This is a genomic window from Limnohabitans sp. 2KL-17 (assembly GCF_003063415.1).
Lineage (GTDB): Bacteria > Pseudomonadota > Gammaproteobacteria > Burkholderiales > Burkholderiaceae_C > Limnohabitans_A.
Genome location: NZ_NESK01000001.1, coordinates 115,344 through 215,401, shown reverse-complemented (window position 1 = coordinate 215,401; position 100,058 = coordinate 115,344). Strand labels below are relative to the sequence as shown.

Genomic DNA, 100,058 nt, shown 5'->3' with positions numbered 1-100,058 from the left:
AGGCATCGGCCTTTTTTTACGTCTGCTGCAGGTGGCCGCATTGGGGCAAATTGCACTGCAATTGCGGCAGATTTTTATATCACCCCAACTCAAATCCGGTTCCATAAACTCGGCCTTGGCCTGAAAAATTCACTTTCAAACCCACGCTCAGTTTCCAGAACCAGCCTTGAGTGGTTCGGAGACAAAAATTTGTTGAAATTGCCGAGCAAGTTGCCCCAAACCACTGCCCAGCAGCAGGTGTAAAAAAGGCCGAGGCCTTTCTTTGCGATCATGCGCAGCAGCCAGCGGATGTTGAACCCCGCAGAGCACAGCACTGCATGCAAACTGTCGCCGGTTGATCCCTTGAGGTGAAACCTGTTCATCCGGTGGTCCGCTTTCAAGTGGCCGATGATGGGTTCGATCGCTAGTCGCCGTTTGAGTGACTTCTTTTCTTCGACCGTCAGGCTCTTAAACTTGCCTCGGTGCTTGATATCGAGTCCTGCGTTGTCCTTGTCCCCCCCTCTGTCACGATAGTTGTCCGGTCTATTGAAGAGACGAATTCAATCCACTGAGGGGGCGGGAAAGATGGAGATATGCCAGTCTATGGCCCGCAATTCAAAGAACAGATCGTCAAAAAGATGATGCCGCCTCACAACCAAAGCGTTGCCCAAATCAGCCGCGACACCGGTGTGGCAGTGCCGACCTTGTATTCTTGGAAAAAACTCTTTCGCAACCAAGGATTCGTCGTGCCTGCAAAGTCCTCACGCCCAGATGACTGGGACTCCAAAGCCAAGTTGGCCGCCATCATTCAGACGGCCGCTCTGAACGAGGCCCAGCGCTCTGAGTACTGCCGCCAACACGGCCTGTACCCCGAACAACTGGACGCCTGGAAGGCCGCTTTTGAATCGCTTGAGCCGGACTCAGCGCCTGCCAGCAAGGCCGACTTGGCCCAGCAACGCAAGAAGCTGCGGCACTTGGAAAAAGAGATCCTCAGAAAGGACAAGGCGCTGGCCGAAGCGGCCGCCTTGCTGGTGCTGTCAAAAAAAGCCCAGGCCATCTGGGGCACCAAAGAGGAAGACTGATTCCTCTGGAGATGAAACAGATGGCCATCCAATTGATCACCGAGGCGGTCGCTTATGGCGCACGCAGCCACAAAGCGTGTGGTGTGCTGGGTATCAGCTGCCGCACCTTGCGCCGCTGGAGCGAGCCAAGCCACGAGCTCAGTGACCGGCGCGGCCAAGCCGCCCGTGGGCGCATTCACCCGCAAGCGCTTACGCCAGAAGAAAAGCAGGCGATTGTGCAGGCCTGCAACACGCCCGAGCACGCCCGAGCACGCCAGTTTGCCGCCTTCGCAAATCGTGCCCCGCTTGGCAGACAAGGGGCAGTACCTGGCCTCTGAGTCGAGCTTTTACAGGGTGCTCAAAGAGCACGGGCAAGTTAACCGCAGAGGCAAAGCACAGTTGCCCAAAAAGGTGGCTGCGCCCCAAGCGTGGGTGGCCTATGGGGCCAACCAAGTTTGGAGCTGGGACATCACGTACTTGCCAGGCACGGTGCGGGGGCAGTTCATGCGCCTGTACATGGTGCTGGACGTGTTCAGCAGGATGATTGTGGGCTGGGAGGTGCATTGGGAAGAGTCGGCTGAAAACGGTTCGACGTTGATTGGCAAAGCCTGCCTGAGCCAAGGCGTCAGGCAAGATCAATTGGCTCTACACTCGGACAACGGCAGCCCGATGAAGGGGGCGACGATGCTCGCGACGCTGCAAAAGCTGGGTGTGGTGCCCTCGTTCAGCAGGCCCAGTGTGAGCGATGACAACCCGTACTCGGAGGCTTTGTTTCGCACGCTCAAGTTCACGCCAGCCTATCCGCGCAAGCGGTTTGAAGATTTGGAACAAGCCAGGGCGTGGGTGCATGAGTTCGTGACTTGGTACAACAGGCAGCACCAGCACAGCGGGATTCAGTTTGTGACGCCTGAGCAAAGACATGCGGGCCATGACAAAGGGATTTTGCACAAGCGCAAAGAGGTTTATGGAGCGGCCAAGTGCAGTAAGCCGAGTCGATAGAAGTCAAGGCAGACGCGCAACTGGGTGTGGATCAAAGAGGTGTGGCTAAACCCGCCGCGCGAGCATCTGAGGTCGCCAGAAAACGTGGCGGTAGCCGTTCAGAAAAGCGGACAACTTTCTTGACAAACACCGAAGGTCCAGTCATCATATTGTCATATCAAGACTGTAAAAACTACATTATTTTCTTGTCTTCAAGCTACTGTGTAAGAGCGGGCGGGAATTTTTATTTTATATTGCAATTTTTGGAGAACACAATGTTTGAATCGACAGCTTTTTTCGATTGGCTCGAAAAATATGCAATCTTTGCCCATCTTGATCGGGCGTCATTGGCGCAAGAGAAAACCTTACTTGTTAACAATGTGGTTTGCACATTTGTATATCCAACAAAGAAGAACGCGGATACAGCGATAATTCTTATCGATGCTGGCGAAATAAATATTTCGATTGATGGCGCATTATTTCTGGATGCCGTTGGGAGAAATTTTGAGAACTACTTAATGAATGCACCATTATTTTTTTTCAATCCGGAAAATGATCGTCTGTTAATTGGAAAAGATTTTGAATTCAAACATATCGAGCCTGAAATCTTTAACACCCTCTTGGAGGCATTAACAATGCAAGCATTGGCGTGGCAACAAAAGAAGGTGTAATTTATGAAAACATATGAACTACGCAGAAGTCATTCAATGAATGAGATTTTTGATCGAACAGAACATTGCGGCGGTAAAAGTCATCGATTGTGGGAACGCAGAGGCTCGGCACCAACCATACTATCCGATGTTCAATTAGAGTCAATTAAAAATCAGAATAAAGCAATAGATCGCATTAATAATTTAGTAGCGGATTTGGGTCATTTAAGCAAGAGCATCAGCCAGGAAAGCATTTATCATTCATGTGAGGATATATCGGAGAGCGAAAAATATGCCAAGAATAACATCGGTTCTTCATTCGATATAGATCAAACAGTTCATGATGCTGAAAATTCCAATGTAGTCCTGGAGATGGGAATTGAAGAAGGCAATGATCAGTCGGTACGCGAATCACCCGAGTCGAAGACATGGGTACGATGGACTGCAGCTATTGCAGCAGCGAAAGGGGTTCAAGGTGGTATCAGTGCCTTTGCTGGTCGACTAGTTGAAGAAGGCGTAAGGATAGGCGCTGGTGCGCCTAAAACACCTGAAGAGGTTTCTGATGCTATGCTGGCAGCAGGCGCAGCAATTAACTTGGCAGTTGGACTCATGGAAGGGGTGCGTGCAGGCATGCACACATGGCGCGCACAAAGCAGGCCTTCAGAGTACACGCGGGCACTTCGTGGCCTACCTCCCGAAGACTTTATAGTAGGCACTCCTTACGTTCCCGCAAGCGTGATTAGGAGATCTATGGCATCCATTGCGGTTGGAGCGGGAGTGTTCACTGTTGCTGCTCATACTGGAATTATAGGACTCACTCAACTAGGCACTCAAAATCACAACAAACATAATTTTTATGATGCATTGTGGGAGTCAAATGGTAACGCTGTGTATGCTTACACGCGAGAGCTGACTAATGCAGTGATTGATGGCTCCGGGATAGGGCCAAGGTCGACTCCTCTTGGGCCAAAAGGTTTTGCTGTAACTACCGGTCAATATCTTTTAAACTCACTTGGCCAACGAGCCGCCAAAGATTACCTCGAAACTGGTAAGCGACCAGAGTTTGATATTCGGTGGCCTGCAATCTCTGCCGCAACAGCTATTGTAGATTCAGCTGTAACAGCCACTGCAGCACGATTCTCATCACCAATAGATAAAGCCACATTTTTTCGTGGAAGTTTAAGTGAAGGAGCCAAAAATGACGCTCCCTACAAATGGCCGACCATCAAAGATTCAGCAGATAGGATAATGCTGAGAGGAGGGGCACGTCATCTTTTTGATGAGGTTGCTTCGGTCATACCTGGTGAAATCGGAAGACCGATCAGCAAAGATGCTTACACTGCATTCCAGTGGGTTGCCAGTGTGGCGAAATCAGGGTCACATGTGCGGGACTTGGTACAGCAAGCCGAGGCGGCAGTTATAAAAGCATCCAGCAGTCCGCGCCACGATCCGCTGAACCGACCCAGGTTATGACTGCTTCCTATTTGTCTCATTCGGACGATTGCATAGGGAAGGTAATCCCCCCGATTTCCACCGGACCTAAAAGTAGAACGGTTATGCAGCCATGGCCAGATGCTGCTTTGGGGAGAGACCGCCCACGGCCATATTCGGGCGGTCATTGTTGTAGGACCACATCCATTGGGTGGCGAAGTCCTGAACCTCTTCAATGTTGGACCAATAATACTGCGATAACCACTCGTAGCGAACCGTGCGGTTACGGTTAAAGTCGTCGATGACATTGAACAGGCGCAGGTTCCTGCCGTCCTCCAACTTGTCATGCATAAAGTCCATGGACCAGACTTGATTGATGGCCTCGGGCACCGCCAAGGGCTCTGGCTTCTCACGCACCAGGCGCTTGCGGGGTTTGATTCCCAAGTTCAGCTCCAACTCCCGATAGATGCGGTAGACGCGTTTGTGGTTCCAGCCAAAACCTTTGACGTTGTGCAGGTACAGGTAGCACAGGCCAAAGCCCCAGTTACGGTGGTTGTCCGTGAGCCGGATCAGCCAGTCCGCGATTAGCGCATTCTCAGCGTCTTGCTTGGTAAGCGTCCGGCCATCCCGCCACACAACGCAAAATCGACCACGCGCATCTCGACGATGGGTCTCAGTCCCGCCAGTGCCATTCCAACACCTGCGCCCAAAATAACGGCCTCGCTGATGGGTGTGTCGATCACGCGTTGCTCGCCAAAGCGGGCTTGCAAACCGGCGTACTGACCGAATATGCCGCCGCGGCCGACATCTTCACCCATCACCACCACATTGGCGTCAGCGTCCATTTCATGCGCTACCGCCAGCGCGGCGGCTTGGGCGTAAGTGATCAATGCCATTGGCCAGCTCCTGTGGTTTGCACGTCGGTGAATGCAGTGGCCGCATCCGGCCAGGGTGCGGCATCCGCAGTAGCCACTGCCGCAGCGACCTCTGCGATCGCCTCACGCTCAATGGCGTCAAACAACTGGGCATCGCTGCCTGGCAAGGCGAGGTACTGGGCACGGGCGCGAAGCAATGGATCGGTCAGCAAGGCGGCCTGTAGTTCTTCAGGCTTGCGATAAGCGGCCAAGTCGACCGAGACGTGTCCTTTGACGCGGTAAGTGATGGCATGCAAAAGGCGCGGCCCACTGCCAGCACGCACTTGCTGCACCAGCAACGCAGCTTGCGCATGCACGGCCAACACATCATTGCCATCGACTTTAATGGCGGGTATGTCAAGGCTTTCAGCCCGAACCGAGGCTCCCTCTCCAGCAGTCATGGGGCCGCTGGCTGTGGTCGCGCTCCAGCGGTTGTCTTCGCAGACAAAGAGGACGGGCAAACCATAAACGCGCGCCCAATTGAGAGACTCAAGAAAGGGCCCTCGGTTGATAGCGCCATCGCCAAAAAAACAAACGGTGATGGCGTCACGGCCTTGGATTTTTTGAGCATGGGCCGCTCCTACGGCAATCGGCAGGCCGGCTGCCACGACGCCATTAGCACCCAGCATGCCAACGGAAAAATCGGCAATGTGCATGGAGCCGCCTTTTCCCGCATTGAAACCGCTGGCCTTGCCGAACAGCTCGCTCATCATGCCCTGCATGTCGGCGCCCTTGGCCAGCGTGTGACCGTGACCACGGTGCGTAGAGGTGAGGTAGTCGTCGCGGCGCAAATGGGCACAAACCCCAGAGGGGACGGCTTCCTGGCCGGTAGAAAGATGCAGTGGGCCGCGCACACGGGCTGTGCCGTCAGCTGCTTTTCCGTAAGCACTGACGCCGCCTTGGCTGGCGATCTCGGCAGCGTTTTCAAAGGCGCGGATACGCACCATGGTGCGAAACAAAGCCGCTGAATTGTCTGTTTGGGCGCCCAAAATTTATCTCCAGCTGCCTTACTTGTGTTTTTGCATTGTAGGTGTCATGCCGCACGCCTCCATTGGCGCCTTTTGAGTTTTGATGGCTACGGCTTCTTCTTTCTCACCCCAAGCAAGTTTAACCAAGGGCACAGTTGCTGGATTGCCTGCATGAGGACTTTCGAGAGAACAACGACCGGCCAGCGAAAGCCATGGTGAGATACGCAAGTTGGCAGTCGCATCTTGAAGCAGAAAATCAACGCGTCTCCGCAAGCCCTGAACTTGTCACTTTGGTGATGCACCGGGTCAATTGAACTGTGTGATATTGATATTTCGCCAATGCTTCGCATTGTCGAAGCCACACAACAAGGAGACTTTATGCGTTGGACATCTCAAAAATGGCATCGAATCTTTGCCGCAGGCACGCTGGGATTGCTGTCGCTGGCACTTCAGCCCGTCGCGATGGCTCAAGCCTACCCCTCAAAACCCATCAAAATGATCGTGCCTTTTCCGGCAGGTGGGACAACAGACATCGTTGCTCGCCTTGTGGCCCAAAGAATGAGCGAGTCAATGGGCCAAGCCGTCACGGTCGACAACAGGGGTGGTGCAGGTGGCGCGATCGGTGCCGACCTGATGGCCAAAGCGGCACCTGATGGGTACACCATCATGATGCACAACCTCTCATTTCCCCTGGCATCGGTCGCACAAACACTGGCCAACCGTTCGCCTTTTAATGTGGACACCGACTTTGCCGGCGTTTCCATTGCAGTTTATGTACCTTTCATTTGGACCGCCAGCCCCAGCGTTCCGGCCAAAGACCTGAAAGAGCTGGCGGCGCTTTTACGCACCAACCCAGCGTTGCAATACAACTACGGTTCGACCGGCCCAGGCTCCACCATGCACGTGCTGGGCGAAGCCCTCAAAAAAGAAGGCAAGGTCAACATCACGCACATTCCATTCAAAGGCGCTGCACCTCTCAAGCAGGAATTGCTGGCGGGTCGACTCCAGGTCGGTGGCGATCAGTTGTCTTCATCCCTGGCCGAGATCAAAGCAGGAACGCTGAAGGTGTTGGCCACGACAGCGTCCAAAAGGATTCCCGGCATGCCCGATGTGCCAACGGTCAAGGAGTTGGGCTTCCCCAATCTGGAGTTGGAAGGTTGGAACGGGGTGTTTGCCCCAGCCAAAACACCCAAGGACATCATTGATCGACTGAACAGGGAGGTGATCGCTGCGGTGCGCCACCCCGATGTGGTCAAGCGCCTGAATGACCTGGGCGCTGAGGGCGTTGGTTCAACGCCCGCCGAGCAAGATGCCATGTTGCGTCGGCAGATGGATCAGTTCCGGACCATTATTCGCGAAATGCGCCTCGAATAAAAAACCAAGCAAGGCGGATTTTTGTGCTGCTTAGGCGCGGCCGCCTTGCGACAACCACCAAACCAGCAGTTCAGAGCAATCTTTGTCGTCCAGGCCTGTTTGGGCGGCTGATTCGAACTTTTTCAAGGCCAACGTTGTCAAGGGCAGATTTTTCTGTGTCGCCTGTCCCTGGTCAAGCATGGTCCGCATGTCTTTGCGCATCGTCGCCACACTCACAGTGACTTGATCGCTTTTTTGCTGACTCAGTGTCTGCGCAATCATGGCGCCACGCACTTTGAGCATGTTAGGACCGCCCGATGAATCAGACAGGATGTCGATGACGCGTTTGGGGTCCAGACCCAAGGGCTCCACCAAGGACAGGGCCTCACCCAGAGTTTGCCAATAAACCATCAAGGGTAAATTGACGGCCAACTTCATGGTGGCTCCCGCACCATGCTGCCCCACATGCTCCACGCGACGGCAAATCACATCAAGCAATGATTGCACTTTGTGCAGGTCTTGCGCATCTCCCCCGACAAAACCGAGCAACTTGCCCTCTTTGGCTGGCCCGACGCTGCCTCCTACGGGGCACTCCAGAAATCTTGCATTGACCGCTTGGGCACGTTTGGCCATTTCTTGTGGCTTGGCAGGGCGAACGGTGCTCATGTCGATGAACATCTTGTTTTGGACATCGCCTGACAATAAGCCCGACGCCGAACCATAAACATCGTCAAGTGCGGCTTCATTGGTCAATAAAGTGATAACCACGTCCACCGACTCGGCAAGCGCCTTGGGCGATTCGGCCCAGTGAGCACCGGCACCCAGCAAAGTCTGAGCACGGGCTGCAGTCCGGTTCCAAACAGTCACGGGATGGCCGAGTGACAGCAGCCGCGAACCAATCGCTGTGCCCATTTTTCCAGTACCTGCGATGCCGATGTTCATGTTTGTCTCCAGTTATGAAATGACTGGTGTTTATTTTGAAGGCATATTGCCTTGCGCGCTGAAACAGAGGTCCTTGACGAAAACGCATTTGAATGCTTTGTCGCCGCGGCAAAGGCTGGGTCGCAGACAATGCCGCAATACAGGCTTGACTGCTTTATTTTTTGAAGTTTGTTCTTTAGGAAATTTTAGAACCCCAGCGCTTCCCACACCCGAATGGCCGCATAAGCGTCGTTGGCGGCATAGACCAGTTGAGATTCGGTGAGGTTTGCATTGGCCCAGTTGCTGGTGGCGGCTTTTTTTGACTTCATGAAGCGCTGGTTGAACAGCACGGCCACAGCGCCTTTCACGCCCATGTCTTTTCGGTAGCCGCGCTGGTGGAACACGTTGTTCAGCTCCAGGATGCCTTGGGGCTCTACACCCAATTTTTGGATGATGCGTTTGCGGTCATCCCCAAGTCCAAATCCGGCTTTGGCAATGCCGCCACCGAGTGCCAGCAATTCGGCCGCCACAGCACGGCATTCGGGTTCATGCAGCTGAAAAACCCAGGCCCGCTCCGCTGTGGACAACTGCAGGATGTGTGGCCCGTCTGATTGTTCGCCCACCTTGAAAGTGGGCTTGGATTCGGTATCGAATCCCCAGGCCCGAGCGGCCACCAGTTGATCGTAGGCCTTGCCGGCCTGTGCACCCGTGCTCACCAGGGTGATCCGGTCCAGACCGAGGCGCTCAAAAACAGGGAGGAGGGCGATGGCCTCTTTGTCGGGTGTAGCCCGGTGCGTGTTGTTGTTTTTCAAGGCGATTTCAGTGTTCATTCGCGGGCCTTTTTCTTGGCCTTTTTGGCGCCTTCTTTGCGCAAAGTGCGTTCCGCGTCGGCTCTTTTACCTTCGGCCAGCCATTGGGTAAATTCTTCGGGTGTTTCCAAGGTCACGCGCCCAAGTGCGGCAGAGCGAAAATCGTGGATCACGAGCTCGGCCGCTTTGGTCGTGTTGACACGTCCACCGCTTTGAATGGCACCGCGTTGGCGGGCTATTGCTTCGAGCATGGTTTCATCGGTGTGGCTGGCCACATCCGTGATCTTGTAGCGCGACGCCAAGGCCTGCGGATAGTTCGGAATCAGGTAGTTCAGCAGTTCAAGGGCCACCACTTCTTCGTCAAAAGCGTTCACGCCGATGGCACCGCTGGCGGCTAGGTTGTAGCCGCTTTGTTCCACGATGATGCGCGGCCACAGGACACCGGGCGTGTCGTAGAGGTAAAAGTCATCGGCCAATGTGATGCGCTGCTCCAGCTTGGTCACGCCCGCCTCATCGCCTGTTTTGGCCGCGCGTTTGCCCTTGAGGGTATTGATGAGGGTGGATTTGCCGACGTTGGGGATGCCGCAAATCAACACGCGCATGGGTTTGACCATGCCGCCCCGGTGGGGTGCGAGTTGTTGGCAGGCTTCAATCAATGCCTTGGCGGGCGAGACCATGCTGGTGTCCAACCCCAACGCGCGCACATCGGGGAGGGCGTTGTAATGCTGCAGCCACGCAGTGGTTTGCACCGGATCAGCCAGGTCTTGTTTGCTCAATATTTTCAGGCCCGGTTTGCCCTGAATCAGCTCAGCCAGCATCGGGTTGGCGCTGGAGCCAGGCAAGCGGGCATCGAGCATTTCAATGACAACGTCAATGTCTTTGATGCGCTCCCCAATTGCCTTGCGCGTGAGGTGCATGTGTCCGGGAAACCATTGAATCGCCATAAAAAACCACTGCCAACCGAAAGTCAAAGAAGGTGATTGTCGGTCACTTCAGTTGGGGTGGTGTAATTTTCACAATGGTTCGCGAACAAGCCGATCCTTGCCCCCTGCATCATGGGCCAATGGTCTAGTGAACCAAGTCTTCCATCGCATCAATGACCATGCTGGTGCCTATGGTGATCAGCAAGATGTCGGCTGCTATCCGTACGTATTTGTAGCCCGAGGGTGGCACACCTAAAGTCAACACCACAGACCTCGGCACATCATAATAAATGACGTTACGTGGCAGGGGTTCTCCTTTACGCCACTGTTTGGCCTGGCCTGGCGGCAAACATCCTGTTCCCTTTTTGGCCAGGCCCGGTGGGCAATAGCCCCTGTTCTCAGGCAGGCTGTAATAGTTTTTTGCACCTGCCAGATGGTGCGCCTGAAAATACCGCCCGATAGGAATCTGTACAACGGGAGCAGGCGAGGGCATATGCTGCATATGCTGCATATGCTGCATGTGCGGATGCGCTACAGGGCGGTTTTTTTGCATTCGCTGTTTGTCGGCATCCCGCGCTTGCTGAGGCCTGTGCGTTGCACCGGGCGGCATCACTTGTGGATGCTGGCCTGGTCGGCCTTGTTGCCCCTGATGCTGCGGTTGATCGTCTGTTTTGTGGGCTTGTGCTGCCGCAGGCTGCCAAATGGCAGGCAGCAAGACCATGCATGCAATGTATGTGTATCGGATCGTTGTCATCATGGGCACTCCCGGGTGGGCCAATGTTTTAACTGCCCAAGATACCTTCGAGGGATGGCTCATACCGTTCGACAACACCCACAAGGTCGTGCACCGAGCTTATGGCTTTGAGCCAAAAAAAAGCAGCCGGGTTGTTCACCCTGGCTGCCTTTTGGCTGACGCAATCGAAAATTACTTTTTCTTGTTCACGGCGGCTTTGAAAGCGGCACCAGCGCTAAAGCGCGGCACAGTGGCTGCTGCAATCTTCAGCTTCTCGCCAGTGCGGGGGTTCTTGCCTACGCGTGCTGCACGCTTGGCAGCTTTGAAGGTACCAAAGCCAATCAGTTGCACGTCTTGTTTTTTGGCAACGGTCTTGGTGATGATTTCAACCACAGCGCTCAATGCACGGCCGGCGGCGGCCTTGGACATGTCTGTTTCTTTGGCCAACGCTTCAATCAATTCTGCTTTGTTCAAGATTTTCTCCAAGTGAATAGAACGGCGAGATTTTGCCATGCAACGCTTGGTTCTCGTGAATTTTTTATCAATTTCATCAAGTCGCATTTTATCAATACTTTACATAATACACATCGTGCGAATTTAATATACGGTGTCACGGTGGATTCTTCAAGTTGTCCACGGTCCCAAAAGTTAAATCAAAACCAAACCATGCAGTCTGCGCCACGCCAACACCTTCAACTTGTCGCATGATCGCCTCGGTCACATGCGGGTGCTCCGAAAAACGGGATGCTGGGGTTGAGTACTTGAACAGCACACAACAAAACATCCCCAAAAGTGGCAACATGCAGTCGCCAACAGCCTCTTGAACAGAAGAATTTTTAGCCATGTCCCCATTTACAAAGACAGAGAAATCATGAGCCACGATGCAATGAACGTCCTGGGATCCACGTTAGCGCCCTGCTCCTACGATCCACTGACGGGCTACTACAGGGATGGCTGCTGCAACACGGACGAGCACGACCAAGGAAGCCATGTGGTGTGCGCTAAAGTGACCCAGGAATTTTTGGCGTTTTCACTCAAGCGCGGTAACGACCTCAGCACCCCGCGCCCAGAACACCGATTTGCAGGCTTGAAAGCAGGCGATCGCTGGTGCCTGTGCGCACGGCGATGGAAAGAAGCATTTGATGCAGGTGTTGCACCCCCTGTTTTCCTTGAGTGCACACACCAGCGGGCGCTTGATTTTGTAACGCTTGAGCAATTGCAATCATGTGCCCATGGCACAGTGAACAAGCCTTGATGCAAGATATTGGGGGTCAAACCAGCGGCACCTCGGACCAGCTGGTGGTGTAGTTCGGGGACTTGCGCTCTTGACGCATCTGCCAGCCGGCATGCGCGCCCTGCGTAGACACTTTGACGGCACCACGGCCATAACGGTCGTTCAGGCTGTCCACTGCCTGCATGAGTTTTTGGTTCCCCTCCAACGCGGCCTCCAGCAAGTCGCCCTGCTGGCAGGTGACGGGGCTTATTTCACTCAGCATGATCCCCGCCTTTTTGTAGGCATATTCAGGCTTGAACATGTGTTCGCACAGAGAAGCCGCCCAGCGGTTGACTTCGAGGGTGTCGTTGGTGGGGTATGGCAAAGGCACCGCCAAACTGGGCATGTACTGGGGCAACTCCTTGCGAAAACGATCGGTCTGCAAAAAGACCTGAATCACCGTTGCATGACTTTTTTGCGCACGCAGTTTGGCGCAGGCGTTGGCAACAAAGCTGGACAACGCGTCTTTCAGGACGGGTAACTCGGTGACCATGCTACCAAACGACCTGCTGGAGATGATCTGCTTTTTGTCCGACGCCACTTCTTCCAACTGAATGCAAGCCGTTTCTTGCAACTCTCGCTGGGTCTTTTCCATCACATCGCCAAACGCGGATCGCAAAGTGGGGATGTGCGCCTCCCGCAAATCGAAGGCGGTGTTCACGCCGTGCTGTGCCAATCGTTGGGTCAACTTCCGCCCCACCCCCCACACCTCCTCCACCGGAAGACGCTGGAGCAATTGCGCTTTTTGCGCGTGCGTCAAGGCGTTGTAGTTGAAGACACCCCTGGACCTGGGGTGCTTCTTAGCCACATGGTTGGCCAGCTTGGCGAGCGTCTTGGTCGGGCCAATGCCAACGCACACGGGCATGCCTGTCCACATCCCTACCCGCTCGCGCATGGCGTAACTGATCTCGCGCAAGCCGGGGGTACCCGTGAGGTCCACAAAGCATTCGTCGATCGAATAGACCTCGCACTGCGGCGAAAAGTCGCTCAGGATGCGCATGACTCGATTCGACAGATCGGCATACAGCGCATAGTTGCTGCTCATGGCCAGGATGCCGTGCGCCTCGGCCAGCGCCTTGCACTCGAACCAGGGCTGGCCCATTTTGATGCCCAGCGCCTTGGCTTCGTTGGAGCGCGAGACCACGCAACCATCGTTGTTGGACAACACGACCATCGGCACACGCGACAGGTCGGGTCTGAAGATCCGCTCACAAGACACGTAGAAGTTGTTGCAGTCCACCAGCGCCAGGGCTTGGGTTGTTGTCCGCGCCATAGCGTCAATACAGTTTGTGCAAGTTGCGGGTGACCACGCCCCAAATCACGAGTTCCTCACCTTCCTTGACCACGATGGGTGGATATAAGGGGTTTTCGGCCATCAGCTTGACCACCCCGCCTCGGCGATGCAGGCGCTTGACGGTGTAATCGTCGTTCAGTACTGCCAGAACGATGTTGCCGTGCTTGGCCTCGATGGAACGGTCCACCAACAATTCATCGCCCTCATAGATGCCAATGCCGCTCATGGAGTCGCCTTTGACCCTGAAGATGAAGGTAGCTTCCTTGTTGCGGATCAGGTGCTCGTTCAGGTCAATGCGTTTGCGCGTGTGGTCTGCCGCCGGCGAAGGAAAACCGGCTCGCACTGCCCAGGCGCACATCTCCAGCCAGACCTTGGCATCGGGTACAAATACAGCTTGAGGCGGCGAAAAGGCGGGTGTTTGCATGCCTTGAATATACTGGGTATTCATACAGCTCTTCAAGTACGCGCCTTGCTGAAAATCAGGAACTTTGGCGCTGAAGTTCCTGCAGCAGAAGCAACAAGCGGTTTTACCAACCGGTTTTTACCGGCTTGTTCGCGGATTTTGCTTCAGGCGTTGAAGCGGCCGTCGCAGGCGCCGTGGCGGGCGCAGATGGAAGGGTGGCAGCAAGAAGGGGTACGGCGGGAAGGGGCACAGCGACAGGCGCGCCCGGCGAGGGCTGACCCTGCGGGGCCAACGGTGCTGCAGTTTCTGGTTTGGCGGCCCGCGCCGCCTGGCGTTGCAGGCCTGTCTCGATCAATTCCTTGGCGTTTTGCCGTTGACCTCGCACCGCAAAATCGAGCGCAGACAAGCCAATTTGATTCTTCACCGTCAAGTCGGCCCCCGCCTGAATCAACACCTTGACCGCTTCGGGGCTGCCGTACATGGCCGCCATCATCAGGGGCGTTGTGCCGTTCGGCGACTCGGCATCAATGTAGGCGCTGTTCTCCAGCAAAAGCTCGATCACCGCAACATGCCCACCGGACGCGGCGTAGTGCAAAGGCGTCCAGCCGGTCTTGTTGACATCGGCATCGTGCTCAACGAGCTTCTTGACCAAGGGCAAATAGCCCTTGAGCGCCGCCAGCATCAAAACGCTTTCATCCTTGTCATTGCGAATCTCGGTTTTAACCTTGGGCCAACCCGCCAATAAATTGGCAACCTTGAGCGAGGGTTCGCGCACCGCCAACATCAAACCGGCCACCCCCTCCGGGTTGACCGTGTTGGGGTCAAAGCCGCGTTGCAACAAGGCCTGGACCGTTTTGACATCGTCAAGTTGAAGCGCCTTGAAAAAGTCTTCGTAAGAACCTGCCCAGGAAATTTGGCTGGTTAATAGTCCAATTAAAACAAAGAACTTTTTAAATAACTTAATATTTAACATGAGGTTTTAGCCGGCTGTCTTGGCAAACAATTTCAAGAAATTGCGCGTGGTCAGCTCACCCACAGCCTGCGCAGTCGAACCCCGCAATTCCCCCAAAAGCTTGGCCACCAAGGGCACATAAGACGGGTTGTTCAACTTGCCCCGGTAGGGCACGGGCGCCAAATAGGGGCTGTCGGTTTCGATCAGCAGGCGGTCATCGGGCACAAATTTGGCGACTTCGCGCAAATCAGCGGCGGTCTTGAAAGTCAAGATGCCCGAAAAGGAAATGTAAAAACCCAGGTCCAGGGCAGCTCGGGCTACCTGCTGACTTTCGGTAAAGCAGTGAAAAACGCCCCCTGCCGAGCCCGTATCACCCAGTTCGCCCTCCTCTTTCAGGATGGCGATGGTGTCGTCCGATGCCTGCCGGGTGTGAATCACCAGCGGCAAACGCGTTTGCCGTGCCGCCCTAATGTGGGTCCGAAAACGATCGCGCTGCCACGCCATGTCGGCCACAGTGCGGCCGCCTTTGCGCTCTTCCATCTGGTAGTAGTCCAGCCCTGTTTCGCCAATGGCCACCACTTTGGGGCGCGCCGCCCCGTCCAGCAAATCCTGCAAACTCGGCTCGCGCACGCCTTCGTTGTCGGGGTGCACCCCCACGGTGGACCACATGTTGTGGTTGGCCATGGCCAAGTTGTGCACTTCGTCAAACTTTTCCATCGTGGTGCAAATGACCATGGCGCGGGTCACCTGAGCGGCTTGCATGGCCTGCTGGATCGTGTCCAGCTGGTCCATCAGCTCAGGGAAGTTCAGGTGGCAATGGGAGTCGGTGTACATGGCTCAGCCCTTGGACAGCAGGGTTTGTTGGGCATCGGAGGTCAGCGCTTCCAGCATCAGACCTGCATTGAAAGGGTGTTCGGCGGTGCGGGCCGATTGCATCAGGCGCTTGAACCAGTCGGTCAGCACCGCGGTCGAGGCCTTGCTGTCGGGCAATTGGGCCCCCTCAAAAAAGCGGGGTGCCGCGCCCAACTGGCGCAAAAGCAGGTCGTGGCAAAGCTTTTGCAAGGCATCAATGGCCTGGGCCGGGCTCAGGTCGGCCAGATGCCGGGCATCGCCCTGGCGCATGGCTTTGGGCAAAGCAGCCCACCAGGCTGGCGACAAACCGGCTTCGGTCTGGCGCAGCACATCGGTGGGCCTGCCCCCGGCACTGCGCAGCAAGGCCGACGCCTCAGGCCCTTGCAAGCCCTGTTCGGTCAACCAGGCCAGGGCTTCATCGGCCTCGGGCCACTTCATGGTGTGGGCAAGACAGCGGCTGCGGATGGTGGGCAGCAACGTGTGGCTGGCCTCGGTGGCCAGAACAAAACGCACATCGCCAGGGGGCTCTTCCAGGGTTTTGAGCAAGGCATTGGCCGTGATGGTGTTCATGCGCTCGGCCGGAAACACCAGCACCGCCTTGCCCCGTCCGCGCGCATCGGTGCGCTGGGAAAACTCCACCGCATCGCGCATGGCGTCCACCCGGATCTCTTTGCTGGGCTTGCGGGTTTTCTTGTCGATGTCATCCTGGGCTTTTTCAGACAAGGGCCAGCCCAGGTCGATCATCACGGTCTCGGGCATCAACACGGCCAGGTCGGCATGGGTGCGCACGGCAATCGCATGGCAACTGGGGCAGTCGCCGCAAGCGCCTTGCACGGTGGGTTTTTCACACAGCCAGGCCGAGGCCAGCGCCAGCGCCAATTCGTATTGGCCCAGGCCAGAAGGGCCTTGCAGCAACCAGGCATGCCCGCGCTGGGCCAGCAAATCGGAGGTTTGGCGGGCAATCCAGGGGGCATTCATCGCGGCGCTCATGGGGTGTTCCGTTTCAGCCAATCGGCCACCACACGGTCCACATCCGCACCCACGGCGTCCATCGCCTGGGCGGCATCAATGCGCGCAAAACGATGGGGCATTTCGTTTTGGCGCCTGGCGTAGCCGGCGCGCACCGCGGCAAAAAAGTCGGCGGGTTGCGACTCGAATTTGTCAGGCACGCGGGCCGAGGCGAGGCGCTGCGCAGCGATGTGCGGGTCCAGATCAAACCAGAGGGTGAGTTCGGGCTGGCGCAAGGTGCCATCAGGCTGGGCTTGCACCATGCGCTCCAGTTGGGCCAGCACCTGCCAGTCAAAACCCCGGCCACCACCCTGGTAGGCAAATGTGGCGTCAGTGAAGCGGTCACACAAGACCACGTCACCCCGGGCCAGCGCAGGCTCGATCACTTGCACCAAGTGCTCACGGCGGGCTGCAAACATCAGCAGCGCCTCGGTCAACGGGTCCATAGGCTCATGCAGCACGAGCTCGCGCAGCTTTTCAGACAAGGGGGTGCCGCCCGGCTCACGGCTCAGCACCACCGCCCTGCCCGTTTGTTGGAACAAGTGGGCCACGCGCTCGATGTGCGTGGACTTGCCAGCACCGTCGATACCTTCAAAACTGATGAACAAACCGCGTGTCATGGGCTGTGTGAAATGGGTAAAAACCGATTGTCGCAGGCTCTCAAGGGCCAGCCTCAGTCTTTGGGAGGCTGGATGCCGCGTTGGTAACGGTTGACTGCCCGGTTGTGCTCGTCCAACGTGGCACTGAAGTGGCTGTTGCCATCGCCTTTGGCCACAAAATACAAGGCTTGCGTCTTGGCTGGTTGCACAGCCGCAAGCAGCGCCGCTTTGCCAGGCATGGCAATCGGTGTGGGCGGCAAACCACCGCGGGTGTAAGTGTTCCAGGGCGTGTCGGTGCGCAGATGAATGCGGCGCAGGTTGCCATCAAAGGCTTCGCCCAGCCCATAAATCACGGTCGGGTCGGTCTGCAGCATCATGCCAATGCGCAGCCGGTTGTGAAAAACGCCCGAAATCATGGGCCGGTCCGAGCCCTTGCCGGTTTCTTTTTCAACGATGCTGGCCAGGATCAGGGCTTCTTCAGGTGACTTGACCGACACATCGGCCTGGCGTGCATCCCAGGCCTGATGCAAATGCTTGTCCATGGACTTCATGGCCCGCTGCAATACCGCCAGATCGCTCGAGCCCTTGGCATAGGCGTAGGTGTCCGCGTAAAAGCGCCCTTCCGGGGCTACACCTGGCCGGCCAAGTTGGGCCATCAGCACGTCATCGGGCAAAGCGCTGCTGTCGGGTTTGAGCTTGTCGGCCTTGGCCAGGGCCTGGCGCACTTGCCGCCAGTTCCAGCCTTCCACAATCGTCACGCTGCGCAGGCTTTCCTCGCCACGCACCAGCATGTTCAACAGCCGTTGGGGTGTGGTGTCCGGCGCAATTTCGTAGCTGCCCGCACGCATCTGGCGCGATTGGCCCGACAAACGAAACCACGCATACAAGAGTGTGGGTGAGGTGTGCGCTCCAGCGTTGGCCACGGCCTGCGCAATCGCTTTGGGCGATGTGCCGGGCTCGATGGACAAATCCAGCGTGGCTTGGCGCGTGTCCAGCGGCTGTTGAATCCACCATAAAGCCCCAGCCGCAAGGCCTAAGGCCATCACCAGCAGGCTTGTCAGTAACTTCATCAAGCCTTTGAGAACGGCCATGTCCTTGTTCGAATGTTGAAAACGTGGTGGGGATGATAATTCACCCCTTTGCAAGACGACAGAGCCGCGATATGAACACCCCTGCAGAACTCAGCCCTCAGACCCAAGCCCTTTTGAACGGCGTCAGCGCATTGCCCCAATGGGGGGTGATTCAGGCCCAAGGTGAAGACGCGGCCAACTTTTTGCACAACCAATTGAGCAACGACGTGCTGCTGCTGCCCGTGGGCCAATCGCGCCTGGCGGCCTTTTGCTCGTCCAAGGGCCGTATGCAAGCCAGTTTCGTGGTCATCAAAACATCGCCAGACACGGTTTTGCTGGTTTTGAGCCTCGATTTGCTGGCCCAGACGCTCAAGCGCCTGTCCATGTTCGTGCTGCGCGCCAAGGTCAAACTCAGCGATGTCACTGCGCAATGGCAACTGTTTGGCCTGCTGGGAGAGCCGGCCCAGACCCTGCTGGCGGACGCCGAGCCATGGCAAACCGTGCCTGTGGACGCGGCAGGCCATGCAGTGGCGCTGTACCCTATGGTCTTTGGCGATCTGCGTCTGGCGCGTGCGCTCTGGCTGGCCCCGAACGATCAAGCTGCACCGGCGGGTGAAGCGCTGGCAACCGAACTGTGGCAATGGGCCGAGGTGCTCAGCGCAGTGCCCTTGATCAACCTGGCGCTCTTTGAAGCCTTCATACCGCAAATGCTCAACTACGAATCTGTCGGGGGCGTGAACTTTAAAAAAGGCTGCTACCCAGGGCAGGAGGTGGTGGCCCGAAGCCAGTATCGGGGCACCCTCAAGCGGCGCATGCTGCGGGCATTTTCCCCACAACAGTTGATAGCCGGTCAGGAGCTGTATGCCATCGACGAGCCAGATCAGCCCTGTGCCACGGTCGTCATGGCATCTCCACGACCAGACGGTTCGGGTTGGGATTCGCTGGTTTGCGGCACTCAGGACTTGAGAAAGGTGGCCAATCTGCAGGCTATTGACGTGCCGTATGCTATTCTGAACGACACCCTTTAATCGAAATTTCGCACCCATTTTCCGATGGCCTGAGAACAACTTGCAGACACATGAATAGCAGTGCTTCTACCGGGATGCCAACGGCCTATAGATGGCTTCAGTCAGCCCGTCGCAAGTTGCCCATCGGACGCCGTACAACCGGCGACTTGTACTTTCTGGCGTTCACACTGAGTGGCGCCACAGTGCTGATTCCCTTGTGCGTGTTGCTGATCAACTTGGGCTTTGAGCAGACTGGATATCTGTGCATAAGCACCATCGGGGGTATTTTCTTTTCCATATTGGTTTGGTGGCTGGGCAAACGCCTGTTACCAGCAATGCTGCTGTTTCAGCTGACCTTGCTGGCCACGATTTTGATCAATGCGGGCATGACCGGGGGGGTGACCTCTCCAGCGCTCATCTGGCTTGGCATCGTGCCGCTGATGATGCTGTTCGTACTCTCTCGTGCCTGGTGCAATGCATTTTTGATGTTGTGTCTGGGGGCCGTGCTGGGCCTGTTTGCCCTCCAAAGCTACGAGATCCTGCCCATCGTTGGGCATGCGTCTCCCAGTGAATTGCGGTTTGGCGCAGTGATGCACTGCTTTTTCATCGTGACGCAAATGCTGCTGGTGACCACCATCGAAGGGGTTAACCTTCAGCAGATCAAGCGCATTGAACGCATCAACCTGCGCCTGAACTTGCTGGCCCTCGCGCTTGAAAAGGCCAACGAGCACAAGGACAAATTTCTGTCCTCCGTCAGCCATGAAATGCGCACGCCACTCAATGGGGTCAATGGCTACCTGGCCCTGCTCAACAAGCGCGAAGACCTGCCTGATGAGGCGACAGAACAGATCGGCTACGCCTTTCTGGCCGCTTCGCACCTGCTGACCATCATCAACGACTTGTTGGACTATTCGCAGATTCGTCAAGGTAATTTCATGCTGACGATGCAACCAACCCAGTTGCCCAAGCTGCTGCTGCAGGTGCACCAAACCCTGAAAGGACAGGCATTGGAAAAAGGCTTGGCGTTCGAACTGCAGGGCATTGACCACCTGCCGGCCTGGGCCATGGTTGATCCCCAACGGCTGACCCAGATTTTGCTCAATCTGCTGGGCAATGCCATCAAGTTCACCGAACGCGGCACTGTTCTGTTGCAGGCCCAGTGGCGAGGACAGGGCGATTCAAAAGGCACCCTGATGCTCAGCGTGCATGACACGGGTTATGGCATAGACCCGGCCAAACGCGAGCACATCTTCGAGCCCTTTGTGCAAGTGCACATCCAGGCGCCCACCGAGGGGATGGCCCTGCGTGGCAACGGGCTGGGCCTGTCCATCACGCTGGCGCTGCTGCGGGCCTGGGGTGGCCAGATTTCACTGGACAGCACACCCAACAAAGGCTCGACTTTTCGAGTTGAGCTACCAGTCCAACTGGTTGAACCCGTGCTAGAAAAAGCCACTGCCCCTGCCCCGGTCGCCAACAACCCGGTGCTGGGCAGAAAACTGCGCATTTTGCTGGTGGACGACCACACCATGAACCGCATGGTGGCTCGCGCAACCATTTTGCATGAAGCGCCCGACTGCATCATCGATGAAGCCCCGAACGGTGAGGAAGCCCTGCGCAAAATGGGTACCGAGCACTTTGATTTGGTGCTTCTGGACATCATCATGCCGGACATTAACGGCGTGGAGGTGATGCGCCGGGTGCGCTCGCACTTCGCGGCGCCTTTCTGCAATGTCCCCGTGCTGGCCTTCACCGCCAACCTGGCCGCTGACCTGGCCGATGAATGTTTTGCTGTCGGCTTCTCGGGCATGATTCCCAAGCCTTTTGACACCGATGCCCTGATGGAGTCCATCCGCAAGCTGGCCAAGCCTTCAGCGCCCGAAGCTGTGATGGCCGATACGGTCTGACCCCCACCCGCCGGCACACCAGACCGACTGAAAGCATTCACTCGCCGCATGCAGGCGGCTGTGGTTGCTGGGCCGAGCAGGCCTTGGCGGGTTTCAGTGTTCCAGCGCGCGCACCATCTCGATGTGCGCAATGCCTGCCTCTTCAAAAATCGCCCCGTGTGGGATGAAGCCAGCGCGTTTGTAAAAGCCTTCGGCGCTGCATTGGGCATGCAAAACCACCTGGGTATCGCCCCGATTTTTGGCAGCGTCCATCAGCGCATGCAGCACCCGATGGCCCAGATCACTGCCGCGCATTGGCTTTTTCACAGCCATGCGGCCAATCCGAGCCACACCGGGCGCTTGTTGCAGCAGGCGACCCGTGGCCAGGGGCATGCCCATGCGGTTAAGAGCCACAGCGTGCAAGGCCGTGTCGTCCTCGTGGTCCCACTCCATCTCGGCGGGCACTTTTTGCTCATGCACAAACACCTCGGTGCGCAGTGGGCTGGCCAGGTGTTTGAAGTCGTGCCATGAACCGACGTGAACCTGCACCATGTCTTCGCCGCGTTCAAAACCTTCCATCATGTCGCGCAAGGGGGCCGCTATGGGCTGGCTCTTTTTGGCCACCGGATCGGCATACACATAAACCAGCTCGCTGGTGATCAGCAGTTCATCCCCCCGAAAAATGGCCCCCACAAAGGTCATGGACGAGTTGCCAATGCGGTCACAGCGCATGCACACCGTCAGAAAGTCGTCCATTTCAGCGCTGGCGTGGTACTCGATGCTGGCCTTTTTGACAAACAGATCGCCACCCAGCTGGTGCATGGTGTCGGCATAAGGCATGGCCAGCTTGCGCCAATACTCGGTCACGGCGGTGTCGAAGTACATGAGGTAATGGCCATTGAAGACGATTTTCTGCATGTCGACCTCAACCCAGCGAACGCGCATGCGGTGAGAAAAACGGAAGTCCTGGGGTTTCATGGTTCAACTTTCAAAAGCGGTTTTCAAGGCCCTGCCCGCATCGGCATGCGCTTTCAGGGCATCGGGGATGGCCCGGCCCATGGTGATGAACCCGTGGACAACGCCTTTGTAAATTTCCAGATCCACGGGCACACTGGCCAAGCGCAGGGTGTCGGCATATTGCACGCCCTCGTCCACCAGGGGGTCGCATTCGGCCAGACCGATCCAGGCCGGTGGCAGACCCGAATGATCCGGGGCATTCAAGGGGGCAAAACGCCAGTCCTCGCGGTCAGTCGGGTCAATGTATTGGGCAAAAAACCAGTCCACTGTCGCCTGGTCCAGCATGAAGCCCTCGGCAAATGTGTGGTGCGAAGCGGTGTCCTGGTGGGCGATGGTGCCCGGGTAGAACAGCAATTGAAGGCGCAGTTTCAAGCCCGCATCGCGTGCCATCAGGGCGCAAACGGCGCTCAGCGTTCCCCCTGCGCTGTCGCCCCCCACCGCCAGCCGGGTGCCGTCCAGCCCCAGACTTTGCGCGTGCTGGTGAAGCCAGTTCAGCGCGTCCCAGGCATCGTGAACGGCCGTTGGAAACCGGTGCTCCGGTGCCAGGCGGTAGTCCAGCGACACCACGGCGCAATGTCCCAGGCGGCTCAGTTGGCGGCACAGCACATCGTGCGTGGTCAGGCTGCCCACGGTGAAACCACCGCCATGGAGGTAAAGCAGCACGGGAAAGGCAGGATCATCCGGGCTTTGCTGGGGGGCATACAGGCGGGCGGGCATGGGGTGACCATCGCGGGCAGGAATGAACAGGTTTTCCACCCGGTCCACATGTGGCGGGGGTTGCAGGTCGAGCATGGGGCCACCGATGTCGTAAAACTCGCGGGCTTGTTCAGGGGTCATGACCGCCATGGGCGGGCGGCCTGCGCGGTGCACGCGCTCGATCAAACTGCGTGTGGCGGCATTCAGCAAGGACCGGGGGTTGGTGTGGTGGCTGCTCATGAGGAGGCTGTTGGGGTGGTCGGTATGGATCCGCTGTTGCACACCCTGAAACCAAACAAGGGTGACAAGGCCAAAGGCGATTCTTACCTCAAAATAGACCTTGAATCGTACAACGCTCTGCTGCTCGGGTCTGTCACCTGATCCCCGTTGCGCCCACCTGATTGGAGTTTTTCAGAATGTCTTTCATCAATTACGTCACCCAGATACAGATCGACTTTGGCGCGGTCAAACTTCTGCAGGCCGAATGTGAGCGCGTGGGCATCCGCAAACCCCTGATCGTTACCGATGCGGGCGTCAAGGCCGCTGGTGTGTTGCAAAAAGCACTGGACGCCCTGCCCGGCTTGCCCGTCACAGTGTTTGACCAGACCCCTTCCAACCCGACCGAGGCTGCAGTTCGCGCTGCAGCGGCCATGTACAAAGAGCACGGCTGTGACGGCTTGATCGCGGTGGGCGGCGGATCAGCGATCGACTGCGCCAAGGGCGTGAGCATTGCCGTCAGCCACGAAGGCCCACTCAAAACCTACGCCACCATCGAGGGCGGCTCGCTCAAGATCACCGACAGAGTGGCCCCGATCATTGCCGTGCCCACCACCAGCGGCACTGGCAGCGAAGTGGCCCGAGGGGCAATTTTGATACTTGATGATGGGCGCAAACTGGGCTTTCATTCTTGGTTCATCGTGCCCAAAGCCGCCATTTGTGACCCTGAACTGACCTTTGGTCTGCCCCCTATGCTCACGGCGGCCACCGGCATGGACGCCGTGGCCCATTGCATGGAAACCTTCATGGCGGCCCCCTTCAACCCGCCCGCAGACGGCATCGCGCTGGACGGTTTGGCACGCGGTTGGGCCAACATCGAACGCGCCACCGTGAACGGGCAAGACCGCGATGCCCGCCTGAACATGATGAGCGCCAGTATGCAAGGCGCAATGGCTTTCCAGAAAGGCCTCGGTTGCGTGCATTCGCTCAGCCACAGCCTGGGCGGTGTCAATCCCCGCCTGCACCATGGCACATTGAACGCCATGTTTTTGCCAGCCGTGGTGCGCTTTAACGCTGTGGCCGAATCGGTGCAAAAAGAAAACCGCCTGAACCGCATGGCCCAGGCCATGGGCCTGCAAAGCGGCTCGGACATTCCCGACGCCATTCGCGACATGAACGCCCGTCTGGGCCTGCCCACCGGTCTGAAAGCCATGGGCGTGGCCGAAACGCAGTTTGATGCGGTCATTGCTGGCGCGCTGGCGGACCATTGCCACAAAACCAACCCGCGCATTGCCTCGGCCGACGAATACCGGGACATGCTGCTGACAAGTTTGTGAGTCAATCACAAGATTGAGCCTGTCGGCTCAACCATGGCCTTGCTATGCGAGGCGATGCTCAGTGGGCGCCGTGCACAGGCATTTTGGCACCCACGTGCACCTCGCCCCGCGCCTCGGCCAGCTCCACCTGACGCTGGCGCTCGGCCATTTTTTCCTTTTGCTCGGGTGTGCGCTGGTCGTGGCAATGGGCGCAACTCACGCCCAACACATAGTGCGGCGACAACTTGTCTTGCACGCTCAAGGGCCAGCGGCAAGAGCGGCACAAGTCGTGGCTGCCCACGCCCAGGCCGTGGCCGACGCTCACGCGTTCGTCAAACACAAAACACTCCCCTTCCCACATGCTTTGCTCGGGTGCCACTTCTTCCAAGTATTTGAGGATGCCGCCTTCGAGGTGGTAGACCTCGGCAAAGCCGCGCATTTTCATGAGGGCTGTGGATTTCTCGCAGCGGATGCCGCCTGTGCAGAACATCGCCACCTTGGTCTTTTTGGCGGCTTCACCCTGAAAATACGGCTGTGCATCCAGCCAGGCGGGCAACTGCACGAAGTTTTTTATGTCAGGATTGACCGCACCTTTGAACGTGCCAATCGCCACCTCGTAGTCGTTGCGGGTGTCGATCACCACCACATCGGGATCGGCCAACAAAGCGTTCCAGTCTGCGGGCTTGACGTACTGGCCCACTGTTTTGTTCGGGTCAAGTTCGGGCACCCGCAAAGTGACGATCTCTTTTTTAAGTCTGACCTTCATGCGGGTGAACGGCGGCTTGGGGCTCCAGGACTCTTTGTGCTGCAGCGATGCTAGGCGCGGGTCGGCGTGCAAAAACGCCAGCACCACCCTCACCCCGGATTCTGGCCCGGCAATCGTGCCGTTGATGCCTTCGTGCGCCAAAAGCAGGGTGCCTTTGACATCGTTGGCTTCACAACAGGCTTGCAAAGGGGCCTGCAGATCGGCGAAATCGGGCAAGTCAACAAACTTGTAGAGAGCGGCGCTAAGAAACTGAATTTCGGTTTGCATGGGGTGATTATCCCAGCCTGATCACAGCGGTTGAATCCGCGCAGGATCTGGCCGGTTCAGCCACTGGGCAAACTCATCGGCCAGCTGCTGACTGGCCCGCGCCGCCGCATTCCAAACCTTCACACGCCACGCCAGATCGCGGTCGTAGGTCATGAAGTCCTGGCGGTCGGGCAGTTTGCCGTTGGGCAGGGTCTTGACCCACTCGGGGTTGGGTGCGAGCACGATGGTACTGTCCAGGAAAGATGTCGCGCCATGTCGCCACTTGAGGGCTTTGTCGAGCCAGCCAGGGACGACCGCTTGCTGAAAGTGCGGATACAGCACCAGCGCGCGGTCTGCGCCTTGCGAGCGAGCGGTCCAGTTCAGGTGCAGGTGGTAGTCGGTGATACCGCCGTCCCAATACGCGCCTTTGGGGGCGCCGGGAATGTCGTGCACAGCTTTTAGGGCAAACGGGATCGAGCAACTCGCTTGAAGCGCGGGCATGAAGTTGTCTTCGTTCAGGTTCACCATGCGGGTGCGAAAATCTGTCGCATCAAAGGGCAATGGCGCACCCTGGCCCGAAAAAACCACCCGCTCCAGCCAAGCGCCAAGAGCACGGCGGTGCACCGCATTGCTCAAGAATGCCCCGGCGTAGCCCAATGGCATGGCCACCGAATGCTCGCGGTGCAACACGTTTCGCCCATGAGAGGTGACGATGTGAAGTCGGTAACGCGGATGGCTTAACACCTCACCAATGCGACCCCCGTAAAAGGCTTGCAGGCTTTGGCCAAAGGCCTCGCTCACCTGCTCGGCGCTCACGCGCTTTTGGCCAGGCAGCGGTTCATAGTGCTGGTGGATGTAGTCGCGTTCCAGCCGCTCGAAGGCGGCCACCGGGTTGTTCAGACAGGCGGTGGCCATCCGCCAAGCGCCAATAGATGCACCCACCAGGTCGACCGGCTGAAGGCTTTGGGTCAACCAGTGGCCAAAAATGAAACGGTCCAGTGCCCCGAGGATCAGCCCCTTGGGGCCACCGGCTGCACCCGGGATCACGCCTATATGTTCGGGTTGAATGCCGTGCTCACGGATGTGGACCAAGGCTTTGGGGCCTGCGTGGATGTGGAGGGCTTGCATCTCCGTATTGTGTTTCAAGAGCGGCCTGCGACAGTCATCAGCCATCGCGCGTTTTCATTGCACCCGGCAACGCCACGTCCAGAGGTTTATCAGCAACCGTCACGCGCAAGCAGTCGAGAAATGCATTAGCGGCTCCTGGCTGAGTCATGCCCTTCCCTGTCCCATTTGTCCTGGCTGGTGCGATCACCTGGGGGCTGCGTCTTGTCCCGCCTGCAGCGAATGACCAAATCAAATGGTGACCATTTTGCGGAAGGTGTTCTTGTAGGCGATCAGTCCGTCGCGGAACTCGAAGACGTCAATGCCCCAGGAGTCCACTTGGACGCCGTCTGCCAAGCGTGTGCCCCGAAATACCCATTCGGTGAACCCCCGCTCTGCCCCATACGCCACGTGGCGGGCTTGCTCCCAGCGCGCGTCCGGTATGGCCTCCCAGACGCCCGCGAAGGCACGCCGCAACTGGTCATGCCCCTGGTAACGTGTGCCATGGAGCTCGGAGCCAGTGGAGGCATCGTAGACACAGTCTTGCGTCACCATCGACAGCAGTGCATCCACATTGTGGGCGTTCCAGGCTTGCGCGAAACGATCGAGCAGATCAAGTTGCCGCTGGGTTTGGGTGTCATCGGTCATGGTGTCTCCTTGGGTAGATCGGGTTGAATGGGCAGGTGGCAGGTTCAGGTGCAGACGGATCGTCAAGGCATGAGCAGGACTTTGCCCATGCTCTTGCCACTTTCAAGGTGTTCGTGGGCCTGCCGACCTTGCTCAAGCCCGAAGCGTTTGGGTTCAGCCAGGATGAGCTGACCCTGCCGGATCAGCGCAAACAGGGCATTCGCGCGCTGTGTCCGTTGATCACGGGTGTTGAGGTAACTCCAGAGATCACCTCCGGTAAGGGTCTTGCTGCTGTCCATGAGCGTGCGGGGATTGACCAGCGGCGGATTGCCGCCGCTCATGCCATAAAACACAATGTGGCCGCATTCCCGGGCCACGTCGATGCTGTCCATCAGTGTCGAGCCGATGCTGTCATAGACCACATCGGCCCCCTGCCCTGTGAAGCTGCGCACCTGGCGTTGCCAGTCGTCCCGAAGATTGAACACGGCCTCAGCGCCGATCTTGCGAATCGCGTCTTCCTTGGCCCGCGAAGAGGTCAATCCAATGACCCGCGCCCCCTTGGCCCGGCACAACTGGGTCAGCACCTGGCCGACCCCTCCCGAGGCGGCATGAACAACGACAAACTCGCCAGACTGCACGCTGTGGCTGTCGTTGCACAGGTAATGTGCTGTCATGCCTTGTAACAACAGGGCCGCAGCGAGCTCGAAGCCAATGTCATCAGGCAAGGCGATGGCATTGGCCAAAGGCACCGCCACAAACTGTGCCTGGGCGAATGGCACATCGGCAAAAGCGATCCGGTCGCCATTCGACAGACCCTCGACCCCGTTGCTTTCGACCACCACCCCGCTGCCTTCGTAGCCGGCGATGTAGGGCGGCTGCCCCTTGAGGTGATAGTCCCCTTTTCGGCGGTAGATGTCGGCATAGTTCAAGCCGATGGCCCGCATCTGGACCAGTACCTCGCCGGCTTGCAAAGCGGGCATCGGGACTTCGCTGTAGTCCAAAACCGAAGCGTCGCCAAAACGGCTGAAGGTGAGTGCTTTCATGGCCAATTCTTATGATCAGAAGCGCAATGCGCCAACAGCATCAGATCGGTGGCCTGCATGGGCGCCTGAGGCAATTGGTGTGAATCACCTTGGGGCGTGGTGTAAGTGCCAGTGGTGAGATGCTGATCGACGAAAGGCGGCAGCTGCATGCGCGCCAGATGCATCCAAGTTTGAGGGGTGTTGGGCCGCAGGGCCTGTGCGGTCTTTCGTGCGAGCCACTCCGAGTTGCCTGAGGTGCCCGGTTCACGGGTGCTGGCGAGAAAAAAGAGGTATTTGCGATCGAAACCCATGACTTGCAAGCCTCATTTTTGAATTTTAAAGTATTCTATTTTAATGGCGATTATCAGCATGTAGATGGGAAAATTAACAGCATCTTGGTTCCATGCAGAAACCCATTGTTCATCGTCGTAGCGGTATGCCTGTGCCATGTTTGCTGGCGGGGTCTGTGATCAGAACGGCCCAAGGGCCTGGAGGCGCAGCCTTGAAGGCGCTCCTTGAAAGCGGATGCAGACGATGCCGCCTCTTCAGCGCTTGATGCCCTGCAGCTTGGCAAGCGCGGAGGCCATGGCACCTTGTGGGGCAGGCTCGTGATGGCGCTGGGGCGAGCGCTGCCCACGGCCGATCCCTTCAAACCGGTTGTCGCGGGGGCCATCTTGCCTGGCGGGTGCAGCGTCAAGTTTCATGGTCAGGCTGATGCGTTTTCGGGCAACGTCCACTTCCAGCACCTTCACTTTGACGATGTCCCCGGTCTTGACCACTTCACGGGCATCGGTCACAAACTTGTTGGCCAACTGGCTCACATGAACCAAACCGTCCTGGTGCACACCCAGATCGACAAAGGCGCCGAACTGGGCCACGTTGCTCACTGTGCCTTCGAGCGTCATGCCCTCTTTCAAGTCTTTGATGTCTTCCACACCATCGGTCAGGCGCGCCACCTTGAAGTCTGGCCGAGGGTCACGCCCGGGTTTTTCCAGCTCACCCAAAATATCCCTGATGGTGATTGCACCGAACTTGTCGCTGACAAACAGCTCGGGCTTGAGCGTTTTCAGGACATCCGAGCGGCCCATGATCTCCTGGATGGGTTTGGCGGTCTGGACGATGATCTGCTCGACCAGCGGGTAAGTTTCCGGGTGAACACCCGTCATGTCGAGAGGGTTGTCGCCGCCTCGAATGCGCAAGAACCCGGCACTTTGCTCGAACGTTTTGGCACCCAGTCCGGTCACTTTGAGCAGATCCTGTCGGTTCTTGAACACGCCGTTGGCATCGCGCCAGCGCACGACCGATTTGGCCACGCTGCCTGACAAGCCGGACACGCGGGACAACAAAGGCACGCTGGCGGTGTTCAGGTCCACACCGACCGAGTTCACACAATCTTCGACCACCGCATCGAGTGTGCGTGCCAGCTCGCTCTGGTTCACATCGTGCTGGTATTGGCCCACGCCAATGGCCTTGGGGTCGATCTTGACGAGCTCGGACAAGGGGTCTTGCAGGCGCCGGGCAATGCTGGCCGCGCCGCGCAGGCTCACATCGACATCGGGCATTTCCTGGCTGGCGAATTCACTGGCCGAGTACACCGAAGCACCCGCCTCGCTGACCACGACTTTCTGGATCTCCACGCCTTCGCGCAATTTGGCCAATTGTTTGATCAGGTCTCCAGCCAATTTGTCGGTTTCTCGGCTGGCGGTGCCATTGCCAATCGCGATCAGGTTGACGTGGTGCTTTTCGCACAGCTTGGCGAGGGTAAAGAGAGAGCCTTCCCAGTCCTTGCGAGGTTCGTGCGGGTATACGGTGGCGGTGTCCACCAGCTTGCCGGTCGCATCGACTACGGCCACTTTTACACCCGTGCGGATACCTGGGTCCAACCCCATCACCACGCGAGGGCCAGCAGGTGCTGCCAGCAACAAGTCGCGCAGGTTGTCACTGAACACCTTGATGGCGACTTTTTCAGCGTCTTCGCGCAGGCGCGTGAACAGGTCGCGTTCGGTCGACAGGCTGAGCTTGACGCGCCAGGTCCAGGCCACGCATTTGCGGATCAAGTCGTCTGAGGGGCGCGCTGAGTGGCGCCAGCCTAGATGCAAGGCGATCTTGCCCTCTGCGATGCTGGGTTTGCCCAACTCGGGCTTGGCGCCGACGCTTGGCTCTGGTTCGGGAACCACCAGTTTGGCATCGAGCATTTCGAGTGCTCGGCCACGAAATACAGCCAAAGCACGGTGGCTGGGCACGCGGCCGATGGGTTCGTCATAGTCAAAGTAATCGCGGAACTTGGACACATCTACGTTGTTCTCGTCCTTGCCTTCGGCCAGCTTGCTTTTGAACAGGCCCTCTTGCCAAAGCCATTCGCGCAGGGCTTGCACCAGGCTGGCGTCTTCGGCCCAGCGTTCACTCAACAAATCGCGCACGCCATCGAGCACGGCGGCTGTGGTGCTGAAATCTGCGCCCTCAATGGCACCAGCAGCCAGCACAAAGGCTTGTGCTTCGGCATGCGGATCTAGCGAAGGGTCGGCAAACAGCTTGTCGGCCAGCGGTTCCAGCCCGGCTTCACGGGCAATCATGCCCTTGGTCCGGCGCTTGGGCTTGTAGGGAAGGTAAAGGTCTTCCAGCTCTTGTTTGGTGGGGGCCGCTTCGATGGCCGCTCGCAGTTCTGGCGTCAGTTTGCCCTGCTCTTCGATGCTTTTGATCACAGCAGCACGGCGCTCCTCCAATTCCCTCAAGTAGCCCAGACGCGATGCAAGTTCGCGCAACTGGATGTCGTCCAGGCCATCGGTCACCTCCTTGCGGTAGCGGGCAATGAAGGGAACGGTGGCGCCGCCATCGAGAAGTTCGACCGCAGTTATGACCTGCTCCGGGCGAATACGGATTTCTGCAGCCAGTTGGGCCAGTATTTTCAGCATGTGTCGATCAGATCTCTAGAGAGGAAGCGGGCGAGTTTGCCACAAGCCATCCCCCGGAAACCCAAGCCTCTAAACCACTGCTAATTCTCATTTGAAGGTTTCAAAAATCATATAAACAAAAAATAAAACAACAAATTAATAAATTTATTGACTCCAAACCATCAAAAATGTAAAGTTAAATTAAATCAATAAAATAATCAGCAAAAGGGGCGGATGATGAATTTGTCACTTCAAAGGCCAATGGGTCTCAGCAAACGATGGGCTTGCATGGCCTTGGCAGGCCTTGTCATGCTTTTTTTGACAGGCTGCCAAACCATGGGGGGAGGCACCATCCCTGCCGCTGAATATGAAACTTTCACGCCGAAGTCGCCAGAAAAGCGTGTCATCAAAGAGGTCACCCTTCGGTGGGAGATTCGCGACGATGTGGCGCAATATTGCGCAAAGTCCATCGGCATGGGGCGTGAACAGGCTTACATCACCCCACCCGTGGCCTGCGCTGTCTGGCATGTGGCGCGCAAAGAATGCGTCATCGTGACGGGCAGCCAAACATCGCATGTGGCTTTGGGTCACGAAGTCCGCCATTGCTTTGAGGGCCATTTCCACAAATAAGCCCTTCTTCACCAAGCGCAACTTGCGTGTGCGCTCAGGCAGGGCTTTCTATCAAGCCTCGCGCAAGGCTTTGCGCAGGCCCTCACCCACTTCAGGCTTGGCAGCAAACGGGTCGGGCGGGTTATGGCCTTGCACGATCGCCTCCATCCGGCTTTGCACATTGCCCAGCGCTTGCGGGTGGCTGTAGATGTAGAACTGTTCGCTGGACACGGCGTCAAACACTTTTTGCGCCACATCCGCCGCAGACACCTTGCCACTGCCAACGGCTTTGTCACTCTGTGCCTGACCAATCAGTTGGCTGGCTGTGGGCTTTTCTGCGGCAAGGCCTGCAGGCCGGTTGCGATGGCTTTGGCTGATGCCGGTGGGCACAAAGTAAGGGCACAGTACGCTGGCACTGACCTGGTCGCTGACCAATTGCAAGTCTTGGTATAGGGTCTCAGTCAGCGCCACCACAGCGTGTTTGCTGACGTTGTAGATGCCCATGTTGGGGGGTGTCAACAAACCCGCCATGCTGGCGGTGTTGACGATGTGACCTTGAAAAGACGGATCGGCTTTGGCGGCCTCCAGCATCATGGGCGTGAACAAGCGCACACCGTGCACGACACCCCACAGGTTGACGCCGAGCACCCACTCCCAATCGGCCACCGAGTTTTCCCAAACCAGTCCGCCTGCACCCACGCCAGCGTTGTTGAAGACAAGATGCGGCGCACCAAAACGGGCCTTCACATCGCCAGCCAGTTGTTCCATGGCCTGGGCATTGGCCACATCCAGCTGCCGTGCCAGCACCTGGACGCCTTGGGCCTTCATTTCAATTTCAGCTTTGTTCAGTGCGTCTTGCTGTACGTCGACCAGCACCAGATTCATGCCCAATTTGGCACCAATACGGGCGCATTCCAGGCCAAAGCCTGAACCCGCACCCGTCAGTACAGCGGTTTTACCTTTGAAGTTGTTGATCATGGCGCAGCCTTTTTCAGTGTGAATCCAACACGTGGGAAATGAACATGCACCGTGCCGGCCCGCTCGTCTGTGCGGCGCAAGGTGTAACGGGTGCGGGTGGCGGCCAGCAACTCGCCCTCGATCGGCTCTTGGCCAAAGTGGTCAGCAGCAATCACCACCCGCGTACCCAACGGTATGCCGTGCTCGTCTTGAAACACATCGGCTTGCAGGGGAGCTGGTGTCGAACGGCTGACCACGTGCAAGGCATCGGTGGCACTCAGTTTTCCGGACGTACCGTGCCCGAAGGCTTTCATGCGCGCCATCCAGCCCAACACTTCGGGGGTAGCGTCCAGAATGCCGGCCAAAGCCGGCGTGCGGTCCTGTGTGAACCACAGCGGGTGGTAAGCCGCAAAATCGGCCACGCATGGCTGAGCACCCAACAAAAAATCTTGCCCATGCAGCATGTTGGCCAGCCGGCGCAAATAACTTTTGTAGGTAGCAGCAGCATCAGCGGCGGCCATGCGAGGAGCGCCGCCACGCATGGCCCCCCGGTCAGCCACAAAGGCTTGCACCGCTTCGGCGGGTGCACCCGCAAACACTTGGGCCACCCCGGCCGGCTGAAAGTTGTAGGCCATGGCTGCCGTGAACAAGGCGCTGTCGGCCCATTGCGCCACGATGCGGGCCACGCCTTTGACAGCTTCCGGGTAAAGCGTTGTGTTTGGTTGGGGGGCGATGTGCTCCAGCACGTCACAAATCAGTGCCGTGTCGCAATATATGTCTGCGCCGATCTGCAACACCGGTGTTCGGCGGTAGCCACCCGTGAGCGCCGTCAAGTCGGGCTTTGGCATGATCATGGGAATGATCACGCTGTGCCAAGCCAGTTGCTTGAAGCCAAAAATCAGGCGAATCTTTTCGGCAAAAGGCGATGTCGGGTAATGGTGCAGGATCAGATCAGACATGCTGCGGCTCCTGCTCAGACCAGTTTGACCAGCTGCTTGCCAAAGTTCTTGCCTTTGAGCAGCCCCAAAAAGGCTTCAGGCGCAGCGGCCAAGCCTTGCGCGACCGATTCGCGGGGACGCAGTTTGCCTGTGCCGACTAAGGTGCCCAGTTCCTGCAGCGCTTCGGGCCAGACTTCCATGTGTTCGCTCACGATGAAGCCTTCGATCTTCATGCGGTTGACCAAAATCAGGTCCGGGTTGGCCATGGGCAGCGGCGCACCGTCGTAGCCGGCGATCATGCCGCACACTGCAATGCGTGCAAAGGCGTTGGTGCGCAGCATCACGGCGTCCAGCACCATGCCACCCACGTTTTCAAAGTGGCCATCGATGCCGTTCGGGCAGACTTCGCGCAGCGCTTTGGACAACGACAGGTAATCCTTGTGTTCCTTGTAGTCGATGCAGGCGTCAAAGCCCAGCTCTTTGACCACGTAATCGCACTTGTCCTTGCCGCCGGCAATGCCCACGACTCGGCAGCCACGGGCCTTGGCCAAAGCGCCATAAGCGCTGCCCACGGCGCCGCTGGCTGCGCTCACGGTCACGGTTTCGCCTGCTTTGGGGGCAATGATCTTGACCAGGCCATACCAGGCGGTCACGCCCGGCATGCCCACGGCACCCAGGTAGTGCGACAGCGGCACATGGGCGGTGTCCACCTTGCGCAAAGCCCCCAGCACATTGGCATCGACCACACTGTATTCTTGCCAGCCGCCCATGCCCACCACCTGGTCACCGACTTTGAACTTAGGGTGGCGGCTGTCCACCACCTCACCCACGGTGCCACCAATCATGACCTGGCCCAAGGGCTGGGGCACAGCGTAGCTTTTGCTCTCGTTCATGCGACCGCGCATGTAGGGGTCAAGGCTCATGAAATGGTGCTTGACCAGCACCTGGCCGTCTTGCAGGTCGGGGATGGTCGCTTCAACCATTTTGAAGTTGGCCACGGTGGCCTCGCCCTGAGGGCGGCTGTCCAGAACGATTTGGTGGTTGACGGTCATATTTGTCTCCAATACTCAGTTTGTAAAAAAATCAGTCGGTTGAGAGTGCTGCCGCAGGGCGACGGCTCACATATTTAAAAGTGCCGGTGGCATGCGCGCAGAGCTGGCCATCGGCATCGAACACATGGCCTTCGGTGAAGGCCATGCTGCGGGTGCGGTGCATCAGGTGGCCCTTGGCCACCAGTTTTTCAGCGCCCGTTGCCTTGGCTGGGCGCATGAAGGTGGTTTTCATCTCGATGGTGACAACGCCCATGTCGGGCTCGATGCTGCGGGCGGCTGTGGCCATGACAACATCCAGCAGCGTCATGACCGCGCCACCATGCGTCACGGCAAACGAATTGAGGTGTTCCGGGGCGGGCGCGTAATGCAATTCGGACTGACCGCCCTCGAACTTTTCAAGCGTGAAACCCAAGATGTCCACAAAGGGAATGACCGCGCCAAAGGGGATGCTCATGGGCCTGTCACCCCCCAATGATGGCGCTGACGCCGCCGTCTACCGCCAGCCACTGACCGGTGATGTGCTTGCCCGCATCGGAGGCCAACAACACGGCCAGCCCCTTGAGGTCTTCATCATCGCCCAAGCGGCGAAGAGGAACGCCCTGAATCATCTTTTCAACCCCTATTTTTTCAAGCAGTCCGTAGGTCATTTTGCTGGGAAAAAACCCCGGACAAATGGCATTGACGGTGATCCCATGCTCACCCCACTCCCCGGCCAACGCTCGGGTGAAGTTGATGACAGCACCCTTGGAGGTGTTGTAGGCGATGGTTTTCATCTCGGAAGGGTTGCCAGCAAGGCCTGCGATCGAGGCCACATTCAAGATGCGCCCCTTGCCACGCGGAATGAAGCAGCGCTTGGCCACTTCTTGCGACAAGATGAAATAACCTCGCACGTTCAGGTTCATCACCTTGTCCCAGGCTTCCACAGGGTGGTCCTCGGCAGGAGCGCCCCAAGTGGCACCAGCGTTGTTGACCAGAATGTCGATCGGGCCCATGCGCTCGGCGGTTTCAATGGCCAGGCGACGGATGTCTTCTTCCTTGCCGCAGTCGGCAGCGATCCAGCGTGCATCGATGCCCGCGGCCTGCAACTCGGCCGCAGCGACTTCCAGGTCGGCAGCCTTGCGCGAACTGAGCATGATCTTGGCCCCGGCTTCTCCCAGCGCATGGGCCATTTGCAGACCCAATCCGCGCGAACCGCCCGTGACCAAGGCGACTTGCCCAGTCAAGTCAAACAGTTGTTGAACAGTGCGTGCCATGGGGGTGCTCCTTTATTAGACAGTGAAATCCATGCAGTGGCGTTCGTTGACAACCGCTTTCATGAAAGGCTTGATGGCCAGATGTTGAGGGTGATTCTGGTAGGCCGCTAGCACCTGTGCGTCATCAAGCAGCATGTGCAGCACCAGATCGTTGGTGCAGTCCATGCCAGGCGTCGCGGTGGCCACTTCAAACGCACGAATACCCGGCACCACCTGGGCACATGACAGCAACAGGGTTTGGGCTTTTTGCAGATTGGCGGCCTTGTCGGCCCCTTCGGCATGGTCCTTCAAATTCCAGATGACGATGTGACGGATCATCAGAAGGCCTCCTCAGGCAAGTCAGCGCACGTCAAATCGCGGCTGCTGACCACGTTGAGCCAAGCGCCGATTTTGGGCAATTCGTATCGGAAGAAATAGCGGCAAGCCGCTCGGCGCCCCTGGGCGGCCGGGCTGTTGTCATCGCCCAGGCTGACGGCCACATCCAGCCAGATCCAGGCAATCACCGTGTGCCCAAAGGCCTGCAAATACGGCACAGCGTTGGCCAGGGCCTGTGCGGGTTCTGCACCGTCCCAGGCTTGTTGGGTGGCTTGTCCGATTTGTTTCAGCGCATCGCGCAAGCTTGCAGCCTCAGGCGCCCAAACAGTGGGTGACTTGGCCGCCGTGGCCAGCACGCGCTCGCCCAGCAGTTTCAGGCCACGGCCGTTTTCCATCAGGACCTTGCGGCCCAGCAGGTCCATGGCCTGGATGCCGTGTGTGCCCTCGTGAATCATGTTCAGGCGGTTATCGCGCCAATATTGCTCGACCGGAAAATCGCGGGTGTAGCCGTAGCCACCATGGATCTGAATGGCCAGGCTGTTGGCCTCCAAGCACCATTCGCTGGGGAAACTTTTGGCGATCGGCGTCAGCACTTCGAGCAGCAAGCGCGCCACATCGGCGTCTTCCGCACTGCCGGTGTGTTGTTCGTCCACCAGACGGGCGCTGTACAAGGCCAAGGCCAAAGCACCTTCGCTGTAAGCTTTTTGCGCCAACAGCATGCGCTTGATGTCGGCGTGTTCAATGATGCGAACCTGGGGCTGGCTGGCATTTTTGCCCCCGGCACCTGTCGGTCGGCCCTGCGGACGGTTTTTGGCGTAGTCGAGGCTGGCGTGGTAACCCGCCATGCCGAGCATGGTGGCGGCCATGCCCACACCGATGCGGGCCTCATTCATCATGTGGAACATGCATTTGAGGCCTTCGCCGGGCTTTCCGACCAAATACCCCACTGCGCCACTTCCGGCGCCGTCCAAGCCTGCGCCGGCTTCGCCGCGCACCGGGTATTTGCCCTCGCCAAAGTTGAGCAAGGTGTTGGTTGTGCCGCGCCAGCCGCATTTGTGGTTGAGACCTGCCAGCGCCACATCGTTGCGTTCACCGGTCAGCTGACCGTCGATGCCCACCATTTTCTTGGGCACGATGAACAGCGAAATTCCCCGCACGCCCGGCACCAGTTGGCCATTCGCATCCGGAATCTTGGCCAACACCAGATGGATGATGTTTTCGGAAAGCTCGTGCTCACCCGAAGAGATCCACATCTTGTTGCCGCGCAGCCGGTAACGGGCGCCCAGAGGTTCGGCTTCAAAGTCTGTGCCATCCGGCATGGCACGTGTCGTCACATCGCTGAGCGACGAACCCGCCTGAGGTTCGCTCAGGCACATGGTGCCCGAGAAACGCCCCGAAAATTCGTGGGCAGCAAACACCTGCTTTTGCATGTCGGTGCCATGCACCATCAACAAATTGGCATTGCCGCTGGTGAGCATGCCCGAGCCAATGCTGACCGATGCCATGGCAAAAAAGGCGTTGGCCGCCGCTTCAACCGTGTAGGGCAATTGCATACCGCCCATTTCATAGTCTTGCGCTGCACTCAACATCCCCGATTCGACATAGGCCTTGTAAGCGTCATGCGTGGCCTGCGGCAAGATGACTTTTTCGCCATCAAAATGCGGTTCTTGTGTGTCCACCAAACGGTTGAACGGCGCATATTTTTCACGCGCAATCCGTTCGCAGGTATCGAGCACTGCATCAAAGGTTTCACGGCTGTGGTCGGCAAAACGTTCTCGGGACTGCAGGCTTTCAACCTTCAGCCAGTCGTGCAGCAAAAAATCAACGGTTGGGCGCAAGCTCATGTCGCATCATCCCGATTCGGCAAATTCAGACAAAGAAAAAGGCGGTCAGCTTGGAGCAGACCGCCTTGGTGTTGCTTAAGCATCAACACACACAGGCATCACAGCACTTCAAAAATGCCACAAGCACCCATGCCACCACCAATGCACATGGTCACCGCCACGCGCTTGGCGCCTCGGCGCTTGCCTTCGATCAGGGCATGGCCCGTCAGGCGCTGGCCGCTCACGCCGTAGGGATGCCCCACCGCAATCGCGCCCCCGTTGACGTTCAAACGGTCAGCCGGGATGCCCAGCTTGTCACGGCAATAAAGCACCTGCACCGCAAACGCCTCGTTCAGCTCCCACAGGTCAATGTCATTGACGGTCAAGCCCAAACGCGCCAGCGCTTTGGGCACAGCGTAGACGGGGCCAATGCCCATTTCATCGGGTTCGCAGCCGGCCACTGCAAAGCCCAGGAAACGGCCCAGGGGCTTCAGACCCTTTTGTTCAGCGAGTTTTTCGTCCATCAGCACACAGGCACCGGCACCGTCCGAGAACTGGCTGGCGTTGCCTGCCGTGACCAGACCGCCTGGCAGCGCAGAGCGCAGGCCCTGGATAGCTTCCAGTGTGGTGCCTTCACGAAGACCTTCGTCCTTGCTCACAGTCACTTGCTTGGTGGTCAGGCCCATGACTTTGTCGACCACGCCGGCGGTCACGGTGATGGCTGCCATTTCGGCGTCAAACAAACCGGCTGCTTGCGCGGCGCAGGCTTTTTGCTGACTGGCAGCGCCATACTCGTCCATGCGGTCACGGTCGATCTTGTAACGCTTGGCCACTTGTTCGGCGGTTTGCAGCATGTTCCAGTAAATCTCTGGTTTCATTTTGGCCAGAGACAAGTCTTGCAACATGTGGGTGTTCATTTCCTGCTGAACGCAAGAGATGCTTTCGACGCCACCAGCCACAAACACTCGGCCTTCGCCGGCAATGATGCGTTGCGCGGCCATCGCAATGGTCTGAAGGCCGGATGAACAAAACCGGTTGACGGTCATGCCCGACACCGAGATCGGCAGACCCGCCTTGAGAGCGATTTGCCGGGCGATGTTGGCGCCGGTGGCGCCCTCGGGTGTGGCGCAACCCATGATCACGTCTTCGACTTCAGCGCCGTCGATGCCCGCACGGGCCACAGCGTGTTGCACGGCATGGCCACCCAGCGTGGCACCGTGGGTCATGTTGAAGGCACCCTTCCAGCTCTTGGCCAAAGGGGTGCGAGCGGTAGATACGATGACAGCATTCGTCATGATGGAAACCTTTCATGTTGGAGATGGCAACAGAGCCTGTCTCCGAAAAAATAAATCAGTTAAACGTCTTGCCTTCGGCCACCAAGCGCGCCAACAAAGGCGCGGGTTGCCAGAACTGGGCGTCGTCATGCGGATTCTTGGCAAAACGCTTCATGGCTTCAGCCACGTTGAACAGACCCATGGTGTCGGCATAAATCATGGGGCCACCGCGCCACAGCGGGAAGCCATAACCCGTCAGGTAGACCATGTCGATGTCGCTGGCTTTGCTGGCAATGCCTTCTTCCAAAATGTGCGCGGCTTCATTGACCAAGGAGAACACTAGGCGCTGCACAATTTCTTCATCGGAAATTTTGCGCGGCGTGATGCCCAGAGCGGCACGGTGCTTCTCGATCATCTCGACCACCACAGGGCTCGGGATCGCGTCGCGCTTACCCGCTTGGTAGTCGTACCAGCCAGCACCGGTTTTCTGACCATAACGGCCCATCTCACAAAGCAAATCAGCGGTTTTGCTGTACTTGAGTCCCGGCTTTTCCTGGTAGCGGCGCTTGCGAATCGCCCAGCCAATGTCGTTGCCCGCCAGATCACCCATGCGGAACGGGCCCATGGCAAAGCCGAATTTCTCAACGGCTTTATCCACCTGTGCGGGGGTGCAACCCTCTTCGATCAGAAAGCCCGCCTGGCGGCTGTACTGCTCGATCATGCGGTTGCCAATAAAACCATCGCAAACGCCGGACACCACCGAGGTCTTCTTGATTTTTTTGCCCAGAGCCATCACGGTGGCCAACACGTCTTTCCCGGTCTGGGCGCCACGCACCACTTCGAGCAGTTTCATCACGTTGGCCGGACTGAAGAAGTGCATGCCGATCACATCTTGTGGGCGCTTGGTGAACGACGCGATTTTGTTCACGTCCAAGGTTGAAGTGTTGGATGCCAATATGGCGCCGGGTTTCATGACTTCATCGAGTTTCTTGAAGACGGCTTCTTTCACACCCATTTCTTCAAAAACCGCCTCGATCACCAGATCGGCCTGACCAATGTCGTCGTAGCTGAGCGTGGTGCTCAACAGCGCCATGCGCTCTTCGTATTTTTCTGGTTTGAGCTTGCCTTTTTTAACCTGCGATTCGTAATTTTTACGAATGATGGCCACACCACGGTCCAGGGCATCCTGCTTCATTTCCAGGATCTTGACTGGCAGGCCCGCGTTCAGGAAGTTCATCGAAATGCCGCCACCCATGGTGCCTGCACCAATCACGGCCACTGACTTGATCTCACGTTTGGGGGTGTCTTCAGGCACATCAGGGATCTTGGACGCAGCACGATCAGCCATGAAGATGTGGCGCAGCGCACGCGACTCGGGCGTGAGCATGAGGTTCATGAAGACCTCGCGCTCAAGGACCATGCCGTCTTCAAATTTCTTCTTGGTGGCTGCTTCTACCGCGTCCACACACTTGGCAGGCGCAGGCATGTTTTTGGCCATGCCCTTGACCATGTTGCGCGCGAATTGAAAGTACGCGTCGCCTTGTGGGTGCTTGCAAGGCAGCTTGCGCACCATGGGCAATGACGAACCATCGGCGTGGGCTGCAGCCACTTTGCGGGCCAGAGCCAGCGCTTCTTCAGGCAGGCTTTCGGCCGATTTCGCCATGGCGTCAAACAGCTTTTGGCCGGGCAGCATGGCAAGCATTTCACTTTTGATGGCCTCGCCGCTGACGATCATGTTCAAGGCGGGCTCGACACCGATCACGCGTGGGAGCCGCTGGGTGCCACCTGCGCCGGGGATCAAGCCCAGCTTGACTTCGGGCAATGCCACGCTGGTGCCAGGTGCGGCAATGCGGTAGTGGCAGCCCAGTGCGAGTTCCAGACCACCGCCCATGACCACAGAGTGGATGGCCGCCACAACAGGCTTGGCTGAATTTTCGCAAGCGCTGATCACGCTGAGCAAATTGGGTTCCTGAATCGCCTTGGGCGAGCCGAACTCACGGATGTCTGCACCGCCCGAAAAGGCCTTGCCAGCGCCAGTGATGACGATGGCGTTGACGCTGGCGTCGTTGTTGGCTTTTTCCAGACCATCGGTGATGCCGATGCGGGTGGACAGGCCCAAGCCGTTGACCGGCGGGTTCATCAATGTGATGACCGCGACATCACCGTGGACTTTGTATTCAGCTGTCATGCTGGACTTCCTTTGCGTGAAAAATTAAAAAAGAACGACCGTTCGTTTTTTGCATTGTAGTCATAAAAAACGAACTCAACCCAACCCCGGTTGTCGCAACAGAGACGGCCATCAGACCTCCAGCCACTCCTTGCGGATGTAGGTGTTGTCGCGTAACTCATCGGGGGTGCCCTGAAAGACGATGCTGCCGTGGCCCATGACGAGGGCACGGTCCGAAATGCGCATGGCAATGGTCAATTTTTGCTCGATCAACAAGACAGAAATCCCACGCGACTTGAGGTTTTGCAGGTACTGCCCCACTAATTCAACAATTTTGGGCGCCAGACCTTCTGTCGGCTCATCAATGATGATCAGGTCAGGGTCACCCATCAGGGTGCGGCACAGTGTGAGCATTTGCTGCTCACCGCCGGACAAAACCCCGGCTTCGGTGTGTTCGCGCTCCTTGAGGCGCGGAAACATGGCGTACATGTCATCAAAAGACCAACGGCCATTTTGGCCCTTTTGCTTTTGCCCCAGTTGCAGGTTTTGGTGGACCGTGAGCTTGGGAAAAATGTCGCGATTTTCCGGCACATAGCCGATGCCCAAGTGCGCGATCTCGTACGCTTTTTTACCTTGAATCGGTTGGCCTTTCCAGTCGATTCGACCTTGGCATTCCACCAGGCCCATGATGGCTTTGGCCGTGGTGGATCGGCCCGAGCCGTTGCGCCCCAGCAGGGCCACAATCTGGCCTTGACCCACTTCAAAATTCACACCATGCAGCACATGGCTTTTGCCGTAATAGGCGTGCAGATTTTCGACTCGCAACATCAGTGGCCTCCTGCTTGGCTGTCTGCAACGGATGAGCCCAGGTAGGCTTCTTGCACCTGGGCATTGGCGCGCACAGCCTCTGGCGTGTCGAAGGCAATCACTTCGCCGTAAACCACCACTGCGATTTTGTCCGCCAGACCGAACACCACGCCCATGTCGTGCTCGACCGTGAGCAGGGTTTTGCCCACAGTGACCTCCTTGATGAGCTGAATGAAACGCGAAGTCTCGCTTTTGCTCATGCCCGCCGTGGGTTCATCAAGCAAAATCACATCGGCCCCGCCCGCAATCGTGACCCCAATCTCGAGTGCGCGCTGCTCGGCGTAGGTCAGGTTCACTGCAAGCACATCGCGTTTTTTGTCCAGTCGAATCATCTGAAGCAACTGGTCGGTGCGCTCGTTGGCGTCTTTCAAACCCGAGAGAAACTTGAAAAAAGTGTATTTGTAGCCAAGGCTCCAAAGCACTGCACAGCGCAGATTTTCAAACACGCTGAGCTTGGGAAAGATGTTGGTGATCTGGAAGCTGCGCGACAAACCCATGCGGTTGATTTCATAGGGCGTCTTGTTCTGGATGCGTTGCCCATTGAGCAAAATATCGCCACTGGTCGGACCAAAACGGCCGCTGATCAGATTGAACAAGGTGGACTTGCCCGCCCCGTTGGGGCCAATCACGGCCACGCGCTCTCCGGACTGCACCGAAAGACTCACACCCCGGATGATTTCGGTCTTGCCGAAATTCTTGCGCACATCTTTGAGTTCAAGGGCGTAACTCATAAAGCAGTCTCCCTTCGCTTGATTTCTTTTTCGATCTCGGTCTGGATGTCACCCCAGTCGTGCACAAATTGGCGCCTGGCCAGCTCAAACAAGCCCAGGCCGGTGAGCATCACAAAGGCCGATCCAAACCAGCTGTCAATGCCTTTGGCGTTGAGTGTGGCACCCATGAATTGAACACTGTCACCCAGGGCCGAGTTAAGTTGCAGGTGATACACCATCTCGATCATGGCCCCCGCGCCGGCCAGCATCACGATGGCTGTCAGGCCCAAGCCCAGGTAGCTGGTCCAGATTTGGCGCAGTTTGCCGAACTTGGCCACCCGCAGGTTCATCATGATCAAGCTGGCAATGCCGCCCGGTGCATACATGACCATGAACAAGAAAACCAGTCCCATGTACAAAAGCCAGGCCTTGGTCAGCTCAGACAACAGCACAAAGGCAATGATCATCAAGATCGCGCCAATGATGGGACCAAAGAAGAAAGTGGCCCCCCCCAAAAAGGTGAACAACAAGTAAGCACCCGAGCGCCCTGCACCCACCACTTCAGCGGTCACGATTTCAAAGTTCAGCGCGCCCAAGCCGCCAGCGATGCCTGCAAAAAAGCCTGCAATCACAAAGGCAAAGTAGCGCACGCGCTGGGTGTTGTAGCCAATGAACTCGACGCGCTCCGGGTTGTCGCGCACCGCATTCAGAATACGCCCCAGCGGCGTTTGGGTGAAGGCATACATCAGGGCCACACACACAAAGGTGTAGGCGGCAATCAGGTAATAAACCTCAATTTGAGGCCCGTAGCTGATGCCAAAGAATGGCTGGCCAGCAACCCGGTTGCCCGACACACCTGCCTCACCCCCGAAAAACTCAGAAAACATGAGCGACATGGCGAACACCAACTCGGCCACACCCAGCGTGATCATGGCAAAGGGTGTGCCCGACTTGCGGGTCGTGACCCAGCCCAGCAGGATGGCAAAGCCCATGCCCGCCACGCCGCCCACGATGGGCAGCAGGCTGACCGGAATGTTCAGCGTACCGCCACTGACGGCATTGAGCGCATGGATGGCCATGTAAGAGCCCAGACCCGTGTAGACCGCATGGCCAAAGCTGAGCATGCCGCCCTGCCCCAGCAAGATGTTGTAGGACAGGCAGGCGATGATGGCAATGCCCATTTGGGCCAGCATGGTGGTCGACAGGTTGCTGGTGAAAACCAGCGGTGCCAGCAACAGCAACAGCCCGAACAGGCTCCATATGACCCAGCGGCCCACGTTGTAAGGTTTGAATTTGTAAACAGCAGCCATGTCTTAACCCTCGCGTGTGCCCAAAAGACCCTTGGGCCGGAAGATCAGGATCAGCACCAGAAACAGGTAAGGCAAGATGGGTGCCACTTGAGACAGCGTGAGTTTGGCAAACGAGTTCTCTTGCGTTGCAGCCGACAAGGCCCAACCCATGTCCTTGGCCAAAGTGAGAAACGAATAGTCGACGGCCACGGCAAAGGTCTGGATCACGCCGATCAGCACCGAGGCCAAAAAAGCCCCCGACAACGAGCCCATGCCGCCCACCACCACCACCACAAAAATGACCGATCCAACGGTGGCGGCCATGGCGGGTTCAGTCACAAAGGTGCTGCCCCCGATCACGCCGGCCAAACCAGCCAGGCCCGTGCCCGCACCAAACACCAGCATGAAGACACGCGGCACGTTGTGGCCCAGTGATTCCACCATTTCGGGGTGGGTCAAGGCGGCCTGAATGACCAAGCCAATACGTGTGCGCGTCAGCAGCAACCACAAAGACAACAGCATCAACAAGGCCACCAGCATCATGAAGCCTCGTGTCGCAGGAAAGGGCGAACACACCAAACGAATGGCGGCGTCTGCCGCCGTGCAAGCCTCTGCAGGTGCCGAACCCCAAACAAAACTCAGACCGTTGACCGAATGGTTGATCAGGGTAAAGGCTGAGCTGCGCAAAATTTCAGGCGGCGCAAATTCCACCGCCGTGCGGCCCCAGACCAGTTGCACCAGTTCCAGCGCCACATAAGACAGGCCAAAAGTCACTAGCAATTCAGGGACGTGCCCAAATGGGTGAACCTTGCGCAACGTAACGCGCTCGAACAAAGCACCACAGGCCCCTACCAAGAGCGGCGCCATCACCAGTGCAGGCCAAAATCCGATCCAGCCTGTCAGGGTGTAGCCGAAATAGGCGCCGATCATGTAAAAACTGGCATGCGCGAAGTTGAGCACACCCATCATGCTGAAAATCAAGGTCAGCCCGGAGCTGAGCATGAAGAGCAACAGTCCATAACTCAAACCGTTGAGCATGGAGATGATGAAAAACTCCATAAATACTTTCCAGACCCTTCAGGGTCTAACGGCGATATTGAAAGCAGGCCTTAAGCCGCATACCCACAACAAGTTGGAATCGAAGCCCAAAAAAAAGCCCGATGAACGAACAGTTGATCGGGCCTTGACCCCACCGGCTTCACGGCAACAGGCCCAGGGCCTGTGCGGTGCAAGACGGGATGTGCGACAAACGTACCGGAATTAACCAGGACGCTTCATCTGGCAGCTGGTGGGCGTGCTGGACACATAAGAAGGAAATTCCTTGACTGGCGCCAATGTCATGCCCGTGTTTTCGGGGCTGTAAGGGTACTTCTTGTCGGCTTTTTGCCAAACGGTCATGTACAGCGGTTGCTGCAACTGATGGTCTGTTTTACGCATCTCGACTTCGCCGTTGTAGTTTTGGTACTTGATACCTTCCAGAGCCGCCGCCACTTTCACAGGGTCGGTGGACTTGGCTTTGGCCATGGCTGCACCCAGGGCGTTGAAGATGGTGACGACAGAGCCGGTGTAGAAGTCGTCATTGAACTTCTGCTTGAACTCGCCCATCCACTTGCCCATGTCGCCTCCCATGTTGTAGTGGTTGTATGCAATCTGGTAAACCCGGCCTGCGCCGCTTTGACCCAGTGCTGTGGGCGTGCCCGTCACACCGGTGTAATAGGTGTAGAACTTGCCGGTGTAACCGCCTTCGTTGGCCGCCTTGACCAACAAGGCCAGGTCAGAACCCCAGTTACCGGTGATCACGGTGTCGGCACCTGAGGCCTTGATCTTGGCGATGTAGGGTGAGAAATCACGCACCTGAGCCAGTGGGTGAAGGTCTTCGCCCACAATTTGTACATCAGCACGCTTACGGGCCAGGTTTTCTTTGGCGAACTTGGCGACCTGTTGACCGTGCGAATAGTTCTGATTGAACAAATAGACCTTCTTGACGTCCTTGTCGTCTTTCATGAAGGTGGTCATCGCCTCGATCTTCATCGATGTATCTGCATCAAAACGGAAGTGCCAATAGCTGCATTTGCTGTTGGTGAAGTCAGGATCAACCGCTGCGTAATTGAGGAAAATGATTTCTTTGCCGGGGTTGCGTTCGTTGTGTTTGTTAACCGCTTCGATCAGGGCGCCAGCAACAGACGAGCCGTTGCCTTGTGCGATGTAGCGCACGCCTTGGTCCATCGCCGCCTTCAAGGCATTCAGACTTTCAGCAGGGCTGAGCTTGTTGTCAAAGGAGACCATCTCGAACTTGACGCCAGCCGGGTTGGTCTTGCTGAATTTCTCTGCGAAAAACTGAAAGCTCTTGAGCTGGTTGGTGCCCACGGGGCCCATGAGGCCGGAAAGAGGATCAATGTGCGCGATTTTGACAGTTTCGCCTTTTTGCGCATGCGCGGTCATGGCACATGCTGCCAAAGCGGCAGCGGCGATCAAATGGGTGGTGGTTTTCATTCAAAGTCTCCAGTGTTGAAGTTATGCGATTCAGAATGATCTCAGCGTAACCGCTGAACGCAGGAAAGGGCTTGGGGTTTGCCCCTAAGCCATATCACCCGCGCGACTTGAAATCGTGCGGCTTTGAGAAAGGTCAAAGACCTGGCAACACGTAGTCTGCCAACTGCTCCCGCAAACGCGTTTTGAGCATCTTGCCGGTGCCCCCCAAAGGGATGGCTTCGACAAAGACCACGTCGTCCGGAATTTGCCATTTGGCAGTCTTGCCTTCGTAAAAAGCGATCAACTCATCTCGGCTGACCTCTGCCCCGGGCTTTTTGACCACACAGACGATCGGCCGCTCATCCCACTTGGGGTGACGCATGCCAATGCAGGCGGCCATGGCCACTGCCGGGTGTGCCATGGCGATGTTTTCGACATCGATGGAGCTGATCCATTCGCCACCAGACTTGATCACATCCTTGCTGCGGTCGGTGATCTGCATGAACCCATCGGCATCGATAGAGGCCACATCACCCGTGGGGAACCAACCGTCGACCAGCGGGTTGCCGCCTTCCTGCTTGAAATAAGCGGCAATCACCCAAGGGCCCTTGACCAGCAGATCGCCAGCGGACTTGCCATCGTGGGGCAAGGACTTGCCGTTTTCATCGACGATTTTCATGTCAATGCCAAAAATACAGCGGCCTTGCTTCATGCGCAGTTTCATCTGCGCCTCGGCAGGCAGGCTCAGGTGTTTGTTTTTCAGGGTGCAAACCGTGCCCAACGGGCTCAACTCGGTCATGCCCCAGGCATGCAGCACATCGACGCTGTAGTCCTGCCGGAAGGCGTCGATCATGGCCGGTGGGCAAGCCGAGCCGCCGATCACGGTGCGGTTGAGTCGGCTGAACTTCAGGCCTGCGGGCTTCATGTGGCCCAGCAGCATTTGCCAGACGGTGGGCACGCCTGCAGCAAAGGTCACGCCTTCGGACTCAATCAGTTCATAAACCGATTTGCCATCGAGGGCCGGACCGGGAAACACCAGTTTGGCCCCAGCCATGGCTGCGCTGTAGGGAATGCCCCAGGCGTTGACGTGGAACATGGGCACCACCGGCAAGATCGCATCGCGCGCTGAAATGCACATCGAGTCGGGCAAAGCCGCTGCATAGGCATGCAACACCGTCGAGCGGTGGCTGTACAAAGCGCCCTTGGGGTTGCCTGTGGTGCCGCTGGTGTAGCAGAGGCTACAGGCCGTGTTTTCGTCCAGTTCGGGCCAGTTGTATGCCTCTGGCTGCTGGCCCATCCAAGCCTCGTAGCTGACCAGGTTCGGGATGCCGGTGTCGGCCGGCAATTTGTCGGCATCGCACAAAGCCACATAGTGGGTGATGGTGGTGCACTTGGCATGAACCGCTTGCACCAAGGGCAGAAAGGTCATGTCGAAACACAGCACTTGGTCTTCGGCATGGTTGGCGATCCAGGCCAGTTGGTCGGGGTGCAGACGCGGGTTCATGGTGTGCAGCACCCGACCCGAACCACTCACGCCAAAGTAGAGCTCCAAGTGTCGGTAGCCGTTCCAGGCCAGGGTGGCGATGCGGGCACCCCGGGGCAGGTTTTGCGCATCCAGCGCGTTGGCCACTTGCCGCGCCCGACGCGCCACATCGGCCCAGGCGTAGCGGTGGATGTCCCCCTCCACCCTGCGCGAAACAACTTCACCGTCACCGTGGTGCTTTTCGGCAAATTCGATCAAGGAAGAAATCAGCAGTGATTGCTGTTGCATCAGTCCCAGCATGGGGGGTCTCCTGTCAGGTGGGTGAAATTCAAGCATTTCATTGTGCACTGGAGTCTTACTGCTCATGGCCTTAAAACCCGCCAAACCCCGGGTACTTGTCAAGGGCGTGACAATCGGCGCATGGATTTTTCACCCTTGAACACTTCTGGACCCGAAGTCGATGTGCCGCCAGCGCTGGTCTGGACACACCGTCTGAAGCAACTGGGCCCCCAGTTTTTCACGCCCCTGAAACCCACACCCCTGGCGGCACCCCGATGGGCAGCCTGCAACGAGGGCTTGCGAACCGAACTGGGCTGGCCTTCAGACATCTTTGACAGCGACCACCTGCAAGCCCTTGCGGGCAACGCCACCCTGGTCGGGTCCGAGCCCTTGGCAACGGTCTACAGCGGCCACCAGTTTGGGCAATGGGCTGGGCAATTGGGCGATGGCCGCGCCATTTGGCTGGGCGAGGCGGCTTCCAGACAAGGCCCGCAGGAAATCCAGCTCAAAGGCGCTGGCCGCACCCCTTATTCAAGGGGTGGCGATGGCCGTGCGGTGCTGCGCTCCAGCATTCGCGAGTATTTGTGCAGCGAAGCCATGCACGGCCTGGGCATTGCGACCACCCGGGCCTTGAGCCTGGTGGCTTCCACTGAACGGGTGCTTCGTGAAGAGTTGGAAACGGCCGCCGTGGTAGCGCGTGTGGCCCCAAGCTTTTTGCGTTTTGGTCACTTCGAGCATTTTTCGGCACAAGGCGACACCGACAGCCTGCGGGCGCTGGCCGACCACGCCATCGCCCACCACCTGCCCGAATGCCAAGCGCGTGCAGCGGTTTGGCAAGGCAATGTGTACGCAGCCTTGCTGGACGAGGTTCAGGAGCGCACGGCCAGCTTGCTGGCCCAGTGGCAGGCGGTGGGTTTTTGCCACGGCGTGATGAACACCGACAACATGAGCCTGCTCGGCCTGACGATCGACTACGGCCCGTTCCAGTTCATGGACGGGTTTGACCCGGGCCACATCTGCAACCACTCGGACCACCAGGGCCGCTACGCCTATGGCAAGCAGCCCAACGTGGCCTACTGGAACCTGTTTTGTCTGGCCCAGGCCATCGCGCCCCTGATCGACGACCAGGACATGACGCTGCAAGTCCTGGAGGGCTACAAGTCCTTGTTTCCCGTCTTTCTGGGCGACGCCATGCGCGCCAAGCTCGGCCTGGTGGGTGCACTGGCGCCCGAGTCCGAGCGCGAAGCGGACTGGACATTGGTGGAAGACCTGATGCAATTCATGGCCTCGGAAAAAGTGGATTTCACCCGGTTTTGGCGCCAACTGAGCCTGGCCGTAGTGCAGCAATCGCAAACCTTGACTTCGGAGTCACCTGCAGGCTTGGCTTTGCAGCCGGACGGCTGGAGCCCCGTGACCGACCTGGTGCTTGACCGCCCTCGCCTGCTGGCTTGGCTGGCGCGGTACACCGCCCGCGCGGGCAAGCAAAACCTGGCGGCCATGGGCCAACAAATGATGCGCAGCAACCCCAAATTTGTGCTGCGCAACCACTTGGCCGAAACCGCCATTCGCCAGGCCAAGGCGGGCGACTTCACAGAAATCGAGACCCTGCACAACTTGTTAAAGTCACCCTTCGACGAGCATCCAGGCTTTGAAACCTATGCCGACTTGCCGCCCGATTGGGCGGGCCAACTGGAAATCAGCTGTTCATCATGACCTCCATCCAAAAAACCGAAAAAGAGTGGCGCGAGCTGCTGGCCAGCAAAGGCGCTGAGCCTGTGGCCTATGCAGTCACCCGGCAAGCGGCCACAGAGCGCCCGTTCACCGGCAAATACGAAGGCCATTGGGCCAGCGGTACTTACCGGTGCATCTGCTGCAGCGCCGAACTTTTCAAGTCGGACACCAAATTTGACGCAGGCTGTGGCTGGCCCAGCTTTTACCAGGCATCAACCGACGGTGCCATCAAAGAGCACGTAGACGTGAGTCTCGGCATGCGGCGCGTTGAAACCGTGTGTGCACAATGCGGCGCCCATCTGGGCCACGTGTTCGAAGACGGACCCGCCCCCACAGGCTTGCGCTACTGCATGAACTCGGCTTCGTTAGACTTCGAGGCTTCCTGACCGACAACGGCTGCGCCTCAGGGGGTTCAGCCTTTCAACACACTTCATGAAATTCATCCTCGACTTTTTCCCCATCCTGCTGTTTTTTGGCGCTTACAAAATGGCCGACATCTACACCGCCACCGCGGTGCTGATGGGCGCAACCGTGCTGCAGACCGCGATCATTTACAAAATGGACGGCAAGTTGCAAACCATGCACAAGATCACCCTGGTGCTGGTGCTGGGCTTTGGCGCACTCACGCTGGGCCTGCACGATGAGCGCTTCATCAAGTGGAAACCCACCTTGCTGTATTCGGGGCTGGCCATTGCACTGGCCGTGTCACTTGGGTTCTTGAAAAAGAACTTTTTGCACATGCTGCTGGGCCAGCAGTTGCAACTGCCGCATGCCGTATGGCACCGCCTGAACCTGTCCTGGATGCTGTACTGCGTCTTCATGGCGGCCATCAACGCCTATGTGGCCACCTATTTCAGCACCGAGGACTGGGTCAATTTCAAGCTGTGGGGCTATGTCTTCCCGGTGGTGTTCATCCTTGCCCAAGGCTTGTACGTTTCGCGCTATTTGCCTAAAGAAGGCCCGGATAAAGAATGAACACCGCAACCCAGCCCGTGACAAGCCCACTGAGTGCCCGAATCCACGCCCGCTTGACGGAGCGCCTGCAGCCGACCGAGTTGCGGGTGACCGATGAAAGCGCGGCCCATGCCGGCCACGTTGGGGCCGACGACACAGGCCAAGGCACGCACATGCGTGTGTGCATTGCCTCACCTTTGTTTGCACAACTGAGCCGCGTTCAGCGCCATCGCCTTGTGTATGATGCATTGCAAGATTTCATTGACCAAGGCCTGCACGCTTTGGCCATCGAGCTGATCTGAACCCGGGCCGTCACCCATTGGTGGCAGCCCCATTTTTTTGAACCCTTGATTCACACCTGACTGAACGTCATGGAGAAAAACACAATGAAAAAGCAAATGCTCAGCGCCGCCCTGGTGGCCTTGTTCGCCATGCCCGCCTTGGCGCAAAACCTGGCCGTGGTCAATGGCAAGCCGGTCCCCTCATCGCGCGTGAAAGCGCTGCAGCAGCAAATCGAAGCCTCTGGCCGCCCCGTGACACCTGAAGTGTTGGCCCAGATCAAAGAAGAACTGATTGCCCGCGAAGTCTTCATGCAAGAAGCCAGAAAACGAGGCCTGGACGCCAGCGACGAGTACAAAGCACAAATTGAACTGGCCCGTCAAACCATCCTGATCCGTCAGCTGTTTGCCGATTTCCAAAAGAAGAACCCGGTGACCGACGCTGACATCAAGGCCGAGTACGACAAGTTTGTGGCCGCCAATGGTGGCAAGGAATACCGCGCCCGCCATATCCTGGTTGAAAAAGAAGACGAGGCCAAATCTCTGATCGCCGACATCAAGAAAGGCGCCAAGTTTGAAGACCTGGCCAAGAAAGCCTCCAAAGACCCAGGCTCCGGCGCCAATGGTGGCGACCTGGACTGGGCGGCTGCTGGCAGCTACGTGCCCGAGTTCTCTGGCGCCATGGTCAAACTTGAAAAAGGCCAGATGACCGAAACACCGGTCAAGAGCCAGTTCGGCTTTCACATCATCCGTGTGGACGATGTGCGTGACGCCCAGTTGCCCAAGTTGGAAGAAGTCAAACCCCAGATTTCACAGCAACTGCAGCAGCAAAAGCTCAGCACCTACCAAGAAGGCCTGCGCGGCAAAGCCAAGATCCAGTGATCTGAGCCTTGCGCCCAAGCCCCAACGCGACTTCGGTCGCGTTTTTTTTGGTTCATAAAGCACCGAGGGTGCATTGACATCGACGGAAGTCAGCCCAGCGGCTTGAACAACTCGGTCAGGTCGGACTCACCAAACAAGGGTTCTTTGCGCTGCACAGCACCTGAATACATGTCTTGGGCAAGTTGGGCTTTGCGCGCTTGCAAGGCCAGCATGCGTTCCTCAATGGTGCCTTGCGCCACCAGCTTGACGACCCAGACGCTCTGGGTTTGCCCGATGCGGTGGGCGCGATCTGTGGCCTGGTTTTCCACGGCCGGGTTCCACCAGGGGTCGTAGTGGATGACGGTGTCGGCCTGCGGCAGGTTCAGGCCCACACCGCCCGCCTTCAGACTGATGAGGAAGAGCGGCACCTGACCGCTGGTGAACTGTTCAATCAGGGCATCACGGTTCTTGCTCTGGCCCGTGAGCTTGACCCAGGGAATGCCCAGACGGGGCAACTCTTGCTCGATCAGGCTGAGCATTTGTGTGAATTGCGAAAACAGCAAGATCTTGCGGCCCTCGGCCACCATCCCAGGCAACATGTCCATCAACTGCGCCAACTTGGCCGATTGCTGCACCTGGCTGGCCGCACCCAATTTGAGCAGGCGCGGGTCGCAGCAGACTTGGCGCAGCTTGAGCAGGGCATCCAGAATGGTGATTTGCGATTTGGCCAAACCCTGTGCGTTCAGTGCGTCGCGCACGGTTTTTTCCATGCCCAGGCGAATGGTTTCGTACAGATCGGCCTGCTTGCCTTCCAGCGGCACAGGCAGCAGGGTCTCGACCTTGGGCGGCAGTTCGCTGGCCACCACGTTCTTGGTTCGGCGCAGCATGAAGGGCGTGATGCGCTTGCGCAGTTGGTCCATTTTTTCGCTGTTGCCCTGGCGCTCAATGGGGTTGCGAAAGAGTTCGCCAAAACGTTTTTGGCTGCCCAGGAAACCGGGCATCAAAAAGTGAAACAGGCTCCACAGTTCGCCCAAATGGTTCTCCATGGGGGTGCCTGACAGACACAGACGGTGTGTGGCCGGAATGTCGCCTACAACCTGCGCGGCATGGGTATTGGCATTTTTGATGTTTTGGGCCTCGTCCAACACCAGGATGTGCCACTCGTTGGCCAGCCACAAGTCGCGGTCGCGGTGCAACAGGGAATATGGCGTGAACACGATGTCGGTTTCGCTCAGGGCTTGCGTAGCGCCATGCCGGCTCAGGCCATGGTGAATATGCGTGCGAAGCCCCGGACAAAAGCGAGCTGTTTCGCGCTGCCAGTTGCCCAGCAGGCTGACGGGGGCCACGATCAGTGCGGGTTGCGTCAGGCGCCCTGCGTCTTTTTCGGTCTGGATATGGGCGAGTGTTTGCAGGGTTTTGCCCAAGCCCATGTCGTCGGCCAAAATACCCGCCAACTGGTGCTGCCTCAAAAATTGCAGCCAGTTCAGGCCTTGTTGCTGGTAAGGCCGCAAGGTGGCTTGCAGACTAGGGGGGACAGGCACTTCGGGCAGGCTTTCGAGGCCCCGCATTTGCTGGACCAAAGCCAGCAAATGCTGCGCTCCCGCCCACGCCACACCATCACCTAGCGAAGCTGCTGCACGCAAGGCATCCAGGCGCGACAGGCGCAGCTCGTCACCTTTCCAGTCACGGTCGCGCTCCGACACCAACTCCATCAGCGTGCTCAGCCAGGGTTGGATTTTGGCCGTGGGCAGTTTGACAAAGCCTTCACCTTGCAGGTCGGGTAAATACAAAAAAGCCGGCAGTTTGGCCGTTTCGCCATCAGTGACCGCAGCACTGATCTCGGCCAGAGCCGACAAAATGGTGGGCACCCAGGGCAGGATGTTGATGCGCTGGCCATCGATGTCCATGCCCAAAGAAAGATCAAACCAGGGTGAAGTTTCGGGAGCGTCTTCGTCACCTGACAACTGGATGTGCACATCATCGGCCTGGCGCAACCACTGGCGCCCTTCGGGCTCAAACCGCACATCAAACCCTGCTTCGCGCAAGGGCGCAAAGTCGCACTCAAGCCATACCAGCCAGTGTTGCTGGGACAGGTGCGGTGGCAAACCCAGCAAGTTCGGCGCCCGGATCAAAAAGCCAAGATTTTCCAAGGCTTGCCAGGCCAGCGACTCGACCCCTAGGTCACGCACGAGCATGCGGGCCTGATCGCCCTGCCCGACCATCACGCGGTTTTGGGTGCCAGGCCAAAACCCGCGATGCCCGGAGTAATCAAAACTCAACTCGGCTTGAAACAGCCCCATTTCTTTGCGCTCACTGAGAAGCACAGCGCCAATAGCCAGTACGGCCCGCGGTTTGACACCTTGGATTTCGGGCATTTTCCCGATCACGGGTGGCAAGGGGACCGGCCCCAGCCGAGCCATCAACTGGGGCTGGAACTTCAAGGCCACGCTGTTCGGCAAAACGGGGGAACTCGACAACACCTGCAATTCATTGGCGCTCAAGCCCTGGGTTTCAAGCGGGCCACACGTGCCTTGCACCGTGTCCATGTAATAAGGTGGCTCGTTCAAGCTGTACACCACACCCGACCGCAAGGGGTGCATTTGCAGCTGCCAGCCATCGGGCAAGTGGTCCTGGCCTTTGACTTCGTGCCAGGAACCGACCAGCACCTCGCTTTGATCACACCAGCGCAGCGGCACCGCGCCATCTTTGGACAACAGCCGACCGGTCTGACTGCACAGTTGCAGCAGCAAATTGCCGGGCATGCCATGCAACTTGACCGCGCTTTGGAAGCCGTAATAGCTGAAGCTGTTGATGGAGGGGCAAGCTTTCATCAGGTCGAGAATGTCACGGTCCACAGGACCCGAGGTTTGCCAGATGGGGTCGTGCGCTGAGGGTTCGCTGCTCAGTTTTTTAGGCTTGCCCCATTCGCCATTGCGCTTTTGCGTGGCCCGGCTAACGGTCAGGTGGAACACCGGCTTGCGGCCGATATGCGCCCGGGACAGCACGTAGATGAACTGGTCTTGCGTGGCGCCCGGCAGTGCAAACACAGCAGGTCTGTTGGCGTTTTCAAGGCGCGTCAGCCATTCGCGAACCTGGTATTCAGAATGGCTCAAGGCCCGCTCTTTTTCCATCCGGACCCTGCGCTCCAGCACGTCGGGCGAGGGGCCATCGGCGCCCCATTCGTCCAGCAGGGCCAGCCCTTGCATCGATGCCAGGATGCCCAAAGCGGCCCCGTGCTTGCAATACCGACCCACGGGACACGTGCAGCCACTGCGCCAGTCGCTCAAATTGCCCCCGCCACTCACCCGCAACTCGGCGCTGACCGAATAAGGCGCGACATCACTGCCCTGAACCAGGCCTTGCAACCGCCAGCCATCACCATCGGGTGTCAGCTGCGAGGACAGTACCTTGTTTTGCAGGTACAGCGTGGTGCCTTTGGCCCACGCGCCTTGGTCAAAGTAAAACGCCAGTTGCGAAGGTGGAAACCACTGGGCCGGTGTGGTGGGCTTCATGCGATCAATGGGTCAAGCCACCCACTTGCGGGCGTTTTGCCAGACACGCAGCCAAGGGCTGGTGGCGTTGATGCCGCCTGATTTTCCGAGGTCGGTCCAGCTCATCTGCACGTTGCGAAACACCCGCTCGGGGTGCGGCATCATGGCCGTGAAACGTCCGTCGGCAGTGGTCACGGCCGTGAGGCCTCCCGCGCTGCCATTGGGGTTGGACGGGTACTGCTCGGTGGCTGCGCCCAGGTTGTCAACAAACCGCATCGCGCCAATGGCTTGCGCGGGATTGCCACGGTGCTTGAAGTTGGCAAAGCCCTCGCCGTGTGCGACTGCAATGGGCAGGCGGCTTCCGGCCATGCCTTGCAGAAACAAGCTGGGTGATTCGATGACCTCGACCATCGACAGGCGGGCTTCAAATCGCTCGCTCTGGTTGGTGGTAAAGCGTGGCCAAGCGTCAGCCCCGGGAATGATGTCGGCGAGTTCTGCAAACATCTGGCAACCGTTGCAAACACCCAAACCGAAGGTGTCGCTGCGGCCAAAAAACCCCTTGAACTGATCAGAAAGCAGCGGGTTGAAGGTGATACTGCGTGCCCAGCCAATGCCTGCGCCCAGCGTGTCGCCATAACTGAAACCACCGCAAGCCACCAAGCCCTTGAAGTCGGCCAAATGGGCCCGGCCCGATTGCAGGTCGGTCATGTGCACGTCGTGCGACTCGAAACCGGCTTTGTGAAAGGCATAGGCCATTTCCACATGCGAGTTGACACCCTGCTCGCGCAGGATCGCCACTTTGGGACGGGACAGGTTCAGGAACGGTGCGGCGACATTGTCGGCCGGGTCAAAGCTCAGCGTCACATGCATGCCGGGGTCGTCGGCCCGCCCGGCAGCGCTGTGTTCGGCATCGGCACAAGCCGGGTTATCGCGCTGCTGGCAGATCTTCCAGCTGACGCTGTCCCAGACTTGGTGCAGGTCCTCCAGCTTGGCAGAAAAAACCTCTTTGGTGTCGCGCCAGACGCTCAACTCGCCCACGCCTTTGGTGATGTTGGACTGGCTGGGTCGGGTCTTGCCAATCACATGCGTGTGCTTTGACAAGCTATGCTCGCGCAGGATTTGAAACACGGCCGTTCGGTCGGCGGTGCGAACCTGGATCACCACGCCCAACTCTTCGTTGAACAAGGCCTTGAGCGTGAGTTCTTCACGTCGGGCGCTGACCTGCCCGGCCCAGTTTTTGGCGTCGCCATGGTCGGCACGGCTGTCTGTGATGCCATCGCCTTCGGTCACCAGCATGTCCACATTGAGCGCCACGCCCACATGACCTGCAAAAGCCATCTCGGCCACGGCAGCCAGCAAGCCGCCATCGCTGCGGTCATGGTAGGCCAGAATTTGGCCTTGTGCGCGCAGGGCGTTGATGGCGTTCACCAGATGGATCAGGTGTTGCGGATCATCCAGATCGGGCACCTGGTCACCAAACTGGCCCAGCACCTGGCCGAGCACACTGCCGCCCATGCGCTTTTGGCCCGTGCCCAGATCGATCAGCAGCAAGCTGGTGTCGTCTGCTTGAGCGTCCAACTGCGGGGTCAGAGTGCCGCGCACATCTGGCAGAGTGGCAAAAGCGGTGATGACCAAGCTGACAGGCGAGGTCACCTTGCGGGTATCGACCTCAGACCCAGATGCGCCCGGGACGGTCCACTGCGTGCGCATCGAGAGGCTGTCTTTGCCCACCGGAATCGAGATGTCGAGCGCCGGGCACAGCGCCATGCCCACAGCCTTGACGGTTTCATAGAGGGCGGCGTCTTCACCGGGCTCACCGCAAGCGGCCATCCAATTGGCAGACAACTTGACGCGGGGCAATTCGATGGGCGCGGCCAACAAATTGGTGATGGCTTCGGCCACGGCCATTCGGCCTGAAGCGGCGGCGTTGAGGCTGGCCAACGGGGTGCGCTCGCCCATGCTCATGGCTTCACCTGCAAAACCGGCGTAATCGGCCAGAGTCACTGCCACGTCGGCCACAGGCACCTGCCAGGGGCCCACCATCTGGTCGCGGTGCGTGAGGCCGCCCACGGCACGGTCACCGATGGTGATGAGAAAGCGCTTGGACGCCACGGTCGGGTGACTCAGCACATCCAGCACGGCTTGCTGCAAGCTCACGCCGGTCAGCTCAATGGCCGGCGATTGGCGCACCACGGTTTGTACATCACGGTGCATCTTGGGTGGTTTGCCCAGCAGCACATCCATCGGCATGTTGACCGGGCTCTCTTGGCCCGCGTCGATCAGCTCCAGTTGGCGCGCTTCGGTGGCCACCCCCACCACGGCAAACGGGCAACGCTCACGTTCGGAAAAGGCTTTGAACTGTGCCAGCGATTCGGGCGCGATGGCCATCACGTAGCGTTCCTGACTCTCGTTGGACCAGATCTCTTTGGGCGACAAGCCCGACTCTTCCAGTGGCACGGCACGCAGGTCAAAGCGTGCGCCTCGGCCAGCGTCGTTGGTCAGCTCGGGAAACGCATTGGACAAGCCCCCTGCACCCACATCGTGGATGGCCAGAATCGGGTTGGCCTCGCCTTGTGCCCAGCAGTGGTTGATGACTTCTTGCGCCCGGCGCTCGATTTCCGGGTTGCCGCGCTGTACCGAGTCAAAGTCCAGTTCGGCCGCGTTGGTGCCTGTGGCCATGGAGCTGGCGGCACTGCCACCCATGCCAATGCGCATGCCGGGGCCGCCCAGTTGAACCAGAAAGCTGCCGGCAGGAAATTGAATTTTTTTCGTCTGGCTGGCGTCGATCTGCCCCAGACCGCCCGCGATCATGATGGGCTTGTGGTAGCCACGCTGTACACCGTCCACGGTCTGTTCGTATTCACGGAAATAGCCAAGCAAATTGGGCCGGCCAAACTCGTTGTTGAATGCCGCGCCGCCCAATGGGCCTTCGGTCATGATCTGCAAAGGGCTGGCAATGTGCCCGGGCTTGCCGCCCAGCTGATCGCTCAGGCCGCCCCAAAGTTTGGACACCGTAAACCCCGACAAACCCGCTTTGGGTTTGGAGCCACGCCCTGTAGCGCCTTCGTCGCGAATTTCGCCACCTGCACCAGTGGATGCCCCGGGAAATGGCGAAATCGCCGTCGGGTGGTTGTGTGTTTCGACCTTCATCAGCACGTGGTGCAAGGCCGTTTCGGCTTGATAAGACGCGCCCTGCTGCCCGGTCCTGGCGACAAACCGCTCAACCGTGTGGCCTTCCATCACCGACGCGTTGTCTGAATAGGCCACCACCGTGTGCTGCGGGCTCAACTGGTGGGTGTTGCGGATCATGCCGAACAAGCTGAGGGGCTGGTCCACGCCATCGATGGTGAACTCGGCATTGAAAATCTTATGCCGGCAGTGCTCGCTGTTGGCCTGGGCGAACATCATCAACTCCACATCGGTGGGGTTGCGCTTGAGGGCCGTGAAGGCATTGACCAAATAGTCGATCTCGTCTTCGGCCAGCGCCAAGCCCCAGGACCTGTTGGCTTCTTCCAAAGCCTTTCTTCCCGTTTCGGGGCCACCGCCCAGCACATCCACATGGGCCATGGGCGCCGGTTCGAGCGCGGTGAACAAGGCCGCGGCCTCATCCCGACTGGTCATGGCCGATTCGGTCATGCGGTCGTGCAACACATCGGCCACTTGGCCCAGTTGCTCGGCGCTCAATTTGGCGGTGCCCAACAAACCCGATTTCATGCTCAGGTGGTATTCGGTCAGACGTTCGACACGGCGGACGTCAAAACCACAGTTGTGGGCAATGTCCGTGGCCTTGGAAGCCCAGGGCGACACCGTTCCCAAACGTGGACTGACCACGATGACCGGGCTGCCAGTCACCCCAGTCACACCCTCGCAGGGCTCGCCATAGTTCAACAAGGCAGAAAGGGTCTGTTTTTGGGCGTCGGCCAAGGGTGCGGAGGTGGCCACCAAATGCACGAAACGGGCTGAAAACCCTTGAATTTGAGGTGATATGGCAGCCAAACGCGCCAAAAGCTGGTTCATGCGAAAGCCGCTGAGAGCGCTTGCGCCTTCGAAAATCGTGATGTGCAGGGACACGGGGTGGCCTTGTAAAGGGACGGATAAGCGCAGCGCCGGGGCCGCTGACTGGGACTTGCCGGCGAAAGGGCTATTTTAGCCGGGGAAACCCTGACTCAGATGGCCCAAAGCACGGCAGTCCTATGCGGCATGACCCTCATGGCCCCCGTGCAAATCAGCCCAAAACCGCGCTGGCCTCCATCTCACGCCGGATTTTGTAAGCGTGCGTGCTGGTGTCCATGGCGACATCGTCCCAAGTCAGGCTTTGGCCTTTGGCCACGGGGCGAATGACTTTGACGCCGTGCGCCAAGCCCAGCGGCACGCCACCCATGCGCTTGGACGTGGCCGCAGGCAGCAATTTGCCCCAGACGGTGTAACCGCCCTCGCCGTCCAGCATGTCGCCAGGTTGAAGGTCGCGCTTGGCGGTGGCCACCACGTCGGCATTCCAGCCAATGGCCACGCCGGTCGGCTCGTTGCGCAAGGCCACGCTCGCCACGCTCACACCCACCTCCAGCCCGATCAGGTGCCAGCGTTTGTAGAGGGTGAAGTAACGGCCAGACGGATCGGTGTGGGCGTTGTATTCTTCAAAACAGTTCTTGATGTAGTCGGTCTCGGCCTCCACGGTGACCCAGACGCCCATGCGGATGTCGTACGGGATTTTTCGGCCGTCTTTTTCAAGGCTGGAGATCACCTCGACCATGCCTTTGCGCTCCAGCACCCCACCTTCCGAGATGGGTCGGGTGACATAAGGAATGTCCTCTACGCTGGCCGGCGGGTAGAGCAAGCCATTGCTGGGCACACCCAAGCCGGTGGCATTGGAGACGGCTGTGCTTTCAATCGAGGGCTTTGATCCGTCCAGAAAGCTGTTGAACATTTTGGGATTGAGCCCGCCGCGCTCGGCCTGCTCGGGCGTGAGACCGTAATAGCCCCAAACCGTTTCGGGGGTGGACTCGCAAAAGTGCGGCAGCCATTTGTGGCCACGGCCAGCCGCCACCACCGGAAAACCACAGGTGCGCGCCCAGTCCACCAGATCACAAATCAGGGCGGGCTGATCGCCAAAGGCCAGCGAATACACCACCCCCGCCGTTTTCGCCCGGGTGGCCAACAAGGGGCCACAAAAGGCGTCGGCCTCCACCGTCACGTTGACCACATGTTTGCGATGCGCAAAAGCCTCCAGGATGTGGTCTACCGCATGGAGGGGAGACCCGGTGCACTCGACGATCACATCGACCGCCGGGTGGCGCACCAAGCTTTGCCAGTCCTCACCCACGTGGGTGGTGCCCAGTTTGACCGCTTCGTCCAGACTTTTTGCGGTCAAGCGCTCAGCCGCCCAGCCTACGCGGGCCAGGTTAGCGCGGGCAGCAGTTGGCGACAAATCGGCAATACCCACCAGGTGCACACCCGGCGTGCGCGGAATTTGGGCCAGGTACATCGAGCCGAATTTGCCCGCACCAATGAGACCGATGCGGATCGGGCGGTTTTCTGCAGCGCGTTGCAGGAGTTTGGCGTGCAGGTTCATCAGGCGGCTTTCAGTTCTTCGAGCGAGGTTTCAAGGGCGCTGTCGGGCATGCCGTTTTTCCAGGGCAGATCGACCGGATAGCTGTTCAGCAGGCAGTCGTCAGGCAAGCAGCTGATGGGCGTGAAGTCGCGGTGGGCGATGTATTCGGGGCGCTTGTGACGGCGGATGTGGTTGGACACAGCGCACAAGCTCAGGTAAACACTCACGCGATTCCAGGGAGACAGGTTGCTGGTGGAGGCGTGAACCAGGCAGCTGTGGAAAAGGATCATCGAGCCTGCGGTGCCAGTAGGGCTGACGATGCCGCCATCCTTGTCACCGGCGCGTTGCACCAGCTGGCAAATCAGGTTGTTGTCCACCGTCCACAGCGGATAGCTGGTGGTCGACAGGTCGTGTTTGGCTTCGACCACCCCTTTTTTGTGGCTGCCTGGAATGAACATCAACGGGCCGTTAAAGGCGTTCACGTCGTCCAGAAAAATGGCCACGTTCATGGCCCGCTCGGTGGGCATGAGGTCGTCGTTCAGCCAAGTACCGTAGTCTTGATGCCACTGCCACACATCGCCCTCAAAGGCCATCTTGCCGTTGATCTTGAACTGGTGCATGTACAGCGCTTCGCCAAACAGGTCTTGCACGGGCTCGATCATGCGGGGGTGGCGGGCCAGTTTGGCAAAAGGCTCGCTATACAGGTGGGCAGCAAAGTTGGTGCGTACGGCTTCGCTGCCTTTTTCACGCACGTTAAAAGCCTCTCGACGGCTGTACAACTCAGGCACAGCATCGTTCAGATTTTTGGTTTCTTCGGGCGTGAACAATCCCGGGAAAAAAAGGTAGCCATCGCGGTCAAATTGCGCCAATTGTTCAGGTGTCAGTTTCATGGATGTGCTCCGGTTTTTGGTTTGTGTAAAAGTTGCTCGGACAGTCGGGCTGTGAGTTGCAAACTGGCCTCGTAGGCATGCTCTTGCACCAGGCGAACGGCCAAGTCGGCATCACCTTTGGCAATGGCTTGCGCAATCGCTTCGTGTTCATGCCAAACGGTTTGTCGTTGATGAGAAGACTGCAAGACAGCGCCCATGACACGTTTCAGATGGTGCCAATGCAGATCGATGCTCTGCGCAATCAGAGGGTTTCCCGAGGCTTGGTAAATGGCCCGGTGAAAGGCCAGATCGGCATCGACCATGGCTTTGACGTCTTGGCTCGATTCGGCTTGACGGCCTTGCTCAAAAATACCAGGGGCAAGTTGCGCGCTGCGTTCGGCAGCCAGACGAACCGCCAGAGCGTCCAGACTGCCGCGTACCTGGTAAACCTTGGCAATCCAAGCCACATCCAACTGGGTCACTTGGACACCTCGACCAGGTGCGTCTTCCACAAAACCGTCTTTTTTGAGCAGCCGCAATGCCTGCAAAACGGGTTGGCGAGAAACTGCAAATCTTTGTGCCAGGTCTTCCTGGGTCAGGCGTTCGCCCGGCTGCAGTGCGCCTTCGCTGATGGCGTCGAGCAAACGGGCATAAACCTGTTCGACCAAATCAGGGGTCGTGGTCAGCTGAATCAAATGTGGCTTCATGTCTGTATACAGAATACAGTTCAGGCGGTAGCACGCCAATCCGTGATAACCCGCGAGCCCATGACCATGGGCAAAAACCAAGAAGACCTGCCCGCAAGCGCCCCGGTTAAGTCGATGGGATAATCACCCTCCTATGACGATTACCCTCAAAACCGCTGCTGACATTGAAGGCATGCGCCTGGCATGCCGCCTGGCTTCTGAAGTCCTCGACTTCATCGAACCCTTCATCAAACCGGGCATCACCACCAACGAAATCGACAAGTTGTGTCACGACTACATGGTCAATGTGCAGCAATGCATCCCTGCGCCGCTGAACTATGCACCGGGTGGCTACAAGCCATACCCAAAGTCCATCTGCACGTCGATCAACCACCAGGTCTGCCACGGCATACCCAATGACAAACCCCTTAAAAAAGGCGATTCGCTCAACATCGACATCACCACCATCAAAGAGGGCTGGCATGGCGACACGAGCCGTATGTTTCATGTGGGCGAAGCACCCATTGCGGCCAAACGGCTGGCCACACTGACTTATGAAGCCATGTGGAAAGGCATTGAGCAAGTCAAGCCCGGCGCCCATCTGGGCGACATTGGCCATGCGATCCAGAAATTTGCGGAAGGCCATGGCTTTTCGGTGGTGCGTGAGTTTTGCGGTCACGGCATTGGCCGGGGCTTTCACGAAGAACCGCAAGTGCTGCATTACGGCAAGCCCGGCACGCTGGTGGAGCTGGTCGCCGGCATGGTTTTCACCATTGAGCCGATGATCAACGCCGGCAAACGTGACATCAAGGAAATGGGCGACGGCTGGACCATCGTGACCAAAGACCATTCGCTGTCAGCCCAGTGGGAACACACCGTGGTGGTGACAGATACCGGCTACGAAGTGCTGACCTTGTCGGCAGGCAGCCCCCCGATTCCAGCCTTTATTACCGCCCAAGCCACAGCCTGAGATGAACCCCCAGGATCCGTTGGCCAAGCTGGCCCTGTTGCGCGATACTTACAAGCACGACAAAGCGGCTGTGCTGCTCAGCCTGGCCAACAGCGGCTCGGCGGTGCGGGGCCTCAAACAGACCCTGAAGCAACTGTCCATCTTGGCCGATGGCTTGCTGATCCAGTTGTGGCAAAACGCAGGCTTTTCTTCAGAATTGAGCCTGGTCGCTGTGGGTGGTTTTGGCCGTGCCGAATTGTTCCCGTATTCCGATGTGGACGTGCTGGTCCTGCTGCCTGACGGCCAGTCGCCCGAAAACACCCCAGAACTCCAAGGCCAGCTGGAACGCTTCATTGGCAGTTGCTGGGACACGGGCCTCGAGATCGGCTCCAGCGTGCGCACCCTGGGTGAATGTCTGGCCGAATCCGCCAAAGACATCACGGTACAAACTTCCCTGCTCGAGTCACGCCGGGTGACCGGCAACACCCGCTTGTTCACCGCGTTCCAAAAGCACTTTCAGGCCGCCATGGACCCGCAGGCTTTTTTGGTCGCGAAAACGCTGGAAATGCGCCAGCGCCACACCAAGTTTGAAGACACGCCCTACGCCCTGGAGCCCAATTGCAAAGAGTCACCGGGTGGCCTGCGTGATTTGCAGGTGATTTTGTGGGTGGCCCGTGCAGCGGGTCTGGGGCACAGCTGGGACGAGCTCGCCCGCAAAGGCCTGGCCACGCCCCTGGAGGCTCGCCAAATCAAACGCAACGAAGCCCTGATCGGGTTGATCCGCGCCCGGCTGCATCTGCAGGCTAAACGCCGTGAAGACCGACTGGTGTTTGACCTGCAAACCAATGTGGCCGAGTCGTTTGGTTACACCTCGGATGTGACGCCCGAGGGACGCCTGGCTTTGCGTGCCAGCGAAAAGCTGATGCGCCAATACTATTGGGCCGCCAAGGCGGTGACGCAGCTCAACCAGATTTTGTTGCTCAACATCGAGGACCGTTTGAAATCGGACCGGGGCGAAGACGTCAACGATTTCAGACCTTTGAACGCGCGCTTTTCTGAAAAAGCGGGCCTGATTGAAGTGGTCAGCGATGACCTGTACCAAAAGCACCCGCACGCCATCCTCGAAACCTTTTTGCTTTACCAGGCCACGCCGGGCGTGAAGGGTTTGTCGGCCAGGACGCTGCGTGCGCTGTACAACGTGCGCGCCATCATGAACGGGCGGTTTCGCAGCGACCCGGTCAACCGCCAGGTCTTTTTGCAGATCTTGCAGCAGCCCCAGGGCATCACGCACGCGATGCGCTTGATGAACGAGACCTCGGTGCTGGGGCGTTACCTGTGGGTCTTTAGGCGCATTGTGGGCCAGATGCAGCACGATCTGTTTCATGCCTATACGGTGGACCAGCACATCCTGATGGTGCTGCGCAATGTGCGGCGCTTTTTCATGGCCGAGCACTCACACGAATACCCGTTTTGCTCTCAATTGGCCGGCGGCTGGGACAAGCCATGGATTTTGTACACCGCCGCGCTGTTTCACGACATTGCCAAGGGCCGTGACGGCGACCACTCCAAATTGGGCATCACCGAAGTGCGCACCTTTTGCCGACAGCACCAGATTGACAAGGCCGATGCACAGTTGATCGAGTTCCTGGTGGGTGAACACCTGACCATGAGCCATGTGGCCCAGAAAGAAGACCTGAGCGAACCAGAAGTTATTGGCCGCTTTGCACAACGCGTGGGCAATGAGCGGCGCCTGACTGCGCTGTACTTGCTCACGGTGGCCGACATCCGAGGCACCAGTCCTAAGGTATGGAACGCTTGGAAAGGCAAACTGCTGGAAGATTTGTACAAATCCACTCTGCGCGTGCTCGGTGGCCGCGCACCCGATGCCAACGCAGAAGTGGAAGCCCGCAAACGCGAAGCCCTGATTGAGTTGGCCCGCTTGGCACAACCCCACGAAGGTCACAAGGCTTTTTGGGACACGCTGGATGTGGGCTATTTCATGCGACACGATGCGTCTGACATCGCCTGGCACACACGGCAACTGTCACGCCATGTGGCGCTGCCCAACCAGGAGCAAGCTCGTACCATCGTGCGGGCCCGCCCCTCGCCCGTGGGTGAAGGTCTGCAGGTGATGGTGTTCACACCCGATCAGCCCGACCTGTTTGCCCGTATATGTGGGCACTTTGACCAATCGGGTTTCAGCGTGCTGGATGCCAAAATCCACACCACCCGAACCGGTTGGGCGCTGGACACTTTTCAGATCGTGACCAGCCTGCTGCCCGAGCATTACCGGGAGTTGATGACCATGGTCGAGTCGGGCCTGACCCAGACCCTGGAGCGCCAGGGCCCCCTGCCCACGCCAACCAAAGGTCGGGTATCACGCCGGGTGAAAAGCTTTCCCGTCACCCCAAGGGTCACGCTCAAACCCGATGAAAAAGCCCAGAACTGGCTGCTGAGCATCTCGGCCAGTGACCGTAACGGCCTGCTCTACAGCATTGCCCGCGTTCTGGCCAAGCACGGCATCAACCTGCAACTGGCCAAAATCAGCACCCTGGGTGAACGGGTGGAAGACAGTTTCTTGATCAGCGGCGCCGAGTTGCAGCAAAACAAGGCGCAGATCGAGATCGAGACAGAACTGCTGCACGCACTGCAGCCCGCTTGAGAACGGACAGAAACCGCTTTCGCCTCAGCCCTTTTTACGCGGTGGCAGACCCGTGTGTTGCGTCAGCAACTGGCCTTTTTGGGGTTGGCCCATGCGCTTGGGTGCGGTGGACAAAGACACCGACGACTTGGCCCCTGCTCCCGTGCTGTTTTTGCGGCGCGCGCTTTGGTAGCCGTCTTCAGCCAGCGGTTGCCAGCTTGGGATCAGGTGGTGTTTGCCGTTGCCGATCAGGTCGGCGCGGCCCATGGCCTTGAGCGCTTCGCGCAGCAAAGGCCAATTGCTCGAGTCGTGGTAGCGCAAAAATGCTTTGTGCAGGCGGCGTCGTTTGTCGCCTTTGACCACGTCCACTTTTTCACTGTCGCGGGTGATTTTGCGCAGCGGGTTGCGGGTGGAGTGGTACATGGCCGTGGCTGTGGCCATCGGGCTGGGGTAGAAGGTCTGCACCTGGTCGGCTCTGAAGCCGTTTTTCTTGAGCCAGATGGCCAGGTTCATCATGTCGTCGTCACTGGTGCCAGGATGGGCGGCAATGAAATACGGAATCAGAAACTGTTTTTTGCCCACTTCTTCGCTGTATTTGTCGAACATCGACTTGAAGCGGTCGTAGGTGCCGATGCCCGGCTTCATCATCTTGGACAGCGGGCCACCCTCGGTGTGCTCAGGCGCGATCTTCAGATAGCCGCCGACATGGTGCTGCACCAGTTCTTTGACGTATTCGGGCGACTGCACGGCCAGGTCGTAACGCAGGCCCGAGCCAATCAGGATTTTCTTGATGCCCTGGAGGTTTCGGGCCCGGCGGTACATGTTGATCAGCGGGCCGTGGTCGGTGGTCAGGTTCTGGCAAATGCCAGGGAAGACGCAACTGGGTTTGCGGCAAGCCGATTCAATTTCGGGGCTTTTGCAGCCCAGACGGTACATGTTGGCCGTGGGGCCACCCAGGTCTGAAATCACGCCTGTGAAACCCTTGACCTTGTCGCGGATTTCCTCCACTTCGCGAATGACGGATTCTTCGGAACGGCTTTGGATGATGCGCCCTTCGTGCTCGGTGATCGAGCAAAAAGTGCAGCCACCAAAGCAGCCGCGCATGATGTTGACGCTGAACCGGATCATCTCCCACGCGGGAATTTTGGTGGTGCCGTCGTGACCGCCTTGTTCATCGGCATAACGCGGGTGCGGGCTGCGCGCGTAGGGCAGGTCAAACACATGGTCCATCTCTGCGGTGGTGAGCGGGATGGGGGGCGGTGTGATCCACACGTCACGGGCGGTGTGGCCTTCGCCATGCGCTTGCACCAGGCAGCGGGCGTTGCCGGGGTTGGTCTCGAGGTGCAGCACGCGGTTGGCATGTGCGTAAAGCACCGGGTCAGACTTCACTTGCTCGTAGCTGGGCAGGCGAATCACGCTCTTGTCGCGCGGCGCGACTTTGTGGGTGCCTTTGCCCCGCAGCGCAGGGTTGGGCACAAATGTCAGGGGCTGAATGACCGATTGAACGGCGCGTGCCTGAGCCACTGCCGCCGACAAATCGGTCTCGACGTTTTGGGCGTTGTGGGTATTGGCCACTTCCTTGGCTTCTTCTTCGCGGGCACAAGTGGCGCCCTGCTCCCGTGCCTGGTCGGAAATCATCAAATACGGGTTGATGTGCGCCTCGACATGGCCAGGCGAATCCACACTGGTGGAATTGATCTCGAACCAGCCTTGGGCCGATTCGTCGCCCTGGCGGCGCACAAAGGCGGTGCCACGAACATCGGTGATCTGTTGCACGGGTTCACGGTTGGCCAGGCGGTGGGCGATCTCCACAATGGCCCGTTCGGCGTTGCCGTACAGAAGCAAGTCGCACTTGCTGTCCACCACCACTGAGCGGCGCACCTTGTCGGACCAGTAGTCGTAATGCGCGATGCGGCGCAAGCTGCCCTCGATGCCGCCGAGAACAATGGGCGTGTCCGGGAATGCCTCGCGGCAGCGCTGGCTGTAAACGATCGCGGCGCGATCGGGCCGCTTACCTCCTACATCACCGGCGGTGTAAGCGTCGTCCGTGCGGATTTTGCGGTCTGCGGTGTAGCGGTTGATCATGGAATCCATGTTGCCGCTGGTCACGCCCCAAAACAGGTTGGGCTTGCCCAGCGCCTTGAAGGCTTCGGCACTGGTCCAGTCGGGCTGTGCAATGATGCCGACCCGAAAACCCTGGTTTTCCAGCATGCGGCCAATCACGGCCATGCCGAAACTCGGGTGGTCCACGTAGGCGTCGCCCGTGACCAGCACGATGTCGCAGCTGTCCCAACCCAATTGCGTCATTTCCTCTCGGCTCATGGGCAGCATGGGGGCCGTGCCAAAGCGCTGCGCCCAGAACTTGCGGTAACTGGTCAGGGGCTTGGCATCGCGCGGAAAAAAGGAGACGTCGACAAAGGCGTTCATGGACTGGATATCGGGATAACCCGCTAGTGTATGGGCTTGGGCTTGGGCTTAAGAAGCCAGCGGGTATTCGGCAGCACATGCTCACTTCGGGACATCCAGGACAATCACCCCATGTCTTTCTCCCTTGCGCACCCCGCTCACCACGAACTGGTCATCAAAAAGAGTCGGTTTATCGCCTGCGTGGAACCCGTTGCCGGGCGAGAAGCAGCGCAGACACGGGTGGCCCAACTCAAGGCTGAGCACCCGGATGCGGCCCATGTGTGCTGGGCGCTTTTGGCGGGAGGACAATCGGCCGCTAACGACGATGGCGAACCCGGGGGCACGGCAGGCCGACCCATGTTGGAGGTGTTGCGGCACCACGACCTGCAAGGCGTGATGGCCTCGGTGGTGCGTTACTTTGGGGGCGTCAAGCTTGGCGCAGGAGGGCTGGTGAGGGCCTACACCGAAGCGGTGGCACAGGCCCTGCTGACGGCCGAAAAAATAGCACTGATTCAACAAGCTCGACTGGCCTGCAGCGTTCCCTATGCCCTTGAAGGCTGGGTGCGGCGCGAGTTGGATCTGGCCCAGGTGGAGTTGCAGGCTGTCATACACGGCAGCGAGGTGAGCATGCTTTTTGCGCTGCCTGAAACCGGGGCTCCGGCCTTGACCGAGCGTCTGAGTGAAGGCGGTCGCGGCCAGTTGCTGTGGCTGGACGCCAAGGAATTTGCAGAAACACACAAGGATAATGCCCACCATGCATGAACTCCCCCCCCTCAACCGCCCCCACTCCAAAACCGATATTTTTGTGTCTTTCACCCTGTTGGCGCTGCAGGGTTTTGGCGGTGTGTTGGCAGTGGTTCAGCGCGAGATGGTCGAGAAAAAACGCTGGATGACCAACGAGCAATTTGTCGAAGACTGGGCAGTCGCGCAGATCATGCCAGGCCCGAACGTGATCAACCTGTCGCTGATGATCGGTGGCCGCTACTTTGGATTACCCGGGGCTATGGCAGGGATGGCGGGCATGCTGGCCGCCCCCATGGTGGTGGTCTTGCTGGTGGCCGTGGCCTTTGGTGGCGTGTCTGACCAGACATGGGCGCAAGGCGCTTTGCGCGGCATGGGGGCTGTGTCTGCAGGTTTGATCGCAGCCGTCGGCCTCAAGTTGATGAGCGCCCTGCGCAGCAACCCCATGGGCATGCCGGTGTGCGTGGTGTTGGCCACCGCCAGTTTTGTGGGGGTGGGCTTGTTGCGCTGGCCTTTGGCCTATGTGCTTTTGGCCACTGGCTTGGTGGCGTGCAGCTGGGCTTATCTTCAACTGGCCCGCCAGGCCGCCCAAGCTTCAGACACGCCATGAACCCTGTGCTGCAACTGTCGAGCCAGGATTGGCTGAGCCTGTTCAACCACTTTGCCTCTTTGTCGCTGCTGGCCGTGGGGGGCGCCATCACCACAGCGCCCGACATGCACCGCTTTCTGGTGGACGAAACCCGTTGGCTGAGCGAGGCACAGTTCACCTCGTCCATTGCCTTGGCGCAAGCAGCACCAGGTCCCAATATTTTGTTTGTGGCTTTGATGGGCTTCAACGTGGGGCTGAACGCCGGCGCTGGTTTGGGGGGCGGCTGGGTCAGCGTGGGCCTGGCCAGCCTGGGGGTGGTGGTGACCATGGTGGGCATCATGCTGCCCTCATCGGTGCTGACCTATACAGCCACGCGCTGGGCGCACCAGCACCGCGAAAAGCTGGGCATTCGGGCTTTCAAGTCAGGCATGGCCCGCATCGTGATCGCCCTGCTACTGGCCACGGCTTGGCTGCTGACGATGAACCACACACAGCCTGCACGCGACTGGCCTGTGTATGGGCTGACAGCTTTGACCACCGTGGTGGTCTGGCGCACGAAAGTGCACATGCTGTGGTTGATTGGTTTCGGCGCCCTGCTGGGTGTCTTGGGCTGGGTCTGAAACGGCTCAGCGCGGGTTCTCGAAGAACACCGTGTTCGAATAATCGCTGACCTCGAAATACACCTTCTTTTCGTCAGGATCGGCCAGCATGTTCAGGTTTTCATCCAGCACGCCATAGCCGTAGCGGTAGGCACGGGGCGACTTGTCGTCGGTGCCCAAAGCAGTGCTGATCTTGTCGACTTTCAAAAATCGACGCACCAGCTTGTCCCCGGCATAGACCTCCAGCACACCATTGGTACCGGTCCAGTTCTGGATGTCACGGCTGATCTTGTTTTGCTGCTCTTGCGTGCAGGCCGTCAACAGGACGACCGCCAGCGAAGCGGCAAACACCGTGAGGCGAGTGAAGGTTTTTTTCATGGCTTGATTCAGGGCAAAAGGGGTATGGCAGCTCAGGTTCTCTGTCGCAAAGCTTCGTAGAGACAGACACCACTGGCTACGGAAACATTCAGGCTTTCCACCGCCCCGCGCATCGGGATACTGACCAGTTCATCGCAATTTTTGCGGGTCAGCTGGCGCATGCCAGCGCCTTCAGCACCCAAAACCAGTGCGGTGGGCACTTTCAGGTCGGCTTGGTAGATGGTGCGGGGGGCATCGTCGCTGGTGCCCACCACCCAGATGCTGCGTTCCTTGAGTTCACCCAATGTGCGGGCCAGGTTGGTGACCATGAAGTACGGCATGGTTTCGGCTGCCCCGCTGGCGACCTTGGCGACGGTGGCATTGATGCCGGCCGCATGGTCTTTGGGGGCGATGACCGCATGCGCACCTGCGCCATCGGCCACGCGCAGACAAGCGCCCAGGTTGTGCGGATCGGTCACACCGTCGAGCACCAAAAGCAAGGGCGGGCCTTCGACGGTGTCAAGAAGATCGTCCAGCGAATGGTTCTGGGGAATGGGCGCGACCATGGCTACCACGCCCTGGTGGCCATGGCTGCCGGCCAGCTTGGCCAGTCGCTCGCCATCGGATTCGATCAGGCGCATGCCCGAATCACGGGCCTTGTCGATGAACGTCCGCATGCGGGCGTCACGGCGGGTGACCTCGTAATGGATTTCAACAACGGATTGGGGCGCGATCTTGAGGCGAACGCCCACGGCATGAAAGCCGAACAGCACTTTGTGGGATGACATACCCTGGATTATCGTTGGTCCAAGCTTCTATCAGCGCCAAGTCTGGCAAACGGTGTCTGCTTTCAAGCCTGAGAAGCCACGGATTCCGACAGGCGACCGGCCTGAATCACCAGCATGCGCTCACAGCGCGCCGCCAGTTGGCGGTCGTGCGTGACAAGTACCAGGGTGGTGCCTTGCTCGCGGTTGAGCGCGAACATCAGGTCCATGATGGCTTCTCCAGTGGCATGGTCCAGACTGCCTGTGGGCTCGTCGGCCAACAGCAAATCGGGTTGAACCACAAAGGCGCGAGCCAGAGCGACGCGCTGCTGTTCGCCGCCAGAGAGCACTTTGGGCAAATGTTTGAGGCGCTCACCGAGGCCGACGCGCTGCAGCATGGCCGTGGCGGTGCTGCGGGCATCTTGCCGATCGGCCAGCTCCAGCGGGAGCATGACGTTTTCGAGGGCGGTCAGGTTGGGCATGAGCTGAAAGCTCTGAAACACAAAACCCACATGCCGGGCCCGAACCGCTGCGCGCTCGTCTTCGGACAAATCGAACAGCGATTGCCCAGCCAACAGCACCTGGCCGGAGCTGGGCGTGTCCAAGCCCGCCAAAATGGCCAGCAAGGTGCTTTTGCCGGAGCCGGAAGCACCGACAATAGCGGCTGTTTCGCCGGCGTTCAAAGAAAACTCGATATCGCGCAAAATGTCCAGCTTGCCGCTGGCATCCTGCACACTTTTCGAGACGCCACGCACGGCAATAATGGATTCAGGCATGCACAAACCTTTGTTGAGACGACGCCACTTTAACTGGAGCCTGCTGGCCCTTGCCTGCTGGGGCTTTGTGGCGCCCCTTTGCGCTGCGCCGGCTCAGCGCGTTTTGGTGGTGGGCGATTCGCTGAGCGCCGAATACGGCCTCACACGCGGCACGGGCTGGGTCGCCTTGCTGCAAAAAAAACTGGCCCAGGAAAAGCCCGGTGTGGAGGTGATCAACGCCAGCATCAGCGGTGAAACCACATCTGGCGGCCGCTCACGCATGGCCGCCCTGCTCCAAAAACACCAACCCAGCCATGTGGTGATCGAACTGGGGGGCAACGATGCCCTGCGCGGTTTGCCCTTGAACATGACGCAAGACAACTTGCTCACAATGACACGTCAGGCCAAATCGGCAGGTGCCCAGGTGTTACTGCTCGGCATGCAAATGCCACCCAATTACGGACCCGACATGGCGCGCCAGTTTGAAGCGGCTTACGCCCAGGTGGCCAAAAGCCATAAGGCGGCCCTGGTGCCCTTCTTTTTGCAAGGCATTGGCGACGACCCAGAACCCCTGAAATGGTTTCAAGCCGACCGCATTCACCCCAATGAAGCTGCGCAGCCGCGCATGCTGGCCAATGTCTGGCCCACTTTGAAAAAACAATTGAAATGAGCCTTCACCTGATCCCGGCCACAGAGGCCATGGCCAACTTGAACCAGTTTGATGCCATTTTGGACGCCCGTTCTGAAGGTGAGCATGCCGAAGATCACCTGCCCGGCGCCCTGAGCTGGCCGTCCCTGAACAACGAAGAGCGCATCAAGGTGGGCACGCTGTACAAGCAAGTCAACCCGTTTGAGGCACAAAAAATCGGCGCCGCCCTGGTGGCCAGAAATATCGCCCACCACATTGAAACGCATGTGATGGACAAGCCCAGGAACTGGCAACCGCTGGTGTATTGCTGGCGTGGCGGCAAGCGCAGCAATTCGCTGGCCCTGATCCTTGGGCAAATCGGCTTCAAGGTGCACCTGATCGAAGGAGGCTACAAGGCCTTTCGCAAGGCAGTGGTGGAAGACACACCCCGTCAGGCGCAGCGTCTGCATTTTCAAGTGCTGTGCGGCCCAACCGGCTCAGGTAAAACCCGCTTGCTGCAGGCTTTGGCGCAAGCAGGCGCCCAGGTGCTGGACCTGGAGGCCATCGCCTGCCACCGCAGCTCGGTGCTGGGCTTGATTCCGGGCACCCCGCAACCCACGCAAAAAGCCTTTGACACACAGGTGTGGGACGCTCTGCGCGCTTTCAGCGCCGACCGTCCGGTTTTTGTTGAAGCAGAAAGCAAGAAGGTGGGCAACCTGACGGTGCCCGCCGATTTGATGGTGGCCATGCGAGCCAGTGCTTGCTTGCGGGTGGATTTGTCGCTGGAAAACCGGGTGAATTTGCTGATGGAAGACTATGCGTTTTTCACGCAAGACCGGGCCTTGTTTGCCGACCGTCTGGAGCGCCTGACAGCGCTGCGCGGCAAAGTCGTGGTGGAAGGCTGGCAAGAAAGAATCGAGCGGGGTGAAATGCGTGAGGTCGTCACCGAACTGCTGACAGTTCACTACGACCCGGGTTATGAAAACTCAACAGGGAATAATTTTGTGAATTACGCCAAAGCCCCCTTGATTACCCCTGCCAGTCACAGCATGGAACACATGCTGACACTGGCCCAAAATCTGGTGCAGGCGCCACAGTAAAGTCGGCGCTCATGGACTGTCAGGGGCTGGGGCTTTGCGTGACTGGCGAGTCTGTCGCCAATGGCTCCTCAGGGGTGACTTGTGCATCGTCTAACTCGGTGCCATCTTCAGAAAAATGACCCGACTTGCGGTCGGACTTGGCTTTGAGCTTGTCTTCTTTTTTGCGTTTCTTGGCCAGTTCTTTCTGGCGTTTTTCGAATCCGTAGTTGGGTGTGGCCAAGATGGCTCCTTTAATTTGTGCTGCCCAATGTAACAGCTTCTTCCGGGATTTCTTGCCACTCGACACTGCAACGGTAAGCGTGCCAACTGGCATGCCCCAGCCACGGCCCCACCACGACGATGCCCAAGGCCCATGGCCACAAGGCCGTCAGCACCAAAGCACTCAACAAAAGGCCCCACAAAAGCATCACGCCAGGGTTGGATAAAACCACGCGCATGCTGGTCAGCCCTGCCGAAATGGCATCTGTGTCGCGGTCAAGAATCATGGGGATGGAGACCACCGACAGGCCAAACACCAGCACGGCAAAGACACCCCCCACGGCCAGATATACCATCAGGAATTCGATATTTTGCGGATTGAAGACTGCCTCAATTACGCCCGTGGTTGAAGGCATGCCGGTGTTAAAAAAAACGGCAAAAACCACCAGCGATGCACGGCCCCAAAGCAAGGCCATCAGCATGATTACCAAAACCAGCATGCCCATGCTGCGGATACGCCGGTCCCAGCACATCAAGGACGAGGCCATGTCGGGCACTTCGCCCTGCTCTCTTTTGCGACTGACCTCGTACAAGCCCATGGCCAGAAAGGGCCCAACCAGCAAACAACCCGACACCAGTGACATGGTGTATTCGGGCTGGTGTTTGAAAACCAGGGCCAGCACTTGGGCCATACCCCAAAAGCACAACCCATAAAACAAGGCGATGCCAGGGTGTTGCCGCACGTCATGCCAGCCCCGGGCCAGCCAGCGAAAGGGGTCAGTAAAGCCCAATTCACGAATGTGAGATTGCGGACCCTCGGGCGGTGGGGGGACATAGGGGGATGCCATATTGGGCAACCTGTCGGGGCGTGCTGAGTCTGACTGCCCAGTGGCCCCCTCAGGGTGCCGGGGTTCAAAGATCATGACCATACAGAGGTGCTTTCATGCTGACCAGATTAGCCGACAGATGCACCACTGAACAGCCATGTAACTACTGAGTGTGCGAACACAAAACGGGTAGAGCCCACCTTATTGCAGCGCACTTCACACCAAGGGCAAATGGGCGTGCGCAGATTGATGCAAGTCTAGCAGCAGGTCTTGCACCGACTCAAGGCCTGCGGAAAAGCGCACCAATGTGCCGGGCTTCAAATGAGCCGGCCAGCTTTGTCGCATCGAAGCCAGGCCATAAGGCACCACCAGACTCACTGGTCCGCCCCAGCTGTAACCAATTTTAAAAAGCTTCAGGCCGTCGCAAAAAGCGTCGACTTGGGCTTGGGTGTACCGGGGGGCAATCATCACGCTGAACAAACCTGCAGCCAATCCTGTGCCAGGCGAGCGGTCGCACAGCGCTTGCCAATGGGCATGACCAGGCGCCCCTTCAAAGGCAGGGTGAAGCAGTTGAGCGCACTGCGCTTGCTTTTGCCACCAAGCGGCCAGCGAGCGCGCCGTCTGGTCGTGCGCGGCATAACGCAAAGCGATGCTGGGCAAAGATCGCAACACGGTCTCCGCATCGTTTGCCCCGACACCCAAGCCCAAACGCATGTGACACAACTTGATTTTCAGGTGCAAAGACGGGTCTTGCGTGATGATGCTGCCCATCAGTACATCGCCACCGCCGCTGGGGTATTTGGTGAGTGCATGGGCGCTGATTTCCACCGCCAAACTGCCCTGTTCGCCAGACCCGTCACCCAGCAAGTCAAAGGGCTTGAAGGCCAGGCCCGAACCCCAGGTATTGTCAAGGGCAGACAAAACGGATTGGGCCTTGCAGCGGCGCACCAACTCGGGCAAATCTGGAAACTCCATGCTGACCGAGCCCGGTGCTTCCAGCCACACCAAGCGTGTGCGGGCATTGATCTTTCGCGTCAGATCGTCAGGGTCCATCGGGTCATACAACTGGTGCGTGATGCCGTAATGGCGCAACTCACCTTCGGCCAGAGCCTTGTTGGGACCATAGGCATTGTCTGGCAACAACAACTCATCACCGCTCTTCAGCAAGGCCAAGGCCACAGTCGCCAGAGAAGCCAGACCACTGGGCACCAGCACGCACTGCGCGCCACCTTCGAGGGTGCAAAGGCGCTCTTCAAGCATGTATGTAGTGGGTGTGCCATGCAGCCCATAGGTGTAGGCCGATTTGTCTTTCCACTCCCGTTGGCGCATGTCGGCCACGCTTGGAAAGTACACCGTAGACGCTTTGAACACGCCCGGCTGGGGGGCATCAAAACCTGCGGGAGGGGTGTAAGGGTGGTGAATCAGCCCGGTCATGCCCTTGGAGAAATTCGAATCGGTCATCTTGTCATCCTCAAGCAAACAGCCTCCCGTAGGAGGCTGCAAAAAACACAATGCGCGCCAGGCACCCAAGCGGTTAGACGCTCCATTTTTCCAGCAGTTTTTCGGGGCGCATGTTGTCGTATGGCTCAAAAGGCTGGTGGATCCAGGGGTTGGTGGGCAAATCTTCCACAGAATAGTCAGGTTTGAAACTGGACACGCCTTTGGTCCAGATCACGGCAGTGCGCAATTCGGTCACAGGCTTGTAGTTGTTTTTCAACTGGTCCACCACCGCACGCAGGGTGTGGCCGGTGTCAGCCAAATCGTCGACCAGCAACACTTTGCCGGCGATTTCGCCCTTGGGCGTGGTGATGTAACGGGCGATGTCAAGGTGACCTTGAACTGTGCCCGCATCGGCTCGGTAAGAGCTGGTGGACATGATGGCCAATGGTTTGTCAAAAACGCGGGACAAGATGTCACCAGGGCGCATGCCACCCCGGGCCAGGCACAAAATATTGTCAAATTCCCAACCCGATTGGTGGATTTTGATGGCGAGTTTTTCAATCAGGTTGTGGTACTCGTCATAACTCACATACAGGTGCTTGCCGTCTTCGGTCAACATGGGAATACTCCAAAAATGAGGGGGTTGAGGTCGGTGTCTGCTTTTGAAACCAGGGATTCAGGACGCAAAAGGGTCGTGCAATAAAATGGTGTGGTTGCGGTCGGGGCTGGTAGACACCACATGAACGGGCACGCCCGTCACTTCGGCAATGCGCGCCAGATATCGGCGGGCGGTGGCGGGCAGTTTGTCCAGCTCTGTCACGCCCACAGTGGTTTCGGTCCAGCCAGGAATCACTTCGTAAATGGGCTTGCAACGGGCGATTTCGTCAGCGCCCATGGGCAAAATATCGATGGTTTCACCGTCCAGCTCGTAGCCGGTGCACAGCAGCAACTCTTTGAGGCCATCCAGCACATCCAGCTTGGTGATGCACAAACCGGACAGGCCGTTGACCTGGGCGCTGCGCTTGAGCAAGGCGGCATCAAACCAGCCACAGCGGCGTGAACGCCCGGTGGTCACGCCCTTTTCAGCGCCCACAGTTGACATGTGGTAGCCAGGAGTGCCAGGGGTTTCCCAATCGAGCTCGGTCGGGAAAGGGCCACCGCCCACGCGGGTGCAATAGGCTTTGGTGATGCCCAAGATGTAGTGCAGCATGCCAGGGCCCACACCCGAACCAGCGGCCGCATTGCCCGCCACGCAATTGCTGGAGGTCACAAATGGGTAGGTGCCGTGGTCCACATCGAGCAAGGTGCCTTGGGCACCTTCAAACAGCAGGTTGGCGCCGGCTTTGTGGGCCTCGTTCAGTTCGCGCGAAACATCGGCCACCATGGGCAGCAGCTCTTTGGCGTAGGCCATGGCTTCGTTGAAAGTGGCGTCGAAATCAACGGGGGATGCACCCAGAATATTGACCAGCACCTCGTTGTGCAGTGCCAAATTTTCACGCAGCTTGGTGGCAAACCGCTCAGGGTATTTGAGGTCTTGCACACGCAAGGCACGACGGGCCACTTTGTCTTCATAGGCAGGTCCAATGCCGCGGCCGGTGGTGCCGATCTTGGCAGTGCCCGCTTTTTCTTTGGCGGCCTCGCGACCTACATCCAGCGCGACGTGGTATGGCAAGATCAAGGGGCAAGCTTCACTCACGCGCAGGCGCGAACGAACCTCGACACCGGCTTTTTCAAGGCCTGCGATTTCTTCGAGCAATTTGGGCACCGACAAAACCACGCCGTTGCCGATGTAGCACTTGATACGTGCACGCATGATGCCGCTGGGGATCAGGTGCAAGGCGGTTTTAACGCCATTGATCACCAGCGTATGGCCCGCGTTGTGCCCTCCCTGGAAACGCACCACGCCCTGGGCGCTTTCGGTCAGCCAGTCCACCAGTTTGCCTTTGCCCTCGTCACCCCACTGGGTCCCGACGACGACCACATTACGGCCTTGCTTCATGTTCATGCTTGAAATGTTCTTTCTCAAAGAGCCTGTACAACCCATTGCCCTGCTGCTTCAACCAGTTCGCGGTCGCAATGGAATTCGTCAACTTCGCTTTCGTGCCCTGGCAATATGCACACCACCGTTTCGCCACGGCCGCGCAAAGCAGCAATGGCCGAGTGCAAATTACCCGAGTTGCTCCAGGGCGCACGGATGGCTGCGCGCAATGCCAAGGGTGTCACAGCCGACACCAATTCTTTCAGATCCAGGCTGAAGCCTACTGCCGGGCGATCGCGGTCAATGCGGTGGCCAAAAACGGCGCCGACGCCGTCGTACCGTCCACCACGGGCCAAGGCATCGGATGCGCCTTTGGCATAAATGGCAAAACGCATGCCGCTGTAATAGGCATAGCCTCGGGAGTCACCCAGGTCAAAACTAATGGCAGCCCCCAAAATTTGTCCAGCCAACCAACGCAGTTGTGACAGCGCATCAAGGATGGCGGGTGTTTGGGGCAGGCATTTGACCGCTTCGTCAAGCACGTGGGCATCACCGTACAGGTCGACAAGGGCTCGCAAACCATCGCGGTTGGCAGGCGAAAAACCGGAGGTCAGGCGCGCAATGGCGCTCCCGTCCTTAATGGCCAGCGCAGCATGGATGTCGTGGCGCATCACATCAGAAGTGGCCTCGGCATGGAGCAGACTGTTGACGATGCGGGCATCTGCCAAGTCGACTTGCAAATTGTCCAGGCGGGCTGCACGCAGGCAGTCGAGGGCCAATTGCAGGATCTCCAGATCAGCCTCTGGACCCGCATGACCGTAAATTTCGGCCCCCAACTGCAAGGGTTCGCGGGTGGCATGAGGACGTGCTGGGCGCGTGTGCAGAACCGGGCCGCAATAGCAAAGACGGGTTAACCCGGAACGGCCGAGCAAGTGGGCATCAATCCGGGCCACCTGGGGGGTGGTGTCGGCCCGCAAACCCAGTGTGCGGCCAGACAGCTGGTCCACCAGTTTGAAGGTCTGCAAATCAAGCGCTTCACCCGTGCCGGTGAGCAAGGATTCCAAATGCTCCAGCAGCGGCGGCATGACCAACTCGTAGCCATATCCACGGGCAGTGTCCAGCAGTTCGCGACGGAGTTCTTCGATGTGGCGTGCCTCAGAGGGCAAGACATCGGCAATGTGATCCGGGAGGACCCAAGCAGACATGGGGTTTTAGGGGGACTGTTAAAAAAGGGATTTTACCGGCTTGAATGCCGGTTTCCGGGATTGGATTCAGGAAACAATCCAGAAGATCAACAATCCCGCAATGACCATCAGCATGCCGAAAAAACGGATTTGCCCATCATCGAGCTGCAAAAGCTGCTCAAAAAGGCGCCTCCACTTGAAGGGCGAGATCATGGGCATCAAGCCCTCCAGGATGAGCATCAGGCCCAACGCCAGCAGGAGGGTGTCGAGCAAAGCTTACTTCCGGGGAGCCGCCACGCCAGACGAGCCGCGCATGCCTTTGAAAAACTCAGAGCTGCCCGGATCAAGCACCATCACGTCGCTTTTGCTGCTGAAGCTGGATTTGTAGGCCTCTAGGCTGCGGTAAAACTGCGCAAACTGGGGGTCACGGCCAAACGATTCGGCATACAGACGCGCAGCCTGGGCATCGCCCTGCCCTTTGATTTTCTGGGCATCACGGTAAGCATTGGCCACCGTCACTTCGCGCTGACGATCGGCATCGGCACGAATTTTTTCACCTTCGGCACCACCGGTTGAGCGCAACTCGTTGGCCACGCGTTTGCGCTCAGCTTCCATTCGGCGATAGACCGACTCGGTGATGGTGTCCACGTAGTCAGCACGTGTGATACGCACATCCACGACATCAACGCCCCAGGGTTTAGCGCCCTTGACCACAACAAGAACCGCGGCTTTTACATCATCCATCAGCTCTTCACGCTTGAGTGACAGCAACTCCTTGACCGTGCGCTTGTTGATCTCTTCCTGGAAGGCGTTGCGAACCACCCGGTTGAGCTGGCTGGTACCGGCTTTTTCATCCAGACCCACGTTGCGGATATAAGCCTGTGGATCGGTTATGCGCCAACGCACATACCAGTCGATCACCACACGTTGCTTTTCAGCCGTCAGCATGGGCTCGTTGTCCGGGCTGTCCAGGGTCAGCAAGCGCTTGTCGATGTAGTTGACGTTTTGCAATGGAGGCGGCAGCTTGAAGTGCAAGCCCGGCTCGGTGATGACTTCCTTGATTTGGCCCAAAGCATAGACCACGCCGAACTGGCGCTGGTCGACCACAAAAACGGTTGAGCTGAAGAGCACAAAGGCCACCAACAGCGTTGAAATCCACAATCCGATGCGATTCATTTTATTAGTCCTTATCGTGGATCGCGGTCACGCGAACGCTGGAGGTCACGTGAACGAGTGTCCACTGCACCGCTGTTGGCCCCATTGGCGCTGGCCGATGCGGCCGGGGTATCCAGGGCGGCGGGAGGCGCCACTGCTGTGACTTGCTGCATGATTTTGTCGAGTGGCAAATACAAAAGATTCGAACCCTGCTTGCTGTCCACCAAGACCTTGGTCACGTTGCTGTAAATTTGCTGCATGGTGTCGGTGTACATGCGGTCACGCATGACTTGAGGCGACTTCTGGTATTCAGGAAGGATGGTCTTGAACCGCTGAGCATCACCTTCGGCTTGTGCCACGATGCGTTCACGGTAAGCGTCGGCCTCTTCCTTGAGTCGGGAAGCCGCACCCACAGCACGGGGTACCACATCATTGGCATAAGCCTGGGCTTCGTTCTTGGCACGTTCACGCTCTTGACCGGCTTTCAGCACGTCATCAAATGCCGACTGAACCTGCTCAGGGGGGCGAACACCACCTTGCTGCAAGTTGATGCCCACCACTTCGATGCCCACTTTGTAGCGGTCCAGAATGGTCTGCATTTTTTCGCGCACTCGGGGCGCAATCTGGTCCCGCTCTTCTGCAAGAGCCGAGTCCATCTTCATCTTGCCGACAACCTCGCGCACGGCGGTCTCAGCGGACTGAACCACGGCTTCGGTCGGGTTGCGGCTTTCAAACAGGTAGGCACGGGCATCGTTCAAACGGTACTGCACGGCGAATTTGATCTCGACGATGTTCTCGTCTTCGGTCAGCATCGCCGATTCACGCAGGCCCGTGGCCTTGATGATGTTGTCGCGCCCAATATCAACAGAACGGATCTGGGTCACAAACACCAACTCCTGGCGCTGAATGGGGTAAGGCATGCGCCAGTTGAAACCGGCACCCACCGTGCTGTGGTACTTGCCAAATTGGGTGATCACGGCCTGCTGACCTTCTTGCACGATGAAAAACCCAGTGCCCAGCCAGACCAACAAGGCCGCAGCCAGGATCACGCCCAAGCCGAGATTTTTAAAGAAAACAGGAATGCCGGGGCCACCAGAGCCGCCACCGGATCCACCCGAACCTTGAGGTCCTTGAGGACCGCCCTTGCCGCCAAACAAGTTGCCAAGCTTGCGGTTGAAATCGCGCCAGAGTTCGTCCAGGTCTGGGGGGCCACTTTGTTGTTGCGAGCCACGTCCTGGCGGTTGCTGCCAAGCATCTGGCTTGGGGCCTGAAGGTGGCGGCACATCGTTGCTGGGCTTGTTGCCTGCATCGGGGTTTGATTTGTCGTCGTCTCGACCCCAGCGTGGGTCGTTGAGATTGAAAATGCCGCGGATCTTTGCTGGGAGCAAGGACCATCGAAGGGCTGGCAGATGAAAATTCATGGTGAAGTGTCTTTGACAGGATGACGAACCCGCATTGTGCCGAATTCGGTAGGACTTCAATTCAAACCCCCCGGATATTCCCGGGTCAAGTCACGGGGATCTGCAATCTTTGCCTCGACCGAGGGCAAGGCGGCCATGACGATGCCAGACAAAGCCGAACGCAGCAGGTCGAGGCCTTTGCCGGATTTGGCACTTAAAAACACCCTAGGAACGGACACGCCATCTACCTCGTATTGGTCTTGCAATTGCAGGGGGTAGCGCTCTGCGTCCAAAGCATCCAACTTGTTGAAAACCAGCAATTGGGGGACAGCATCGGCCCCGATCTCGGTCAACACTTTTTGAACTTCGGCCATTTGCTCAGGAAAATTCGGGTTGGCAGCATCCACCACGTGCAGCAGCAGATCTGCGTCAGTGGCTTCTTGCAAGGTAGCCTGAAAGGCCTCGACCAGACCGTGCGGCAAATCACGTATGAAACCCACAGTGTCTGACAAGGACACCGATCGCCCCGCCTCGCCCAGATACAACTGGCGCGTGGTCGTGTCAAGCGTGGCGAACAACTGGTCAGCAGCAAAAGCCCGCGCTTTGACCAGTGCGTTGAACAAGGTGGACTTGCCGGCATTGGTGTAACCCACCAGCGATATATTGAAAGTGTCACGCCGCTCACGCTGTCGGCGTTGGGTGTTGCGCTGGCGTTTGACCTTGACCAGGCGATCCTTGATGCGCTTGATCGAGTCGTTGATCATGCGGCGGTCGAGTTCGATTTGGGTCTCACCCGGTCCGCCTCGCATGCCGATGCCGCCACTTTGACGTTCCAGATGCGACCAGCGGCGGACCAGGCGTGTGCTCAGATACTGCTGGCGAGCCAATTCAACCTGTAATTTGCCCTCGTGACTGCGCGCACGCTGCCCAAAGATTTCAAGAATCAGCAAGGTGCGGTCGTTCACTGGCAAGCCAATATGGCGCTCAAGATTTCGTTGTTGTGCCGGGCTCAGAGACTGGTCAAACACCACCTCGACCGCGCCGTGCATCATGGCCAGCGCCTTGATCTCGTCGGCCTTGCCGCTGCCGACAAACAATGCGGGATCGGGGGCCTTGCGCTTACATGTCAGTCGGGCCACGGGTTGGAGGCCCCCCGACTCGGCCAGCAAACCCAATTCATGGAGATCCGCGTCGAAATGCGGCAGCCCAAAGTCAACGCCGACCAGTAAGGTCGGCGCAGGCTTGTTGGAAAGTATTTCAGACAATGTCAGCAACCTCCGATGGTGGAATCAAACCATCGGGCAATCAACACCCACATCAAGCGGTGATTTCACCCAATTCGGGTGTATTGAAAGTCACCGAACGACCAGGAACAATCGTCGAAATGGCATGCTTATAAACCATCTGGGTCACTGTGTTGCGAAGCAAAACGACGTACTGGTCGAAAGATTCGATCTGGCCTTGCAGTTTGATGCCATTCACGAGATAAATGGACACTGGCACATGCTCACGGCGCAGTGCATTCAGGAAAGGGTCTTGCAAAAGTTGACCTTTGTTGCTCACGATATTCTCCGTGTTCAGAAGTTTTGAAGTCGAGACCTTACCACAGGGTAAGAAGCGGGTTTTGAGAAAAACCGATTTCCTCAAATATCAACTGGATTCTTTGTCCGCATAAGGATTGGTCGAAGTTTTCATCTCGATCCTGAGGGGCGTGCCCGACAAATTGAAGGCCTTGCGAAAACGCCCTTCCAGAAAGCGTTTGTAGGTATCGGTCACATGTTCCAGAGAGTTGCCGTGGACCACGATCACGGGCGGGTTCATGCCCCCCTGGTGCGCATAACGCAGCTTGGGACGAAACATGCCTCCCCGTTGCGGGCTCTGGAACTGCACAGCCTCCAGCAGGAGGCGGGTCAAAATGGGCGTGCTCATTTTGCACATGGCCGATTTATGCGCCTGGACGATGGAGGCCCAGACGGGACCCAATCCTTGGCGCTTTTTGGCCGAAATGAAGTGCATATTGGCAAAGCTCAAGAAAGGCAAACGCGTTTCGATTGAACGCTGCACCAACTGCCGCTGGTATTCGTCGATCGCATCCCATTTGTTGATGGCAACTGCCATGGCGCGACCGCTTTCAAGGGCGTACCCTGCAATGTGTGCATCCTGGTCTGTGACGCCCTGCTCGGCATCGAGCAGCAGCAAAACCACGTTGGCAGACTCAATGGCTTGGAGTGTTTTGACGACTGAGAATTTTTCGATGGCTTCAAACACCTTGCCTTTGCGGCGCAAACCGGCAGTGTCGATCAACTCGAATTTCTGACCCTGGCGTTCAAAAGGTACCGAAATCGCGTCGCGCGTGGTGCCAGGCATGTCAAAAGCGACCAGTCGCTCCTCGCCCAACCAGGTATTGATCAGTGTGGATTTGCCCACGTTGGGGCGTCCTGCAACAGCCAGCTTGATGACTGTCGGGTCTTCTTCGGTTTCTTCCGGGTCTTCAGGCAAATTGAGAGACTCGAGCGCCAGTTCTACCAAGCCACGCGTTCCTTGGCCGTGGGCAGCCGAAATGGCGATCACTTCACCCAAACCCAGCTCGTAAAACTCGGTCAGTTGAATGCCTTCGAGCATGCCCTCGGACTTGTTGGCAACCAGCAGACAGGGCTTGCCGATTTTGCGCAAATATTTGGCAATATCGTGATCCTGCGCTGACAAACCGCCACGCGCATCCACGACAAATATCACGATATCGGCCTCTGCCACGGCCTGCCGTGTTTGCTTGGCCATTTCCTTGTAGATGCCGCTGTTGGCGTCGGGCTCAAAGCCTCCGGTGTCAATGACGATGAACTCCTGACGGCCTTGCTTGCCGTTGCCGTAGTGTCGGTCACGGGTCAAACCCGCAAAATCGGCCACGATGGCATCGCGGCTTTTGGTGAGTCGGTTGAACAGCGTAGATTTACCCACATTGGGGCGGCCCACCAGGGCCAGTACAGGTTTCACTTAAAAATTTTCCAATCCATCATTCAGGGCGAAATCCGAAGATGCCCCCAGTGCGTGTCACCACCACCAAAGTCTGGCCAGCGGCGACGGGCTTGCCCACAATGGCACTGCCGTCCGTACTCAAACGCTGCAAGGCTTGTCCGTCCTGTCTTGACAGGAAATGGACACTGCCCTTGTCATCGCCCAACACAACAGAGCGACCCAGCACCAAAGGTGCGGTCAAACCCCGAAAGCGCAAGGCCTCTTGTGTCCAGGCTGGCTGACCACTTTGACGCTGCCAAGCCACCACTTTGCTGTCGGACTCGGCACCAAAAACAAGGGTTTCGTCACCGTCCAGGCCAGTGTGGCCCTGCGCTGGACGTGTCCACAAAGTGTTGCCACGGCTCGCATCCACACAGGACACAGCAGACTGGAAAGCGCGAACACACACGGTATTGCCTGGACGGCTGACACCGGCCACCAGGTCAACCAAGCGCTCAACTTCATTGGTTCCGCGTGAAGAGCCCACCAGTGTTTCCCAGCGAACGGCGCCTGTATTCGGATTCAAGGAGGCCAAGCGCCCCCCCCAACCTGCCAACAAATTATCGCCAAAAGGAATCAATAAACCGGCTTGTTGCAAGACCAGTGGGTCGCCAGTTCGCTGCTGGGTCCAGAGCTTTTGACCTGAAGCGCCATCAAGCGCCGTGACAGCACGGTCAGCGGTCAGCACAAAAACCCGCCCCCCCGCCACCAGGGGCGGTGTGTGGGAAATGGCAGACAAACGGTGACGCCAGATTACTTGCCCGGCTTCAATGGCCACAACTTCGTTGTTTTGCGTGATCACAGCAAAACGCTGACCGTCACCACCAACGCCCGCTTGAACAAGGCTATCGAGCTTGAGGCGCCAAACTTCCTGACCCGTGCTGGCATTGATCAAAACCACTTGCCCCAGCGTTGAGGCCACGGCCACCTGGTCGCCATGGACGGAGGCCAACAACGGCGTCGTCACGGCTCCCACCGTGTGGTTCCAGACTTTTTGAACCGCCAATTGACCAGTCACGGCAGGCAATGCGGCAGGCTGGGGCTTCTCGGGTGCGCTGGAACAAGCAGCAATGGCGACTGTCAAGGCCACGGTCAAGGTCGACCGGGTCCAGAAATGGTTGAAAAAAGTCATCACTTCGGGGTCTCCGCAACAGCAGTCGACTCAGGATCAACGCCCAGGGCATTGAGTTTGGCTTGCACCAAGCGCCGGTAATCAGGGAAATCTGCCATTTTTTGCCAGGCTTGCTGGTAAGCCCCAATGGCTTCGCTCGCTTGGCCCTTGGCCTGCAACACATCGCCACGCAGGTCTGCCGCCAAACCGGCCATGGTGGGGGTGAATTCCATGCCCAATTGCTTCAAAGCATCGTCATAAGCCTTGGCATCGAGCTGCAAAGAGGCCAGTCGCAAACGTGCGATGTCTCGGTATGCTTTGTCGCTTGCGTTGGCAGTCACCCAGAGCAACGCTTCACGCGCCGCATCGGTCTTGCCTTGGGCTTGCAGGGTTTTGGCCGCCAGCAAAGCAGATTGCAAGGCAAATTGAGTTGAGCCGAATTTGTCCTTCATGTCGGCCAAACTGCGCTCTACACGGGCGATGTCACCTGAGGCCGTTGCCCGCTCAACTTCGTCATAAAGCGCAGCCGCTTTTTCAGCTTGGGTTCGGTCCCAATATTGGTAAGCGTTCCAGGCGGCAAAGCTGCCCAAAACCGCAATCAACAGCCAGGAAATCAGGTTGCCCCAAGTCTTCCAGAAATGTTTGATCTGGTCGAGTTGTTCTTGTTCTTCAAGGTCGAGTGCTTTGGCCATGGTGATTTAACTGCTGGTTGCGCTTTGAAGCGGCGATTGTAGGCTGTAGGCCCAAGCGGCTGCACTGGTCAGGGACTCGGTGCGCTGGGCACCCGCTCCGTCTCGCAGCGATTTGACGGCGACGAGACCTTGGGCCATTTCTTCAGCCCCGAAAACCAATGCAAAACGGGCGCCAGAAGCATCGGCCTTCTTGAATTGGGACTTCATGCTGCCCATGCTGTCGCCGCTGCCAGCGTGCATTTGGGCCGATACGCCCTGGGCTCGCAAAACTTGAAGCACCTGCATGGCAACAGGCAATGCTGTCGTTTCGGGCACGATCGCGTACACATCGGGGGCGGGTTCTGGCAAGGCCTCTCCCTGATCCTTGATCAGTTCGAGCACGCGCTCGACACCCAGCGCCCAACCCACTGCCGGCGCCGGTTTGCCGCCCACCTGCTCGATCAGGTAGTCGTAGCGGCCACCACCGCAGATGGTGCCTTGCGAACCCAGGCTGGTGGTGATGAACTCGAACACCGTGAGGTTGTAATAGTCCATGCCCCGCACCAAACGAGGGTTGATGCTGTACAAGACGCCGTTGGCGTCCAAAATCGCCTGGACCGCATGGAAGTGGGCGAGGGAAGCCTCGCCCAGAAAATCGAGCAGACGCGGTGCCGACTCGACCACGCTCAACATGGCCGGGTTCTTGGTGTCCAGAATTCTCAACGGGTTGCTGTGCAGCCGGCGTTTGGCCTCATCGTCCAGCAAGTCAGCGTGCTGTGTTAGATGTGCAATCAGGGCGGCGCGGTGAGCCAACCGCTCGGTGGGCTGGCCCAGGCTGTTGAGCTCAAGTCGCACATCATTGAGGCCCAACTCCTTCCAAAGCGCATCGGCCAGGAGGATCAATTCAGCATCCACCTCGGCACCTGCAAAACCCAGCACCTCGGCGCCAATTTGGTGAAACTGCCTGTAACGGCCACGTTGCGGGCGCTCGTGGCGAAACATTGGCCCCATGTAATACAGGCGTTTGCCACCTTCATAAAGCATGTTGTGCTCGACCACCGCGCGCACCACACCGGCCGTGCATTCGGGCCGCAAAGTGAGCTGCTCGCCATTCAGGCGGTCCTCGAAGGAATACATTTCCTTCTCGACGATGTCTGTGACCTCACCCAAGCCGCGCACAAACAAGGCGGTGGGCTCGACGATGGGCGTACGGATGTTGCGGTAGGCGTAACGCGACATGAGCGTGCGCACTTTGGCCTCCAGCCACTCCCAGCGCGCGGAGTCAGGTGGCAGCACATCGTTCATGCCCTTGACACCCACCAGCTTCTGGGCTTTGGCAGGCTTGGGGCTGATATCTGGAAGAAACTCGCTCATTTTTTCTCGGTAGATCCTGAACCAAAACGGTTCTCTATGTAGTTTTCGACCAGGACCTGAAACTCTTGTGCAATGCCTTCGCCGCGCAATGTCAGGCGCTTTTCCCCGTCGATGAAAACAGGAGCCGCTGGCGCCTCGCCCGTACCGGGCAGGCTGATGCCGATGTCGGCATGCTTGCTTTCGCCAGGGCCGTTCACAATGCAGCCCATGACCGCCACCTTGAGGTTTTCGACCCCAGGGTAACGGACACGCCAAACGGGCATCTGGGCGCGTAAAAAGTCATCAATCTGCTTGGCCAGTTCCTGAAAGGTGCTGCTGGTCGTGCGCCCGCAGCCTGGGCATGCGGTCACGCTGGGCACAAAAATGCGCAGACCCAGTGACTGCAAAATTTCAGAGGCAATCACCACTTCTTGCGTACGCGCTTCACCCGGTTGTGGGGTCAACGAAACACGGATCGTGTCGCCAATCCCCTCTTGCAGCAAGATGGCCAAAGCTGTGGCCGAGGCCACGGTGCCCTTGGTGGCCATGCCTGCCTCGGTCAGGCCCAAATGCAAGGCGTAATCGGTGCGGCGACCCAACTCACGGTAGACAGAGATCAGGTCCTGAACACCCGATACCTTGCAGGACAAAGCGATTTGGGCCCCATCAAGACCCATGCTTTCAGCACGCTGTGCAGAGGAAATAGCCGACGAAATAAGGGCTTCGTACATCACCTGCCGAGCCTCCCAGGGTTCAGCTCGCAGGCTGTTCTGGTCCATCAACTCTGCGAGCAACTCCTGGTCTAGGCTGCCCCAATTCACGCCAATGCGTATGGCTTTGTTCCAGCGCACAGCCGCTTCGATCATCTGGCCGAACTGCACATCGCGTTTATCACCCTTGCCCACGTTGCCGGGGTTGACGCGGTACTTGGACAGTGCCTCGGCGCATGCAGGGTAATCGGTCAGCAAACGGTGGCCGTTGTAATGAAAATCGCCAATCAGAGGCACGTCGATGCCCATTTTGTCGAGTTGGTCACGAATATGCGGCACAGCTTGCGCTGCCTCGGGGGTGTTGACCGTGATCCGCACCATTTCGGAACCGGCTATGGCCAGTTCCTTGACCTGGATGGCCGTGCCAATCACATCCACGGTGTCGGTGTTGGTCATGGACTGCACGCGAACGGGGGCGCCCCCGCCGACGGTCACCACACGGGACCCCCAGACAACTCGGGACTGGCGGCTCTTGCGTTGTGCGGGCAAAGCGATGGCAATGGGTGATGGCGTGATCATGGTTTCACCTCGAAACGTGCCACATTGGCTTTGGTGTGCGGTTTAAGATCAAAAGATTGCCCCTTGAAAGTCACTTGAACGGCGTCTGCGCGGCCCACAACGACGGACATCAGATCCGCTGTTGGCAGGCGTTGGGTGTCGCCCGGGCTCAATACACCACTCCAGATCACCTGGTTTTTGGCATCCCGAACTTCAACCCAACTGGTCTGTGTTGCGACAACCAAAAGCGCTGAAGCCGGTGATCCGACAGATGGGATTGCCTGGATATTTTTCCCCGTGACAGCAGTTTGCGGGTTTTCAATGACAGCGGGTGGCTCGACTGCAGGGGTTGCGGGTGATGCCTCTGTCAGGGCAGGGACACCCGCAACAGCCCCCATTGATGCAGAGTCTGAGGTAGAGGGGACTGGCATCGGCATGGCTTGAGGAGGCAGGCTGAGCGTACGCACATCGGCATCCGGTGGGTTCATGTAAGCCGTCACGCTTTCCAGCCAGGACCATTGCGACGGGCCTGGTAGCCAGATGAGTGCGGCGATCAGGAGAAGCATCCCGCCCGCAGTCCACCAGGCCTGAACCTGCAAGCCTCTCGGCGACCGGGTCACTCGCCGAAAATCAGCAGGTGCAACAAGCGCTTGGCGTACCGCACCATGTGGCTCAAGATAATTGGCGGTGCGTGGCATCAAAGCCAAAATTGGCGCAGGGTCGATACGCAATTGACGGCAAAAACTGGCTGCCAGTCCACGGGCAAAAACAGGGCTTTGGTCTGCTGGGTACTGGTCAGCCTCTAGGGCCTCCAGTTGACGGACCGAAACCTTCATGTTGACAGCCAAAACCCCCAGATGCACACCCGCCCGCTCCCGTTCGGTTTTCAACAACTTGCCTGCCGTCAGGGGCGGGGCAGGAGTGCCGTCGGTTGGCCCCGAGGTATTGTCCAAACGATCGTTTTCAGGCATCACCAGACTCCTGTGTTTGAACAGAATAAGCGGGCACCAGCATGATGGTTCGCTGCTGAGCCATGCGATTTTGCACTTGTGTGCGGTCCTTTACATCTCCCGCCAGTTGACCACAAGCGGCGTCAATGTCGTCCCCTCGGGTTTTGCGAACCGTGGTGACCAAACCCGCATCCTGAAGTTGTTTGGCAAAGGCCTGTACGCGGGCGTTGGGCGAGCGCAGCAACCCAGAAGCAGGAAACGGGTTGAAGGGAATCAGGTTGAATTTGCATCGAAGGCCCTGACGAGCATGCTTTTGAACCAGATCAATGAGCTGGTTGGCGTGCTCAGCCTGGTCGTTGACGCCGTCCAGCATGCAATATTCAAACGTGATGAAGTCTCGCGGCGCATGGGCCAGATAAGCGATGCAAGCTTGCATCAATTCATCCAGCGGATATTTGCGGTTGAGTGGCACCAAATGGTCACGCAAGGTGTCATGAGGTGCGTGAAGAGACACGGCCAAAGCGACGGGACAATCGGTCGACAGTCGCTCGATCATGGGCACCACACCTGAGGTGGACACGGTGACACGGCGGCGCGACAAGCCGTAACCGTGATCGTCCAGCATGGCACGCAGTGCCGGTACCAATGCGGTGTAATTTTGCAGGGACTCGCCCATGCCCATCATCACCACGTTGGAGATGACGCGTTCATCGGTCTGCAGGTGCTTGCGCAAAAAATGCTCGGCAAACCACAACTGGGCGAGAATTTCACCCGTTGTCAGATTGCGGCTGAAGCCCTGGTGACCCGTAGAGCAAAAACGGCACCCTACAGCGCAACCGGCCTGGGATGAGATGCACAAGGTGCCCCGGTCGTCTTCGGGAATGAACACCGACTCTATGGCGTTGCCATCGCCGACATCGAACAGCCATTTGATGGTGCCGTCTGTCGAAATGTGCTGACTGATCAAGGGCAGCGAAGAAACATGTGCGCGAGACTGGAGTTTTTGGCGCAATGACTTCGCCAGATCGGTCATCTGGTCAAAATCACTGGCACCCCGTTGGTGTATCCAACGAAACAATTGGGTCGCCCTGAAACGCTTTTCGCCAAGGCTCTCACAAAAAACGGCCAAACCATCCAGATCAAATTCGAGAAGGTTGGCCGTCATGATGTTTGAGGTCGCGTTGTTGCCGCGACGCTGTCAGCGGGTGTAAACGTTCATGCCAGCGAAGAAGAATGCGACTTCAGCGGCAGCAGTTTCAGGCGCATCAGAGCCATGCACGGCGTTGGCATCGATGCTGTCCGCAAAATCAGCACGGATGGTGCCGGCATCTGCTTTCTTGGGATCTGTCGCGCCCATCAGGTCACGGTTCTTGGAGATGGCGTTTTCGCCTTCCAAGGCCTGAATCATCACGGGACCGGAAATCATGAAATCGACCAAATCCTTGAAGAAAGGACGTGCTTTGTGCACAGCATAAAAAGCTTCGGCTTCGCCGCGCGACAGATGCGCCATCCTGGATGCGACCACTTTCAGGCCTGCAGCTTCGAAACGGGCATAAATCTGCCCAATGACGTTTTTGGCGACTGCGTCGGGCTTGATGATGGAGAGTGTGCGTTCGATGGCCATTGTTTTTCCTGTAACAGAGTGATTTATAAGCATTTTTGCCCTACAGCAAAGCCCGTCATTCTAACCTGAGGAGCCCTGCAAAAAGGCACCATGGCAGCATATTCCCCCACAGTTGAAACAGAAATCAGCGACTGCGGGTTCCACCGCCGCTGCCACGTCCGCCCCGGCCTGGGCTGCCAGGCGTTTTCTTCAGCCGGTTGAAACTCTCTGCACCAATGAAAGACGTATTTGTCTTCACTGGATCCGGCAAACCGGTCCCCGAGGCGCCTGGCGCCCTGTTGGGCTTGGCGACTGGTTTGGCGCGCGGCACAGCTGTTCCTGTGCGGCCCTGACCGCCTGTGCGTGGACGTCGATCATTGCGGTTCGTTCGCGACACTGGCCGCGCCTCGGTAGACCGAGGACGCTCTGTTGTGCCAGCAGCACGCATGAGTGCCCGAATATCGGCTTCATCCAGTTCAAGCCAGGCACCGCGACGCAAGCCGTGCGGCAAAACCATGGCACCGTATCGGATGCGGATCAGGCGGCTCACCGCATGGCCCACCGATTCCATCATGCGACGAACCTCCCGGTTGCGCCCCTCGGAAATCGTGACACGGTACCAACAATTGGAGCCCTCGCCCCCGCCGTCTTCGATGGAGCCAAACTGGGCGGCGCCGTCGTCCAGCATCACGCCATCCAGCAAGCGCTGCTTTTCGTCTTTGCTCAAAGCGCCCAGCACGCGAACAGCATATTCACGTTCAAGCCCGAACCGGGGATGCATCAACTGATTGGCCAACTCACCCGAACTGGTGAAAAGCAGCAAGCCCTCGGTGTTCAGGTCAAGACGCCCCACAGATTGCCATTTGCCATTTTGCAAACGGGGTAATTTACGAAACACGGATGGGCGGTTTTGCGGATCGTCATGGCTAACGATCTCGCCTGCAGGCTTGTGGTACGCGAGCACCCGGGCCGGTGGCGGGTCAATCCGGATGTGAATGGGTTTGCCATTGACCTTGATCTGGTCGCCGTATTGCACCCGCTGACCGACGTGGGCAGGTTCATTGTTGACCGAAATGCGGCCTTCCACAATCAGCTTTTCCATCTCCAGACGTGAGCCCATGCCCGCTTGCGCAAGGACTTTGTGCAGTTTGGGAGAGTCGGTCTGGGGCGCCAATACGCGTTTTCCCAAGTCGACGGTGAGGTCTTGGGTGGCTTCTTCATCGTCGAATTGGCCAGACACCACATCGGCCAACGCAATCGGCTTATAGGCCGACTCGCCCGACGGGCCCGCTTGGGGCTGGCGGACATCTGTATCCGGGAGAAAGGACGAGGTGTCGTCGTGAGGTTCTTGGTTCATTCAGGGGTGGACTTTTCGCCATGCAGAGGGTGGTCAGGGTGGTTATCTGGGTTCGCAGAAAGGGGGGGGCCATCGCTGCGGTCGTGAGGCATGCCGATGTCATCGCGTGGCTCGGACGGGCTTGCAGCTACGGGCAATATGTGCGCTTCATCGTGCGCCTCTTGCAAAAAGTCCTCAGATTCATGCAGGGCCTTGGCTGCGGCCTGATCTTGAACTTGTTGCGCTGCGTCAGCCGCGACGGGCATGTCGAAAGGCTTGACGCTGTTGTCTTCTTCAAGCGACAAGGATGGCTGGACAGGCATCTGCTCGACGAGGCTGGACAAAGCAGTTGTTTGGCCATTGCTCTGGGACAGCATCGGCAACTGGTCAAGTGCAGAAAGACCCAGATCATCGAGGAATTGTCGTGTCGTGGCGTACAAGCCAGGACGGCCCACGGTCTCTCGGTGGCCAATGACCTCCACCCAACCGCGATCCTCCAGTTGTTTGAGGATCTGGGAGCCGATGGTGACCCCACGGATGTCTTCCATGTCCCCCCGGGTAACCGGTTGACGGTAGGCGATGATCGCCAGCGTCTCGAGCACAGCGCGGGTGTATTTGGGAGGCTTTTCAGGGTGCAAACGGTCCAGAAACTGGCGCAACTCCGGGCGACTTTGAAAGCGCCAACCGCTGGCTACACGGGTCAGCTCAAGGCCTTTTGGGGTCCACTCGAGCTTCAGATCCTGCAGCATCTGCCGCAAGGTGTCGGCCCCGAGTGCGTCGTCAAACAAAACGCGCATGTCGCGAATTGACAATGGCTGACCTGCCGTGAGCAAGGCGGTTTCCAGGACACGCTTGGCTTGCGCCGTATTCATGTGTCTATCTTTCGGGAAAAAGACGCCTCACGGCGTCGAAGGTGCAGAGAACATGGTTTTTCAGACAAGAAAAACCCCGTTCTGGAGGCTTGGCAAGCTGCCAATCACCGGGATTGTCCGAGCCAGAAAAATCTGACTCAAGCTCCCAGGAGCTCTGAATTGTAGCTGAGCCCCAAAATTGAAAGGGCTTGCGCCATGTCTGCAGGCAAGGCGGAGGTCAAATCGACCGATTGTCCTGTGATGGGGTGAATGAAGGCCAAATGCCATGCGTGCAAGGCTTGGCGCGTCATGTCGGCGGCCTTGGCGCCCCCGTAAACAACGTCCGCTAGCAGCGGGTGCCCGACGTGGGCCATGTGAACCCTAATTTGGTGGGTGCGGCCTGTGTGCAGAGTGCATTTCACCAGGCTCGCCAGGGTGTTTTTATCAAGCACTTCGACCGTCGTCGCTGCCGTCTTTCCCGATTGGTAAGTCAAATCGACCACCGCCATGCGCAAACGGTTCGCCGGGTCCCGGCCAACTGCAGCCTCTAAGGTTGTGGGGGAAGTCGACATCCATGACTTGTGGGCAATGGCCAAATATTGGCGATGCACTTCTCTGGCCGCAATTTGCTGAACCAGAGCATCCATGGCCTGGCGTGTTCGCGCCACCACCATCAAGCCACTGGTGTCTTTGTCCAAGCGGTGAACAATGCCTGCTCTGGGCACCTCAGACGCCAGAGGATCCAGGGCCAGCAGACCATTGAGCAAGGTGCCGCGCCAGTTGCCAGGGGCCGGATGGACCACCAGACCCGCAGGCTTGTTGATCACGCGCAGGTGCGCATCCTCATAGACCACATCGATTGGCATCTCTTCAGGTACAAAAGCCTGTGACTGTGGTGTGGCCCGCAGGGTCACTTCGATGCGGTGCCCCAGACGCACCTTGGACGACACCTTGGTCACAGTCTTTCCATCGATCAGGGCATCGCCTTGTTCGATCAATTGCTGCAAATAACTGCGTGAGAACTCGGGCACCAGCTGTGCCAAAGCGCGGTCCAGCCGCTGGCCATGAAGCGCCATGGGCACCTGGATCGTGCGAACCTCTTCTTCAGACGCTTCCAGTGGGCGTTCACCGTCTTCCATCAAGGTGACGTTGTCTTGCATTGCAGGGTCGGCCGATATAATCAAAATGTTCAACAGTTCTAGGGTGTCACAGATGCGTAGCTTCAGATTATCGATGGTTCCGGTCGGCCTGGTTGTTTCAGTGCTGCTGTTTCTTTCCGGCTGCGCCAACACCACCAAGGATGTGACTGCTGGTTGGACCCCGGAGAAAATTTACAAAGAAGCACGCGACGAGGCCAATTCAGGAGCCTGGGAAAAGGCCATTGGTTTTTACGAGAAGCTCGAGGGCCGTGCTGCGGGCACCGTTTTGGCTCAGCAGGCCCAGATCGACAAGGCTTATGCCCAGTACAAGACAGGTGACAAAATTCAGGCCACAGCAACTTTGGACCGGTTCATCCGATTGCACCCCGCAAGTCCGGCCCTGGACTACGCCATCTATTTAAAGGGCTTGGTCAATTTCAATGACAACCTGGGCATGTTTTCCTTCCTCACCAAGCAAGACTTGTCCGAGCGCGACCAGAAGGCGGCCAAAGATTCTTATGAAGCCTTCAAAGAGCTGACCACACGCTTTCCTGATTCCAAATACACGCCCGAAGCACGCCAGCGCATGCTTCACATCGTGAATGCATTGGCCTCTTACGAAGTGCATGTTGCCCGCTTTTACGCAACTCGCGGCGCGCATGTTGCAGCAGTCAACCGCGCTCAGCAAGCCATCGCCGACTACCAAGGTGTGCCCGCAGTGGAGGAAGCTTTGTCCATTTTGGTGAGCTCCTACGATGCCTTGGGCATGACTGCTTTGCGCGATGACGCCAAGCGGGTACTCGCCAAGAACTTTCCACAGTCCGACTACCTCAAGGCAGAAGGATTCAAAAAGCCTACGAGCTGGTGGCGTCTGTGGTGAATTGACGCAAGGTCGACAAAAATTCCGGGTGCCCGTTCAGACGCCGCATTTCCGGCAAGCCCCTCACCAGCCTTCGGCCATATGACATGGTGGCCAACCGCGTGTCACAAACGACCAGAACGCCGCGGTCAGTCTCGCTGCGTATCAATCGCCCAGCGCCTTGTTTAAGGGCCACAGCGGCCTCAGGCAAGGCATGATCTGCAAAGGCGCTGCGCCCCTTGCGCGTCATGCGCTGACTTCTTGCTTCAAACAGTGGATCGCCCGGTGGCGGAAACGGCAGTTTGTCGATGACCACCAACTGCAAGGCCTCACCGGGAACGTCAAAACCTTCCCAAAACGATGCCGAAGCGACCAGAACGCAGCCAGGCCGCTGATCACCTGCCCCCTCCCTGAAGCGCTCCATCAGTCGCCGCTTGGGGCTTTGTCCTTGAACCAGAACTTCAACATTTGCACTGGCGTCCAATCGGGTCTGCAAATACTCACCGATTGCGCGCATGGCGTTCAGGGTGGTCGTGAGAACCAATGTTCGCCCACCCAGCAGCACCACAGCCTCGGCCACCAATTGCGCAACATGGGCAGCATGCCCAGGATCGCCGGGCTTGGGCAAATGTTCAGGCACATACAAGGCGGCTTGCTGCGCATAGTCAAACGGGCTGCTGACTTGCATCACTTGCGCTGAGGTCAAGCCGCAAGGCTCGGTGAACCAACGCAAACTGGGTTCGTCGCCCAAAGTGGCCGATGTGAAAATCCAGGCCCTTTGGCCGACACCACCACCCGTGAGTAATGGATTTTCCACAACATGCCGAGGGTCTCCCGCCATCAAGGCCTGCACGGAATCAGCATCAGATGCGTCTTCGGTGTCGGGGGCCAAGGGCTCTTGCGCCGGTTTGACCCAGGCCGAAAAAGCCTGCGCGATGTCCAAGGGTGACTCCACCAAGCGCAGTTGCGCGCTGACTTCGGCCCAGCGAACGCCCTCGCTGTCCGGCGCACTGGAGAACAAAACAGCCTTTTCGCTCAGCTCGCGGCCGCGTTCAAAGAGGCGCTGAAAATCGGGGGCTAACTCAACCACAGCTTCCAAACCGGTTTGCAACTGTGCCAGTGAATGAACCAAATTTTGCAAAGCAAGGCTCCAATCAGAGGCGTCCACACCTTCGGGCACGGTCTCCGTCCAGCGCAATCGCACAGAGCCACGGTGCATGCCCGCAGCCAGGCGCAAGTCACGGGCAGATTTTTCAAGAAGGTCTGTCAACGCATGCCATTCCACCAAGCCACGGGCCAACTGCAAACCTGTGGCCAGAACATCACGCGACAACTCCAGCAAATGGGTCATCGACAATTGCTTGCCCAAAAAATTCACACCGATCTCATTGAGCTGGTGCGCCTCGTCAAACACCGTGACGCGCACGGTGGGCAGCAATTCGGCCACACCCGATTCGCGCACTGCCATGTCGGCAAAGAAAAGATGGTGGTTGATGACCACCACGTCGGAGGCCATGGCCTCTTTTCTGGCCAGGTTCACATGACACGCGCGATACCGTGGACAACTTGAGCCCAGGCAGTTGTCCCTTGTTGAAGTCACCAACGGCCACAAGGAAGATCGCTCGTCCAGGCCTGTCAGCTCGGCCATGTCACCAGTGCGGGTGGCCTGTGACCAGGTTTCAATTTTGGCAAGCGCACGCTGTGCACCCGGTTGAGCTGCTTCTGAGCTGTGTCGTGCTTGCTCCATGCGGTGCAAGCAAAGGTAATTGGAACGCCCCTTGAGCAAGGCCACCCTGATGGGCAAACCCAAAACCTCCACCAGGCGCGGAATGTCTCTCGAAAACAATTGGTCTTGCAACGCCTTGGTGGCCGTTGAAACCAGCGCCCGCTGACCGCTGAGCAAAACGGGCACAAGGTAGGCATAGGTTTTACCGACCCCAGTGCCGGCCTCGACCACCAACTGGCCACCCTGCTCCAACGTCTGGCTGACCGCCATGGCCATATCGGTCTGGCCCTCGCGGGGTTGAAACCCCGGAACCGCATGGGCCAAGGCCCCGTGGTTTGACAAGGTCTCTGCAACCCTTTGGAGCAGCAAACTCAAGCAGGCTCCTTAGGGTCGAGCATCCATTGCAATTGGTTAATTTGATCGCGCAAAGCCAAACGGCGTTTTTTCAGACGCCGCAAAAGCAACTCATCCAGCGGTTGCGGCGCCAGCACGGCCTGGTCGATCAGGGCATCCAGGTCGGCATGCGCCATCTGCCATTCAATCAACTGGCGACGCGGAGAACGAAGATCCTCGGAAGTGATGTCCGTCATGGTGTGCTTCGATTTTCTGGCTGCTTGCCTTCTAGTCTCAAATTGCGCTGCTCGGTTCGCCAATGACGCTCTTGTTCGTTCAAAATCAGGTCTTGCGGTCGCAACAACTCCAGCGCAATCCGGCGCTTGCTGCGGGCTTCACTGAGGCAGGCATTGACTGCGAATTTTTGCCAACAGGCTTTAGCTTCTTGTTGGTAAACCGCCATGACCGATTCACGCTGCACGGTGATCTCTTGACGCTCAGCGCGGATGAACTCGGGCTCCCCCAGCAAGGACTGTGCACCAAGCCAGGATGTGGTCAATGCGGCAAGGCCAGCCAATGCAAGTCGCTTCATGTGAGGTTTGTGTCCACCATGCGGTGTTCCAGAGCCAGGAATTCGCTGGACTGCATTTCGTGCAAGCGTGAGACTGTTCGCGGAAACTCGTGCGACATGGGCCCCGCGGTGTACAGGCCTTCAGGCGGTACCGCCGCTGACATGATCAATTTGACACGGCGGTCGTACAAGACATCAATCAGCCAGGTGAAACGTCGGGCCTCAGAAGCCATGCTCACCGGCATGTGGGGCACATTGCTCAGCAAGACGGTGTGGAACTGGGCCGCAATTTCCAGGTAATCATTTTGTGAACGCGGGCCACCGCAAATGGCCCGAAAATCAAACCAAACCACATCTCCAGAACGGCGCCTTGCCATGATTTCACGCGCCTCGATGTGCAAAACCGTGTCTTCATCCGGCCCCGTGGCAAGGCGGTTGAACGCATCGCTCATCGCTGCATCGGCTTGCTCACCCAGCGGGGTGTTGTAAAGATTGAGCATTTCCAGCGTGCGGCGGCGGTAGTCTGTGCCGTTGTCGACGTTGAGCACCTGCATGCGCTCGTTGAGCAAGGAAATGGCAGGCAGAATTCGGTCGCGGTGCAAACCGTCAGGGTAAAGGCCGTCAGGTGCAAAGTTGGAGGTGGTGACAAATCCCACACCGTTATCAAAAAGCGATACCAGCAAACGGTGCAGGATC

General features: G+C 58.1%; 94 protein-coding genes and 4 pseudogenes (1 of these 98 only partly in view). 23 read left to right on the top strand and 75 right to left on the bottom strand.

Features of this window, described 5'->3' with window-relative positions; all coding sequences use genetic code 11:
- The coding region (locus B9Z45_RS17300) for a hypothetical protein (protein ID WP_233252029.1) at window positions 1-243 on the top strand (243 nt) is incomplete at its 5' end.
- 8 nt (window positions 244-251) lie between these two features.
- On the opposite strand, the pseudogene B9Z45_RS17585 reads toward B9Z45_RS17300, so the two are convergent.
- Window positions 252-503 (bottom strand): annotated as a pseudogene (locus B9Z45_RS17585) (transposase); the annotation flags it as partial.
- A gap of 69 nt (window positions 504-572) precedes the next feature.
- On the opposite strand from B9Z45_RS17585, the pseudogene B9Z45_RS00990 reads away from it, so the two are divergent.
- The 3 genes and pseudogenes from B9Z45_RS00990 to B9Z45_RS16845 all read left to right on the top strand — a co-directional run bounded on the left by B9Z45_RS00990 (window position 573) and on the right by B9Z45_RS16845 (window position 4,141).
- A pseudogene (locus tag B9Z45_RS00990) lies at window positions 573-2,162 on the top strand (IS3 family transposase).
- Window positions 2,081-2,689: a hypothetical protein gene (locus tag B9Z45_RS00985; RefSeq protein WP_199221810.1), complete on the top strand. Its 609-nt coding sequence runs from the start codon at window positions 2,081-2,083 to the stop codon at window positions 2,687-2,689. The pseudogene B9Z45_RS00990 and the gene B9Z45_RS00985 overlap by 82 nt, the downstream one beginning before the upstream one ends.
- 3 nt (window positions 2,690-2,692) lie before the next feature.
- Window positions 2,693-4,141, top strand: a complete 1,449-nt coding sequence (locus B9Z45_RS16845) for a hypothetical protein (protein ID WP_146180852.1) — start codon at window positions 2,693-2,695, stop codon at window positions 4,139-4,141.
- Between the two features lie 81 nt (window positions 4,142-4,222).
- Here B9Z45_RS16845 and B9Z45_RS00980 read toward each other — a convergent pair.
- From B9Z45_RS00980 to B9Z45_RS00970, 3 genes and pseudogenes are all read right to left on the bottom strand, one after another.
- Window positions 4,223-4,696: pseudogene (locus B9Z45_RS00980) on the bottom strand (integrase core domain-containing protein); the annotation flags it as partial.
- A 32-nt stretch (window positions 4,697-4,728) separates the two neighbouring features.
- A pseudogene (locus tag B9Z45_RS00975) lies at window positions 4,729-4,995 on the bottom strand (alpha-ketoacid dehydrogenase subunit beta); the annotation flags it as partial.
- Window positions 4,986-5,960, bottom strand: a complete 975-nt coding sequence (locus tag B9Z45_RS00970) for a thiamine pyrophosphate-dependent dehydrogenase E1 component subunit alpha (RefSeq protein WP_108405354.1) — start codon at window positions 5,958-5,960, stop codon at window positions 4,986-4,988. The pseudogene B9Z45_RS00975 and the gene B9Z45_RS00970, both read right to left, overlap by 10 nt.
- A 399-nt stretch (window positions 5,961-6,359) precedes the next feature.
- Here B9Z45_RS00970 and B9Z45_RS00965 point away from each other — a divergent pair, with 399 nt between their 5' ends.
- Entirely contained in the window at window positions 6,360-7,355 is a 996-nt protein-coding gene (locus tag B9Z45_RS00965; RefSeq protein WP_233252028.1) for a tripartite tricarboxylate transporter substrate binding protein, read from the top strand.
- Between the two features lie 30 nt (window positions 7,356-7,385).
- Here the strand turns inward: B9Z45_RS00965 and B9Z45_RS00960 are convergent, their stop codons facing one another.
- The 6 genes from B9Z45_RS00960 to B9Z45_RS00935 all read right to left on the bottom strand — a co-directional run bounded on the left by B9Z45_RS00960 (window position 7,386) and on the right by B9Z45_RS00935 (window position 11,564).
- Window positions 7,386-8,276: an NAD(P)-dependent oxidoreductase gene (locus B9Z45_RS00960; protein WP_108405353.1), complete on the bottom strand. Its 891-nt coding sequence runs from the start codon at window positions 8,274-8,276 to the stop codon at window positions 7,386-7,388.
- A 185-nt stretch (window positions 8,277-8,461) separates the two neighbouring features.
- Window positions 8,462-9,085: a 3'-5' exonuclease gene (locus B9Z45_RS00955; RefSeq protein ID WP_108405352.1), complete on the bottom strand. Its 624-nt coding sequence runs from the start codon at window positions 9,083-9,085 to the stop codon at window positions 8,462-8,464.
- Complete coding sequence (gene ylqF, locus B9Z45_RS00950) at window positions 9,082-10,008, bottom strand: ribosome biogenesis GTPase YlqF (protein ID WP_108405351.1); 927 nt, start codon at window positions 10,006-10,008, stop codon at window positions 9,082-9,084. Before ylqF ends, B9Z45_RS00955 begins: the two co-directional genes overlap by 4 nt.
- Window positions 10,009-10,132: 124 nt before the next feature.
- Window positions 10,133-10,744: a hypothetical protein gene (locus tag B9Z45_RS17195; protein WP_199221807.1), complete on the bottom strand. Its 612-nt coding sequence runs from the start codon at window positions 10,742-10,744 to the stop codon at window positions 10,133-10,135.
- A gap of 168 nt (window positions 10,745-10,912) precedes the next feature.
- Complete coding sequence (locus B9Z45_RS00940) at window positions 10,913-11,194, bottom strand: HU family DNA-binding protein (RefSeq protein WP_108405380.1); 282 nt, start codon at window positions 11,192-11,194, stop codon at window positions 10,913-10,915.
- Between the two features lie 136 nt (window positions 11,195-11,330).
- A complete protein-coding gene (locus B9Z45_RS00935) occupies window positions 11,331-11,564 on the bottom strand; it encodes a hypothetical protein (protein ID WP_108405350.1) in 234 nt (77 codons plus the stop codon).
- A 27-nt stretch (window positions 11,565-11,591) separates the two neighbouring features.
- Between B9Z45_RS00935 and B9Z45_RS00930 the strand changes: the two genes are divergently transcribed.
- Window positions 11,592-11,975, top strand: coding sequence for a DUF2237 family protein (locus B9Z45_RS00930; protein ID WP_108405349.1), 384 nt, complete (start codon window positions 11,592-11,594; stop codon window positions 11,973-11,975).
- A gap of 16 nt (window positions 11,976-11,991) precedes the next feature.
- Here the strand turns inward: B9Z45_RS00930 and B9Z45_RS00925 are convergent, their stop codons facing one another.
- The 7 genes from B9Z45_RS00925 to mltG all read right to left on the bottom strand — a co-directional run bounded on the left by B9Z45_RS00925 (window position 11,992) and on the right by mltG (window position 18,192).
- Window positions 11,992-13,266, bottom strand: coding sequence for a Y-family DNA polymerase (locus B9Z45_RS00925; protein WP_108405348.1), 1,275 nt, complete (start codon window positions 13,264-13,266; stop codon window positions 11,992-11,994).
- 4 nt (window positions 13,267-13,270) lie between these two features.
- Window positions 13,271-13,735, bottom strand: a complete 465-nt coding sequence (locus tag B9Z45_RS00920; protein WP_233252027.1) for a LexA family transcriptional regulator — start codon at window positions 13,733-13,735, stop codon at window positions 13,271-13,273.
- A 79-nt stretch (window positions 13,736-13,814) separates the two neighbouring features.
- A complete protein-coding gene (locus tag B9Z45_RS00915) occupies window positions 13,815-14,663 on the bottom strand; it encodes an ankyrin repeat domain-containing protein (RefSeq protein WP_233252026.1) in 849 nt (282 codons plus the stop codon).
- Between the two features lie 6 nt (window positions 14,664-14,669).
- Window positions 14,670-15,476, bottom strand: coding sequence for a TatD family hydrolase (locus tag B9Z45_RS00910; protein WP_108405347.1), 807 nt, complete (start codon window positions 15,474-15,476; stop codon window positions 14,670-14,672).
- A gap of 3 nt (window positions 15,477-15,479) precedes the next feature.
- On the bottom strand, window positions 15,480-16,484 hold the full coding sequence (locus tag B9Z45_RS00905) for a DNA polymerase III subunit delta' (protein ID WP_199221806.1): 1,005 nt from the start codon (window positions 16,482-16,484) through the stop codon (window positions 15,480-15,482).
- Window positions 16,481-17,122 carry a dTMP kinase gene (gene tmk, locus B9Z45_RS00900; RefSeq protein WP_108405346.1) on the bottom strand — a complete coding sequence of 214 codons (642 nt, stop codon included), beginning with the start codon at window positions 17,120-17,122 and terminating at the stop codon, window positions 16,481-16,483. Before tmk ends, B9Z45_RS00905 begins: the two co-directional genes overlap by 4 nt.
- A 53-nt stretch (window positions 17,123-17,175) precedes the next feature.
- Window positions 17,176-18,192 carry an endolytic transglycosylase MltG gene (mltG, locus tag B9Z45_RS00895; RefSeq protein WP_199221805.1) on the bottom strand — a complete coding sequence of 339 codons (1,017 nt, stop codon included), beginning with the start codon at window positions 18,190-18,192 and terminating at the stop codon, window positions 17,176-17,178.
- 71 nt (window positions 18,193-18,263) lie between these two features.
- On the opposite strand from mltG, the gene B9Z45_RS00890 reads away from it, so the two are divergent.
- Complete coding sequence (locus tag B9Z45_RS00890) at window positions 18,264-19,199, top strand: folate-binding protein YgfZ (protein ID WP_108405345.1); 936 nt, start codon at window positions 18,264-18,266, stop codon at window positions 19,197-19,199.
- Between the two features lie 50 nt (window positions 19,200-19,249).
- On the top strand, window positions 19,250-21,082 hold the full coding sequence (locus B9Z45_RS00885; protein WP_108405344.1) for an ATP-binding protein: 1,833 nt from the start codon (window positions 19,250-19,252) through the stop codon (window positions 21,080-21,082).
- Window positions 21,083-21,175: 93 nt separating this feature from the next.
- Here the strand turns inward: B9Z45_RS00885 and B9Z45_RS00880 are convergent, their stop codons facing one another.
- Window positions 21,176-22,039 (bottom strand): YbgC/FadM family acyl-CoA thioesterase, encoded by an 864-nt coding sequence (locus tag B9Z45_RS00880; protein WP_108405343.1) that lies wholly within the window; start codon window positions 22,037-22,039, stop codon window positions 21,176-21,178.
- A gap of 3 nt (window positions 22,040-22,042) precedes the next feature.
- The gene (locus tag B9Z45_RS00875) at window positions 22,043-23,014 is read right to left on the bottom strand and encodes an alpha/beta hydrolase (RefSeq protein ID WP_108405342.1); all 972 of its coding nucleotides are present in this window, start codon (window positions 23,012-23,014) and stop codon (window positions 22,043-22,045) included.
- 176 nt (window positions 23,015-23,190) lie between these two features.
- Here B9Z45_RS00875 and B9Z45_RS00870 point away from each other — a divergent pair, with 176 nt between their 5' ends.
- The gene (locus B9Z45_RS00870) at window positions 23,191-24,327 is read left to right on the top strand and encodes an iron-containing alcohol dehydrogenase (RefSeq protein WP_108405341.1); all 1,137 of its coding nucleotides are present in this window, start codon (window positions 23,191-23,193) and stop codon (window positions 24,325-24,327) included.
- 58 nt (window positions 24,328-24,385) lie between these two features.
- On the opposite strand, the gene B9Z45_RS00865 is transcribed toward B9Z45_RS00870, so the two are convergent.
- From B9Z45_RS00865 to B9Z45_RS00840, 6 genes are all read right to left on the bottom strand, one after another.
- Window positions 24,386-25,339 (bottom strand): rhodanese-related sulfurtransferase, encoded by a 954-nt coding sequence (locus tag B9Z45_RS00865; RefSeq protein WP_108405340.1) that lies wholly within the window; start codon window positions 25,337-25,339, stop codon window positions 24,386-24,388.
- A 21-nt stretch (window positions 25,340-25,360) separates the two neighbouring features.
- Window positions 25,361-26,446 carry a phospholipase gene (locus tag B9Z45_RS00860; protein WP_108405339.1) on the bottom strand — a complete coding sequence of 362 codons (1,086 nt, stop codon included), beginning with the start codon at window positions 26,444-26,446 and terminating at the stop codon, window positions 25,361-25,363.
- 228 nt (window positions 26,447-26,674) lie between these two features.
- Entirely contained in the window at window positions 26,675-27,070 is a 396-nt protein-coding gene (locus tag B9Z45_RS00855) for a nuclear transport factor 2 family protein (protein WP_108405338.1), read from the bottom strand.
- Between the two features lie 62 nt (window positions 27,071-27,132).
- Entirely contained in the window at window positions 27,133-28,092 is a 960-nt protein-coding gene (locus tag B9Z45_RS00850; RefSeq protein ID WP_108405337.1) for a quinone oxidoreductase, read from the bottom strand.
- Window positions 28,089-28,382, bottom strand: a complete 294-nt coding sequence (locus B9Z45_RS00845; RefSeq protein ID WP_108405336.1) for a hypothetical protein — start codon at window positions 28,380-28,382, stop codon at window positions 28,089-28,091. The genes B9Z45_RS00850 and B9Z45_RS00845 overlap by 4 nt, the downstream gene beginning before the upstream one ends.
- A gap of 234 nt (window positions 28,383-28,616) precedes the next feature.
- Window positions 28,617-30,983, bottom strand: coding sequence for a Tex family protein (locus B9Z45_RS00840; protein WP_108405335.1), 2,367 nt, complete (start codon window positions 30,981-30,983; stop codon window positions 28,617-28,619).
- A 288-nt stretch (window positions 30,984-31,271) separates the two neighbouring features.
- Between B9Z45_RS00840 and B9Z45_RS00835 the strand changes: the two genes are divergently transcribed.
- A complete protein-coding gene (locus tag B9Z45_RS00835; RefSeq protein ID WP_233252025.1) occupies window positions 31,272-31,592 on the top strand; it encodes a hypothetical protein in 321 nt (106 codons plus the stop codon).
- Window positions 31,593-31,643: 51 nt separating this feature from the next.
- On the opposite strand, the gene B9Z45_RS00830 is transcribed toward B9Z45_RS00835, so the two are convergent.
- From B9Z45_RS00830 to B9Z45_RS00760, 15 genes are all read right to left on the bottom strand, one after another.
- Window positions 31,644-32,549, bottom strand: a complete 906-nt coding sequence (locus B9Z45_RS00830) for an SDR family oxidoreductase (RefSeq protein ID WP_108405334.1) — start codon at window positions 32,547-32,549, stop codon at window positions 31,644-31,646.
- Entirely contained in the window at window positions 32,546-33,487 is a 942-nt protein-coding gene (locus tag B9Z45_RS00825; protein WP_108405333.1) for a glutathione S-transferase family protein, read from the bottom strand. Before B9Z45_RS00825 ends, B9Z45_RS00830 begins: the two co-directional genes overlap by 4 nt.
- 14 nt (window positions 33,488-33,501) lie before the next feature.
- Window positions 33,502-34,518, bottom strand: coding sequence for an NADP-dependent oxidoreductase (locus tag B9Z45_RS00820; RefSeq protein WP_108405332.1), 1,017 nt, complete (start codon window positions 34,516-34,518; stop codon window positions 33,502-33,504).
- A gap of 31 nt (window positions 34,519-34,549) precedes the next feature.
- Window positions 34,550-34,972: a PaaI family thioesterase gene (locus tag B9Z45_RS00815; protein WP_108405331.1), complete on the bottom strand. Its 423-nt coding sequence runs from the start codon at window positions 34,970-34,972 to the stop codon at window positions 34,550-34,552.
- 7 nt (window positions 34,973-34,979) lie between these two features.
- Window positions 34,980-35,771: an SDR family oxidoreductase gene (locus tag B9Z45_RS00810; protein ID WP_108405330.1), complete on the bottom strand. Its 792-nt coding sequence runs from the start codon at window positions 35,769-35,771 to the stop codon at window positions 34,980-34,982.
- Between the two features lie 15 nt (window positions 35,772-35,786).
- Window positions 35,787-36,089 carry a Dabb family protein gene (locus B9Z45_RS00805; RefSeq protein WP_108405329.1) on the bottom strand — a complete coding sequence of 101 codons (303 nt, stop codon included), beginning with the start codon at window positions 36,087-36,089 and terminating at the stop codon, window positions 35,787-35,789.
- The gene (locus B9Z45_RS00800; RefSeq protein ID WP_108405328.1) at window positions 36,089-37,930 is read right to left on the bottom strand and encodes an acyl-CoA dehydrogenase; all 1,842 of its coding nucleotides are present in this window, start codon (window positions 37,928-37,930) and stop codon (window positions 36,089-36,091) included. Before B9Z45_RS00800 ends, B9Z45_RS00805 begins: the two co-directional genes overlap by 1 nt.
- Before the next feature lie 98 nt (window positions 37,931-38,028).
- A complete protein-coding gene (locus B9Z45_RS00795) occupies window positions 38,029-39,204 on the bottom strand; it encodes an acetyl-CoA C-acyltransferase (RefSeq protein ID WP_108405327.1) in 1,176 nt (391 codons plus the stop codon).
- A gap of 55 nt (window positions 39,205-39,259) precedes the next feature.
- Entirely contained in the window at window positions 39,260-41,371 is a 2,112-nt protein-coding gene (locus tag B9Z45_RS00790) for a 3-hydroxyacyl-CoA dehydrogenase NAD-binding domain-containing protein (RefSeq protein ID WP_108405326.1), read from the bottom strand.
- A 111-nt stretch (window positions 41,372-41,482) separates the two neighbouring features.
- Complete coding sequence (locus B9Z45_RS00785) at window positions 41,483-42,178, bottom strand: ABC transporter ATP-binding protein (protein WP_108405325.1); 696 nt, start codon at window positions 42,176-42,178, stop codon at window positions 41,483-41,485.
- Window positions 42,178-42,948: an ABC transporter ATP-binding protein gene (locus tag B9Z45_RS00780; protein ID WP_108405324.1), complete on the bottom strand. Its 771-nt coding sequence runs from the start codon at window positions 42,946-42,948 to the stop codon at window positions 42,178-42,180. The genes B9Z45_RS00785 and B9Z45_RS00780 overlap by 1 nt, the downstream gene beginning before the upstream one ends.
- Window positions 42,945-44,237 carry a branched-chain amino acid ABC transporter permease gene (locus B9Z45_RS00775; RefSeq protein ID WP_108405323.1) on the bottom strand — a complete coding sequence of 431 codons (1,293 nt, stop codon included), beginning with the start codon at window positions 44,235-44,237 and terminating at the stop codon, window positions 42,945-42,947. The genes B9Z45_RS00780 and B9Z45_RS00775 overlap by 4 nt, the downstream gene beginning before the upstream one ends.
- Before the next feature lie 3 nt (window positions 44,238-44,240).
- Complete coding sequence (locus B9Z45_RS00770) at window positions 44,241-45,275, bottom strand: branched-chain amino acid ABC transporter permease (RefSeq protein WP_108405322.1); 1,035 nt, start codon at window positions 45,273-45,275, stop codon at window positions 44,241-44,243.
- Between the two features lie 201 nt (window positions 45,276-45,476).
- Window positions 45,477-46,709: a branched-chain amino acid ABC transporter substrate-binding protein gene (locus B9Z45_RS00765; RefSeq protein ID WP_108405321.1), complete on the bottom strand. Its 1,233-nt coding sequence runs from the start codon at window positions 46,707-46,709 to the stop codon at window positions 45,477-45,479.
- A 133-nt stretch (window positions 46,710-46,842) separates the two neighbouring features.
- Window positions 46,843-48,471: a 3-(methylthio)propionyl-CoA ligase gene (locus B9Z45_RS00760; RefSeq protein WP_108405320.1), complete on the bottom strand. Its 1,629-nt coding sequence runs from the start codon at window positions 48,469-48,471 to the stop codon at window positions 46,843-46,845.
- 120 nt (window positions 48,472-48,591) lie between these two features.
- On the opposite strand from B9Z45_RS00760, the gene B9Z45_RS00755 reads away from it, so the two are divergent.
- The 5 genes from B9Z45_RS00755 to B9Z45_RS00735 all read left to right on the top strand — a co-directional run bounded on the left by B9Z45_RS00755 (window position 48,592) and on the right by B9Z45_RS00735 (window position 52,295).
- Window positions 48,592-50,163: a YdiU family protein gene (locus B9Z45_RS00755; protein WP_108405319.1), complete on the top strand. Its 1,572-nt coding sequence runs from the start codon at window positions 48,592-48,594 to the stop codon at window positions 50,161-50,163.
- Window positions 50,160-50,567: a peptide-methionine (R)-S-oxide reductase MsrB gene (gene msrB / locus B9Z45_RS00750; protein WP_108405318.1), complete on the top strand. Its 408-nt coding sequence runs from the start codon at window positions 50,160-50,162 to the stop codon at window positions 50,565-50,567. The genes B9Z45_RS00755 and msrB overlap by 4 nt, the downstream gene beginning before the upstream one ends.
- Window positions 50,568-50,613: 46 nt before the next feature.
- Window positions 50,614-51,156 carry a septation protein A gene (locus tag B9Z45_RS00745; RefSeq protein ID WP_108405317.1) on the top strand — a complete coding sequence of 181 codons (543 nt, stop codon included), beginning with the start codon at window positions 50,614-50,616 and terminating at the stop codon, window positions 51,154-51,156.
- Window positions 51,153-51,437, top strand: coding sequence for a BolA family transcriptional regulator (locus B9Z45_RS00740; RefSeq protein WP_108405316.1), 285 nt, complete (start codon window positions 51,153-51,155; stop codon window positions 51,435-51,437). Before B9Z45_RS00745 ends, B9Z45_RS00740 begins: the two co-directional genes overlap by 4 nt.
- Window positions 51,438-51,521: 84 nt before the next feature.
- The gene (locus B9Z45_RS00735) at window positions 51,522-52,295 is read left to right on the top strand and encodes a peptidylprolyl isomerase (RefSeq protein ID WP_108405374.1); all 774 of its coding nucleotides are present in this window, start codon (window positions 51,522-51,524) and stop codon (window positions 52,293-52,295) included.
- Window positions 52,296-52,384: 89 nt separating this feature from the next.
- Here B9Z45_RS00735 and B9Z45_RS00730 read toward each other — a convergent pair whose 3' ends face one another.
- From B9Z45_RS00730 to B9Z45_RS00710, 5 genes are all read right to left on the bottom strand, one after another.
- Window positions 52,385-55,786, bottom strand: a complete 3,402-nt coding sequence (locus B9Z45_RS00730) for a DEAD/DEAH box helicase (RefSeq protein ID WP_108405315.1) — start codon at window positions 55,784-55,786, stop codon at window positions 52,385-52,387.
- Between the two features lie 12 nt (window positions 55,787-55,798).
- Entirely contained in the window at window positions 55,799-59,836 is a 4,038-nt protein-coding gene (gene purL / locus B9Z45_RS00725) for a phosphoribosylformylglycinamidine synthase (protein ID WP_108405314.1), read from the bottom strand.
- 154 nt (window positions 59,837-59,990) lie between these two features.
- On the bottom strand, window positions 59,991-61,334 hold the full coding sequence (locus B9Z45_RS00720; protein WP_108405313.1) for an NAD(P)H-dependent oxidoreductase: 1,344 nt from the start codon (window positions 61,332-61,334) through the stop codon (window positions 59,991-59,993).
- Window positions 61,334-62,203 carry a phytanoyl-CoA dioxygenase family protein gene (locus B9Z45_RS00715; protein ID WP_108405312.1) on the bottom strand — a complete coding sequence of 290 codons (870 nt, stop codon included), beginning with the start codon at window positions 62,201-62,203 and terminating at the stop codon, window positions 61,334-61,336. The genes B9Z45_RS00720 and B9Z45_RS00715 overlap by 1 nt, the downstream gene beginning before the upstream one ends.
- Window positions 62,200-62,889 carry a GntR family transcriptional regulator gene (locus tag B9Z45_RS00710; RefSeq protein ID WP_108405311.1) on the bottom strand — a complete coding sequence of 230 codons (690 nt, stop codon included), beginning with the start codon at window positions 62,887-62,889 and terminating at the stop codon, window positions 62,200-62,202. Before B9Z45_RS00710 ends, B9Z45_RS00715 begins: the two co-directional genes overlap by 4 nt.
- 133 nt (window positions 62,890-63,022) lie before the next feature.
- Here B9Z45_RS00710 and map point away from each other — a divergent pair, with 133 nt between their 5' ends.
- Complete coding sequence (gene map / locus B9Z45_RS00705) at window positions 63,023-63,838, top strand: type I methionyl aminopeptidase (protein WP_108405310.1); 816 nt, start codon at window positions 63,023-63,025, stop codon at window positions 63,836-63,838.
- A 1-nt stretch (window position 63,839) separates the two neighbouring features.
- Window positions 63,840-66,479 (top strand): [protein-PII] uridylyltransferase, encoded by a 2,640-nt coding sequence (locus B9Z45_RS00700; protein WP_108405309.1) that lies wholly within the window; start codon window positions 63,840-63,842, stop codon window positions 66,477-66,479.
- A 24-nt stretch (window positions 66,480-66,503) separates the two neighbouring features.
- Here the strand turns inward: B9Z45_RS00700 and B9Z45_RS00695 are convergent, their stop codons facing one another.
- Window positions 66,504-68,885 carry a YgiQ family radical SAM protein gene (locus B9Z45_RS00695; protein ID WP_108405308.1) on the bottom strand — a complete coding sequence of 794 codons (2,382 nt, stop codon included), beginning with the start codon at window positions 68,883-68,885 and terminating at the stop codon, window positions 66,504-66,506.
- 111 nt (window positions 68,886-68,996) lie between these two features.
- Between B9Z45_RS00695 and B9Z45_RS00690 the strand changes: the two genes are divergently transcribed.
- From B9Z45_RS00690 to B9Z45_RS00680, 3 genes are read left to right on the top strand one after another with little or no spacing between them, the layout of a single operon-like run.
- A complete protein-coding gene (locus B9Z45_RS00690) occupies window positions 68,997-69,626 on the top strand; it encodes a YigZ family protein (RefSeq protein ID WP_108405307.1) in 630 nt (209 codons plus the stop codon).
- Entirely contained in the window at window positions 69,610-70,215 is a 606-nt protein-coding gene (locus B9Z45_RS00685) for a chromate transporter (RefSeq protein ID WP_108405306.1), read from the top strand. Before B9Z45_RS00690 ends, B9Z45_RS00685 begins: the two co-directional genes overlap by 17 nt.
- Window positions 70,212-70,814: a chromate transporter gene (locus B9Z45_RS00680; RefSeq protein ID WP_108405305.1), complete on the top strand. Its 603-nt coding sequence runs from the start codon at window positions 70,212-70,214 to the stop codon at window positions 70,812-70,814. Before B9Z45_RS00685 ends, B9Z45_RS00680 begins: the two co-directional genes overlap by 4 nt.
- 6 nt (window positions 70,815-70,820) lie before the next feature.
- Here the strand turns inward: B9Z45_RS00680 and B9Z45_RS00675 are convergent, their stop codons facing one another.
- From B9Z45_RS00675 to B9Z45_RS00665, 3 genes are all read right to left on the bottom strand, one after another.
- The gene (locus tag B9Z45_RS00675) at window positions 70,821-71,171 is read right to left on the bottom strand and encodes a hypothetical protein (protein WP_108405304.1); all 351 of its coding nucleotides are present in this window, start codon (window positions 71,169-71,171) and stop codon (window positions 70,821-70,823) included.
- Between the two features lie 32 nt (window positions 71,172-71,203).
- A complete protein-coding gene (rlmB, locus tag B9Z45_RS00670; protein ID WP_108405303.1) occupies window positions 71,204-71,938 on the bottom strand; it encodes a 23S rRNA (guanosine(2251)-2'-O)-methyltransferase RlmB in 735 nt (244 codons plus the stop codon).
- A 62-nt stretch (window positions 71,939-72,000) separates the two neighbouring features.
- On the bottom strand, window positions 72,001-72,690 hold the full coding sequence (locus B9Z45_RS00665) for an ABC transporter ATP-binding protein (RefSeq protein WP_108405302.1): 690 nt from the start codon (window positions 72,688-72,690) through the stop codon (window positions 72,001-72,003).
- Here B9Z45_RS00665 and B9Z45_RS00660 point away from each other — a divergent pair.
- Both B9Z45_RS00660 and mnmH read left to right on the top strand, forming a co-directional pair.
- Window positions 72,689-73,339: an arylesterase gene (locus B9Z45_RS00660; RefSeq protein ID WP_108405301.1), complete on the top strand. Its 651-nt coding sequence runs from the start codon at window positions 72,689-72,691 to the stop codon at window positions 73,337-73,339. The genes B9Z45_RS00665 and B9Z45_RS00660 overlap by 2 nt on opposite strands.
- Window positions 73,336-74,397 carry a tRNA 2-selenouridine(34) synthase MnmH gene (mnmH, locus tag B9Z45_RS00655; RefSeq protein WP_108405300.1) on the top strand — a complete coding sequence of 354 codons (1,062 nt, stop codon included), beginning with the start codon at window positions 73,336-73,338 and terminating at the stop codon, window positions 74,395-74,397. Before B9Z45_RS00660 ends, mnmH begins: the two co-directional genes overlap by 4 nt.
- A 19-nt stretch (window positions 74,398-74,416) precedes the next feature.
- Here mnmH and B9Z45_RS00650 read toward each other — a convergent pair whose 3' ends face one another.
- The 22 genes from B9Z45_RS00650 to B9Z45_RS00545 all read right to left on the bottom strand — a co-directional run bounded on the left by B9Z45_RS00650 (window position 74,417) and on the right by B9Z45_RS00545 (window position 95,894).
- On the bottom strand, window positions 74,417-74,617 hold the full coding sequence (locus B9Z45_RS00650) for a hypothetical protein (protein WP_108405299.1): 201 nt from the start codon (window positions 74,615-74,617) through the stop codon (window positions 74,417-74,419).
- 10 nt (window positions 74,618-74,627) lie between these two features.
- Complete coding sequence (locus tag B9Z45_RS00645) at window positions 74,628-75,443, bottom strand: DUF2189 domain-containing protein (protein WP_108405373.1); 816 nt, start codon at window positions 75,441-75,443, stop codon at window positions 74,628-74,630.
- Between the two features lie 195 nt (window positions 75,444-75,638).
- Window positions 75,639-76,883: a PLP-dependent transferase gene (locus B9Z45_RS00640; protein WP_108405298.1), complete on the bottom strand. Its 1,245-nt coding sequence runs from the start codon at window positions 76,881-76,883 to the stop codon at window positions 75,639-75,641.
- A gap of 73 nt (window positions 76,884-76,956) precedes the next feature.
- Window positions 76,957-77,481: a phosphoribosyltransferase gene (locus B9Z45_RS00635; protein WP_108405297.1), complete on the bottom strand. Its 525-nt coding sequence runs from the start codon at window positions 77,479-77,481 to the stop codon at window positions 76,957-76,959.
- A gap of 57 nt (window positions 77,482-77,538) precedes the next feature.
- Window positions 77,539-78,867 (bottom strand): adenylosuccinate synthase, encoded by a 1,329-nt coding sequence (locus B9Z45_RS00630; protein WP_108405296.1) that lies wholly within the window; start codon window positions 78,865-78,867, stop codon window positions 77,539-77,541.
- A gap of 17 nt (window positions 78,868-78,884) precedes the next feature.
- The gene (locus tag B9Z45_RS00625) at window positions 78,885-80,045 is read right to left on the bottom strand and encodes an ATP phosphoribosyltransferase regulatory subunit (protein WP_108405295.1); all 1,161 of its coding nucleotides are present in this window, start codon (window positions 80,043-80,045) and stop codon (window positions 78,885-78,887) included.
- A 66-nt stretch (window positions 80,046-80,111) separates the two neighbouring features.
- Window positions 80,112-80,297: a DUF2065 domain-containing protein gene (locus B9Z45_RS00620; RefSeq protein WP_108405294.1), complete on the bottom strand. Its 186-nt coding sequence runs from the start codon at window positions 80,295-80,297 to the stop codon at window positions 80,112-80,114.
- Between the two features lie 3 nt (window positions 80,298-80,300).
- A complete protein-coding gene (gene hflC, locus B9Z45_RS00615; RefSeq protein WP_108405293.1) occupies window positions 80,301-81,200 on the bottom strand; it encodes a protease modulator HflC in 900 nt (299 codons plus the stop codon).
- A gap of 11 nt (window positions 81,201-81,211) precedes the next feature.
- On the bottom strand, window positions 81,212-82,600 hold the full coding sequence (hflK, locus tag B9Z45_RS00610; RefSeq protein WP_108405292.1) for an FtsH protease activity modulator HflK: 1,389 nt from the start codon (window positions 82,598-82,600) through the stop codon (window positions 81,212-81,214).
- 56 nt (window positions 82,601-82,656) lie between these two features.
- Window positions 82,657-83,853 (bottom strand): GTPase HflX, encoded by a 1,197-nt coding sequence (hflX, locus tag B9Z45_RS00605; protein WP_370445795.1) that lies wholly within the window; start codon window positions 83,851-83,853, stop codon window positions 82,657-82,659.
- Between the two features lie 43 nt (window positions 83,854-83,896).
- A complete protein-coding gene (hfq, locus tag B9Z45_RS00600) occupies window positions 83,897-84,160 on the bottom strand; it encodes an RNA chaperone Hfq (protein ID WP_108405371.1) in 264 nt (87 codons plus the stop codon).
- A 69-nt stretch (window positions 84,161-84,229) separates the two neighbouring features.
- Entirely contained in the window at window positions 84,230-85,570 is a 1,341-nt protein-coding gene (gene der, locus B9Z45_RS00595) for a ribosome biogenesis GTPase Der (RefSeq protein ID WP_108405291.1), read from the bottom strand.
- A 19-nt stretch (window positions 85,571-85,589) separates the two neighbouring features.
- Window positions 85,590-86,723, bottom strand: a complete 1,134-nt coding sequence (bamB, locus tag B9Z45_RS00590; RefSeq protein ID WP_108405290.1) for an outer membrane protein assembly factor BamB — start codon at window positions 86,721-86,723, stop codon at window positions 85,590-85,592.
- Complete coding sequence (locus tag B9Z45_RS00585) at window positions 86,723-87,394, bottom strand: tetratricopeptide repeat protein (protein ID WP_108405289.1); 672 nt, start codon at window positions 87,392-87,394, stop codon at window positions 86,723-86,725. The genes bamB and B9Z45_RS00585 overlap by 1 nt, the downstream gene beginning before the upstream one ends.
- 6 nt (window positions 87,395-87,400) lie before the next feature.
- Window positions 87,401-88,747: a histidine--tRNA ligase gene (gene hisS / locus B9Z45_RS00580; RefSeq protein ID WP_108405288.1), complete on the bottom strand. Its 1,347-nt coding sequence runs from the start codon at window positions 88,745-88,747 to the stop codon at window positions 87,401-87,403.
- The gene (gene ispG, locus B9Z45_RS00575; protein ID WP_108405287.1) at window positions 88,744-90,015 is read right to left on the bottom strand and encodes a flavodoxin-dependent (E)-4-hydroxy-3-methylbut-2-enyl-diphosphate synthase; all 1,272 of its coding nucleotides are present in this window, start codon (window positions 90,013-90,015) and stop codon (window positions 88,744-88,746) included. Before ispG ends, hisS begins: the two co-directional genes overlap by 4 nt.
- Window positions 90,012-90,965 carry a helix-turn-helix domain-containing protein gene (locus tag B9Z45_RS00570; RefSeq protein ID WP_108405286.1) on the bottom strand — a complete coding sequence of 318 codons (954 nt, stop codon included), beginning with the start codon at window positions 90,963-90,965 and terminating at the stop codon, window positions 90,012-90,014. Before B9Z45_RS00570 ends, ispG begins: the two co-directional genes overlap by 4 nt.
- Window positions 90,958-92,109, bottom strand: coding sequence for a 23S rRNA (adenine(2503)-C(2))-methyltransferase RlmN (gene rlmN, locus B9Z45_RS00565; RefSeq protein ID WP_108405285.1), 1,152 nt, complete (start codon window positions 92,107-92,109; stop codon window positions 90,958-90,960). Before rlmN ends, B9Z45_RS00570 begins: the two co-directional genes overlap by 8 nt.
- Window positions 92,110-92,142: 33 nt before the next feature.
- Window positions 92,143-92,568, bottom strand: coding sequence for a nucleoside-diphosphate kinase (gene ndk, locus B9Z45_RS00560; RefSeq protein ID WP_108405284.1), 426 nt, complete (start codon window positions 92,566-92,568; stop codon window positions 92,143-92,145).
- 124 nt (window positions 92,569-92,692) lie between these two features.
- Entirely contained in the window at window positions 92,693-93,904 is a 1,212-nt protein-coding gene (locus B9Z45_RS00555; RefSeq protein ID WP_108405283.1) for a pseudouridine synthase, read from the bottom strand.
- The gene (gene scpB, locus B9Z45_RS00550) at window positions 93,901-94,755 is read right to left on the bottom strand and encodes an SMC-Scp complex subunit ScpB (RefSeq protein ID WP_108405282.1); all 855 of its coding nucleotides are present in this window, start codon (window positions 94,753-94,755) and stop codon (window positions 93,901-93,903) included. The genes B9Z45_RS00555 and scpB overlap by 4 nt, the downstream gene beginning before the upstream one ends.
- Before the next feature lie 137 nt (window positions 94,756-94,892).
- Window positions 94,893-95,894, bottom strand: a complete 1,002-nt coding sequence (locus tag B9Z45_RS00545) for an RluA family pseudouridine synthase (RefSeq protein ID WP_108405281.1) — start codon at window positions 95,892-95,894, stop codon at window positions 94,893-94,895.
- Window positions 95,895-95,946: 52 nt separating this feature from the next.
- Here B9Z45_RS00545 and B9Z45_RS00540 point away from each other — a divergent pair, with 52 nt between their 5' ends.
- A complete protein-coding gene (locus B9Z45_RS00540; RefSeq protein ID WP_108405280.1) occupies window positions 95,947-96,753 on the top strand; it encodes an outer membrane protein assembly factor BamD in 807 nt (268 codons plus the stop codon).
- Here the strand turns inward: B9Z45_RS00540 and B9Z45_RS00535 are convergent.
- From B9Z45_RS00535 to zapE, 4 genes are all read right to left on the bottom strand, one after another.
- Entirely contained in the window at window positions 96,728-98,734 is a 2,007-nt protein-coding gene (locus B9Z45_RS00535; RefSeq protein ID WP_108405370.1) for an ATP-dependent DNA helicase, read from the bottom strand. The two genes, B9Z45_RS00540 and B9Z45_RS00535, sit on opposite strands and share 26 nt — an antisense overlap.
- Window positions 98,735-98,829: 95 nt before the next feature.
- Window positions 98,830-99,048: a DUF465 domain-containing protein gene (locus B9Z45_RS00530; protein WP_108405279.1), complete on the bottom strand. Its 219-nt coding sequence runs from the start codon at window positions 99,046-99,048 to the stop codon at window positions 98,830-98,832.
- Window positions 99,045-99,383, bottom strand: a complete 339-nt coding sequence (locus B9Z45_RS00525; protein WP_108405278.1) for a hypothetical protein — start codon at window positions 99,381-99,383, stop codon at window positions 99,045-99,047. Before B9Z45_RS00525 ends, B9Z45_RS00530 begins: the two co-directional genes overlap by 4 nt.
- Window positions 99,380-100,058 carry the 3' portion of a cell division protein ZapE gene (zapE, locus tag B9Z45_RS00520; RefSeq protein ID WP_108405277.1) on the bottom strand. It continues 419 nt past the right edge of the window, so only the last 679 of its 1,098 coding nucleotides appear in the window; its start codon lies beyond the right edge, outside the window; it ends in the stop codon at window positions 99,380-99,382. The genes B9Z45_RS00525 and zapE overlap by 4 nt, the downstream gene beginning before the upstream one ends.

Bases quoted from the DNA above. Each gene is read 5' to 3' on its own strand.
- B9Z45_RS00840 (WP_108405335.1), bottom strand. From the start codon at position 30,983: ATGCTGAAAATACTGGCCCAACTGGCTGCAGAAATCCGTATTCGCCCG.
- B9Z45_RS00765 (WP_108405321.1), bottom strand. From the start codon at position 46,709: ATGAAAACCACCACCCATTTGATCGCCGCTGCCGCTTTGGCAGCATGT.
- B9Z45_RS00710 (WP_108405311.1), bottom strand. From the start codon at position 62,889: ATGAAGCCACATTTGATTCAGCTGACCACGACCCCTGATTTGGTCGAA.
- B9Z45_RS00865 (WP_108405340.1), bottom strand. From the start codon at position 25,339: ATGCAAACCGAAATTCAGTTTCTTAGCGCCGCTCTCTACAAGTTTGTT.
- B9Z45_RS00645 (WP_108405373.1), bottom strand. From the start codon at position 75,443: ATGGCATCCCCCTATGTCCCCCCACCGCCCGAGGGTCCGCAATCTCAC.
- B9Z45_RS00960 (WP_108405353.1), bottom strand. From the start codon at position 8,276: ATGAACATCGGCATCGCAGGTACTGGAAAAATGGGCACAGCGATTGGT.
- hflK (WP_108405292.1), bottom strand. From the start codon at position 82,600: ATGAATTTTCATCTGCCAGCCCTTCGATGGTCCTTGCTCCCAGCAAAG.
- B9Z45_RS00730 (WP_108405315.1), bottom strand. From the start codon at position 55,786: ATGAAGCCCACCACACCGGCCCAGTGGTTTCCACCTTCGCAACTGGCG.
- B9Z45_RS00870 (WP_108405341.1), top strand. From the start codon at position 23,191: ATGTCTTTCATCAATTACGTCACCCAGATACAGATCGACTTTGGCGCG.
- B9Z45_RS00755 (WP_108405319.1), top strand. From the start codon at position 48,592: ATGGATTTTTCACCCTTGAACACTTCTGGACCCGAAGTCGATGTGCCG.
- B9Z45_RS00535 (WP_108405370.1), bottom strand. From the start codon at position 98,734: ATGGCCATGGCGGTCAGCCAGACGTTGGAGCAGGGTGGCCAGTTGGTG.
- B9Z45_RS00875 (WP_108405342.1), bottom strand. From the start codon at position 23,014: ATGAGCAGCCACCACACCAACCCCCGGTCCTTGCTGAATGCCGCCACA.
- B9Z45_RS00530 (WP_108405279.1), bottom strand. From the start codon at position 99,048: ATGACGGACATCACTTCCGAGGATCTTCGTTCTCCGCGTCGCCAGTTG.
- B9Z45_RS00775 (WP_108405323.1), bottom strand. From the start codon at position 44,237: ATGGCTGCTGTTTACAAATTCAAACCTTACAACGTGGGCCGCTGGGTC.
- B9Z45_RS00965 (WP_233252028.1), top strand. From the start codon at position 6,360: ATGCGTTGGACATCTCAAAAATGGCATCGAATCTTTGCCGCAGGCACG.
- hflC (WP_108405293.1), bottom strand. From the start codon at position 81,200: ATGAATCGCATCGGATTGTGGATTTCAACGCTGTTGGTGGCCTTTGTG.
- B9Z45_RS00740 (WP_108405316.1), top strand. From the start codon at position 51,153: ATGAACACCGCAACCCAGCCCGTGACAAGCCCACTGAGTGCCCGAATC.
- B9Z45_RS00630 (WP_108405296.1), bottom strand. From the start codon at position 78,867: ATGAACATGAAGCAAGGCCGTAATGTGGTCGTCGTCGGGACCCAGTGG.
- B9Z45_RS00680 (WP_108405305.1), top strand. From the start codon at position 70,212: ATGAACCCTGTGCTGCAACTGTCGAGCCAGGATTGGCTGAGCCTGTTC.
- B9Z45_RS00555 (WP_108405283.1), bottom strand. From the start codon at position 93,904: ATGAACCAAGAACCTCACGACGACACCTCGTCCTTTCTCCCGGATACA.
- B9Z45_RS00685 (WP_108405306.1), top strand. From the start codon at position 69,610: ATGCCCACCATGCATGAACTCCCCCCCCTCAACCGCCCCCACTCCAAA.
- B9Z45_RS00690 (WP_108405307.1), top strand. From the start codon at position 68,997: ATGTCTTTCTCCCTTGCGCACCCCGCTCACCACGAACTGGTCATCAAA.
- B9Z45_RS00845 (WP_108405336.1), bottom strand. From the start codon at position 28,382: ATGGGTTTCGATCGCAAATACCTCTTTTTTCTCGCCAGCACCCGTGAA.
- B9Z45_RS17195 (WP_199221807.1), bottom strand. From the start codon at position 10,744: ATGATGACAACGATCCGATACACATACATTGCATGCATGGTCTTGCTG.
- rlmN (WP_108405285.1), bottom strand. From the start codon at position 92,109: ATGACGGCCAACCTTCTCGAATTTGATCTGGATGGTTTGGCCGTTTTT.
- map (WP_108405310.1), top strand. From the start codon at position 63,023: ATGACGATTACCCTCAAAACCGCTGCTGACATTGAAGGCATGCGCCTG.
- B9Z45_RS00665 (WP_108405302.1), bottom strand. From the start codon at position 72,690: ATGCCTGAATCCATTATTGCCGTGCGTGGCGTCTCGAAAAGTGTGCAG.
- B9Z45_RS00770 (WP_108405322.1), bottom strand. From the start codon at position 45,275: ATGGAGTTTTTCATCATCTCCATGCTCAACGGTTTGAGTTATGGACTG.
- B9Z45_RS00890 (WP_108405345.1), top strand. From the start codon at position 18,264: ATGAACACCCCTGCAGAACTCAGCCCTCAGACCCAAGCCCTTTTGAAC.
- hisS (WP_108405288.1), bottom strand. From the start codon at position 88,747: ATGAGCGAGTTTCTTCCAGATATCAGCCCCAAGCCTGCCAAAGCCCAG.
- B9Z45_RS00855 (WP_108405338.1), bottom strand. From the start codon at position 27,070: ATGACCGATGACACCCAAACCCAGCGGCAACTTGATCTGCTCGATCGT.
- B9Z45_RS00850 (WP_108405337.1), bottom strand. From the start codon at position 28,092: ATGAAAGCACTCACCTTCAGCCGTTTTGGCGACGCTTCGGTTTTGGAC.
- B9Z45_RS00790 (WP_108405326.1), bottom strand. From the start codon at position 41,371: ATGACAGCTGAATACAAAGTCCACGGTGATGTCGCGGTCATCACATTG.
- B9Z45_RS00540 (WP_108405280.1), top strand. From the start codon at position 95,947: ATGCGTAGCTTCAGATTATCGATGGTTCCGGTCGGCCTGGTTGTTTCA.
- B9Z45_RS00830 (WP_108405334.1), bottom strand. From the start codon at position 32,549: ATGATCAACAACTTCAAAGGTAAAACCGCTGTACTGACGGGTGCGGGT.
- B9Z45_RS00800 (WP_108405328.1), bottom strand. From the start codon at position 37,930: ATGAGCTTGCGCCCAACCGTTGATTTTTTGCTGCACGACTGGCTGAAG.
- B9Z45_RS00525 (WP_108405278.1), bottom strand. From the start codon at position 99,383: ATGAAGCGACTTGCATTGGCTGGCCTTGCCGCATTGACCACATCCTGG.
- B9Z45_RS00910 (WP_108405347.1), bottom strand. From the start codon at position 15,476: ATGTACACCGACTCCCATTGCCACCTGAACTTCCCTGAGCTGATGGAC.
- B9Z45_RS00880 (WP_108405343.1), bottom strand. From the start codon at position 22,039: ATGAAACCCCAGGACTTCCGTTTTTCTCACCGCATGCGCGTTCGCTGG.
- B9Z45_RS00700 (WP_108405309.1), top strand. From the start codon at position 63,840: ATGAACCCCCAGGATCCGTTGGCCAAGCTGGCCCTGTTGCGCGATACT.
- tmk (WP_108405346.1), bottom strand. From the start codon at position 17,122: ATGACACGCGGTTTGTTCATCAGTTTTGAAGGTATCGACGGTGCTGGC.
- B9Z45_RS00935 (WP_108405350.1), bottom strand. From the start codon at position 11,564: ATGGCTAAAAATTCTTCTGTTCAAGAGGCTGTTGGCGACTGCATGTTG.
- mltG (WP_199221805.1), bottom strand. From the start codon at position 18,192: ATGGCCGTTCTCAAAGGCTTGATGAAGTTACTGACAAGCCTGCTGGTG.
- B9Z45_RS00930 (WP_108405349.1), top strand. From the start codon at position 11,592: ATGAGCCACGATGCAATGAACGTCCTGGGATCCACGTTAGCGCCCTGC.
- rlmB (WP_108405303.1), bottom strand. From the start codon at position 71,938: ATGTCATCCCACAAAGTGCTGTTCGGCTTTCATGCCGTGGGCGTTCGC.
- B9Z45_RS00715 (WP_108405312.1), bottom strand. From the start codon at position 62,203: ATGAAACTGACACCTGAACAATTGGCGCAATTTGACCGCGATGGCTAC.
- B9Z45_RS00915 (WP_233252026.1), bottom strand. From the start codon at position 14,663: ATGTTAAATATTAAGTTATTTAAAAAGTTCTTTGTTTTAATTGGACTA.
- B9Z45_RS00745 (WP_108405317.1), top strand. From the start codon at position 50,614: ATGAAATTCATCCTCGACTTTTTCCCCATCCTGCTGTTTTTTGGCGCT.
- B9Z45_RS00780 (WP_108405324.1), bottom strand. From the start codon at position 42,948: ATGAGTTACGCCCTTGAACTCAAAGATGTGCGCAAGAATTTCGGCAAG.
- B9Z45_RS00820 (WP_108405332.1), bottom strand. From the start codon at position 34,518: ATGACCGTCAACCACCAAATCGTTCTGGACAGCCGCCCTCAGGGCGAG.
- B9Z45_RS00885 (WP_108405344.1), top strand. From the start codon at position 19,250: ATGAATAGCAGTGCTTCTACCGGGATGCCAACGGCCTATAGATGGCTT.
- B9Z45_RS00695 (WP_108405308.1), bottom strand. From the start codon at position 68,885: ATGAACGCCTTTGTCGACGTCTCCTTTTTTCCGCGCGATGCCAAGCCC.
- B9Z45_RS00805 (WP_108405329.1), bottom strand. From the start codon at position 36,089: ATGATCCGTCACATCGTCATCTGGAATTTGAAGGACCATGCCGAAGGG.
- mnmH (WP_108405300.1), top strand. From the start codon at position 73,336: ATGAGCCTTCACCTGATCCCGGCCACAGAGGCCATGGCCAACTTGAAC.
- B9Z45_RS00925 (WP_108405348.1), bottom strand. From the start codon at position 13,266: ATGGCGCGGACAACAACCCAAGCCCTGGCGCTGGTGGACTGCAACAAC.
- ylqF (WP_108405351.1), bottom strand. From the start codon at position 10,008: ATGGCGATTCAATGGTTTCCCGGACACATGCACCTCACGCGCAAGGCA.
- B9Z45_RS00570 (WP_108405286.1), bottom strand. From the start codon at position 90,965: ATGCCTGAAAACGATCGTTTGGACAATACCTCGGGGCCAACCGACGGC.
- B9Z45_RS00760 (WP_108405320.1), bottom strand. From the start codon at position 48,471: ATGCTGGGACTGATGCAACAGCAATCACTGCTGATTTCTTCCTTGATC.
- B9Z45_RS00635 (WP_108405297.1), bottom strand. From the start codon at position 77,481: ATGTTGACCGAAGACGGCAAGCACCTGTATGTGAGTTATGACGAGTAC.
- B9Z45_RS00860 (WP_108405339.1), bottom strand. From the start codon at position 26,446: ATGCAAGCCCTCCACATCCACGCAGGCCCCAAAGCCTTGGTCCACATC.
- B9Z45_RS00660 (WP_108405301.1), top strand. From the start codon at position 72,689: ATGCACAAACCTTTGTTGAGACGACGCCACTTTAACTGGAGCCTGCTG.
- B9Z45_RS00920 (WP_233252027.1), bottom strand. From the start codon at position 13,735: ATGAATACCCAGTATATTCAAGGCATGCAAACACCCGCCTTTTCGCCG.
- B9Z45_RS16845 (WP_146180852.1), top strand. From the start codon at position 2,693: ATGAAAACATATGAACTACGCAGAAGTCATTCAATGAATGAGATTTTT.
- B9Z45_RS00625 (WP_108405295.1), bottom strand. From the start codon at position 80,045: ATGTCTGCTTGGGTCCTCCCGGATCACATTGCCGATGTCTTGCCCTCT.
- bamB (WP_108405290.1), bottom strand. From the start codon at position 86,723: ATGACTTTTTTCAACCATTTCTGGACCCGGTCGACCTTGACCGTGGCC.
- B9Z45_RS00545 (WP_108405281.1), bottom strand. From the start codon at position 95,894: ATGCAAGACAACGTCACCTTGATGGAAGACGGTGAACGCCCACTGGAA.
- B9Z45_RS00955 (WP_108405352.1), bottom strand. From the start codon at position 9,085: ATGAACACTGAAATCGCCTTGAAAAACAACAACACGCACCGGGCTACA.
- B9Z45_RS00795 (WP_108405327.1), bottom strand. From the start codon at position 39,204: ATGACGAATGCTGTCATCGTATCTACCGCTCGCACCCCTTTGGCCAAG.
- ispG (WP_108405287.1), bottom strand. From the start codon at position 90,015: ATGATCACGCCATCACCCATTGCCATCGCTTTGCCCGCACAACGCAAG.
- msrB (WP_108405318.1), top strand. From the start codon at position 50,160: ATGACCTCCATCCAAAAAACCGAAAAAGAGTGGCGCGAGCTGCTGGCC.
- B9Z45_RS00640 (WP_108405298.1), bottom strand. From the start codon at position 76,883: ATGACCGATTCGAATTTCTCCAAGGGCATGACCGGGCTGATTCACCAC.
- B9Z45_RS00825 (WP_108405333.1), bottom strand. From the start codon at position 33,487: ATGTCTGATCTGATCCTGCACCATTACCCGACATCGCCTTTTGCCGAA.
- B9Z45_RS00810 (WP_108405330.1), bottom strand. From the start codon at position 35,771: ATGGCACGCACTGTTCAACAACTGTTTGACTTGACTGGGCAAGTCGCC.
- B9Z45_RS00905 (WP_199221806.1), bottom strand. From the start codon at position 16,484: ATGAGCGCCGCGATGAATGCCCCCTGGATTGCCCGCCAAACCTCCGAT.
- B9Z45_RS00835 (WP_233252025.1), top strand. From the start codon at position 31,272: ATGCTTTTTTTGACAGGCTGCCAAACCATGGGGGGAGGCACCATCCCT.
- B9Z45_RS00815 (WP_108405331.1), bottom strand. From the start codon at position 34,972: ATGAGCATCCCCTTTGGCGCGGTCATTCCCTTTGTGGACATCTTGGGT.
- B9Z45_RS00675 (WP_108405304.1), bottom strand. From the start codon at position 71,171: ATGAAAAAAACCTTCACTCGCCTCACGGTGTTTGCCGCTTCGCTGGCG.
- B9Z45_RS00970 (WP_108405354.1), bottom strand. From the start codon at position 5,960: ATGGTGCGTATCCGCGCCTTTGAAAACGCTGCCGAGATCGCCAGCCAA.
- B9Z45_RS00785 (WP_108405325.1), bottom strand. From the start codon at position 42,178: ATGTTGCGAGTCGAAAATCTGCACGCCTATTACGGCAAAAGCCATGTG.
- B9Z45_RS00585 (WP_108405289.1), bottom strand. From the start codon at position 87,394: ATGGCCAAAGCACTCGACCTTGAAGAACAAGAACAACTCGACCAGATC.
- B9Z45_RS00735 (WP_108405374.1), top strand. From the start codon at position 51,522: ATGAAAAAGCAAATGCTCAGCGCCGCCCTGGTGGCCTTGTTCGCCATG.
- ndk (WP_108405284.1), bottom strand. From the start codon at position 92,568: ATGGCCATCGAACGCACACTCTCCATCATCAAGCCCGACGCAGTCGCC.
- B9Z45_RS00720 (WP_108405313.1), bottom strand. From the start codon at position 61,334: ATGAACCTGCACGCCAAACTCCTGCAACGCGCTGCAGAAAACCGCCCG.
- scpB (WP_108405282.1), bottom strand. From the start codon at position 94,755: ATGAATACGGCGCAAGCCAAGCGTGTCCTGGAAACCGCCTTGCTCACG.